The organism is Polaromonas sp. (assembly GCF_029945925.1).
In the GTDB taxonomy this organism is placed as follows: domain Bacteria; phylum Pseudomonadota; class Gammaproteobacteria; order Burkholderiales; family Burkholderiaceae_C; genus Polaromonas.
Map to the genome: position 1 here is coordinate 1 of NZ_JAQSDN010000070.1, position 95,387 is coordinate 95,387.

Here is a 95,387-nt window from a genome sequence, read left to right on the forward strand (position 1 = left end):
CACAGATCGCCGCATCAACCGCCCTTCAGGCTCATACCTGAATTGGAAAATACTATTGCCAGGATCAATTTGAATAAAAGAAAAAAGCTATGGATCAATTGCAATTGATAATTATTCTCAAGAACTTCATGCCAGCCACCGGCAGGCCTGCACTTGGCAGGCCCAAAGAGTTACGTTATAGTAAATGCATTATGAATAGGTGAATTTGAAACCTTGCTCACCCAAGGCGCGCAAACACCCGAACCCACCCAATCCGGAGATCGCCATGGCTGCCCAGATGACCGCCCCCACCCTGCGCCCCGCCACCTCGCCGCTGCCGGCGCCCGCAGCGGTGCAGCAACTGCACCACTACGCCTACCGCGCCAGGGACGCCGAGGAAACCCGGCATTTCTACGAGGACATCCTCGGCCTGCCGCTGTACCACATCATCCAGAGCGACTACGTTCCGAGCACCGGCGAGTACTGCCCCTACACCCACTTCTTCTTCCGCCTGCAGGACGGCTCCTTCATCGCATTTTTCGATCTTGGCAATGACGAAGCAGCCCTGCCCTCGCCGAACACGCCGCTGTGGGTCAACCACATCTCGTTTCGCGTTGACACCGTGGCCGACCTCGAAGCGATGAAGGCGCGCCTCGAAGCCGACGGCATCGAAGTGCTGGGCGTGACCGACCACCACATCTTCAAGAGCATTTATTTCTTCGACCCCAACGGCGTGCGCCTGGAGCTGACGGCGCAGCTGGCCGACGAGTTCCAGATGCTGGAGGAAAGCAAAACCGCCCACGCGCGCCTAGCGGAATGGACGGCACGCAAGCAGCAGTGGCGCAAGGACAAGGCGGCCGGCCAGGCCGCCGAAGCCCTCAAGCCGCAACAAAACGACAGGCCGGAGTTCGGCGGCAAACCCGCCGCCTGACGCCCACGTCTACTATTATTTTGATAGCTGCCTGCGCCCGTCCGACAAGGGCCAGGCCCCAAAAACACTGAAAACAGATCAATGCCGGGAGCGAGACACGCCATGCTGGAGACACCACCTGCCTACGCCCGGACGGCGTTCACCAACGGTTATGAGTTCACCCAGGGCACGGGTTACGCCCTGCCTGAATACCCTTTCGTGGCCCCGCCCGAACTCGGCGCGAAGCAACTCAGGCGCCATCCCATCGTCATCGTCGGCGGCGGCATCACCGGCCTGAGCCTGGCCTGCGCGCTGGCGCGTTACGGTGTCGAGGCCGTGCTGCTGGACGAAGACAACACCGTGGGTGTCAAGGGCGCCTCTTCGCGCGGCATCTGCTACACGCAGAAATCGCTGGAGGTCTTCCACCGCCTCGGCATCTACGAGCGTATTGCCGCCAAGGGCGTGCAATGGAGCGTAGGCCGCACCTTTGCTGGCGACGACGAGGTCTATTCCTTCGACCTGCGCCAGCAGAGCAACTTCAACCTCTCGACCCAGCCGCCCTTCATCAACATCCAGCAGTTCTACATCGAGGGCTACCTGGTCGAACGCATCTACGAACTCGGCCATGTGGACCTGCGCTGGAAGTCGCGCGTCACCGCCTTCACGCAGAACGCCGATGTCGCCACGCTGACGGTGGAAACGCCCGCGGGCAGCTACCAGATCGAAGCCGATCATGTGATCGACGCTTCCGGCTCACACACGCCCTTCCACGACTGGGTGGGCGCCACCATGCAGAACAAACGCGGCGATGACCGCTGGTGCATCGCCGACGTGCGTTTTTCCAAACATCCGCCGGTCGAGCGCCACACCTGGATCGAAGCACCGTTCAACGAAAACCGCGCAGTCTGGCAGCACCTGATGGCCGACGACGTCTGGCGCATCGACTACCAGATGGCGCCGAATGCCGATCCCGACGCCGTGAGCCGCGAAGACGTGGTGCGCGAGCGCCTGCAGCGCCAGTTCGGCAAGGACGTCGAGGTCGAGATCGTCTGGGTGGGCCCCTACGCCTACCGCAGCCGCTGCCTGGACCAGCTGCGCGTGGGCCGCGTGTATTTCATGGGCGACACCGCAAAAATCGTCAGCCCCTTCGGCGCGCGCGGCGGCAACACCGGCGTGGCCGATGCCGACAACCTGGCCTGGAAGCTAGCCGCCGTGCTGCGTGGCCGTGCCAGCGCCACGTTGCTGGAGAGCTACAACGCGGAGCGGCTCGAAGCCGCCCAGCAAAACGTGCAGGTCACCAACCGCACCGCTCGCTTCCTGCGGCCGGCGGACGGCATGGAGCGCTGCTTTCGCACGGCCGCCATCAGCCTGGCAAAACAGTACCCGTTTGCGCGCTCCCTGGTCAACACCGGCCGCATGGCGGTTGCCAACACCTACACACGTTCGTCCATCTGCGACAACACCGGCGGGCAGTCGGTGCAGAACGTCGCCTTCCGCTGGGCGGACGGCTCACAGGGTGCGGTCAACGACCTGCTGCAGTGGGCCGACGGCAACCTGCTGGTGCTGGTGTTCGGCGAACTGCCGGCCGCCGGCCTGCAGCGCCTGCGGCAGCTCGCACAACACGCCCCGGTGCGCAGCGTACAGGTGCTGGGACCGGACGACCGCGCGCAGGCGCGCGAACATGTGCGCGACATCAATGCCCGGGGCACCGGCCATTTGCAGGGCGCCTGCCATGTGTTTGGCCACGCCTGGGCGCTGGTGCGGCCCGACGGCTACCTGGCCGCCACCGGCGAGGCGGTGGACGGCCAACTGGTCGCTGCTGTCGAAAAAACCCTCGGCCTGCGCTGAATCCGGAAAGACCTCCCATGAAAACCGAAGCCGCCATCAAGACCGCCCCCAATTTCCAGGATGCGGATGCGTTTTACGAGTGCCTGCTCGACGCCCACCAGGGCCTGAGCCGTGAGCAGTCCGAGCTGCTCAACGCCCGGCTGATCCTGATCCTGGCCAACCAGCTGGGCGACACGCCGCTGCTGCAGGCCTGTATCGCTGCTGCCAGGCAGATCGACACCGCCTGAAGCGGCACAGGCTGAATGAGGGCCCCGGCCCGGCCGGTACAGCGAGTCGAATAAAATCAGGGCAGTACCTCCAACCCAAGGCGGCATCCCGGCGATGCCGTTTTTCATTGCCCCATGACCGCCTCTGCCCCCCCCACGCCCGCCAGCCCCGCTCCTGCCGACACCCCAACGCCCCGGGTGACAGTGCCCACGCCCGGCCTGGACAGCCTAGCCAAGTCCTTCGAACCCGCGGCGATTGAACGCCAGTGGGGCCCGCTCTGGGAAGACAGCGGCATGTACGAACCGACGCTGGACGCGGCCAAGCCCTCGTTTTCCATCCAGCTGCCGCCGCCCAATGTGACCGGCACCCTGCACATGGGCCACGCCTTCAACCAGACCATCATGGACTCGCTCACGCGTTACCACCGCATGAAGGGCGACAACACGCTGTGGGTGCCGGGCACCGACCATGCCGGTATCGCCACGCAGATCGTCGTCGAACGCAAGCTGCAGGGCGAAGGCCAAAGCCGGCACGACCTGGGGCGAACGAAGTTTGCCGAGAAGGTTTGGGAGTGGAAGGAAGAGTCCGGCACCACCATCACGCGCCAGATGCGCCGCATGGGCGACTCGGTGGCCTGGAAGCATGAGTACTTCACGATGGACCCCAAGATGTCCAAGGTCGTCACCTCGACCTTTGTGCAGCTGTATGAGCAGGGCCTGATTTACCGCGGCAAACGCCTGGTCAACTGGGACCCGATCCTCAAATCCGCTGTCTCGGACCTGGAAGTTGAAAGCGAAGAGGAAGACGGTTTTCTCTGGCACATCTCTTACCCGCTGGCCGACGGTTCGGGGTCGCTGACCGTGGCGACGACCCGGCCTGAAACCATGCTGGGCGACGTGGCCCTCATGGTGCACCCTGAAGATGAACGCTACCAGCATCTGATCGGCAAGCTGGTGAAGCTGCCGCTGTGCGACCGCGACATCCCGGTGATTGCCGACGACTACGTGGACAAGGCCTTCGGCACCGGCGTGGTCAAGGTCACGCCGGCGCACGATGCCAACGACTACGCGGTCGGCCAGCGCCATCAGCTGCCCATCATCGGTGTACTCACGCTTGATGCAAAGATCATTAATAACTATGTTTCCGCCGCAGGCGAAGGGTGGGAAAAATATGTAGCCTCACGTGAAGGTGGCGGGAAAATCGGTCCAGCGGGATCTGGTCATCCGTTGGCAATTGATGTGGGCATTCCCCAGCATCTCCAAGGCTTGGATCGTTTTGAAGCACGTAAGCAGATCGTCAAGGATCTCGAGGCCTTGGGCCTGCTGGTCGAAGTCAAGAAACACAAGCTCATGGTGCCGCGTTGCGCCCGCACCGGCCAGGTCATCGAACCCATGCTGACCGACCAGTGGTTTGTCGCGATGACCAAGGTCAGCGACAAGGACCCGACCGGCAAGTCCATCGCCCAAAAAGCCATTGACGCGGTGGACAGCGGCGCCGTCAAGTTTGTGCCCGAGCAATGGGTCAACACCTACAACCAGTGGATGGGCAACATCCAGGACTGGTGTATCTCGCGCCAGCTCTGGTGGGGCCACCAGATTCCGGCCTGGTACGACGAGGACGGCAAGGTCTATGTCGCTGAAAACGAAGCCGCGGCACAGGTCCAGGCGCCGGGCAAGACCCTGACGCGCGACCCCGACGTGCTCGACACCTGGTACTCGTCGGCGCTGGTGCCCTTCTCCTCGCTCGGCTGGCCCGAGAAGACGAAAGAGCTGGACCTCTTCTTGCCGTCCAGCGTGCTGGTCACCGGTTACGACATCATCTTCTTCTGGGTCGCCCGGATGATCATGATGACCACGCACTTCACCGGCCAGGTGCCCTTCCACCACGTCTACATCCACGGCCTGGTGAAAGACGCGCAGGGCAAGAAGATGAGCAAGTCCGAAGGCAATGTGCTGGACCCGGTGGACCTGATCGACGGCATCGAGCTGGCACCGCTGCTCGACAAACGTTCGCAGGGCCTGCGCAAGCCGGAAACAGCACCGCAAGTGCGCAAGAACACCGAAAAGGAATTCCCGGCGGGCATTCCGGCCTACGGCGCTGATGCGCTGCGTTTCACCTTTGCCTCACTGGCCAGCCTGGGCCGCAGCATCAACTTCGACAGCAAGCGCTGCGAGGGCTACCGCAACTTCTGCAACAAGCTCTGGAACGCCACACGTTTCACGCTGATGAACTGCGAAGGCCAGGACTGCGGCCTGAGCGAGCACACGAAAGAGCAATGTGCACCGGGCGCCGAATTTCACAACTACCTGACGTTTTCGCAGGCGGACCGCTGGATTGCCTCGACCCTGCAGCGCGTGGAAGCCGACGTGGCCAAAGGTTTTGCCGAGTACCGCCTGGACAACGTGGCCGGCAGCATTTACCAGTTTGTCTGGGACGAGTTCTGTGACTGGTACCTGGAAATCGCCAAGGTGCAGATCCAGCATGGCAGCCCCGCCGAGCAGCGCGCCACCCGCCGCACGCTGATCCGCACGCTCGAGGCCATCCTGCGCCTGGCGCACCCGGTGATTCCCTTCATCACCGAAGAGCTCTGGCAAAAGGTCGCACCGGTCGCCGGCCTGAAAAAAGGCGCTTACATCGCCCAGGCCACCTACCCGCAAAGCCAGCCCGGCAAGATCGATACGTTGGCTGAAGCGCATGTCGCCAAGCTCAAGACCCTGGTCGATGTCTGCCGCAACTTGCGCGGTGAAATGAAGGTGTCACCTGCTGCGCGGCTGCCGCTCTTCGTGATCGGCGACACCGCCTTCATGCGCCAGTCCGCACCGGTGATCAAGGCGCTGGCCAAACTCAGCGAAGTCAGGGTGTTTGACAGCGAAATCGAATGGGCGGCTGCTGCGCAGGCTGCGCCGGTGGCGGTGGTGGGTGAGGCGAAAGTCTGCCTGCACATGGAAGTGGATGTCGCAGCCGAGAAGGCACGCATAGGCAAGGAGATCACCCGCCTTGAAGGCGAACTGGTCAAGGTCCAGGCCAAACTCGCCAACGAGGCCTTTGTGGCCAAGGTGCCGCCGGCCGTCCTGGAGCAAGAGCGCAAGCGGCTGACGGACTTCACCGCCACGCTGGAAAAACTTCGCGAGCAGCTGGCCAGGCTCAACTAACACCGAGCAAGGAGGATCCGTTCAAGCAGGGGCCGCGGGTCCGGCTTTGCCGGCCCGCAGGCGCAGCGGCCCCCTTGGGGGGCAGTGAGCTACACGCAGTGAGCGAACGTGGGGGCCACGTCCTAGCGGGCCACGAACCCCGGCTCAGACCATTGGGAAGGCGACACGGCGCCGGGCAGCTCCAGATCCATGGGTGCGCTGAGCACGGAATCTGCGTTGCGCTGTTGCCCGGCCATGATGGCTTCATGCATGCGGTGTGCCACATACCAACTGGAGCGCAGGCGTGCTTCACGGGTGTGCGAACCAAGGCGTGGCGTGATGAACAGGTTTTTCAGCCCCTGAACGGGTGAGCCTTCGCGCGTGAAGTTGTCCTCGGCGCCGTCCAGAATGCAGGCTTCGATGCGGCCATCACACAAGGCGGCGGCCAACGCGTTTTCATCAAACAGCGCGCTGCGGCTGATGCCTACCCACAACTGGCCGTGCTTGCAGGCGGCCAGCAGCTTCTCGTTGACAAAGCTGCGAAAGCGCTCGGCGTAAAGCATCTGGACCGACACCGCATCCGCCTGGCTGACCAGTTCGGTCAGGGTCACCGGCTGGATGCGCAGGCGCTCCCAGATCGGCGCGGTATGGTGAACCGCGGGGTCATAACCGATCAGGCGCACGCCCAGGCCGGTGAGCATGCCGGCCAGCGTGTGCGCGGTCGGTGCCAGCCCGAGGATGCCCACCGTGCTACCGTGCAACTCGCGGCCCATCTGGGTGCTGGGGTGGCGCCGCCCCATCAGGGCCGACACCACACCACGCCGGTACAGCAGCAGCAGGCTGCTCAGCAGGTATTCCGCGTTGGAACGCACATTGGCGCTGCTGGCATGAATGACCTTGATGCCGCGCTCCTTGCAGGCCTCCAGGTCGGTGTTGTCGGTGCCCACATGCAGGCGGCCGACGGCCTTGAGCTTGGGCATGAAGTCAAGAAACTCACGGGTCACCACCGTTTGACGCGGGAACACGATGCCGCGGCTTTTGTAAGCTGCCTTGCGCAGCACCACCATGTCGTCCGCAAGCTCGGGACGGTATTGCACGGTATGCCGGGTTTCGAGCCAGGCCATGGCTTCTGGAACCAATGCATCAAGAAGTAAGATGTCCACGTAGCGTCCTGTTTGCTGTTATTCTTTTTCGTCATGCTTCTGACTCTGTGTCAGTAACGCAACACTCTAGTTCCATTCCCGAGCCAAGTAAATGAAAAAAGTCACAACTTTAAAGAAGGCGGTTTTCCCCGTCGCAGGCCTCGGAACACGGTTTTTACCCGCCACCAAAGCCCAGCCCAAGGAAATGCTGCCCGTTGTGGACAAGCCGCTGATCCAGTACGCGGTCGAAGAAGCCTATGCGGCCGGCATACGCCACATGATTTTTGTGACAGGACGCAATAAGCGGGCCATCGAAGACCACTTCGATACCGCCTATGAGCTCGAGACCGAACTCGAAGCCGCGAAAAAGCACCACCTGCTGGAAATAGTCCGCTCGATGAACCCTGGCGACATGGATTTTTCCTATGTTCGCCAGCCGCGCTCGCTGGGTTTGGGCCATGCGGTACTGTGCGCTGAACACCTGGTCGGTGACGAACCTTTTGCAGTGTTGCTGGCCGATGACCTGATGGTCGGCGAGCCCCCGGTCCTGGCGCAGATGGCCGCCCAATTCGAGCAAGTCCAGCAATCGATTCTGGCGGTGCAGGAAGTGCCGCTGGAGCACACACGGCGCTACGGTATCGTGGCCACCGAGCCCGTGGTCGATGGCCTGATGAAAGTCATCAAGATGGTGGAAAAGCCGGCGCCGGACGTGGCGCCCTCACGCATGGGGGTGGCAGGACGCTACATCCTGACGCCTGCCGTGTTCAGGCACATACGCAGCCAGCCTACCGGCGTGGGCGGAGAGATTCAGCTGACCGATGGTATTGCCGGACTGATGGGCGAAGAAAGCGTCTACGCTTTTCAGTACGCCGGCAAACGGTATGACTGCGGCAGCAAGGAGGGTTTCCTCGAGGCCACCGTCGAACTGGCCCTGCAGCACCCTGAAGTAGGTGCCCATTTCAGAAACTACCTGGAAAACCTGCAGATCGGCTGGTCGGGCCAGGAACGCAGAAAACCGCATTGAGCGGTTGACTGCGATTTACTGATATTCAGCGGCGCTTGAGCACGTGGGTGAAGTCGCCGCCTTCGGCCTGCTGCTCCACCAGCTCGTTGCCGGTCTGCTTGGCAAACGCCATGAAGTCGCGCGTTGAGCCGGGGTCGGTCGAAACCACCCGGAGCAACTGGCCGCTGCTCATCTCGGCCAGGGCCTTTTTGGCCTTCAGGATAGGCAGGGGGCAATTCAGGCCGCGGGTGTCTAGCTCTTTGTCGATGTGCATGCGTTTGTCCTTGGATACCCTGATTTTAAGCAATTCCTGCGCTGGCACCGGCTTACCACGCCGCACACCTGCAGCCTGCCCGGGCATTGCCCAATTGCTACAAAAAGAATAGCTGTCTGCGCCCGGACAGCATGGGCCCGAGGCCAATTTCTTGTAAAATCCAAAAACAAACCCCCCGGTCCTGCGGGGCAAGCCGGGGGTCTGGCGCCGGAAAAAATCCCGCGCGTGTGGCTTATTTCATGCCGAATTTCGCCTTGGCATCGTTCAGGCAGGCATCCTTGGCATTGCCTGTCATGGCATCGCAACGCTCCTTGGCGGCCTGGTACTGGGCATCATTTTTGTCAGCGGCTGCGTCTTTTTTGGCATCTGCCATGGCGCCGGCCTTGTCCTTGTTGGCATCGGCACTGACCTTGCTGACCTTGGCATCGGCCTTGGCTGACGTGCGGGCGGCTTTGGCGTCTTTCACGCAGACGTCCTTCGCATTGCCATTCAGGTCATCGCATTTTTCCTTGGCGACGTCGTAAGCGGCATCGGCCTTGGCATCTGCCACCTTCTCGGTAAGGCGGGGGCTGGGCTTGTACTGGGCTTCAAGTTCGGCTTTGGCAACTTTTTCCGCGCCCTTGGCTTCAGCCTGGCAGATATCCCTGGCGTTGGCCGTCAGGGACTTGCACTTGTCTCGGCTGGCCTTGTAGTCAGCCTCGATGCGGTCTTTCTGCACTTTGTGTTCGTCCTTGGTCAGTGCCATGGCGTTTCCGGCAAAGGCACAGGACACGGCGAGCGTGAGCATGATCAGTTTCGATTTCATGGTGATTTCTTCCTGGATGATGTGATGTATTTTTCGAACGGATTCCCGGACCAACAACCCGGTCCGCACTCAATAACGTTCAAAAAAGCCGGTCGGGTTGCGTTCCTGAAAGGCATCCAGCTGTTTTTCAGCCTCGTCCCTGTCAATGCCGTGGCGCTCCTGGATCCGGCCCAGCAACTGATCGCGTTTGCCGGCAATGATGTCGAGGTCGTCATCGGTGAGTTTGCCCCACTGCTCCTTGACTTTGCCCTTGAACTGCGTCCAGTTCCCCTCGATGCGATCCTGGTTCATGGTGACTCCTTTGGTGAATGTGTGTCACGCGGCTGCTTGGCCATGCGACAGGGAAATTCACTGTAAAAGTACCGTCTGCAGCGTCAGGTAGGCACACGCGGGCGATGGGCGTAGGTGCCTGCCTACACCCCAAGCTGAACGGGACAGTGCCTAAAACGCAGGCTGTCTAACGCGCGCGCAGCGAGCGGCCCAGCAGCAGCACAGGAAACAGACCGACCAGGACCAGGACCAGGGCCGGCAGCGCTGCCTCGCCCAGGCGTTCGTCGCGGGCCAGCTGGTAGGTCACCACGGCCAGCGTGTCGCTGTTGAACGGGCGCAGCACCAGGGTGGCAGGCAATTCCTTCATCACATCGACAAACACCAGCAGGGCGGCTGCCCCGATCGACCGCTTGAGCAGCGGCCAGTGCACCCTGGCCATCAGGGCGGCACCGGTGGTGCCCAGCATGCGCGCACTGTCGTCGAAACTGACCGGGATGCGCGAGTACCCGCTTTGCACGGACTGCAGCGCCACGGCGGTGAAGCGCACCAGGTAGGCCCAGACAATGCCCAACGCCGTCCCCGTGATCCAGTAACCCGCGGAGGTTTGCGGAGCCACGGCCTGCAGCCAGCCCACAGGCAGCAGCAGGCCGACCACAATCACGGCGCCGGGCACGGCATAACCCAGGCTCGCCAGTTGCGCAGCGACCCGTGTCAGCCAATGGGGCTGGCGGCGCAGCGCGAAGCTCAGGCTAAGTGCCACACCGGTGGCCAGCACGGCGCTCAAGCCGGCCAGACTCACGCTGTTGAGGGACCAGCGCACAAACTGCGTCCAGGGCAACTCGCTCCAGCCGGCCACCAGGGGACGCAGCATGAACAGCACGGGCAGGACAAACCCGAGTGTGATGGGCAGTGCACACAAGATCCACGCCAAACCGGCCCGCAGGCCGTGCAAGGGCGTGGGCGCAGCGTCGGCAGCCCCGGCGCGGCCCCCGCGGCTGCCGGCAAAACGCATGCGTTTTTGCGCATGGTGCTCGATTCCCAGCAGCACCGCCACCACGAGCAACAGGACCGTGGCCAGCTGCGCAGCCGCCAGCCGGTTGTCCATGGCCAGCCAGGCCTTGTAGATGCCGGCGGTGAAGGTCTGGATGCCGAAATAGCTGGATACGCCGAAGTCCGCCAGCGTCTCCATCAAGGCCAGTGCCACGCCGGCCGCCACGGCAGGACGGGCCAACGGCAAGGCCACCTCCCGAATGCGGCGCTGCAGTGGCGCGCCGAGCAGGCGGGCGGCTTCCATCAAATGCACGGCCCGCTCGGACAGCGCGGTACGGGCCAGCAGATAGACATAGGGATACAGCGTCACCGTGAAAACCAGCACCGCACCGCCCAGGCTGCGAATTTCTGGCAGCAGACGCCCCTGCCAGCCAAAGCTCGCGCGCAGCCAGCTTTGCAGGGGTCCGGCGTATTGCAGGAAGTCGGTGTATGCGTAGGCCACCACGTAGGCCGGCATGGCCAGCGGCAGGAGCAGCGCCCAGGCAAAAAACCGCCGCCCCGGAAACTCGAACAGCGTCACCGCACAGGCCGTGCCCATGCCGATCAGCGCAACGCCGCCCGCCACGGCCAGACACAGCAGCACGGACGTGAAGGCGTATTCCGGCAGAACGGTTTGCAGCATCTCCCGCAGGATGGGCAGGGACTGGCTGTCGAGTTCAAACCACGACAGCATCACCGCCAGCACCGGCAGCGTGAGCACCACCATCAGCAGGAACAGGGGCACGGATGAAAGAAAGCGACGAAGCATGGAGTCCCGGGAAAAAAAGCCTCTGCTCACGCCGCATGGCGGATACCTGATGCAGACGGCGGGCCGCACATCAGGCGAGTGCAAATGAGAATTGTAAGCATCTACAATTGCACCCATGTTCCTGGAACTTTCCCACTTGGTGGTGCATTACGCGGGCCGCTCCAGCCCGGCTGTCGGCGGCGTGTCCCTGGGCCTGCGCACCGGGGAGATCGGTGTGCTGATCGGGCCTTCCGGCTGCGGGAAAACCACCCTGTTGCGGGCCGTCGCCGGCCTTGAGCAGGCCCAGGCCGGCAGCATCTCGCTGGCACAGGAAATCGTCAGCAGCGGCAAGCTCCATGTGCCTGCAGAACAGCGGCGTATCGGCATGGTGTTTCAGGATTACGCCCTGTTCCCGCACCTCGACGTGGGCCACAACGTGGCCTTCGGGTTGACGCACCTGAAACCAGCGGAGCGCCAGCAGCGCGTCAGCGAAGTGCTGGACATGGTCGGCTTGGGCAAGGCCCAGAAACGTTACCCGCATGAATTGTCGGGCGGTCAGCAACAACGTGTGGCGCTGGCGCGCGCGCTGGCCCCCCGGCCGCGCCTGCTGTTGCTGGACGAGCCTTTTTCCAACCTGGATGTGGATTTGCGCGAACGCCTGGCGCAGGAGGTGCGCGCCATCCTGAAGCTGGCCGGCGCCACGGCGCTGTTTGTCACCCACGACCAGCTCGAAGCCTTTGCCATCGGCGACCGTATCGGCGTCATGCATGAAGGCCAGCTGCACCAATGGGATGAGGCTTACGAGCTGTACCACCGGCCCGCAACCCGTTTTGTGGCCGAGTTCATCGGCCACGGCGTGTTCACCCGCGCCCAGCTGAGACAGCGGGACCACAACGTGGTGGTCCACACGGCACTGGGAGACCTCAGCGGCCTGCTGGAGTGCCCCCTGCCCAGCGCCTACCCCGACGGCATCTGCGACGTGTTGCTGCGCGCCGACGACATCGTGCATGACGATTCAGCGCCGGTGAAAGCACAAATCCTGCGCAAGGCTTTCCGCGGCTCGGAATTCCTCTACACCCTGCAGTTGCAAACCGGTGAAACCGTGATGGCGCATGTACCTTCGCACCACGACCATGCGCTCGGTGAATGGATCGGCATTCGCGCTGAAGTCGACCACGTCGTGACGTTCCAGCGCGACGAACACGCGCCCGCCGCCGCCTCTGACAGTTAAGAACTTGTTCTAAGGGCCGTCGCGCAGCAGGCGCTCCACTTCGCGCTGCAGATCGGCCGCCCAGGTGCGCCGGTCCCGGCCATGGCAGGGCTGGAGTTCCCCGAAAGTGACCTCGGCGCGAAGATGGCGCACGTTCAGGGTTTCCCAGATCGACACGAAAATCGAATCGTCATCGATGTAACGCGGCGCAAAACAGGTCTGCCCCGTATCGGCGTCCACAAAGCGCAGGGCGACCGGCTGCACCGGAGCGTCCGCCGAAATCGCTGCCTGCAGCAGGTTGGCATGAAAGGGCTTGAGGCGGGTGCTGTCGCCCGTCGTTCCCTCGGGGAACACGGCGAGCACGTCCCCGAGCCGAAGCTGCCGGGTCATGTGGTGCACCACGCGATGGGCATCCCGCCTGGAATCCCGCTCTATGTACAGGGTACCGGCACCGCCGGCCAGCGTACCGACCAGCGGCCAGTGCTTGATATCCGACTTGGAAACAAAACGGCAGTAACGCGAGGCATGCAGCACCACGATATCCAGCCAGGAAAGGTGGTTGGCCACCAAGAGGGCCGGCCCCACCGCCACGGGTGAACCCCTGACAAGCAGCTCGATGCCGACGATCTTCAACATGGCCAGGGCCCAGACCTGGACCCGGGCTTCTTTCGCCGGCTGCCCGAGCCGGGGAAACAGCGTCAGGATGGTCCACATGCCGACCGCAATATGCGCCAGGGCGCGCAGCAGGCGCCAGACGGCCTGCATGCCGTTCAGGCCTCGTAAGCGAATTGCCCGCCCACCAGCGTCCAGCACACACGGGCCGGCAACTGGTAGCCGGAAAACGGCGTGTGTTTGCCCTGGCTGCGCAAGGTATCGGGCTGCACCGTCCATTCGGCCTGCGCGTTGAACACACAGATGTCGGCCACGCCGCCCTTGACCAGTTGCCCGGCACTGGCCTGAAAGGTCCCCAGTGCGCCGCCCAAGACGCGGGCCGGTTCACTGGTGAGGACCGCCAGCGCGCGGGACAGGCCCACACCGCTGTCGGTGCCCCATTTGCAGGCCAGACCCAGCAACAGTTCCAGCCCGGTGGCACCCGGCTCGGCCTCGGCAAAAGGCAGGGTCTTCGCATCGGCCTCCACCGGTGTGTGGTCGGACACCAGCGCGTCGATGACGCCGTCGGCCAGCGCCTGGCGCAAGGCATCGCGGTCACGCTGCTGGCGCAGCGGCGGGTTCAGGCGCATGCGGCTGTCGAAGTAACCAATATCGGTGTCCGTCAGGTGCAGGCTGTTGATGCTCACATCGGCCGTCACAGCCAGGCCGTCGGCCTTGGCCCTGGCCAGCAAGGCCACGCCGGCCGCACTGCTGATACGGCAGACATGCACTCGCGCGCCGGTGACGCGCATCAGCTCAAACAACGTGTGCAGCGCAATGGTCTCGGCCGCCACCGGCACACCGCTCAAGCCCAGCCGGGTCGCCAGCGCACCGCTGGCGGCCACGCCCCCGCCCAGCCAGCTGTCCTGCGGACGCAGCCAGACGGTGTAGCCAAAGCTGGCGGCATATTGCAAGGCGCGCAGCAACACCTGGGTGTTGGCCAGCGGCACCTCGGCCTGGCTGAAGCCGACACAGCCGGCCTCCGTCAGTTCGACCATTTCGGTCAATGCTTCACCCTGCAGGGCCCGCGTCAACGCGCCCAGCGGAAACACGCGCGACTGGTGCAGCTTCTCCGCGCGGAACTTGAGCATCTCGACCAGGCCCGGCTCGTCAAGCACCGGGTCGGTGTCGGGCGGGCAAACCAGGCTGGTGACGCCGCCGGCGACGGCCGCTGCCAGTTCGCTTTCCAGCATGCCCTCATGCTCATAACCCGGTTCGCGCAGGCGCGCCGACAGGTCCACCAGGCCCGGCGCAACAATGCAGCCGGTGGCGTCAATCGTGCGGTTCGGCGTGAAATCTGCAACCGTGGTTTTCAGCGACAGAATGCGCCCGGCGGCAATCGCCACATCACCCACTTCGTCGAGGCCGGAAGCCGGATCAATGACGCGGCCGTTTTTAATGAGGATCTTCATGCTTCGTTCCCGGCAACAATGCTCATGACCGCCATACGGACGGCGATGCCGAAAGTGACCTGCGGCAGGATCACGCTTTGTGCGCCATCGACCACGGCGGAATCGATTTCGACGCCGCGGTTGATCGGGCCGGGGTGCATGACGATGGCATCGGGTTTGGCATGCTTGAGCTTGTCGTTGGTCAGGCCGAAGCTCTTGAAAAATTCATGGCTGCTGGGCAACAGGGCGCCGGACATGCGTTCGTTCTGTAACCTGAGCATGATGATCACGTCGGCCCCCTTGATGCCCTCTTCCAGGGTGTGGCAGACACGCACACCCATTTGCGCCATGTCGGCAGGCACCAGGGTTTTCGGGCCCACCACCCGTACCTCGGGGCAACCCAGCGTGGTCAGTGCATGGATGTCGGAGCGGGCCACGCGCGAGTGCAGCACATCGCCGACGATTGCCACGGTGAGGTTGCTGAAGTCCTTCTTGTAGTGGCGGATGGTGTACATGTCCAGCAGCCCTTGCGTCGGGTGCGCATGGCGGCCGTCGCCGGCGTTGATCACGTGCACGTGCGGTGCGACGTGTTGCGCGATCAGGTAAGGCGCGCCCGATTCGCTGTGGCGCACCACAAACAGGTCAGCCGCCATCGCGCTCAGGTTGGAGATTGTGTCGAGCAGCGACTCGCCTTTGGAAGCCGACGAGCGCGCGATGTCGAGGTTGATCACATCGGCCGACAGCCGCGTCGCCGCAATTTCAAAAGTCGTGCGGGTGCGGGTGGAGTTTTCGAAGAAGAGGTTGAAAACACTCTTGCCGCGCAACAGCGGGACCTTTTTGACCTCGCGGTCGCTGACGCTGACAAAGCTGGCCGCGGTATCGAGGATGTGGGTCAGCGTCGCTTTGGGCAGACCTTCAATGGACAGCAGGTGAATCAGCTCACCATTCTTGTTGAGTTGCGGGTTTCGTCGGTACAACACAATCAGGCCTTTCGCAGGACGGCAGGAACGCAGGCGGGAAAACCATCGGTGCGGGCGGTCATGGCGTCACCCCCTGCACCTGGAAGCTGAACCGGCCGTCGTCACTGCGTGCCAGTGCGAGTGACCGGGACGCCGGCAGGGCCACCCGGGCAGCCGCAAAGTCGGCCTGTATCGGCAGCTCCCTGTCACCCCGGTCCACCAGCACCACCAGCTTGACGCTGGCCGGCCGGCCATAATCAAACAGCTCATTGAGAATGGCGCGAATGGTGCGCCCGGTGTAGAGCACGTCATCGAGCACGATGAGGTGAGCGCCATTGACATCAAAAGGCAGCACGGTCTGGCCGCTGGCCGACAGGCCGCGCTGGGAGAAGTCGTCGCGGTGCATCGCCGAGGACAAGGTACCGATGTCATCGGCCAGCGCCAGGTCAGCGCGCAGGCGCTCGGCCAGCCAGACGCCACCGGAAGCCACGCCCACCAGCCGCGGCGGGCGGTCATAGGTCGCCAGCAGCTGCTGCATGCCGCGCAGGACTTCGCGGTACAACGCCTCGGCGTCCAGGGTCAGGCTGGTCATGAAAAGCTCCTTAAAAATTGCTCGAGGATTATGCAGGCAGACGCCGCGTCCGCGTCAGACGCACCCTGCGACAGCGCTTCGGTGGTGCTGTAGCGCTCGTCAACCTCGAACACCTGCAGGCCGAAACGCCCGCGCAACTGGCGGGCGAATTTCCGGGCGCGTGCTGTGTTGTCGTGGCTGGCGCCGTCGGGATGGAAAGGAATTCCCACCACCAGGGCGTCGGGTTGCCACTCACGGATTTTCAGGGCGATCGCCGCGAAACGGGCGTCCCCCCCGGCAGCGATGCTGCCTTGCGGCGTCGCCGTGCGCGTCAGCCGGTTGCCGGTGGCCACACCGGTGCGTTTGACACCAAAATCGAAAGCCAGAAATGTTTGCAGGTTGGCGGCCATGACAGGCGGAGCCACTGCACTCATGCGTGCCCTGCCTCGGGCGACAGCATCCAGCTCTGCAGGCCAAGCAGCATCAGCGCCTTGTCGTAACGCTGCTCGACCGGCGTATCGAAAATCAGCGAGAGGTCTGCCTCCACGGTGAGCCAGCTGTTGTCGGAAATTTCGGACTCCAGCTGCCCTTCGCCCCAAGCCGAATACCCCAGGGAAACAAACACCTTGCGGGGCCCGGCGCCTGTGGAGAGGGCTTCCAGCACATCCTTGGAGGTGGTCATCTCCAGCCCGCCGGGGATGGTCATGGTCGACGCGTACACCGTTTCGCTGCCTTCAAGCATGCATTCATGGAGCACAAAACCACGCTCGGTCTGCACCGGCCCGCCCTGGAACACGAGGGACTCGGTCAGGTCGTCGCGCCTCAGGGGCAAGGCCACCTTGTCGAACAGGCCCTGGAGGTTGATGTCGCTGGGCTTGTTGATCACCAGGCCCAGCGCGCCGCGATCGCTGTGCTCGCACATGTAGACGACGCTTCTTGCGAAAGCCTCATCATCCAGCCCGGGCATGGCAATCAGGAAGTGATGGGTCAGGTTGATCGGTGCAGAATCCAGTGCCATGACGCAATTTTACGCGCTGGCGGTGCGCGCTGGAAGAAAAACCACCGGCCAGTTGCGCCATCTCCGTGCGTTATCCCTGCAGCATCCGCCACATCCATGACTGGTCCCGGAACATGAATAAAAAATACGACACGGGCCTGGTGTGGTTCCGGCGCGACCTGCGCAGCGACGACAACGCGGCGCTGTACCACGCCCTCAAGGCCTGCCGCCAGGTCTTTTGCGTTTTCATATTTGACCGGGCCATCCTGGACGCCCTGCCGCGTACCGACCGCCGTGTGGAGTTCATCCGAGAGTCGCTGGTGGACCTGGACAGACAGTTGGCGGAGCTGGGCCGCCACCATGGCGTGTCCCATGCCGGATTGGTCGTGCAGCACGGCTGGGCGGACGAGGTCCTGCTGGCGCTGGCACAGAAGCTGGCCGCCGAAGCCGTTTTTGCCAGCCACGATGACGAGCCCGGGGCGCTGGCACGCGACACGCGGGTCAGCGAGGCGCTGGCGGGGGGCGGCAAGGCGTTTCACAGCTTCAAGGACCACGTGATCTTCGAACGCAGGGAGGTGCTGACCCTGGGCGGTACACCGTACAGCGTTTTCACGCCCTACAAAAATGCCTGGCTCAGGAAAGTGGACGATTTTTACCTGCGGCCCTACCCGGTGCAGAACCACGGTGCCGCTCTGGCCACCCTGCCAGCGGACTGCCGCACCGGCGTGCCCGCACTGGAAGACATCGGCTTTGCGCCGACCAACCTTGCCGAATTGAAGATTCCCACAGGCAGTCTCGGCGGCTCGCAACTGTTTGACGATTTCATGGCGCGTATCGATCAGTACCACGCCACGCGTGACTTCCCTGCAGTCAAGGGGCCGAGTTATCTGGGGGTGCACCTGCGTTTTGGCACGGTCTCCATCCGCCGGCTGGCGGGCACCGCCCTGCGCCTGCAGGCGCAGGGCAGCCCGGGTGCCGCGGTCTGGCTCAGCGAGCTGATCTGGCGCGATTTTTATGCGCAGATCCTGAGCAATTTCCCGCATGTGGCCGAGCGTTCCTTCAAACCCGCGTACGATGCCATCGCCTGGGAACAGGGCCCCGCTGCCGAGGCATTGTTTCGGGCCTGGTGTGAAGGCCGGACCGGCTACCCGCTGGTCGATGCCGCCATGGCCCAGCTCAACCAGACCGGGTACATGCACAATCGCCTGCGCATGGTCACCGCCAGTTTCCTGGTGAAAGACTTGGGGCTGGACTGGCGCTGGGGCGAAAGGTATTTCGCCGAACAACTCAACGACTTTGACTTGTCGTCCAACAACGGCGGCTGGCAATGGGCCGCCAGCAGCGGCTGCGACGCGCAGCCCTACTTCCGCATCTTCAACCCGACCAGCCAGAGCGAAAAGTTCGACGCCGACGGGAAGTTCATCTGCAAGTACCTGCCGCAGCTGGCCGGACTGACCGGCGCCAACCTGCACAGCCCCTGGCTGGCCAAGCCCGTGGCGCTGGCCGCCGCCGGTGTGAGGCTGGGAGAGAACTACCCGCTCCCCGTTGTGCAGCATGACGAGGCGCGGGCGCTGACCCTGCAGCGCTACGCGCCTGTCAAAAAAACAGCTGCAGAATAGGCGCCTCTCTTTGCTCCTCTTTTCATAGCTGTTAGCGCTTGTCCAGCAAGGGCTGGATCCCGTTTCTCTATGAAACTACGGCTTCTGCGCTGCAATAGTGGCGAATCAGGCTGAGCAACTCGTCTTCGGCATAAGGTTTGCCCAGGTAGTGGTCAACCCCGAGTTCCTTGGCGTGTTCGCGGTGCTTCTCGGCAATGCGCGAGGTGATCATGATGATCGGCAAATCGCGCAGACGGGCATCGCCGCGGATGTTGCGCGCCAGGTCAAATCCGTCCATGCGTGGCATTTCAATGTCGGACAGAACCACCGTGGGGCGCTCCTCCTGCAGGCGCTCAAGCGCCTGCAAGCCGTCCGCGGCCATGGAGACGCGATAACCCTCACGCTGCAGCAGGCGCTGGGTCACGCGCCGCACCGTGATCGAATCATCGACCACCAGAATCAGCGGAATCTGCGGTGTCGCCGGGACGGGCGAGGAGACGGACAAACCGCGCCCGTCGGCAGCGCCCGATTGCTCGAGCATATGCGGCTCGGCGCTGTCGGAGCTCCAGGCACGCGCCTGCTGCCCGTAAACCGATGCGAGTGCGACGGGGTTGTAGATCAGGACAACGGCACCCGAGGCCAGCACCGACATGCCCGCCAGACCCGGCAGGCGTGAAAGCTGCGGGCCCAGGTTTTTGACCACCACCTCCTGGTTGCCCAGCACCTCGTCAACGTGCAGGGCCAGCCGCTGCGCGGCACTTCGGAAAATGACCACCGGTGCGGTTTTTCCCTGGGGCTCGCTGCTCATGCGGGAAACCTGCAGCAAGGCGCCTGACCAGAAAAACGGGACCGCTTCGCCGGCGACATCGAGCACGCCGCTGTTGTAGGCCTGCTGCAAATCCTTCGCCGAAATCCGGCGCACGGTTTCGACCACGTTGGCGGGCACACCGACAGAAGAGCCGCCGGCGCGCAACATCACCACCTGCGTCACCGCCGTGGTCAGGGGCAGCACCAGCTTGAAGTTGGTTCCCTTGCCGGCAATAGTGCTGGTTTCAATGCGGCCGCCCAGTGCGTTGACCTCGGAGCGCACCACGTCCATGCCGATGCCCCGGCCGGAAAGTTCGGTCACGTGCGACGCCGTACTGAAGCCCGGCATGAAAATCATGTTGGCCGCTTCGTCGTCACCGATCTGCTGGCCCGGAGCCAGCAGGCCGGAGGCAATCGCCTTCTCCCGGATACGCTCCAGATTGAGACCGGCGCCGTCATCGCGGAATTCGACCGACACGTCATTGCCCGACTGCTGCAGGCTCACGGTGATGAGGCCACTGGGGTCCTTGCCCGCGTTGGTACGGGTCTGCATATCTTCAATGCCGTGGGCCACGCAGTTGCGCAACAAGTGTTCGAACGCCGGTGTCATGCGATCGAGCATGCCGCGGTCCATCTCGATCGTGCCGCCCTGCAGGTCCAGCCGGACCTGCTTGCCGGTTTCCTTCGAGGCCTGGCGCACCACGCGGTACAGGCGCTCGGAAATACCCTCAAACTCCACCATGCGGGTGCGCAGCAGATCGCGCTGCAATTCGCGCGTCTGACGTGCCTGGGCGATCAGATCGTCCTCGGTCGCCTCCACCGTACGCTGCAAGGTGCGCTGCACGGTCGCAACGTCGTTGACCGACTCGGCCATCATGCGGGTCAGTTCCTGCACACGCGTAAAACGGTCGAATTCCAGCGGGTCAAAGCCGAGCTGCGCTTCCTTGGCCTGTTGCAGGCGCGACTGCATCTGCGTTTCAGAGTGCATTTCCACGTCACGCAGCTGCCCGCGCAGGCGGTTCAAGTTGCCGCTCAAGTCGTTGAGCGAGCCGCGCAACTGGTTCAGCTCGGCTTCCAGGCGCGACCGCGTGATCATCACCTCGCCGGCCTGATTGACCATGCGGTCCAGCAATTGCGAACGCACGCGTATCGAACCCGAGGCCGCCGGACGCAAAGGCTGCAGTGCCGTGGCCTGGGCCATGGACATCATGACTTTGCGCGAACCCGGCTCGGCGGAAACGGCGGGCACGGACGGCGATGCTGCGGCCGTGTCCAAGGCATCCGGTGCCGGGGTACCCGCCTCCTCGACTGCGGCAGCTGAAAGTGGCGCCAGCGGCTCCAGCGCCTGGGCCGTCTCGCCCGGGTGGCGCAGGGCCTCAAAATTGGCCTGCATCGCGTCAAAAGTGGTCAGCAGCGCGTCAAAATCCTGCGAGGCGGCGGCATCGGAGCCCATATGCTCGATATCCGACTCGATGCGGTGGGCCATCTCGCCAAGCCGCATGGCGCCCGCCAGACGTGCACTGCCCTTGAGGGTGTGCAGGGCCCGCAACACTTCGTTGCGTGCACCATGGTTGTCGGGACGGGCCGACCATTGCCGCAGAGCGCCGCCCAGTTGAGGCATCAACTCGGCACCTTCTTCTTCGAAAATCGGGAATAGGTCCGGATCGATCACGTCGACCGCGTCGATCTCGTCGTCCATGTCTTCACTGAACGCTGCAGACGCAAACGATGCAACCGGTGCTGCAACCACCGCCATGGGGATGGCTGGCGCCACCGGAACCGCGCTTGGCTCGGCGGCAACAGGAGCAACAGGAATGACCTTGACAGTCACCGAGAGGGGGCGTTCCTGTGCAGGAACTACCGTGCCCGTGAGCGGAACGCCGGCAGGCGGCACTGGCGCTGCCGGAGAGCCCACCGCGGAAACTGATTCCTGCAATGCAACGGGACTTTCAACAGCCTCCGGACTGGGGACGACCACGGAAGCCTCACTGGCTTCGTCGGTAAAATCAATCTCCCGCAATGCCTGAAGAATCCCGGGATCCGGCTGCTTGAGAAAGCCGGCTGCAAACTGATGCAACAGCCGCCGGATGTCTTCGGCAGCATCGATAAACAACTTGTTGTGCCGGCCGCTGACTTGTCCGTGCTGGATTTGTGTCTGCTGCAGGGCGTTCTCCAGCGCTCGCGCCATTTCAGACAGGGCTTCGAATCCAACCGTCGCCGAACTGCCCGCCAACGAATGCGTTAGCGCCAGCGTAGAGTCGCCGATGGGGCGGTCGCGCTCCATCGTCCATTCCGTGACCTCGGTGACCAGCCGGCGCGACCATTCGTCAGCTTCATTGAGGTACACGTTGTAGAGCGGAATGCCGATACGCAACGACCCGATCACCTTGATCTGTTCATCCCCAGCCGTTTCGCCGGATACCGCTTCGTCGGAAGGACTCTCGAACGATGCAGTCGACACCTCTTCCCGCGCAGGCGCTGTGGACCGGATCTCACTGTGCTCCGGCATGGCAAAGACAAAATCGTCTGCGTCCCGTGGCGCCGCAGATTCGGGCTGGGCCGCCGGAGCCCGAACAGGTTCTTCTTCCACGGCAGGCTGACCCAGAAAATGCACGTCAAAATCACTGGCCGACAATTCTAGCGGTTCCGCCTGTTCAGCGGGTACCGGATCAGCGAAGTCCATCTCAAACACGATCTCTGAAGGAGCAGCCTGCGCCGCGATTGGCACGTCTGCAGCGGGGCCCGACAAGGCCGCCAGGCTGTCAAAGTCAATCCCCTGTAAATCCGCCAGCGCTGGCGCCGCTGTTGCGGCGGGCGCGACGGGCTCCACATCCATCACGAAGTCGAAATCCAGATCCGTGCCCTGCACCACTGGCAACGAGGCCACGTCCTGTCCTTGCACAACGGTAGGGGCCTCACTCGCTGCAACGGGCGCCTGCGGCACGGCAGGCTGCTGGAGCGGGCTGAAGCGCCCCTCTCCCCGCATCGCATCGGCACTGACACGAAATGCGGAGGACGTCCAGGGAGTCTCACGGCCGGAGGCAATGTCCTCGATCCAGGCAGCAAACCCGTCCATGGCCTGCACACACAGCGTGCAGAACTCTTCATTGGAAGGTTTTTGCTCGGCCAGCCAGCCATTGAGCATTTGCTCCATGGCCCAGGCGGCTTCGCCAAACTCGTTGAGCCCGACCATGCGCGAACTGCCTTTGAGCGTGTGGAAGGCCCTGCGCAATATCGTCAGTTCGCCGATATCTCCCGGCTCAGTGGCCAGGGCGGCAAGCGCAGCCTGCGCGTGGCCTGCGACCTCGCGCGCTTCCTCCAGGAATATATCGCGCAAGTCGTCTTCCTCAAAATCGTCGGCGCCGGTGGCCGAGCCCGCAGGCGCGGCCTCGGGCGCAGCAGCCGGCGCGGCAGCCGCCACCAGACTGGTGAGAGAACCCGCATTGGACTGCGGGCCCTGCCCGGCAACGGCCAGGGCAGCATCACGGGCAGTCTGGGCAAGCGCAGGCTGGTCAGCCAGCGCCGCATGGGTTGCCAGAACATCGAGTTTGACACTCAGACTTTCGGCAGAATCTCCAGCCTGGGCATCCTGAACGACGGACAGCACTTCCTGGGACAGCTCGCTGTTGACGGTTACCGCCGCGGCTGCATCCTGAGCGGTGTGAATACGCCCCATCAGGGGTTTGAGCTCGCCCTTGACATCGTCGTACACAAAAAGCTTTTTCGCCAGCGCCGGCTGGTAATTGAGCATGTCAATCAAAAAGCTCAATGCACCCAGGTTGTTGCCCAGCTGCTCAAAGGCTCCGGAGGAACGCGCCAGCTGATCGTCCACCTCCGTCACCAGCATCTGCTCGACGCTCTCGCGCATGCGCAGTACCGCCTGGGAGGCCTGATCCAGCCCCAGCACGGACAACACACCACGCATCTGCGAGAGCTGGCCGGGAACCGCGACCAGGGCCGTTTTTTCCTGCGGGTTGCGGAAAAAAACATCCAGCGATTTTTCAAGTTCGCTCAGGGAAATGCGCAGTTCGCCGACCACACTGCCCATGGTTTGTTTGTCGCTGACGCGGCGATACAACTCTTCCATCCACGATTCAAGCGGCTGTGCCTGGGCACCGCTTCGCGCGCTGTCGAGCCGCTGGGCCAGCCGGGCCGTCCGGATCGCCAGCTGCGGGTCGGCGGGATCGAGATCATCAAAAGCGGCCTCCAGGTAGAGCACGGCTGTGGCCACCTCAAGCGCCAGCTCGATGGGAGGCGCCTGGCCGGAGCGAACCGTCGCTTCAATCACTTGAGACAGCGCGGTGGCCAGGGGCTCACTGGGCGGATGCAGCTTGACCAGCGAATCGGTCACCAGACTGAACTGGTCAGCCACCGTCTTGAACTTGCTCACGTCCCCCGCCGTCAGCGAGGACCAGGTTTCCTTGGCCGAAACAATCCGTTTGCGGGCCTGCGCGAGCAGCGCGGGGTCGAAACGGCCAAACTGAACCGCCTCATAGTCAACCGGCTTGAACCGGGCCAGACCGTAGCTGGCGCGAATGGCCGACAGGACAGGCGCATCGGCGGCACGGGTCGCCACGGCCTGCGAGCAAAAAAACAGCAGATCCTGGGCCAGCCTGTCCGACGCATCGGTGCCGCCCTTGGCAAAGGACGCATATTGCAGAAGCACGCGCGATGCAGCGCGTTTGACGTAGATATCCACCTTCAGCAAACCATGGGACAGCGCTTCAAAATAGCCGGCTGCGATTTTCCAGAACGCCTTGGGCTCGCCCGCAGGCTCGGCCTGGGCAAACCCCAGACACATATCCCGGAAACTCTCCGCTGCCTGCGGGTCACCCGTACGCATGATTTTCAGGACCAGCTGGTCCAGCGATTGCCTCGACGCATCATCGTAAGCGCCCGCTTTGACCGTGACCGCCAGCGCCGGGTCCATCCAGCGCCATTCGTACACCCAGAGATCTGCCGGATGGATGCGATCAGCACCGACCAGCCCCTGCACATCACGGTACTGGGGGAACAGCGAAATGGCAGACACCGGCTTGTCGGCCAGCACCCCTTCGAGGTATTCGGTCAGGGCAAAACTGGCCTGTTCGACCTTCGCCGCCGCCTCCTGATTGCATTGCTCGGGCCGCTGGACAAACCGCTGCACAGCTGCTTCCATCGCGCGCAGTACCAGCGCGGGCGCACCCAAACCAACCATTTCCAGCGCGCCCACGGCCTGGTGCAACTGCTGGCGCGCGATGCGCAGCTGGCTGGCATCAAGGGCCGCGAGGTCGGAGCCACGTGCCAATTCGGCGTCACGCACAAAACGCTTCAGGGCCTTGGCAGCGCCGTCCAGGGATTTTCGAAGTTCGTCCAGCACCCACGCCAATGGACCCAGATCATTCACGGCCAGGTCGAGTTCGGCAGGAGATGAATTCGGAGCGTTCGATTGCATAGATAGCAGGCCGGTTCAGAAATCGGAGGTCACGGACAGGGAAAAATCAGCGAGGTATCAGGCGATCTTGAATCGCGAGACGGACTGCCTGAGTTCTTCGGCCATGCGGGACAAATCACGCACCTGCTGCGCAGTGGATCGCGTACCTTCTCCGGTTTGCTCGGTCACCGCAAAAATGTGCTGGATGTTGCCGGCTAACACGTTGGCCGATTCGGCTTCGCGGGAAGTCGAGGCAGAGATCTGTTCAATCAAGTCAGCCAGCCGGCGTGACACCGTGTCAATCTCGGACAGTGCGGTACCAGCGCTGTCCGACAGTTTGGCCCCTTCGACCACACCCTGCGTGGAACGCTCCATGGCGCCCACCGCATCCTGTGTGTCGGTCTGAATGGCTTTCACCAGCGCAGAAATCTGCCGCGTTGCATCCGCGGAACGCTCAGCCAATCGCTGCACCTCCTCGGCAACCACCGAGAAGCCGCGTCCGGCTTCACCAGCGGATGCGGCCTGAATGGCAGCGTTGAGCGCCAGCACGTTGGTCTGTTCGGTAATGTCCGAAATCAGTTCCGTGATCTCGCCAATCTCCTGTGACGACTCACCGAGCCGCTTGATCCGCTTGGAGGTTTCCTGGATCTGGTCGCGGATGGAGTTCATGCCGCCGATGGCGTTTTGCACCGCCTGCAAACCCGTTTCGGCGGCGGTCAGCGATTGACGTGCCACCTGGGAAGATTCCTGGGCCTGGCTGGACACCTGGTTGATTCGGGTGGCCATGTCGAGCACTGACTGGCCGGTTTCGCGAATTTCACGCAGCTGTTCGGTAGACGCTGCCAGCAACTCGGTCGAGGTGCTTTCCACCTGGGCCGTGGTTTGCGCCACCCGGGTCACCGTATTCTGCACACTGCCCACCAGCTGCCGCAACTCTTCCACCGTGTAGTTCACCGAGTCCGCAATGGCGCCGGTGATGTCTTCGGTCACGGTCGCTTCCTGGGTCAGATCACCTTCAGCCACTGCCTGCAACTCGTTCATCAATCGCAAAATGGCGGCCTGGTTGGCGTCATTGACGCGCTTGGCGTCCTGTTCCTGGCCTTTGGCTTCGAGCCGCTGGCTTTCAGCAACACCCTGGCGCTGCCGGCTGTCCAGCACCTGCAAACGGGCCAGGCCTGCCGCACAAAGCAGCGCAAAGGCAGCCGCAACAGCCAGCGTCGCCAAGGCCCCGGCACCCAGACCAGTTTGCGACGACAGCTTGCCCTGAATGTCTTCCAGACCCCGACGCAAAGGTTCGCTGTCGGCAATGATCGACGCCTGGGCCTCACGAGCCGACACCAGCCCCTGCAAGTTGCCCAGAATTGCGCCGGCCTGCACGCGGGTCTGCTCATACAGCGCCATCAGCGCCTCGAGCCGTTCGCGGGTCTGCGGGTCCTTGGATCCCACCAGGCGGAGCTCGGGGCTGCCCTCCTGCAGGCCCTGTGCAATTTCCTTGAACGAGTTCAAATCCTTGCCCAGCAGGAACACGGCTTCGGGGCTCACGCCTTCCATCGTCAGGAATTCGTTGGCGGATTTACCGATACGCTGGGTCAACATCACCAGCTGGCCGGCCGCAGAAATTTCTGCGGGCGCCGCGTTCTGCTGGAGCTTGAGCGAAGACACCGTCTCGGCGATTTCAAGCAGATCCGACGACTGCCGGTTGATGGTACGCAGCGCGTTACCCACTTGCGTCAAAATCGCCTGCTGGGCCATCACGGTGGATGCATTTTTCTCGGCGCGCTCCATCAGCGGCGTCACGGTGTCGACGTCCGGCTGCAGGGGATCAGCGACCGGCTCCAGGCGCAGGGACTCATCGCCCGACCTGAGGCCCCGCACGGTTTTGGCCAGCACGTCCGAGCTCTCACGCACGTCCGGAAAAGCCTGGGCACTGCCCACCAGCGCCTGGGACACGGACTTCGCAAGCCGCTGCGACTGCATCAGCGATTGCCCGGTGGCGGCCACCTGCTGCGCGACCCTGTCCGCCTGGTTCAGTGCCACAAAAGTCACGGAACCGAGCACCACGACCGCAAAAGCGAGCAAGATCACCAGGATCCGCTGGTGCTCGCCCATGGACCTTCGGCCCAGGACCGGCAAGGCCAGCTCTTCAACATTTTCGGAAACGTCTTCGGCGGACTGGCTTTCAGGACCGTCGCCCAGGCGCGCCATGGTGGCCGAACCCGAAGCGTCCATGGCCCCCGTTGCCAGGGGATCCACCGACATGTCCAGAGAGACGCCGTCCATGCTGTCCTCGGGTGGCGCAGACTTTGTTTTGAACAGCTTCTGAATATTTTCGACAACAGACATGGTGAGCCTTCCGGGAAAAACGTGATAGCGCTAGGCGCTGATGGTCAAAAAATGGGCTTGTTGCGCCAGCAACTGCAGGTTGATTTCCTGCCAATGCACACCGTTCGAATCCACATAGCTGTGGCCGAAAAACTCAGGCGCGTCAGGTGATTTTTCGGCAAAGTCCGTGAACGCTTCCGGGTTGCGCAGGCCGGCCAGCTTGTCGATCTGCAAGGCGCAATTGATCTCCAGAGCGCTGTTGAGGGCCACCAACCGCGACTCGGTGCGCGCCAGTTCACTGCGTGCAGGCGGCATTTTTCCGGTCACATAACTCGCCAGATCAACCACGCCGTACAGGCCGCCACGCAGATTGGCCACACCGGCAAACCAGGCTTGCGTGTAGGGCACATTCTGCGCACTGACCCAGGGGAAGATTTCTCCGGACTGATTCAGGGGGAAGAGGTATTTTCCGCCCCCTGCCTCAACAGCCAGCCAGGACGCCGAAACACCCTGGGTCTTGGCCGCCTTCAGCCTGTCGGCGAGACGGCTTTGCAGTTCTCTAAGTGCTTGTCGGTTGGCCATGCTTTAGCGGGATCGGTGCGGGATCAGCCAAGCGCCTTGATTTTGGCCATCAGGTCGTCGGCATCCACCGGTTTGGTGATGTAGTCCTTGGCGCCCTGGCGCATGCCCCAGACGCGGTCGGTTTCCTGATTTTTGCTGGTACACATGATGATGGGCACGTCTGCGTACAGAGGGTCCCGGGTAATGGCGCGCGTCAGTTGGAAACCATTTTGCCCGGGCATCACCACGTCCATCAGGATCAGGTCGGGTTTTTCCTCGGCGAGCCGACGAAAGGCGTCTTCCGCGTTCTCGGCGGTTTTCACGGCAAAACCTTTTTTGACCAGCAGGTCGGTCATGAACATCAACTCCGTTTTAGAGTCATCCACAATCAGAATCTTTTTAATCGTCATCACGCTACTCCTTGTTTTGCGCTACCCAGTTCCTGAACGGTGTGCAGCAACTGGTCTTTGGTAAATGGTTTGGTCAGGTAGTCTTGCGAGCCGACCATCCTGCCTCTTGCCTTGTCGAAAACACCGTCCTTGGAAGACAGCATCACAATCGGCACATTGGAAAATTTCGGGTTGCGCTTGATGATGGCGCAGGTCTGATAGCCGTCGAGACGAGGCATCAGGATGTCGCAGAAGATCAGGTCGGGCAGGTAGTCGTTGACTTTTGAGAGCGCGTCAAATCCGTCCTCCGCCAGCAGCACCTCATGGCCGCCCTGCTTCAGGAAGATCTCCGCGCTGCGCCGGATCGTGTTGCTGTCGTCGATGACCAAGACCTTGAGCCCCGAACTGGTAATACTCACTGACTGTGCTCCTTGTACCGCGCCGCCGGCCCGGCACCGCCCACCGCGCTTTTTTGTTTAGACACCTGGCGCGGCCATTCAGATTTGAACCATTTCAAAATCTTCCTTGCGCGCACCGCATTCAGGACAGGTCCAGTTCATCGGCACCTCGGCCCAGGGCGTGCCCGCCGCTATGCCGTGTTCCGGCGCGCCGGTTGCTTCGTCATAAATCCACCCACAAATTAAACACATCCAGGTCATTGATTGAGTCACAGCTTAAGTTGCCTTCGAATAGAATGCAACAATTGTATCGAGGCGGCGTTGCTTATTCGCTTACGAGGCAAAATTCCAGCCCTATGGCAAACCCCACCCCCACTCCTCTGGACAGCCCACAAATGGAAACAGAGGACAGCGAAACCTCTCCCGCTTGCGTGATGAGCTTCAACGCCAACGACCCCAGCGGCGCCGGCGGCCTGACGGCCGACATCAGCGCCATTGCGTCGGCCGGCGCCCATGCGCTGGCGGTCGTTACCGGCGCCTATGTGCGTGATACGGCCGAGATTTTCGATCATGTTTCCTTTGATGAAGAGGCGGTCACCGAGCAGGCCCGCACTGCGCTGGAAGACATGCCGGTCGCCGCCATCAAGGTTGGTTTTGTCGGAAGCCCGGAAACCATCAGCGCGATCGCGGAAATTGCATCGGACTATGCCGATGTGCCGCTGATTGCCTACATGCCCAACCTGTCATGGTGGGAAGAAGAAGCGATCGACAGCTACCTCGACGCCTTTCGCGAACTGATGCTGCCGCAAACCACCGTGCTGGTGGGCAACCACAGCAGCCTGTGGCGCTGGCTGCTGCCGGACTGGACCGGCGACAAGAGTCCGTCGGCACGTGATATCGCCAAGGCCGCTTCCGAGTTCGGGGTGCCGTACACGCTGGTGACCGGCGTGCCCCTGCCAGAACAGTTCATTGACAATGTGCTGGCCACACCGCAGGCCATTCTCTACAGCGAAAAATTCGAGCGTTTCGAGGCGGTGTTTGCCGGCGCCGGCGACACGCTGACGGCCGCCCTGACGGCACTGCTGGCCAACGGCCACAACCTGCAGGCCGCCACGGCCGAAGCCCTGACCTACCTCGACCACAGCCTGGACGCCGGCTTTCATCCCGGCATGGGCAATATCGTGCCTGACCGGCTGTTCTGGGCCCAGGCCGACGACGACACCACGGACGCTGACGACGAAGGCAGCGATCCGGACGCTCCGCTGCCCCCCTTGCCCCCCTTTGACCTACCCACCAATGGCACCAAACACTAGTCCCGACACGTCCCGCAATGCAGCGCTGTTCGAGCGCGCCAAAAAACTGATCCCTGGCGGTGTCAACTCGCCGGTACGCGCCTTCAAGGCCGTCGGCGGTATCCCGCGCTTCGTGCAGCGAGCCCAGGGGGCCCATTTCTGGGATGCCGACGGTCAGCGCTACATCGACTACATCGGCTCCTGGGGCCCGATGATCCTGGGCCACGGACACCCCGCCGTCGTCGAAGCGGTGCAAAAGGCCGTGCTCGAGGGTTTCTCCTACGGCGCACCGACCGAACGCGAAGTGGAGCTGGCCGAAGAGATCGTCAAGCTCGTGCCGTCCATCGAGATGCTGCGCCTGGTGAGCTCCGGCACGGAAGCAACCATGAGCGTGATCCGGCTGGCGCGTGGCGCCACCGGGCGTAGCAAGATCATCAAGTTCGAGGGCTGCTACCACGGTCACTCCGACGCGCTGCTGGTGAAAGCCGGCTCGGGCCTGGCCACTTTTGGCAGCCCGACCAGCGCCGGAGTGCCGCCTGAAGTTGTGCAGCACACGCTGGTGCTGGAGTACAACCACATCGCCCAGCTCGAGGAAGCTTTTTCACTGCACGGCAAGGAGATTGCCTGCCTGATGATCGAGCCGATTGCCGGCAACATGAACTTTGTGCGGGCCAGCATTCCCTTCATGAAGCGTTGCCGCGAACTCTGCACGCAATACGGCGCGCTGCTGGTGTTTGACGAAGTCATGACCGGCTTTCGCGTCGCTCTGGGGGGCGCACAAAGCCTGTATGCCCAGAGTATTCCCGGCTTCAAACCCGACATGACCGCATTGGGCAAGGTCATAGGCGGCGGCATGCCGATGGCCGCCTTTGGCGGCACACGCGCGGTGATGGAACTGCTGGCGCCCCTGGGTTCGGTCTACCAGGCCGGCACGCTGTCGGGCAACCCGGTGGCCACGGCCTGCGGACTGGCAACCCTGCGCGAACTGCAAAAGCCCGGCTTTTATGAGGCGCTCGGCGAGCGCACCCGCAGCCTAGTCAGCGGCCTCACCCAGGCCGCGACCCAATCCGGTGTGGCTTTTTGCGGCGACAGCGAAGGCGGCATGTTCGGCTTTTTCCTGCTGGACAAACTGCCGCAGAACTACGCCACGGTGATGACAACCGACAGCCCGGCCTTCAACCGCTTCTTCCATGCGATGCTGGATCAGGGCGTGTACTACGCGCCGGCACTGTATGAAGCCGGCTTTGTCAGTTCGGCGCACACAGCGGCCGACATCGCCGACACCGTCGAGGCCGCGGCCCGGTTTTTTGCTGCACGCTGAACGCCGCGCAAGCCGGCCAAAGAACAGGCTTCGGCCAGTTCAACCCGGGCAGGCGCCCTGTCCGCTATCAATTAAATAGCTGCCTGCGCCCGTCGAATAAGGGATGCAGGCACTTTTATTAATAAAAAACCGGTGTCAATGCCGGAAGTGCCGCACGCCGCTGAGCACCATCACCACGCCGCGTTCGTCGGCCGCATCGATCACTTCCTGATCGCGCATGCTGCCGCCCGGCTGGATCACGCAATTCGCGCCCGCATCCACCACCACGTCGAGACCGTCACGGAAAGGAAAGAAGGCGTCACTCGCAACTGCCGTGCCCTTGAGCGACAGGCCGGCATGCCCGGCCTTGATGCTGGCGATGCGTGCCGAGTCGAGGCGGCTCATCTGTCCGGCACCCACGCCCATGGTCATGCCATCGGCGCAAAACACGATGGCGTTGGACTTCACGTATTTGGCCACCTTCCAGGCGAACATCAGGTCCTGCAGCTGGGCCGGCGTCGGCTGCAGCTTGCTGACCACCTTGATGTCGGCCAGCGCCAGTTCATGGTTGTCGGCGGTCTGCATCAAGAGGCCTGAGCCGACGCGCTTGACGTCCATCAGGTTGCGGCCCTGTTGCCATGCCGTGTCGCCGCCCGGTGGCAGGTCGATCTGCAAAATCCGCACATTGACCTTGGTTTTGAACACTTCGAGTGCTTCGGGCGTGAAGGCCGGGGCCATCAGCACCTCGACAAACTGTTTGGAGATCTGCTGCGCCGCCGCTTCGTCGAGTATGCAGTTCAGCGCGATGATGCCGCCGAAGGCCGAGGTCGGGTCGGTCTTGAAGGCCTTGCTGTAGGCTTCCAGCGCATCGGCGCCGATGGCCACACCGCAGGGGTTGGCGTGTTTGACGATGACGCAGGCCGGCCCGCTAAAACTCTTGACACACTCCCAGGCGGCATCGGCGTCGGCGATGTTGTTGTAAGACAGCTCCTTGCCCTGCAACTGCCTGGCCGTGACCAGCGAGCCCGGCGCCGGGTACAGGTCGCGGTACAACGCGGCCTGCTGGTGCGAGTTTTCGCCGTACCGCAGGTCCTGCACCTTGATGAAGCGGCCATTGGCCTGGCCGGGAAACAGGCTGTGCGTGCCGTCGGGCTGGATGCCGGAGAGGTAGTCGCTGATGGCGCCGTCGTACTGGCTGATGCGGTTGAACGCCGCCACCGACAGGGCGAATTTGGTGGCATCGGCCAGCTTGCCGGCGGTCTTGAGCTCCTCCAGCACGCCGGCGTACTGCGAGGCGTCGGTCAACACGCCAACATCCTTCCAGTTCTTGGCGGCCGAACGCACCATGGCCGGGCCACCGATGTCGATGTTTTCAATCGCGTCTTCCAGCGTGCAGCCAGCCTTGGCGACAGTGGCTTCAAACGGGTAGAGGTTGACGACCAGCAGGTCGATGGTGTCGATGCCGTGGGTTTTCAGCGCGACCATGTGTTCGGGCACATCGCGGCGCGCCAGCAAGCCGCCGTGCACCATCGGGTGCAGGGTCTTGACGCGGCCATCGAGCATCTCGGGGAAACCCGTCAGTTCGGCGACCTCGGTCACGGGCAGCTTTTCGTCGGCCAGCAGCCTGGCGGTGCCGCCGGTGGAGATGAGCTTGATGCCGAGGGCGTGCAGCGCGCGTGCAAAGTCAACAATACCGGTTTTGTCGGAGACGGAAATCAGGGCGTTCATGCGTGTCTTTGGTTTCTTGGGATGGGGTGCGACGGCCGGGTCACTTGATCAGTTTGTGTTCAACGAGTTTTTTGCGCAGGGTGTTGCGGTTCAGGCCCAGCCATTCGGCCGCGCGTGACTGGTTGTGGTCGGCATGCTGCATCACCACCTCCAGCAGCGGCTTTTCGACCACCCGCACCATCATGTCGTACATGCCGTCCGGCTCCGTGCCGCGCAAGTCCCTGAAATAACCTTCCAGGCTGGTGCGTACGCATTCTTCTATGTGTTTCTTGCTCATGCGGGCTCCCCTTCCTTCTTTTTCTGTTCTGCATTGTCGCCGACTGCCGGCTGCGCCGTGCCGGCACCCACCACGGGCATGCGGTCCATGCGCAGGCCAAGCCCGTCAAAAAAGTCCGCCACCGCCTGCCACTGCGCCTCGCTGCCCTCCAGCAGGTTCATGCGGCTGCGAAAAGCCTCGCCGCCCGGCAGCGTCCTGACATACCAGCCGATGTGCTTGCGCGCCGACCTCACGCCGCTGAAGTCGCCGTACAGCGCATAGTGGTCCAGCAGGTGATCGAGCAGCAGGCGTTTGACCTCGGCCACCAGCGGCGGCGCAAGATGCGTGCCGGTCGCCAGGAAATGCGCAATTTCGCGAAAAATCCAGGGCCGCCCCTGGGCGGCACGGCCCACCATCAACGCATCGGCGCCGGTATAGGCCAGCACATCGCGGGCTCTTTCTGGTGTGTCGATGTCGCCGTTGGCGACGACCGGAACGGCCACCGCGGCCTTGACGGCGGCAATCGTGTCGTACTCCGCCTGGCCCTTGTAGCCCTGCTCACGCGTGCGGCCGTGCACGGTGAGCATCTGCACACCCGCGCGTTCAAAGGCACGCGCCAGCGCGACGGCGTTTTTATGCGATTCGGCCCAGCCGGTGCGCATTTTCAGGGTCACGGGAACACCGCGCGGCGCGCAGGCGGCCACCACGGCCTGAACGATCGCCAAAGCCAGCGGCTCGTCCTGCATCAGGGCCGAGCCGGCCCACTTGTTGCAAACTTTCTTGGCCGGGCAGCCCATGTTGATGTCGATGATCTGCGCGCCGCGGTCGATGTTGTAGGCGGCAGCCTCGGCCATCATCTGCGCATCGGTGCCGGCAATCTGCACCGCAATCGGCGCCACCTCGCCGTCGTGGTTGGCACGGCGCGAGGTCTTCAGCGTGTCCCACAGGTCACGCCGCGAGGTGACCATTTCACTGACCGCATAACCCGCCCCCCCGGCCTTGCACAAACGCCGGAACGGCCGGTCGGTGACACCCGCCATCGGCGCGGCAAACAGGTTGTTCGCCAAAACGTAGGGGCCGATGTTCATGGGAATGGGAGGCAGGTGTGGATGCTCAAAAACGAGGCATGATTGTAACTGCCCAAAATTTCAGCAATCGGAATTTGCACACGGGGATGCAGGCGTCTGCCTTACAGCCAGAACCTGACCCGCTGCCTATACTCACGCCAGATGGAACTCTGGATACAACACCTGATCGAAGCCCTGGCTCTGCCCGAGTACGGGTTGAGCACGGTGTTTGTGGTCTCTTTCATCTCCGCCACCCTGCTGCCGCTGGGTTCCGAGCCGGTGGTCTTCGGCCTCGTCAAGCTCAGCCCGCACCTGTTCTGGCCGGCCGTGCTGGTGGCCACTGCGGGCAACACGCTGGGCGGCGCGCTCGACTGGTGGCTGGGCTACGGCGCCCACAAGGTGCTGGACAAGTATTCGCACTCCTCACACCACAGCCGGGCCATCCGCTGGCTGGAAAAGCTGGGGCCCAAAGCCTGCCTGCTGGCCTGGCTGCCCGGGGTCGGTGACCCGCTTTGCGCGGTGGCGGGCTGGCTCAAGTTTCCGTTCTGGCCCTGTGTGGCCTACATGGCCATCGGAAAATTCGCCCGCTACGTGACGATGACAGGCGCACTGGTCTGGGCCTTTCCGGGCAGCATCCGGTTTTGGGGCGGGTAGAACACGGCCCTCACGGTCGCTCACTTCGTGTAGCGCCCTGCCCCCCGAGGGGCCGCTGCGCCTGCGGCCCCGGCTTGAACGGAGAAGACACGGGCTACCCAAGGATGGGGCATCGTCGAAAGCTAGAACCGTTCGGCAGGAAGCAGATAGCGCCACTGCCCGACCGGCAGGCTGCTCATGGACACACGCCCGACACGGATGCGCTTCATTGCCTGCACGGTGAGCCCGACGCTTTCACACATGAAGGCAATTTGCCCGGGGCGTTCGCCCTTGAGCGCAAAACGCAGGCGGGTCTCATTTTGCCAGCTGACCTTCGCCGGCGGCAACAACACCCCATTGAAGGTGAAACCATGGTCGATGCGGTTGAGCCGCTGCAGGCCGCCCGGCGCCATGGTGCCGGTCACGTCCACGATGACCTCATGCTCCATGACCGACGCGTCCTCACTGAGCTTGCGCGCCACGCGCCAGTCCTGCGTGAAGACCACCAGACCGCTGGCGGGGGTGGCGAGCGGTGTCGCCTGCGTCAATGCGCTGACATGTTTTTTCAGGGGCCGGATGCCCGAACGGTCGTCTTTCGCCTGATTGGCCACCACCAGCAGCTGCGCGGCCGGGTTGGCAGGGCGCTTGCTCCCTGCATCCAGGCCGGCTTCGTAGCCCGGCGGCTTGTTCAGCAACAGCGTCACCGGCGTCAGCGCCAGCAGGCTGGCGTCCGGATCGAGTTCGACTTTCTGATCCAGCACGCGGTGCTGCGGCTCTTCCACGACCACCCCATCGACGCGCACCCAGCCGCCTTCGATGTACTGCTCAGCTTCGCGGCGCGAGCAGTTGAGCATCTGGGCCAGGTGTTTGGCGAGGCGGACGGGTTCGGTCATGCGATCTGCTCGATCCTTTCAAGCGCCACCGTCGAACCGGCTCCGCCGGGCGACAGGAGGCGTCCCCTGCAAGGGGAGGATGGGCTACACGCAGTGAGCCCAGGCAGGGGTGTTCTCATGAGGGCCTGTTCACACTGTTTATGCAAGTGCGAACGTGGTTAAAACAGCGCCAATCTAGGCGCGCGACGACGCTCAGCCTGGGCGGCTGGGCTAGGAGTGCAACGACGAGTGGCGTTGTTTTAACCACGTTCCCTCCGGGTTGCGGCCAAAAAGGCCATGCGCAGCGTTGCAAAGCCTTGCCGGGCGCCAGCCCGGCTGCATTTTGCGCCTCGCGCATGACTTTTTTGACTCGCAACGCATCTTGCATAAACAGTGTGAACAGGCCCTAGCTGCTGAACAGGAAATTCATCACGTCGCCATCCTTGACGACATATTCCTTGCCTTCACTGCGCATCTTGCCCGCATCCTTGGCGCCCTGCTCGCCCTGGTAGGTGATGAAGTCGTCAAAGGCAATGGTCTGGGCGCGGATATAGCCTTTTTCAAAATCGGTGTGGATCACGCCGGCCGCCTGCGGACCGGTGTCGCCGACATGGATGGTCCAGGCGCGCACTTCTTTCACACCGGCCGTGAAGTAGGTCTGCAGGCCCAGCAGCTTGTACGCCGCGCGGATCAGGCGGTTCAGTCCGGGTTCTTCCTGGCCAATCTCGGCGAGAAACATTTTTTTGTCCTCTTCCTCCATGTCGGCCATTTCGGCTTCCATCTTGGCGCAGATGGCAACGACAGGCGCATTCTGGCTGGCCGCGTAGGCGCGCAGCTTGTCCAGAAAGGAGTTGTTTTCAAAGCCGTCTTCAGCCACATTGCCGACGAACATGGCCGGCTTGGCGGTGATCAGGAAAAACTGCTTGAGCAGCGGCTGCTCTTCCTTGCTGAACTCCAGCGTGCGCACGGGTTTGGCTTCGTTGAGGGCGGCCTGGCATTTTTCCAGAATCGCGACCAGCTTGATCGACTCCTTGTCGCCGGAGCGTGCGGTTTTCGTCACGCGGTGCAGGGCTTTTTCAACCGCCGCCAGATCCGCCAGGCACAGCTCGGTCTGGATCACCTCGATGTCGGAAATCGGGTCCACCTTGCCGGCCACGTGGATCACGTTGTCGTCCTCAAAGCAGCGCACGACATTCACGATGGCATCGGTCTCGCGGATGTGCGCGAGAAACTTGTTGCCCAGGCCCTCGCCGGTGCTGGCGCCTGCCACCAGGCCGGCGATGTCGACAAATTCGACAATCGCGGACTGGATCTTCTCGGGCTCGACGATGGCTGCCAGCGCCGCCAGCCGCGGATCGGGCACCTCCACGATGCCGACGTTGGGTTCAATCGTGCAAAAGGGATAGTTTTCGGCCGCGATACCGGCCTTGGTCAAGGCGTTGAACAGGGTCGATTTACCGACGTTGGGCAAGCCCACGATGCCACATTTCATGAAATTTCCTTATAAATCAAACCCCTTTTGCACGACTGCGCCTGACGCAGGCCGCATGGAAGTGCCCGATAAGAGCGCGATGCGCAACCGGCCTGACTTACCGGGGAACCGGGCCAGGATTGCCCGAATTCCTCAATTTTTTGTCTTCGTTTTGCCTTGGGGTTAACTGGTGCCGATTGTACTGATCAGCGAATCCTTGCTACTTCGCGGGACCGCAACCGATGGATGGGCTTCCCCCGTTTCCCGGACACGTTCAACGACCACTCTTCCAAAAAAGAATTAGCCCAGCAACTTGCTCCAGGTTCCGACGTTATGAACATTCCGGTAGCCCTTCTTCCTCAGCATCAGTTTTGCCATTCCACTTCGTGTTCCACTGGCACAGCAGAGAACAACCGGGGTGGACTTGGGTATCTCGCCGAGCCTGCTGCCCAGTTCCTGCAGGGGGATGTTGATTGTTCCAGGGGCGTTCCCATTTGCGAACTCTCCAGCGGATCTGACGTCAACAAAGATCGCGCCGCTCTTCCTGAGTTCTGGCAGCATGGCAATGACTCTTTTTGAATTCCACCACTTGTACGAAAACCAGAGAACCAGAGCCAAAAATGGCCAGTACTTTTCAAAAAGACCCAGAAAATCCATATAAATCCTTGTTGAACTGAATTGATGACGTAGCAGGGGACAAGCGAAGCCGGCGGAGTGCCCTTGCCGCTTGAGGATCAGTTGTTTCGGCAGGCCACCCGTGGCCGACAAGTCCAAAAAAACAGCCTTTCGTCCATGATGGCCTCATCCATCGTATGCGTTGTCGACTGACGCTTTTGTCCTGACTTTGTCGCCTGAGCTTTGTGAGTTCCCGGAAGTGCTTGAGGCCATGGGCCTGTTCAGATCGTCCAGCCTGCCGGGGAAGTTTTCCGCTGCAAGCCCGCCTTGGTCAAGGCGTTGAACAGGGTCGATTTACCTCGCTGGGCAAGCCTACAATACCGCACTCAGACTCATGAAAAACCTTCAAAAACAGGCTGGAAAGTGTATGCGATACGCAGCCAGCCGGGGAATCGGCTTTCTGACATCCCTGCTTCTGGCTGCATTCCTGAGCCTGCTGGGCACGTCCAGCCAAGCCCAGCCGCTGGTCGTTCTGGACGACAACGCCCCTGTGACTGACCTGCAGGCAAGCAGCCTGGTGTGGGTGGATGTCAATGCCGGTGCAACGATCGAACAGATGGCGGCGGGCGACTTCCGGCGCCTCATGAGTGCTGCCCGAACCCCTGCCCACTACACCCTGGGCCCGGAAGCTGCGCTGTGGCAGCATTTCCGCTTCAAAAGGTCAGCCGACTCAAGACAGGACTGGCTGCTGGAGTTCCCCTTTCCCATGCTCGACCAGGTGACCGTGTTCCAGCGCGACCGCACGGGTCGCTGGACCAGCCAGACGGCGGGCGACACCGTGGCCGTCTCCAGCTGGCCCGAGCCGGGCCGCTATGCGCAGTTTCACCTGGCGCTGGAAGACGAGACGGCGCATGACGTGTATGTCCGCATCGCGCATGTGACACCGGCCCATTTTCCGGTCAACGCCATCTCCGGCCAAGCCCGCAGCCATCAGCTGCAGTTCGACTACATGGTCATTGGCGTGGTGTTCGGTACCCTGCTTCTGCTGATTGTGGCCGGCGCCGGGCAAAGCTGGGTCTACCGCGACTGGGCTTACGGCTGGTACGCCATCTACGCCACCATCATGGCCCTGGTCGTCGCCACCACGAGTGGCATGGCCGGGCACCTTCTGTGGAGCAACTTTGCCGACTGGAACAACGCCATCCAGGGCGTGCTGGGCCTGCTGGGCGGCTGCGCGGCCCTGCTGGTTGTCCGCAAGCTGTGCGGCATCGCCGGCCGACATCGCTGGTTTGACCAGACGGTTTACGCCACCGGCCTGGCCGGCCCCTTGCTGGCTTTTGCCTACATCGGGCTGGACCGGCAATGGGGTGTCCACCTGATTGGTGCCTACCTGCTGGTGATCGTGGTGCTGGGGCTGGCGACCGCCTACACAACGTGGCGGCGCCATGACGTGGTGGGCGCCTGGGTGCTGGCGGCCTTCACCCCCCTGGCACTGAGCACCGCGCTGGCCGCGGCCCGGATTTTCGGCTGGGTGCCGACCTCCTGGCTGTCGCAGTATGCGTTCATGCTGTCGCTCGCCGTCGAAGTGCCCCTGCTGCTGGTGGCCCTGAACATCCGTTCGCGCGAAAGGCATGGGGTCGAGGCACGCGAGCAGGCCATGGCCAGTCAGGATGCGCTCACCGGCCTGCTGGCCAGACATCTCTTTGAAGACCGCCTCAAACAGGTCGTGTCCCGCGCCAAACGCCACAGGGAACCGGCCGCCGTGGTGTACGTGGAACTGGTGAACTATGGCTATGTCAAACGTAACTACGGTATCGCCGTAGCGGAGCAAAGCCTGCTGCGCAGCGTGATCAAGCTGCGCCGCATCATGCGCGATGTCGACACCGCGGGCCGGGTCGATGAAGCATGTTTTGGCCTGATCATGGAAGGCGTCTCCTCGCGCGAAGTGGTCACCGCCATGGCGGCACGGCTGATCGCGGCCGGCCTGATGCCGCTCAAGGGCCTCAAGCCCGAGGTCATCCTGCAGTTTCACGTTGCCGCTGTGCTGCTCAGCGAAAAGTTGATGGACGGCCCCGAACTCTCCAGGGCCCTGGAAACCACGCTCGCGGGCATGGCGGCGCGCACCCGCCGGCCGATCCGCTTTCTGGACCCGGAACTGACCCGACCCATGCCGCTGGCCATGGATTCCGGCTTCGATGAGGCCGACGTCCACAACCAGCCGGCTTAGACGGCCTGAAACCTGTTCCTCGTCGCCCGCAGCTCAGTCGAAGTTGTAGCTCGCCGTGACGCTTTGCCCCACCCTGAGCAGGTGATCGTTGCCCTGCAGCACAATGGCATTCATGCCAAAACTCACCGCCCCCTTGAGGCGCGGGTCCTGCCGGTAGGTCTGCAGGGTGTCGCCGACCTCGGGGCTGCTCTGCGCCGTGGCGGGGTCGATGTTGGGAATCGGGCAGCGCGGGCAAGGCTTGACCGGCTTGAGCTGCACCACACCCTGTTCCGTGCCTATCTGCAGCAGGTCGAGCCGGTCTTCATCGTGCGGCGCCAGTTCGCTGGCACCGGGCGCGTCGCCGATCACGATATTCGGCCGGAAACGTGCCATGCAGACGGCGGCATGACCGCCGGCCCGCAGTCTGTCATTGAGCCCTGCCAGCGAGGCTTCGCTGAGCACCAGCACCGGGTAACCGTCGCTGAACTGGTTGAGGGCCTCCACGCCGCCGGTCCACTGCGGATTGGACGCGCGCATCTCGTCAGGATCAAAACGTACCAGCCGTACCTTTGCACCGAGAAAATCGCTGAACCATTGGGCGGCGATGGGCCCCATGTCGTACGCCTTGACCTCGTCGTCCCAGATCGTCACGCGCACCGGCTCCTGCACCTGGTCGAGCGCAATATGCAGCGCCAGCATGCCCGGTGCGCGCAGGACCATGTCGCGGGTCTTGAGCTGGGGCTGGATCAGTGCCATGCGAGGCAGCTCACGCTGCGTCAGGAAGGAACCGTTCTCATCCACCACCATCCAGGCCCGGTCAAATTCGAGCCCCGTTTCTGTCAATATGGCCTCCTGCACCTGCACCCCGGCGCAGGATTTGACGGGATAAACCCACAGCCCGGTAATGACCGCCCCGACGTCGCCCGACGCGGGGTCCGATGTTTCACTCATTGATTCACGCACGTGTCAAACCCTTCAAGAATTCAGTTCAAGATGCACTGTCCGGGGACGATTTTGCCCTGCCTTCTAAAATGAGCCATGTCCAAGCCTTTTGATGTGTGTATCCGCGGTGGCGGTGTGGTCGGCCGTACGCTGGCGCTGCTGCTGGCGCGCGAGCGTCTGCACGTGGCGCTGGTCGCCCGGCCCGCGCCGGCCGGTACCCCGGCGGAACCCGCCGTCCCGCAGGATGTGCGGGCCTACGCCCTGAACAGCGCCTCGCGGCAACTGCTGACTTCGCTGAGGGCCTGGCCCGATGCGCCTGCGGCCACGCCGGTGCTGGAAATGCACGTCTGGGGCGACGACGGGGGCCGGCTCGATTTTGCAGCCCCGCAAGGCACCACCGACGCGGCCTTGGCCTGGATCGTCGATGTACCGGCGCTGGAGCAGCAACTGGCCGAAGCCGTGCGTTACCAGCCGCAGATAGAAACCGTGGAGGCGCCTGTCAAGGCCGCGCTGACGGTGATCTGCGAGGGCCAGAAAAGCACCAGCCGCAACGAGTTCGGCGTGCAATGGATCGTCAAGCCCTATCCGCAAAAAGCCATGGCCGCCCGCCTGCAAAGCGACGTGGCGCACCGGGGTGTGGCCCGCCAGTGGTTCCACAACGGCGAAATTCTGGCTCTTTTGCCGATTGGCGGCGCCGACGGGAACTCTGTGGCGCTGGTCTGGTCTGTCTCCATGGAGCGCGCAGCCGCGCTGGAGAAGTTGACCCCGGAAGAATTTTCCGCGGCGGTGCAAACCGTCTGCGGCGCCGAAGCAGGTTGCCTGCAGCTGGCGAGCAGCCTGTCGGGCTGGCCACTGGCGCTGTCACGGGCCGAACGCTGGGTCGGTCCGGGCTGGGCGCTGGCGGGGGATGCCGCCCATGCCGTGCATCCGCTGGCGGGCCAGGGCCTGAATCTGGGCCTGGCCGATGCGGCCGGACTCGCGGCCGTGATTCACGGGCGCGAATACTGGCGCGGTCTGGGCGACGAAAAACTGTTGCGGCGTTACGAACGCTCGCGCAAGGCCGACGTGGCGGCCATGGGCGCCGTGACGGATGGTCTGCACAGCCTGTTCGCTCAAAACGACGCGCGCTGGCAGGCCTTGCGCAATTGGGGCATGAAGGGCTTTGCACGCAGCGGACCGCTGAAAGAGTGGGTCACGCGCCGGGCCATGGGTTCAGCGCCGCATCGCCCGGGGTGAGCTGCCCCCTGGGCGGGGCGGCGCAAGACACGGCAAGACACGCTGTGAAAGGCGTGAGAGTTAATCACACAGACTGGAAAAACAATGACACTGATCAAAACCCTCCTGACCGGCGCACTGCTGGCCCTGAGCCTGGGCGCCTTTGCGCAGGAAGCGGCCATCCGCAAGAACCTGGCCGAGCGCCTGCCGAACCTGCCCAGGATCGACGAAATCAACAAGACGCCCATGGCCGGCCTGTATGAAGTGCGCGTCAACGGCAGCGATATTTTCTACACCGATGCCGAAGGCAACTACCTGATCCAGGGCAACCTGATCGACACCAAGGTCAGGCGCAACCTGACGGAAGAACGCGTCGACAAGCTCAATGCCGTGTCTTTTGATGCGCTCCCGCTGAAGGATGCCTTCACCATTGTGCGCGGCAACGGCAAGCGCAAGGTGGCGGTGTTTGAAGACCCGAACTGCGGCTATTGCAAGCGTTTTGAACGCGACATGCAAAAGGTCAGCGACGTGACCGTCTACATGTTCCTGTATCCCATCCTGAGTGCGGATTCGACGGAAAAGTCCAAAAACATCTGGTGCGCCAAGGACAAGGCCAAGGCCTGGCAGGACCTGATGGTGCGTGACCAGCCGGTGCCCAATGCCAGTTGCGACGCCGGCGCGCTGGCGCGCAACATCGAATTCGGCAAAAAACACCGCATCACCGGCACGCCGACGCTGATTTTTGCCGACGGCTCACGCGTGCCCGGCGCCATCAGCGCCCAGCAGGTCGAGAAATACCTGACCGACGCCAAGGTCCAGTAAACCCGGCCCGCATCGCCTGCGTTCATGCACGAAAAAGGCCTTCAGCCCTTTGCAGGCGGGCGGTAACTGCTATTTTTTCAGTAGCAACAAACCAGCGTCCCGCCGCTGGGGAGCCGGGCCGCACTCCGGCCGATGCGGTATTCTTTGAGCCTATGCCCAAATCTTCCGCCAAGCCTTCCGGAACACCTTCCGCCGGGGTCCATTACCGCGTCGAGATCGCCGACCTCCACGCCCATCTGTTCCGGGTCACCCTGACCATTGCCCAGCCCGCCGCGCTGCAGCGGGTGGCGCTGCCGGTGTGGATTCCCGGCAGTTATCTGGTGCGCGAGTTTTCGAAAAACCTGCAGGGCCTGCGGGCGCGGCAAGGCGCCCGGGCGCTGCCTGCCGGCCAGATCGCGCAGCTCGACAAATGCAGCTGGCAGATCCGCTGCAACGCGGACAAGCCGCTGGTGCTGGTCTACGAGGTCTATGCCAACGACAGCTCGGTACGCACTGCCTCGCTGGACGCAGGCCGCGGCTTCTTCAACGGCAGTTCCCTGTGCCTGCGGGTCGACGGCCAGGACCAGGCGCCGCACCGGCTTGAAGTGATGGCCGCGCCGGCCACCAACGGCTGGTCCGTGGCCACCGGCCTGAGTCCGCTGAAGGTCGACAAACAGGGTTTCGGCAGCTACCTGGCCGCCGACTACGACGAACTGGTGGATTGCCCGGTCGAGATGGGAAGTTTCTGGAGCGGCTCTTTCGTCGCCTGCGGTGTGCCGCACCGCTTTGTGGTGGCCGGCGCCACGGCCAGCTTTGACGGCGCCCGGCTGCTTGCCGATACCCGGAAAATCTGCGAGACACAAATACGCTTCTGGCACGGCGGCAAAAAGCCGCCGCACAAACATTACGTTTTCATGCTTAACGCCGTGGACGACGGCTACGGCGGACTGGAGCACCGCAACTCCACCGCGCTGATCTGCAAGCGCCAGGACTTGCCGCGCCTGGACAGCAGCAAGCTGCCCGAGGGGTACACCACGCTGCGCGGGCTGATCAGCCATGAATATTTCCACACCTGGAACGTCAAGCGCCTGCGCCCCGCGGAGTTCGGCAACTACGCGTACGGCAGTGAAAATTACACGCAGCTGCTCTGGTTTTTTGAAGGCTTCACCAGTTACTACGACGACCTGATCCTGTGCCGCGCCGGCCTGATCGATGAAGCGGCTTATCTGAAACTTCTGAACCGGACCATCAACCAGGTCATGCAGACCCCGGGGCGGCTGGTGCAGTCGGTGGCCCAGGCCAGTTTTGACGCCTGGGTCAAGTACTACCGCCAGGATGAAAACACGCCGAATGCCACGGTCAGCTATTACACCAAGGGCGCCCTGGTCGCCTTGTGTCTTGATCTGAGCCTGCGCGCCGAAAGCAGGGACACCGTCCCGGCCACCCTGGACGACGTGATGCGCCGCCTGTGGCTGCGTTGCAGCGGCGGCGTGATGAGTGAAGCGGATGTCGCCGCTGCCCTGCAGGAGGTCGGCGGTCGCTCGTACGCGACGGAAATCGCCCGCTGGGTGCATGGGACGGGCGAGCTGCCGCTGAAAGACCTGCTGCAACGCCACGGCATCGCCGTGCTCGAGGAACCGGCGCAGCTGGCGCAGGCGCTGGGCCTGCGGGTGCAGGAAACGGGTGGCATCCAGATCAAGACGGTATTGCGCGGCGGTGCGGCCGAACGTGCCGGGTTTGCCGCCGGCGACGAGTGGCTCGGCCTTGAAACGCCGGTGACCGGCAAGAGCCGCAAAACGACCCAGCCGCCCAACCCGGGCTGGCGCCTGGGCAAACTTGATGAATTGCCGTTTTACGCCGGACCCAGCAAAAAGGTCACGGCGCTGGTCGCGCGCGACAAGCGCCTGCTTCGGCTTGAGTTGACGATGCCGCCAGACACGACCACCTGGCGGCTGCTGGCCAAGGACGCGTCCCTGGTGAAAAAGTGGCTGGTGTCCGCCGCCTGAGCCCGGGTCTCAGCCGACAGGCATCTGCGCTTCGATCTGGGCCACAAAACGCTCGGCTTCGGCACTGCCCTTGATCTCGCGAACGATCTCGCGGGCCCGCTTGATCGCGGCGACAAAATCGGCGAGGTCGCGCGCGCCCTCGATCTTGATACACAGCGGCTCGGCCATCGGACCCAGCAGGTGCTCCAGCAAATGCGATGAGAAACGCTGCGCCTGCGCCAGGTTGGCCGCGCGCTGCGGTGATGCTGCGGCGGCGGCCGGCTGCTGCGGGGCACCTGCCGGTTCCAGCGCGGCCGGCATGGTTTTTTCCTCGGCCACTGCCAGCTCGACCAGGCCCTCGGCTTCAAGTTCTGAAAGACGCTCCGGATCGCCCAGCGCCGCGGCCATGGTGGTCAGTTCTGCATAGGTTCTTTTGCCATCGACCATGATCAACAGGGAGCGCAGTCTGGGGGCCAGGCCTGAATGCCGGTTTGCAATCGCCTCCGTCCCCTTCTGCGTCTTGTGATAGATCACTTGCTTGTCCGGCATGGCAACCTCCTGTAACTAGTTGTTAAACCAGTCTAGAACCAAAACAGTACCCCGTCGAGAGTGCTTACCCCGGAAAAACCCGGAACCAGAGGCGCTCAGTTCCGGCGGTCCAGCACCCGTCTGGCCTTGCCCAGACTGCGCTCCACCCCCCCCTCGGCGCGCAACTCGATGTCCACACTGGTCCCGATGTAGGCCTTGATCTCGTGCTGCAGCACATGGGCGGCTGCCTGCGCGGACGGGCTGTCGGGCGCCAGGCCGGGGCGGGTCTCCACCGCAACACGCAGGCAGTCCATGCTGCCCTCGCGGGTCAGAATGCACTGGTAATGCGGCGCAAGCTCATGGCGCTTGAGAATCAACTCCTCGATCTGGGTGGGAAACACGTTGACGCCGCGCACAATCATCATGTCGTCGCTGCGGCCCGTGATCTTCTCCATGCGGCGCATGCTGCGCGCTGTGCCGGGCAACAGGCGCGTGAGGTCGCGCGTGCGGTAGCGGATGATGGGCAGCGCTTCCTTGCTCAGGCTGGTGAACACCAGCTCGCCGATCTCGCCGTCGGGCAACAGTTCACCGCTGACGGGATCGATGATCTCGGGGTAAAAGTGGTCCTCCCAGATGGTCGGGCCGTCCTTGGTTTCCACACACTCGCTGGCCACACCCGGGCCGATGACCTCGCTCAGGCCATAGATGTCCACGGCATCCAGCCCCAAGCGTTTTTCAATCGCATGGCGCATGTCGTTGGTCCAGGGTTCGGCGCCGAAGATGCCGGTGCGCAGACTGGACCCGGCGGCGGACAGCCCCTGCTTTTCAAACTCGTCGGCGATCGCCAGCATGTAGCTGGGTGTCACCATGATGATGTCGGGCTTGAAATCGGTGATCAGCTGCACCTGCCGTTCGGTCTGCCCGCCGCCAAACGGCACCACGGTCAGCCCCAGTTTTTCAGCACCGTAATGCGCGCCCAGCCCTCCCGTGAACAGGCCGTAGCCGTAGCTGATGTGCACCAGGTCGCCGGGGCGCGCGCCGGCCGCACGTATGCTGCGCGCCACGCAACCGGCCCACATGTCCACGTCATTTTTTGTGTAGGCCACCACGGTCGGTTTGCCGGTGGTGCCGCTGGACGCGTGAATACGCACACACTGCTCGCGCGGCACCGCAAACATGCCGAAGGGGTAGCTGGCGCGCAGGTCGTGCTTGGTGGTGAAGGGAAACTTCGCCAGGTCGGCCAGCGACTTGCAGTCCCCGGGAAACACGCCGGCAGCATCGAACTTGGCCTTGTAGACCGGGGAATGCCGGTACGCATGCTGCAGCGTGGACTGCAGGCGCTTGAGCTGCAGGGCGCGCAGTTCGTCGAGGCTGGCCTTTTCAATCGGTTCGAGCGGAAAACTTTTCATGCGGCCTCCGCACCGGTCACCGGGATGACGGTACCTGCCATCTGCGCGCTTTTCCCGCGGAACATCGCAATGACCTCACCGCGCTGATTGCTGACCTTCATGTCGTAAATGCCGTGCCGGCCCTGCAGCGTCTGCTCCACCCCTTCGCAGGTCAACACGTCACCGAGCTGGCCGGGTTTGAGGAACTCGATGCTGCAGCCCGCCGCCACCGCGACCTTGTTGTAGCTGTTGCAGGCAAAGGCAAAGGTCGAGTCGGCCAGCGTGAAAATCAGTCCGCCGTGGCAGATCTTGTGGCCGTTGAGCATGGGCTCACGCACGGCCATGCGCATCGCCGCACGGCCGGGTGCGCAGGACACCAGTTCCATCTGCATGAAGTCGCGCGAGGCACTGTCGGCGGCAAACATGGATTCGCCCACAGCCTGGGCCAGTTGCTTGGCATCCATCTAGTTGCCCCTGAACGCTGGCGGGCGCTTCTCGAGGAAGGCCATCACGCCCTCGATGTAATCGTGGCTGCGGCCCAGCGCCGACTGGGTGTCCCGCTCCTGGTCCAGCTGGGCATCCAGGCCCCGGCTGGCACCCTCGCTGAGCAGGCGCCGCGTTTCGACGAGGGCGCGGGTCGGCATGACGGCCAGGCGTGCGGCCAGCGCCATGGCCTTGTCCAGGCAGTCTTCGCCCTCGGCGGCCACGTCCCAGATCATCCCCCACTCTTTCGCCTCTTTCGCGCTGAGCTTGTCGCCCAGCATGGCCAGTCCCAGCGCCCGCGCCAGGCCCAGGCGCTTGACCAGAAACCAGGAGCCGCCTGCATCGGGCACCAGGCCGATCTTGCTGAAGGCCTGAATGAAGCTGGCGCCCGGCGCGGCAATCGCCAGGTCGCAGGTCATGGCCAGCGAGGCCCCGGCACCGGCGGCCACGCCGTTCACGGCGGCAATCGTCGGCACGCGCAGCTTCTGCAGGCGCCGCACCGTCGGGTTGAAGGCCTGGTCGATGATGGGCCCGGGGTCGGCACGTTCGATGAGGTTTGGGCCGGGCGCAAAGTCGAACTCGGCCAGATCGGCGCCAGCGCAGAAACCGCGGCCGGCGCCGGTGATCACGAGGGCACGCAGCGACGAATCGGCCTCCACGGCGTCGAGCGCTGTCCAGAGCTGCTGGTGCATCTGGCGGGTAAAACTGTTCAGGGCCTGCGGGCGGTTCAGCGTCACGAGCGCCACGGCGCCCCGTGTGGACAACAGCACGGCAGGTTCGGAAGGGACATCGGTCATAAGCATCTCCTGTTTCGAATCTAGCATTAACCGACCGTCAGGTCGGTTAATGTTTTCCCTTGCTTTTCCACCTCACGACGCGCTGGCCGGGCAAAAAGATCGTGGCATGATTCAGCCTCAAAAGGAACCCGCCATGACTTATGAATTGATCCAGACCCGCACCGAAGGCCGCGTGGCCATCGTCACCCTGAACCGGCCCAAACAACTCAATGCGCTCAACGACCAGCTGATGGACGAGCTGGGCGCTGCGCTCAAGGCTTTCGACGCGGACGACAACATCGGCTGCATGATCCTGACCGGCAGCGAAAAAGCCTTTGCAGCCGGCGCCGACATCGGCGCGATGGCGAGCTACAGCTTTGCCGACGTCTACAAGGGCGACTACATCACGCGCAACTGGGAGCAGATCCGCAGCATCCGCAAGCCGGTGATCGCCGCCGTCAGCGGCTTTGCACTTGGCGGCGGCTGCGAGCTGGCCATGATGTGCGACTTCATCATTGCCGCCGACAACGCCCGGTTCGGCCAGCCTGAAATCAAGCTGGGCATCATCCCCGGCTCGGGCGGCACGCAACGCCTGCCGCGCGCCGTCGGCAAGGCCAAGGCCATGGACTTGGTCCTGACGGGCCGCATGATGGATGCCGTGGAAGCCGAACGCAGCGGGCTCGTCAGCCGCGTCGTGCCGCTGGACAAGCTCATGGAGGAAGCGCTGGGCGCCGCGCTGCAGATCTGCGACTACGGGCAGATTGCCGTGATGGCCGCCAAGGAAGCCGTGAACCGCGCCTACGAAGGCACACTGGCCGACGGCATCATGTTCGAGCGGCGCCTGTTCCACGCGACCTTTGCCACCGAGGACCAGAAGGAAGGCATGGACGCTTTTGTCAACAAGCGCAAGCCGGTGTTCAAGCATAAATAGAGCCCCCACGTTCGCTCACTGCGTGTAACTCTCTGCCCCCCGCGGGGGCGCTGCGCCTGCGGCCCGGCGAAGCCGGCTCCGCGGCCCCTGCTTGATTGAAGAGCCCCGAGGATCGCCCGCTACCCACCGGGGCGCATTTTTTCCTGGAGCGCCCCGGCGAAAAAACATCACCGCCGGCTGAAGGCCGTTCAGGTCTGGCTATAATATCGGTCGCGCGGTGATATAGCTCAGTTGGTTAGAGCGCAGCATTCATAATGCTGATGTCGGTGGTTCAAGTCCACCTATCACCACCACGGTTTCGCGGAGCCCCAGAGGTTGATCCTCTGGGGCTTTGTTACTTCACAGCCTCTGGACATAAACCATGAAACGCTGCCTGCCCTCCCTGTCTCTGGCCCTGTCGGCCGCGCTGATCGCCGTCCTGATGACGCTGGTCAGCCTGTTCGCCGCGCCGGCGCTGGCCCAGACCGATGAAGTCCCCAGCGTCCGCAATTTCCCCAAGGCCGCCCTGCGCGGCCTGCTGGTGGTCCGGGCACCGCCCGACATCAGCCTCAACGGCAAGGCCGACCGCCTGTCGCCCGGTGCACGCATACGCAACGTCAACAACCACTATGTGTTGTCGGGCGCCCTGCTGGGCCAGGAGCTGCTGGTCAACTACACCCGCGACAGCGCCGGTCTGGTGCACGAGGTCTGGGTGCTGACCGCCGAGGAGGCCAAGGAAAAACGCGCCGGTCTGTCCAGGCGCAATTTCTTCTTCAGCTTCGAGGGCGAGGCCGCACCGCAGGACGACGGCAAGACCTCCTACGACCAGTTGCCCCGCTACTAGTAAGTAGCCGGCCCGCGCCGGCCCGCCGGCTGTTTTCGAACAAATGAGGCCTCCAGCCCTTTACTGACGGGCGTCAGCAGCTCCTAATTAGATAGCAAATCCATGAGCAAAAAAGTCTTCATCAAAACCTTCGGCTGCCAGATGAACGAGTACGACTCGGGCAAGATGTCCGACGTGCTGCACGCCGCCCAGGGTTACGAGCCCACCAGCAATGTGGACGAGGCCGACCTGATCCTGTTCAACACCTGCTCGGTGCGCGAAAAAGCGCAGGAAAAGGTGTTCAGCGACCTCGGCCGCGTCAAGCACCTGAAGAAGAAGGGCGTGCTGATCGGCGTCGGCGGCTGCGTGGCCAGCCAGGAGGGCGACGCCATCATCGAACGCGCGCCGTATGTCGACGTGGTGTTCGGCCCGCAAACCCTGCACCGCCTGCCCGACCTGCTGGCCAGGCGCCTCAGCCTGGGCAAATCGCAGGTGGACATCAGCTTTCCCGAGATTGAAAAATTCGACCACCTGCCGCCGGCCCGCGTGGAAGGCCCCAGCGCTTTTGTCAGCATCATGGAAGGCTGCTCCAAATACTGCAGCTACTGCGTCGTGCCCTACACGCGCGGCGAGGAAGTTTCGCGTCCATTCGAGGACGTGCTGGTCGAAGTGGCGGGCCTGGCCGACCAGGGCGTGCGTGAAGTCACCCTGCTGGGGCAGAACGTCAACGCCTACCGCGGCAGGATGACGAGCAACGCAGGCGTTGCGGGCGGCACGGGGGACATCGCCGATTTCGCCACCTTGCTCGAATATGTCTCCGACATTCCCGGCATCGAACGCATCCGTTATGTCACCAGCCACCCCAATGAGTTCACGCAGCGCCTGATCGACGCCTACGGCAAGCTGCCCAAGCTGGTGAACCATCTGCACCTGCCGGTGCAGCACGGTTCCGACCGCATCCTGATGGCGATGAAACGCGGCTACACCGCGATGGAATACAAAAGCACCATCCGCAAGCTGCGCGCGATCCGCCCCGATCTGGCCATGAGCAGCGACTTCATCGTCGGTTTTCCCGGCGAAACCGACGACGACTTCAGCAAGATGATGAAGCTGATCGACGACATCGGCTACGACACCTCGTTCAGCTTCATCTTCAGCCCGCGGCCGGGCACGCCCGCGGCCAACCTGCCCGACGACACGCCGCACGCGGTCAAGCTCGCGCGCCTGCAGCGCCTGCAGGCCGCCCTCGACGACAGCGTGCGCGCCATCAGCGCCAGCCGCCAGGGCACGGTGCAGCGCATCCTGGTCGAAGGGACATCCCGCAAGGATGCGACCGAGCTGATGGGCCGCACCGAATGCAACCGCGTCGTCAACTTCAGGGGCCAGCCCCGGCTGATCGGCCAGATGGTGGACGTGACCATCACCGAAGCCTCGCAACGCTCCCTGCGCGGCGAGGTGCTGCACCATGAAGAGCCCGCACTGAGCGCTTGAAACCACGCGCAGTTCCCCCGCCGGCAAGGACACCCCATGCTTGAGCGCGTTTCCTTCCGCCAGCTGCTGGTGGCCGCCTTTTTGCTGATTGCCGCCCTGCTGGCCGCGGCCTCGCTGCGCGCCGTGTTCACGCTGGAGCAACTGACGATGCAAAGCCGCGACGGCGCGGTGCGCGCGCTCGACCTCAGTGCGGCCGCCCAGTCCCTGAACGAGCGCAGCGTGACGATGGAACGCACGGCGCGCCAGTCGCTGGTGCTGTCCGACCGCGTGCTGCGCCAGCGCTTCGACGAGGCCGCCGCCGACGCCAGAACCGTGCTGGCACGGCTGGGCCCGCAAAACGTGCCCGCAGCCCTGGTCACCGACTGGAAGAAGCACCTGCAGGCCGTCACCGCGCTGCTGTCCGGTTCGCCCGATACCGCGCTCGACAGGGACCGGCAGGTCGCGCAGGAATTCCGCGAGCTGGACCGCATCAACGCGGCCATTGCGCAGCAGGTCCGGCAAACCATTGCCAGGCAAAACCGCAGCCTGCTTGACACGCTGGAAACCCGCCGCAGGCAATTGACACAACAGGTCCTGGGCGCGATTGCGCTGGCCGTCCTGATGGCGCTGGCGTTCGGCATCTGGCTCACACGTCCGCTCAACCGCCTGGAAAAAGCCATCATCGGCCTCGGCGAAAACCGCCTGGACGAGGCCATCCGCATCGAAGGCCCGGCCGACTTGCAGCTGGTCGGACAGCGGCTCGAATGGCTGCGGCTGCGGCTGGTGGAACTGGACGCCGACAAGTCGCGCTTTCTGCGCCATGTCTCGCACGAACTCAAGACGCCGCTGGCCTCCCTGCGCGAGGGCGTGTCGCTGCTCGAAGACGGTGTGGCCGGCGAGCTCAGCGCCAACCAGCGGGAAGTGGCCAAAATCCTGCGCCACAACACCGGCTTGCTGCAGGGCCAGATCGAGGACCTGCTGCGCTTCAACGCTGCAGCCTTTGAGGCACGCCAGTTGCGCCGGGAAAAAACCGACCTGCTGCAGCTCATTGAAGAACAGGTGGAAGGCCAGCGCCTGCAGTGGCGCGCGCGCGATCTGCAGGTCAGTGTCGAGGGTCCGGCGTTGCAGGCCGAGGTGGACCGCGACAAGCTCGGAACAGCCCTCGCCAACCTGCTGTCCAACGCCATCCGGTTTTCTCCTGCCGGGGGCAGGATACGCATCCGGCTGAGCCAGTTCGCCGACGTCGTGCACATCGACATGGACGACGAAGGGCCGGGCATCGCCTACGACGACCAGGCACGCATTTTTGAACCCTTTTACCGCGGCGAACGGCAGCCGCCGCAAGTGGTGCGAGGCAGCGGCATTGGCCTGTCCATCGTTCACGAGTACATTGCTGCCCATGGGGGCCGGGTGCAGTTGCTGCCGGACGGCCCGGGTGCCCATTTCAGGATAGAACTTCCCCATGCTTTCAAGTCTTGAGGCCTTTGGCCCCGTCTTCTGCCGCGCCCTGCCCTGGGCGCTGGCCCTGAGCCTGGCTGCCGGTTGCACCGTGCCGGCCCTTTCGTCGCCGGCCGGGCCCGGCAAGACGCCCATGACAACGCCCACCCCTGCAGCGCCTCCAGCGCCGTCCGACGCCGCGCCTTCGGAAGCAGACGCCGTCACCCCCCTGCTGGCCTACGCCGACCGGCTGCGCGGCCTGCCCGGCCCCGAACTGGCCCAGGAAATCGCCCGGCTCGGCAACGCTGTGTCAGCGGGCGACCAGCTGCGCTTAGCGCTCACGCTCAGCCAGACCCGGCAGCTCCCCGATCTGGTACGCGCCCAGGAACTGCTGCAGCGCGCCCTGGCCAACAACAGCGAGGAAGCCCGGCCGCTGCATGCCCTGGCGCGCCTGCTGGCCGCACGTTTTGCCGAGCAGCGGCGGGCCGAAGAGCAACTGGACCGGCAGAACCAGCAACTGCGCGACCTGCAGCGCCGCCTCGAACAGACCCAGGACAAACTCGATGCGCTCAAGGAAATCGAACGCAGCCTGAGCAGCCGCCCCCCGGCGGCCCCGGCATCGTCCCCACGCGGCCGCACCCGGCCACCAAGCCCATGACCGCCCCCAACGCCCACCTGCTGGTCGTCGACGACGACGCCGACATGCTGCGCCTGCTGACCATGCGGCTGACAGCGGCCGGTTACCGCGTCAGCGCCGTGAGTTCGGCTGAAGCAGCCCTGACCCAGCTCGAGATCGAGCGCCCGCAGCTGGTGCTCAGCGACGTGCGCCTGCCCGGCAAGGACGGCCTGGCACTGTTTGACGAGATCCGCAGCCAGCACCCCTCGCTGCCGGTGATCCTGTTGACGGCCCACGGCACGATTCCCGATGCGGTGGAGGCCACCGAACGCGGCGTGTTCACCTACCTGACCAAGCCGTTTGACGGCAAGGGCCTGCTTGACAAGATCGCCCAGGCCCTGTCGTTGAGCGCGCCGGTGCCGGCGGTGCCCGCCGGCCAGTCACCGGCCTGGCAAAGCGGGTTCATCAGCCGCTCCAGCCGCATGGCCGAAACCCTGGCCGAGGCGCGCATGGTGGCCCAGTCGGACGCCAGCGTGATGTTGCGCGGCGAAAGCGGCACCGGCAAGGAGCTGCTGGCCCAGGCAATTCACCAGGCCAGCCCGCGTGCCGCCCGCCCGTTCATCGCCGTGAACTGCGGCGCCATTCCAGAAGCCCTGCTCGAGTCCGAACTTTTTGGTCACGTCAAGGGCGCCTTCACCGACGCCTCGGCCAACCACAAGGGACTGTTCCAGGCTGCCGAAGGCGGCACCTTGCTGCTCGATGAAATTGGTGACATGCCGCTTGCCCTGCAGGTCAAGCTGCTGCGGGTGCTGCAGGAACGCACCGTCCGGCCGCTGGGGTCCAGCCAGTCCATCCCGGTCGATGTGCGCATTCTCTCGGCCACCCATCGGGACCTGGACGCGGCCATGGCCGAAGGCCAGTTCCGCACCGACTTGTATTACCGGCTCAATGTGGTCACGCTGACCCTGCCCCCCTTGTCCGAACGGCGCGAAGACATTGCGCTGCTGGCCAATCACTTTCTCGTCAAGCTGGCCGGAAAATACGGCAAACGCCTGAGCGGCTTTGCGCCGGAAGCGATCAAGGCCCTGAACACGGCCGCCTGGCCGGGCAACGTGCGCCAGCTCTACAACGTGGTCGAACAGGTGTGCGCGCTGGCCAGCACACCGCTGATTCCCCTGACTCTGATTCAACGTGCACTGCGCTCACCAAGTGTGCAGGTGCTCACCCTGGCCGAAGCGCGCCAGCGTTTCGAGCACGAGTACCTGGTCGGCCTGCTCAAGCTGACCGATGGCAACGTGGCCGACGCCGCCCGGTTGGCAGACCGCAACCGCACCGAGTTTTACCGCCTGCTGCAAAAGCACAGCCTGACGCCGGGCCACTTCAAAACCGACTTGGCGAATGCCCCCTCTGATCCTGTCGCCGAGGAGCGACAGGGCCAAACCCCTGATTCCAAACACTAATTCCATCAGGCGGGCGATAGTTGTCGCCCGAAGGCGACAAAAACAGGGGTCCATCAGCCTCATTTGTGGTCGGGATCCACGATGGCGTCGTGGAATCCCTTCAAGCCTTTGATTTAAAACAACTTTTTCAGGCTGGCACAGGGTTTGCCCTAGTCAACCCATGCAAGCTGTTTTTCCCCGCTTCAACGCGCCTTTCCGGCACGCGCTGCCCGCACGCTTTTTTGCCCTCCTGGGCCTGTGTGCAGCACTGGCCAGTGCCCATGCCTGGACCCTGGACGACGTGGGCGCCCTGGCACAAAAACGCGCGCAAACCCCTTACCAGCAGCCGCGTGCGGCTGTTCCCGCCGAACTGGCTGCCCTGGACTATGACGGCCTGCGCGACATCCGTTTCAAGGACGACAAGGCCTTGTGGCGCGCCGACCAGTTGCCCTACGAAGCCAAATTTTTCCATGTCGGTCGGCAGACCGAAGCGGTCCAGATTCACGAGTTGTCTGCCCAGGGCAACAAGCTCCTTCGCTACAGCGCCGACGACTTCAGCTACGGCAAGAACCAGCTGAATCCGGCGCGCTGGGGCGATATCGGCCATGCCGGATTCCGCATCCACACCTCGCTCAATTCGCCCGACTACAAGGACGAATTGATTGCCTTTCTGGGCGCCAGCTACTTCCGTGCCCTGGGTGCCGGCCAGCGTTACGGCCTGTCGGCCCGCGGCTTGGCGGTGGACCCCACCGGCGCAAAACAGGAAGAGTTTCCGCGCTTCACCGATTTCTGGCTCGAAAAGCCGGCCCCCGGTGCGAAGCAGGTCACGGTGTATGCCCTGCTGGATTCGGCGCGCATGACGGGCGCCTACCGCTTTGAGATTCGTCCCGGCGAAGAGACCGTCACCGAAGTGCACGCCCGTATCTTCATGCGCGCTGGCGCCGGCCCGCGGGTGGCCACCCTGGGTGTGGCGCCGCTGACCAGCATGTTTTTCTTCGGTGAAAACCAGCCGCGCGCGGGCGACTTCCGGCCTGAAGTGCATGACTCCGACGGCCTGATGGTCGCCACCGGGGAAGGCGAATGGTTATGGCGTCCGCTGCAGAACCCGGCGTACCCGCTGGTGACCTCCTTCAGCATGAAAAGCCTCAAGGGTTTTGGCCTGATGCAGCGTGACCGCGACTTCGGCAGCTACGAAGACACCGAAGCCCGGTACGAGCTGCGGCCCAGCGCGTGGGTAACCCCGCTGGGCGACTGGGGCGCGGGCCGTGTCGAGCTGCTGCAGTTTGCGACGCCGGACGAAACCCATGACAACGTGGCCGCCTACTGGGTGCCGGAAAAAATGCCCGCCCCGGGCGAAGCACTCGCCCTCGCCTGGCAGATTGCCTGGCAGGGCAACAAGCAGCAACGCCCGCCCAACGGCTGGGTCACCCAGTCGCGCCGCGGCACTGGCTACAGCAAGCTCAGCGCAGAGGCTTTGGCCCAGCAGACACAGTTTGTCATCGACTTTGCCGGACCGGCCCTGGACGCACTGCCCGAGGGGGCCAAGGTGGAGGCCATCACCACGGCCAGCAGCAATGCCCGTGTCGTCGAAAGCATCGCTTACCGCAACCCGGCCACAGGCAGCTGGCGCATGAGCCTGCGCGTGCAGCGCCTCGCCACGCCTGCCAGCCAGAACGCCCAGCCCATCGAGCTGCGCGCCTTTCTCCAACATGACACCCACACCCTGACTGAAACATGGACCAACCTGATCACACCCTGACCCCCCGCAGCCTGCTGCGCGAAGAACGTCATCCGAACTCGGTCACCGCGCCGCCGCTGCACCGCGGCTCGATGGTGCCGCGCCCCTGGCGCGGCTTCTGGAACAGCCTGGGCACGTCCGTACTGGGCCTGACACGTCCCGCTGCCAACCACCCTCTGCCGGCGCAGGCGCAGCAGCCCTGGCAACAGACTGCTGCACGGCGCAGGGCTGTCTTCGTGCTGCTGACGGTGCTCAGCACCGTGCTGGCCACCACTCTGTTTGCCGACATGCAGCCCGACTACGACAGCGCCTGGCTGCAGTACGGCCAGCTCGTGCTGTTTGCGCTGCTGTCCGCATGGGTGGTCACCGGCTTCATGACGGCGATGATGGGTTTTTACGTGACGATACGCGGCGACAAACATGCCCTGTCGGCGAAAAACGTCCAGCACCATGCGCTGGACGACACAACGAGGACGGCGATCATCATGCCGATCTGCAACGAGGATGTGCGCACCGTGTTCGCGGGCCTGCGCGCCACCTGCGAATCCGTCGCTGCGACCGGCCATGTGAAAGCCTTCGACGTGTTTGTGCTGTCCGACACCAGCAACCCGGCCACCCAGAAGGCCGAACGCGCCGCCTGGGAAGACCTGCGCACCCAGTTGGCCGCCCAGCCCGACCAGCCCCGGATCGAGGTCTACTACCGACTGCGCAAGCGCCGCACCGACCGCAAGGCCGGCAACGTGGCCGACTTCTGCCGCCGCTGGGGCAAGGACTACCGCTACATGGTGGTGCTCGATGCCGACAGCGTGATGAGCGGCGACTGCCTGGTGGCCATGGTCAAGCTGATGGAAGCCAACCCGACAGCCGGCATCATCCAGACCGCCACCCAGGCCATCGGCCACATGACGCTGCATGCGCGGGCGCAGCAGTTCGCCTCGCGCGTGACGGGCCGCCTCTTCACGCTGGGCATGCAGTTCTGGCAGATGGGCGAGTCGCACTACTGGGGCCACAACGCCATCATCCGGATCGAGCCTTTCATGCAGCACTGCGCGCTGGCGCATATCAAGGGCACGGGCGGCATGTCGGGCAGCATCATGTCGCACGACTTCGTTGAGGCCGCGCTGATGCGCCGCGCGGGCTACCACGTCTGGCTGGTGGCCGACCTGGTGGGCAGCTACGAACAGCAGCCGCCCGACCTGCTGGCCGAACTTCAGCGCGACCGCCGCTGGTGCCAGGGCAACCTGCAGAACTCGCGCCTGATTGCCGAGCCCGGCATTCACCCGGTGCACCGCTCGATGTTCGGCACGGGCGCCATGGCCTACCTCTCGGCCCCCTTGTGGCTGTGTTTCCTGACGCTGGGAACGGCGCTGTGGCTCTCGGGCACACCCATGGTCAGCGACTGGGCCATGCTGCCCGGCGAACTGCTGACCCTGTGGGCATGGACCTTGTCCATGCTGTTTTTGCCGCGCCTCCTGGGCATTGCGGCCGTGCTGATCAACCGCCAGCAGCAGGCCTACGGCGGCACCGCCAGCCTGCTGCGCAGCGCGCTGCTGGAAACGCTGATCGCCCTGCTGCAGGCGCCGATCCGCATGCTGGCGCACTCGCTGTTCGTGCTGGTCGCGCTGACCGGGCTCAAGCTGGAGTGGAAATCGCCGCCGCGTGAAGCAGCTGCGGTGCCGTGGCGCATTGCGCTGCAACAGCTCGCCCCCATGAGCGCAGTGATTGTGCTGCTGGCCGCCGGCATCACGCTGAACGATCCCAGCGCGCTGGTGTGGCTGCTGCCGGTCGGCCTGCCCTTGCTGCTAGCCATCCCGATGACGGTGCTCACCAGCAAGGTCGGCGTAGGGACAGCCATGCGCACCAACAATTACCTGCTGATTCCCGAGGAAACAAAATCACCGGCGGTCTTGCGCCGCGCCTGGCTGCATGCCAGCCAGCAGGTGCGGCCACGGCTAAGGGCCATTTAGGCCCGAGCAAACAAACGGGCGCCACACGCTATATATTTGATAGCTGTTGGCGCCCGTATTTATTGGACTGAAGGCTGTTTTTATATAGATCCGAGGTACAACTCAGAACTTCGGCATACCCTTCATGCCGCCCATGCGCTTCATCATTTTCATCATGCCGCCGCCCTTCATCTTTTTCATCATGGACTGCATCTGCTCGAACTCATTGAGCAGGCGGTTGACCTCCTGAACCTGCACCCCTGAGCCCGCGGCAATGCGGCGCTTGCGCGTGGCCTTGATGAGTTCGGGCTTGCGGCGCTCCAGCGGCGTCATGCTCTGGATGATGCCTTCCTTGCGGCGGATGTCTTTTTCGGCCTTGTCCATGTCGACCTGGCCGGCCTTGGCCGCCATCTGCGCCGGCAGCTTGTCGAGCAGGCTGGACAGCCCGCCCATGCTTTTCATCTGTTGCAGCTGACTCAAAAAGTCGTTGAGGTCAAAACCGCTGCCCGACTTCATTTTGGCGGCGAGTTTTTGCGCCGCCGCCATGTCCACGCCGGCCGTGACCTGCTCGACCAGCGCAACGATGTCGCCCATGCCGAGAATGCGGCCCGCGTGGCGCTGCGCATCGAACACTTCGAGACCGTCGATCTTCTCGCTGGTGCCCGAGAACTTGATCGGCGCGCCGGTGATCTGCCGCACGCTCAACGCCGCGCCGCCGCGCGAGTCGCCGTCGGTCTTGGTCAGGATGATGCCGGTCAGCGGCAGCGCTTCCTTGAAGGCCTTGGCCGTGTTGATCGCGTCCTGGCCCTGCATCGCATCCACGACAAACAGGGTTTCAACCGGGTTCAGCGCCGCATGCAGCGCCTTGATCTCGGCCATCAATGCTTCGTCGATCGCCAGGCGGCCGGCGGTGTCGACCAGCAACACGTCGAAAAAATGTTTGCGCGCGTAATCGAGCGCTGCCAGTGCGATGTCCACCGGCTTCTGGTCGGCCGTGCTTGGAAACCATTCGGCGCCGGCCTGCTTGGTGACGGTCTTGAGCTGCTCGATCGCCGCCGGACGGTACACGTCGCCCGACACCGTCAGCACCTTCTTCTTGCGTTTTTCGATCAGGTGTTTGGCCAGCTTGGCGGTGGTCGTGGTCTTGCCCGCGCCCTGCAGGCCGGCCATGAGGATCACGGCCGGCGGCTGGGCCGCCAGGTTGATGTCGCTGACGCCCTCGCCCATGGTGGCCGCCAGCTCGCGGTTGACAATGCTGACCAGCACCTGCCCCGGCGACAGCGACGCCATGACCTCCTGCCCCAGCGCCTTCTCCTTGACGCGGGCAATGAAGTCGCGCACCACGGGCAACGCCACGTCGGCTTCGAGCAGCGCCATGCGCACCTCGCGCAGCATGTCCTGCACATTGGATTCGGTGATGCGGGCCTGGCCTCGCATTTCCTGGACGAGGCGGGATAGTTTGTCGGTGAGGGCAGAGGCCATGAATAAGCTCCACAGCTGGAGCGAAAAGGAAGTGAAAGAAGGACCAGGCGTCTGGCGCAGAAGCTAAACTGTAGCCATGATTTTAACTTTGAGCGCCTGGTGGGGTCTGGCCACGGCCATCGGCGCCGCGCTGGCCTATGCCATCCTGGCGCTGGCTACCGCGCGTTTGAGCGAAACCACCACGCGTGGCGTGCTCCTGCTGGCCTGGCTGCTGCACGCGCTCACGCTGGCGGAGGGACTGCTCGGCGAACCGCCGCGGTTCGGGTTTGCGCCGGCCCTGTCCATGACCGTCTGGCTGGTACTGAGCGTGTACGCAGTGGAAAGCCGGCTGTTTCCGCAGCTCAAGGCACGCTGGACGCTGGCCGGCCTGGGCAGCGCCGCCGTCCTGCTGGCGCTGGCGTTTCCCGGCACCAGCTACCACGTGATTGCCTCGCCCTGGCTGCCTTTGCACTGGGCGCTGGGCATTGCGTCCTACGGCCTGTTTGCCGCTGCCGTGGTGCATGGCTGGCTGATGAACCGCTCCGAGCGCTCCATCCGTTCCGCCACCCAGCCCGATACCGGCGTGCCCCTGCTGACCCTGGAACGGCTGACCTTTCGTTTCGTGCAGGCCGGTTTTGTGCTGCTGACGGCCACGCTGCTGGTGGGCTGGCTGTTTGCCGAAACCCTGTACGGTCCGGGCCTGGCCGGACAATGGAACCACAAGACCATTTTCTCGGTGCTGGCCTGGATCACCTTCGCCGGCCTGCTGATCGGCCGGGCACGCCTGGGCTGGCGCGGGCGGCAGGCGGTGCGGGTGCTGTATCTGGGCTCAGGCCTGCTGCTGCTCGGTTATGTGGGCTCGCGTTTTGTCCTTGAAGTCATTTTGAAGCGCGTATGAAATACCTGTTGGTGATTGTCCTGGCGCTGGCGGTCCTCTGGCTGTGGCGAAGCAACCGGCGCACCGGACAGCCGGACAGGCCACCCGCGCCGCCGGCCGGCCGCCCCGGCAAGCCGGCCACTGAAGTTGTTGCATGCGCCGTCTGCGAGGTGCACCTGCCCCGTTCGGACGCGCTGCCCGGCGGCAACGGGTTTTACTGCAGCGACGCGCATCGTCGACAGGCCGAGGGTTGATGACCAGGGCGGCTCCGGACTCCGGGAATTCCTGGTTTGGACCGGTAGAAAAATCCGGCGCCTGGGAATCGGACGCCGGCGGCGAGTCCTTCGGCCGGCTGTGGCGGGCATTCATGGCGGCCCGCGTGACGCTGGCCACCGTGCTGCTTGCCCTGCAAGCCTCCATTTATGCCCTGGGCCAACCCGTCGGCAAGGCCATGATCGTACTGTGCGTGGCCTATTTTGTTGCGGCGCTCGCCGTCCGGGTCTGGGCTCATCCGAAACCACCGGGCAGCACCTTCGATGCCCAGTGGCTCTCCACGGTCGGCGTCGATGTACTGGCGTTTTCGGCGCTCAATTTCCTGCAGTCGGGAGCGATCAACTACACGGCGCTGTTCGCGCTGCCGGTGCTGCTGGCTTCCGTGCTGGGCCCCATCCTGCTGGCCCTCGGTACCGCCGCGAGCGTGGCGCTGCTGCTGCTGGCCGATGCCTGGTGGGCCTCATTGCAATTGCCGGGCGACGCCACGGCGCGCTTTCTGCAGGCCGGCCTGAGCGGTTCGGGCTTTTTCATCATTGCCCTGCTGGCCAACCAGCTGGCCCTGCGCCTGTCGCGGGAACAGAAGCGGGCCGAACGCAGCCACTCGGCTGCACGCATGCAGACCCAGGTCAATGAACTGGTGATCGACACGCTGGTCGACGGCGTGCTCGTGATCGATACCAAAGGCATCGTGCGCGCGGCCAACCCGGCTTCGCTGCGTTTGCTGGCCATCCAGGACACGGCGCGCGCGGCCCCTTTTGTGCTGGCCGCCGAAGCGGCCTGGCAACCGCTGGCGGCGCTGGCGCAACGGACGTTTGAGCAGCGCAGGCCGCAGCAGGCCGATGTGAGCCTGGAGCATGCCTCGCGCCATGCCCGTCGCCTGCAGGTGCGTACCCGGCTGGCCGCCTCGCGCGACGGCTCGCACGAGAGCCTGTGTGTGATGTTCCTGGAAGACCTGCGGGAAATGGAAGCCAGGGTGCGCACCGAAAAAATGGCGGCGATGGGGCGCATGTCGGCCGCGGTGGCCCATGAAATCAGGAACCCGCTGGCAGCCATCACGCAAGCCAATGCCCTGCTCGAGGAAGATCTGCAGGACGCCGGGCAGCGACAGCTCACAGGCATGGTCCGGCAAAACGCACAGCGGCTTGCCAGGATCGTCGAGGAAATCCTCAATATCTCCCGCGTTCAGGAGCAGGCACCCCAGGTGCTGACAAGCGCCCTGCCGCTCGATGACATGGTGCAGCGCATCTGCTCGGACTGGACACAGCAAACGGCATCGGGCCAGCGGCTGCGCCTGCGTGCGGGCGCGGGCCGCACTGCCGTGCTGTTCGAGGGCGAGCACCTGCGGCGACTGATGGTCAACCTGCTGGACAACGCCCGGCGTTATGCCAGCGCTGCAGGCGATGCGATACAGGTCACCACCGAAATAACCGCCGCCGGACAGCCCCGGCTGTCGGTCTGGAGCGACGGACAACCGCTCGAAAAAACGGTGCAGTCGCATCTGTTCGAGCCGTTTTTCTCCTCGGAGAGCCGCTCCAGCGGGCTGGGCCTGTACATATGCAGGGAGCTCTGCGAACGCCACGGTGCGCTGATAGGCTACCAGCGGGCCGTCCACAACACCGTGGAAGGCAACGAGTTTTTTGTCATCTTCCGGCCAGCCGTCGCTGCGGAGGCTTTGTCCCAGACGGGTTTTGACACAATGTGGTCTGACATCCAGGGAACACCATGACTCTCCCGACGCAAGCGCACATATTGGTGATTGACGATGAGCCCGACCTGCGCACCCTTTACGAGCTGACCCTGCTGCGCGAAGGCTACCGGGTCGAGGCCGCTGCCGATCTGGCGCAGGCGCGCGCCCAGCTGCAGCAAAGACGCTTTGATGCCGTGATCACCGACATGCGCCTGCCCGACGGGCTGGGCCTGGAACTGCTGCGGGAGATGGTCACCCAGCAGCGCCCCGAACGCTGCGTGGTCATCACCGCCCACGGGTCCGCCGAAAATGCAGTGGAAGCGCTGAAGGCCGGCGCATTTGACTACCTGACCAAGCCGGTGGACCTCAAGCAGTTTCGCGGCGTGGTGGCGTCGGCCATCCAGGGCCCGGCGAGCACCACGCCCGTCCAGGAACGCAGCAGGCCCGGCAGCGAGGACGGAACAGCCGCATCCAGGGCGGCCCGGCCCGCGGATGCATCACTGACACTGCAGCGCCTGGTCGGCGAATCGGCCGTGATGCAGGCGGTCAAGGCCCGTATCGTCAAGGTCGCCAGCAGCATGGCACCGGTGCTGATCCAGGGCGAGTCCGGCACCGGCAAGGAACTGGTGGCGCGGGCCGTGCACGACTGCAGCCATCGCGCGGCAGGCCCTTTTGTCGCCGTCAACTGCGGCGCCATCCCGGAAAACCTGCTGGAAGCCGAATTTTTCGGAGCCCGCAAAGGCGCCTACACCGGCTCGGCACAGGACCGCCTCGGTTATTTTCAGTCGGCCAAAGGCGGCACCCTTTTTCTTGACGAGATTGGCGACCTGCCGCTGGCGATGCAGTCCAAGCTGCTGCGTGCGATCCAGGAGCGGGTCGTCCGTCCGCTGGGCTCCACCCAGGAAGACACGGTCGATGTGCGCGTGGTCAGCGCCACCCACAAGGATCTGGCCGCTGCAGTGGCGGCCGGCACGTTTCGCCAGGATTTGTACTACCGGCTCAACGTCATTGAAATCAGCGTTCCACCGCTGCGTGAGCGCCGCGAGGACCTGCCCGCCCTGTGTCAGGATCTGCTCGGAAGGATTTGCCGGGAGTCGGGTTTTCACGTGCCGGACATCTCCGGCCAGGTCCTGGCCACCTTGCAGCAACACCCCTTCAACGGCAACGTCAGGGAGCTCGAGAATCTATTGCACCGGGCCATGGCCCTCGGCGAAGGCGGTGACCTGCACCTCGAGTCGCCGCCGGCCGAATATGTTGCCGTGCCGGAAAACCTGCAGGACTTTCTGGATGGGCAGGAGCGCAACATCCTGTCCAAGGTCCTGCAGGAAACCGGCTTCAACCGCACGGCGGCAGCTGCCAAGCTGGGCATCAGCCTGCGCCAGATCCGTTACCGGATTGCCCGCCTGAACATCGTGATGCCCCAGGGCGATGAAGCGGCCGATGAACCCTCATGAGGCGGTGTCCGCACTGTGGCAGGAAGGCTGGTACCGCTATGCCAGGGCGCAAGCCTCGCCGAATTTCGGTCCGCGACCTGCGTCGGCTTGCATCGACCTGATCGTCATCCACTCCATCAGCCTGCCGCCGGGCGAATTTGGCAATGGCCAGGTGCAACGCCTGTTCACCAACCAGCTGGACTGGGACGCCCATCCCTATTTTCAGTCAATCCGCGGCTTGCAGGTGTCTTCCCATTTTTTCATCACCCGGTCCGGGGAACTCTGGCAGTTTGTCAGCTGTGATGCGCGCGCCTGGCATGCCGGCGAGTCCGGCTACCGCGGCAAAAGCAACTGCAATGACGACTCGATTGGCATCGAGCTCGAAGGCCTGGAAAGCGGGCTGTTCGAACCCGCCCAGTACGAAACCCTGGCCAGCGTCTGCGCGGCGCTGCTGCGCCACTACCCGATCACCTACCTGGCCGGCCATGAGCACATCGCCCCCGGCCGCAAGCAGGACCCGGGGCCCGGCTTTGAGTGGTCGCGGTTGCAGGATTCGCTGGGCTTGCCGGCCAAGTGTTTTCCCTCAGACATCAACTGACCGCAGGCGAGCGTCGACTGGCGTACGCCTCAAGCCCACGCCGCGCCATGCCCGCAAGTAAGCCGGGAAGGCGCATGAACACTTGCCAAGTGCCAGCAGGGCACGATACGCCGCCCGGTGATGCACAGGCCCACGACCCAAAGATGTGCATTTTTTCCGCAAAAAAAAGTAAACAAAAAGTAACGCGCGCGTGACGAAACGATTTGAGGCCGATACACTACCTGTAGTGCTTGAAATCACTCCAGACCCTAGATGTAGTGTTTAGCCGACTAGTGATATGGACCGATTCAGGCCCCCCAGCCCAAGGAAAGACCGCCAACACGCCAGCACTGCGCCCGTCAGCCCTCTCCCTGCCCTGAACCCCGTCGAACTCACCAACAACAAAGCACAACGAGGAAAACATGCAAACAGCCCAACACGCAGCCCCCACCACCCCCGCCGGCGCGCCTGCCGCACACCAGTCCCCTGCCAGCAGCGCCCACGCCAGTTCTCTGGCCCACTACCAGATCATCCGCCGCAACGGCGCCGTGGTTCCGTTTGAGCCGAACAAGATCGCCGTGGCGATGATGAAGGCTTTCCTCGCGGTGCATGGCACCCAGGGCGCGGCGTCGGCCAGCGTGCGCGAAACCGTGGACGGCCTGACCCAGGCCGTCATGCGCGCGCTGATGCGCTCACGCCCGGGCGGCGGCACCTTCCATATAGAAGACGTGCAGGACCAGGTCGAACTCGGCCTGATGCGCGGCGGCCACCACGAGATCGCCCGCGCCTATGTGCTGTACCGCGAAAAACGCACACAGGAGCGCGCACGCCAGCCGCAGACGCCAGCCACCCAGGCACCGCAGCTGCATGTGCTGGACGGCGGCAAAAAAGTCACACTGGACATCGGCAAACTGCAGGCGCTGATCGAAGCCTCCTGCGCCGGCCTGGGCGCCGAGATCAAGCCCGACCCCATCGTGCAGGAGACAATGCGCAACCTGTACGACGGTGTGCCGATCGACGAGGTCTACAAGGCGTCCATTCTGGCGGCCCGCACCCTGATCGAAAAAGACCCGGACTACACCTACGCCACCGCGCGCCTGCTGCTGCACACGATCCGCCGCGAAGTGCTCGGCGAGGAAGTCACCCAGGAAGACATGGGCACCCGGTACGCCGAGTACTTCCCCCAGTTCATCGCCAAGGGTGTGCAAAACGAACTGCTCGACGAAAGACTGCAGCAGTTTGACCTGGAGCGCCTGGGCGCTGCGCTCAAGCCCGAGCGCGACCTGAAATTCGACTACCTCGGCCTGCAGACCCTGTTCGACCGCTACTTCCTGCACGTGCGCAAGCAGCGCATCGAGCTGCCGCAGGCCTTCTTCATGCGTGTGGCCATGGGCCTGTCGCTCGACGAGATCGACCGCGAAGCCCGCGCCATCGAGTTCTACGAAATCATGTCCTCCTTCGACTTCATGTCGAGCACGCCGACACTGTTCAACGCCGGCACGCTGCGTTCGCAGCTGTCGTCCTGCTACCTGACCACGGTCGCCGACGACCTGGGCGGCATCTACGACGCCATCAAGGAAAACGCGCTGCTGTCGAAGTTCGCCGGCGGCCTGGGCAACGACTGGACGCCGGTGCGCGCACTCGGCGCCCACATCAAGGGCACCAATGGCGAGTCGCAAGGCGTCGTGCCATTCCTGAAAGTCGTCAACGACACCGCCGTGGCGGTCAACCAGGGCGGCAAACGCAAGGGCGCGGTCTGCGCCTACCTGGAAACCTGGCACCTGGACATCGAGGAGTTTCTGGAACTGCGCAAGAACACCGGCGACGACCGCCGCCGCACGCACGACATGAACACCGCCAACTGGATTCCCGACCTGTTCATGCGCCGCGTGATGGAAAAAGGCAGCTGGACGCTGTTCTCGCCATCGGACACGCCGGACCTGCACGACAAGTTCGGCATCGAGTTCGAGAAAGCCTACACCGCCTACGAAGCCAAAGCAGAACGCGGCGAGATCAAGCCGGCCCGCAAGCTGCAGGCCATCGACATGTGGCGCAAGATGCTGTCGATGCTGTTCGAGACCGGCCATCCCTGGATCACCTTCAAGGACGCCTGCAATGTGCGTTCGCCCCAGCAACACGCCGGTGTCGTGCACTCGTCCAACCTCTGCACCGAGATCACGCTCAACACCAGCGACACTGAAACCGCGGTCTGCAACCTCGGTTCCGTGAACCTGGTCCAGCACCTGAAAGACGGCGCGGTCGACCACGAAAAACTCAAGAAGACCATCACCACGGCCATGCGCATGCTGGACAACGTGATCGACATCAACTACTACGCCGTCAAGAAGGCGCGCGACTCCAACATGCGCCACCGCCCGGTGGGTCTGGGCATCATGGGCTTCCAGGACTGCCTGTACGAGTTGCGCATTCCCTACGCCTCGGATGCGGCCGTCGAATTCGCCGACAAATCCATGGAAGCCGTCTGCTACCACGCCTACTGGGCCTCCACCGAGCTCGCCAAAGAACGCGGCAAGTACACCAGCTACAAGGGCTCGCTCTGGGACCAGGGCATCCTGCCGCTGGACACGCTGGACCTGCTGGCCAAGCAACGCGGCGGCTATCTGGAAGTGGACCGCTCGGCCACGCTGGACTGGGACGCGCTGCGCCAGAAGATCGCGCTGGACGGCATGCGCAATTCCAACTGCGTGGCCATCGCGCCGACCGCCACCATCTCCAACATCATCGGCGTGGACGCTTGCATCGAGCCCTGCTTCGGCAACCTCTCGGTCAAGTCCAACCTGTCCGGCGAATTCACGGTCATCAACCACTACCTGGTGCGCGACCTCAAGCGCCTGGGTTTGTGGGACGACGTGATGGTGGTGGACCTCAAACACTTCGACGGCTCGCTGCGCCCCATCGACCGCGTGCCGCAGGACATCAAGGCCCTGTACGCCACGGCGTTCGAGGTCGATGCCACCTGGCTGGTCGAGGCCGCGTCACGCCGCCAGAAATGGATTGACCAGGCGCAGTCGCTCAACATCTACATGGCCGGCGCCTCGGGCAAGAAGCTCGACGACACCTACAAGCTCGCATGGCTGCGCGGCCTGAAGACCACCTACTACCTGCGCACCATGAGCGCGACGCATGCAGAAAAGTCCACCGTGAAAGCCGGCAAGATGAACTCCGTCGCCTCCGGCAACACCGACGACACCGGCAGCATGAACGCACTCGATGCGGCAGCAGCCACAGCGCAGGCGCAGATGAACGCATCACCTGCGACGGACATCAAGTTTTGCGCGATCGACGATCCAGGATGTGAGGCCTGCCAATAAAAAACGGATCAAGGCGCCGGAAAAATCCGGCGCCTGATTCGATGTAATTGAGCAACACTAATTCAGAGCGATGTGAATGAACACTTTTCATTTTGTATCGCTGCTTTCATAATCCAACTTATTGGAAACATCTATGTTGACCTGGGACGAAGAAGCTAAACCATCGTTGCAAAAACCTCTTGCCAGCGCCCTTCCTGAAGGCCGCTCGATGGAACTTCCGCCTCTTTCTTTGCAGCCCCATGCTGCAGCCCGCATGCTCGACGACAGCGCCCTGACTTCTTCAGGCGTGCGTGCAGCACCGGCCACCGTGGCACCCACCGCCCATCGCGTCAAAGCCGCCGACAAACGCATCATCAACGGCCAGACCGACGTGAACCAGCTGGTCCCGTTCAAGTACAAATGGGCCTGGGAAAAATACCTGGCCAGCTGCGCCAACCACTGGATGCCGCAGGAAGTGAACATGACGCGCGACATCGCGCTCTGGAAAGACCCGAACGGCCTGACGGAAGACGAACGCCGTCTGGTCAAGCGCAACCTCGGTTTTTTCGTCACCGCCGACTCGCTGGCCGCCAACAACATTGTGCTGGGCACTTACCGGCACATCACGGCACCCGAGTGCCGCCAGTTTCTGTTGCGCCAGGCGTTTGAAGAGGCCATTCACACCCACGCCTACCAGTACATCACCGAATCGCTGGGCCTGGACGAAAGCGAAATCTTCAACGCCTACAACGAAGTGCAGTCGATCCGGGACAAGGACCAGTTCCTGATTCCTTTCATCGATGCCATCTCGGACCCCAACTTCAAGACCGGCACGCAGGAAGCGGACCAGACCCTGCTGAAGTCGCTGATCGTGTTCGCCTGCCTGATGGAAGGCCTGTTCTTCTATGTCGGCTTCACGCAGATCCTGGCGCTGGGCCGCCAGAACAAGATGACCGGCGCCGCCGAGCAGTACCAGTACATCCTGCGCGACGAGTCCATGCACTGCAACTTCGGCATCGACCTGATCAACCAGCTCAAGCTCGAGAACCCGCTGCTGTGGACCGCCGAGTTCAAGGCCGAGATCAAGGCCTTGTTCATGAAGGCGGTCGAGCTTGAATACCGCTACGCCGAGGACACCATGCCGCGCGGCGTGCTGGGTCTCAACGCGTCCATGTTCAAGGGTTACCTGCGCTACATCGCCAACCGCCGGGCCACGCAGATCGGCTTGGAAACGCTGTTCCCGAACGAGGAAAACCCGTTCCCCTGGATGAGCGAAATGATCGACCTGAAAAAGGAACGCAACTTTTTCGAAACCCGTGTGATCGAGTACCAGTCCGGTGGCGCTCTCTCCTGGGACTGACAGACAAACCGACACCACAATGATTTCCAGACTTGCATTGACCAGTGACCGCACCGCAGAAGTGCGCGCGTTGGGCTTTGCTCCCGTGTTCGCGGCGCTGGGCCCGGTTCGCCGACAGCCCAACGCCGTGAATCGCTTCGCGTACTCCAGACGTGAAGTGATCTTTGCAATGTGATCAAGGAGAAAACTATGGCAACTGCGAAAAAAACTGCGGCTAAAAAAGCTGCTCCGAAGAAAGCCCCTGCGAAAAAAGTAGCGGCTAAAAAAGCGCCTGCGAAAAAAGTAGCAGCGAAAAAAGCCCCGGCCAAAAAAGCGCCAGCGAAAAAAGTAGCAGCTAAAAAAGCTCCTGCGAAAAAAGCGCCAGCGAAAAAAGCCCCGGCCAAGAAAGTAGCGGCGAAAAAGCCTGCGGCGAAAAAAGCAGCAGCGAAAAAGCCTGCGGCGAAAAAAGTAGCGAAAAAAGCGCCAGCGAAGAAAGCTGCTGCGAAGAAACCCGCTGCCAAAAAGCCAGCAGCCAAGAAAGCAGCGAAAAAACCCGCTGCGAAGAAAGCCGCGAAAAAACCCGCTGCCAAAGCTCCTGCTGCTCCGGCTGCCCCTGCGGCTCAGACAACTCTGAACCCGCAAGCTGCCTGGCCGTTTCCGACAGCCAGCAAGCCGTAACCAGTAAGGCACTTGGCCTGAAGCCCGACATCGCAAGATGCCGGGCTTTTTTACTTTCAGGGTGGGGGGCGAGGCACAGCCTGCGCCTTTTTCAGGGCAGCCGGCCCTGTGGGGGCGCTCCAGTTGCTACAAATTCAGTAGCTGCTGGCGCCCGCACGGAAAGGGCTGGAAGCCTTTTTGGCTTTAAACCTGCGCTTACAGGCCGGTCTGAGCGGTGGTGAGCGTGTAGTTCTGGCCGCCGCGAAAAGCAATCTTGTGGGCACCGACGCGGTTGCCCAGCTCGGCGCAGCGCGTCAGCGGCCAGCCTTTTTCGAGGCCGAACAACAAGGCCCCGCGAAAAGCGTCGCCGCAACCGGTCGGGTCCACCACTTCCGTGGCCACCACCGGCGCGACCAGCGTCTTGTCGCCGTCCACCCAGACCTCGCAACCATGCGCGCCCAGCGTCACCACCAGGCCCTGCACCCGCTTCGATATCTCGGCGCAGGACAGGCCGGTCCGATCGCACAGCAGTTTGGCTTCGTAGTCGTTGACCGTGACCCAGGTCGCCAGCTCGACAAAATGCGCCAGGTCCTTGCCGTCAAACATCGGCAGGCCCTGGCCGGGATCGAACACAAAAGGAATGCCGGCGGCCTTGAACTGCTCGGCATGCTGCAGCATGGCGTCGCGCCCGTCCGGCGAGATGATGCCGATGCTGATATCGGCGCGCGGTGCAATTTTTGTCGTATGCGCCTGGCCCATCGCCCCCGGATGGAAGGCGGTGATCTGGTTGTTGTCGCGGTCCGTCATGATCATGGCCTGGGCGGTGTAGGTATCGCCCACCTCCCGGACAAACTCGGTGCTGATGCCCAGCGTGTTCAGGCGCGCCACATACTCGGCACCATCGGTCCCCACGGTGGCCATGGGCAAGGGCGTTCCACCCAGTTGCTGCAGGCTGTAGGCGATGTTGCCGGCGCAACCGCCAAACTCCCGGCGCAGGGCCGGCACCAAAAAAGACACATTGAGGATGTGCAGTTGGTCGGGCAGGATCTGCTCGGCAAAGCGCCCCTCAAACGTCATGATGGTGTCAAAGGCCAGGGAACCACAAATTACAGCAGGCATAGAGGTCTCGATTCAGTCAGGGATAAAAAGCAAGGACCCGGTAGCCGGCAATCCGCAAGGGCGCGGAAGGCCGCGCGGCCGGCGTTTGGGACGCGCTGGCGTCGGGTGGGGAATTCAGAATTCTGATGGCCAGCACGCCGGAAAATTCCGCGCCGGCTGCCAGCGTGGGGCCGGTGGCGCCCAGTTCGGCCGGGCTCAGCACGCGCCGCAGCTGCGCCTGGTCCTGGGTGTCGGTCAGTGTCAACTCGAGCGACGGCAGGGCTAACGGGATTGCGCCTGCGTTCCTGATCACCACCTTGAGCCGGTAGGCGTCGGCGGCCAGTTTGTTGAAGGTCGAACTCTCGATCACCACCGATTCAATCTGCTGCGGCGGCCTGATCTCGCACTGCAGCGAGGCGCACAGCGTGTCCAGGGCCGGGCGCAGCCAGGGCTGGGACACGGCCAGCGTATTTCTCTGGAACAGGGCGACCTGCAGCAGCAGGGCGGCCAGCAGCACCGATGCCGCCAATCCAAGCGCCACGCGCAATGCAGGCCGGCGCCAGAACGCATCGCGCCTGGCATCGCGCACAAACGACACCTCGTGAACATGGTCGGGGACAGCTGTCTCCGATTCACCGAAGGCACTTTCCGCAGAGCCCGCTCGCGCTGCGGGTGCCGCTGACTCGGGAAACCCGGAATGTTCCGGGCTCACCGAAAAGGCAAACACGTCGGCGGCGAGGTCTGGCGACGGCGACACCTGGACTTCCGGCACCGAGGCGGGCGCGACAACCGGTGCGACCTCTTCCGCCTCTTCCATCAGCACGGCATCAGACCAGTCGGGCTCCGGCTCCGCGGAGGGCGCCACCAGCATGGGCGCCACGGAGGCCGCCCGGTCACTGTCCGCCCGCAGGGCAGGCAAGGCCGCAGATACCCTGGGCACCGAAGCATCGCTGGGCAACGCGCTGGACGGGGACGCGTAGGGCTGCAGGTTGGCTGCTGCGTCAAAAACTTCGGAGCAGTGCCCGCAACGCACCCAGCCCTGGGAAATCTTGAGTTGGTCGGCCACGACTTTGAACATCGTGCCGCAGGCAGAACAGCGCGTAATCAGGCTCATTTAGCGCCTTATTGTACGGGGCGTGACAGGGCGCGGACCCTCTCAGAGCCGGGCGGTCATCAGTATCCAGCCGTCTTCCTGGTCCGCCACCTGCAGCTGGCAGTAAGGCGCATACGCGGCCTGGAGCTCGTCGGCCTGCCGCTCGAGAATGCCGGCCAGCACCAGCGCCCCGCCGGGGGCAACACGCGCGCACAGCAAGGGCGCCAGCACCTTGAGCGGCGTGGCCAGGATGTTGGCCAGCACGGTCTGGTAAGTGCCTTCAGCCTTGTCGGGCAGGCCCGTGGTCAGGTTGACATGGTTCGCCTCGGCATTGGCCAGCGTGGACTGCACGGCCGCCTCGTCGATATCGACCGCATCAATGCTGGAGGCACCGAACTTGGCCGCGCCAATGGCGAGAATGCCGGAGCCGCAACCGTAATCAAGCACCCGTCCGAGTGATTTCCCGACCATGCCCGAACGCAGCGAAGGGCCGCCCTGAACAAGTTCAGACCCTTTTTCTGGTGAAAGGGGCAGCGAGTCGCCGGAGGCTCGCGCAGTGCCGAGCGTGGGGGCACCATTTGCAGCGATCCAGCGCAAACACATGCGCGTGGTCGGGTGTGTGCCCGTGCCAAAAGACAGCCCGGGGTCCAGCCGGATCACCTGCCGGGCCTGCGCGGGCGGTTCGTGCCAGGTCGGAACAATCCAGAACTCGGGGGTGATCTCCACCGGTGTGAATTGCGACTGCGTGAGCCGCACCCAGTCCTGCTCGGGCACGGCCTGGATGGCCACCAGCTGGCAGCCGGCAAAAAAGTCCTGTGCGGACAACACGCTGGCTGCGTCGCGCGCGCCGGCTTCATCCGAAAAAAGCGACACCACGCGCGAACGCTCCCACCCGGCCTTGGGCGGCGGCATGCCGGGCTCGCCAAACAGGGCCTGCTCGGCAGGCGTTTGTGCATCGGCATCTTCGACCGACACACTGAGTGCGTCGAGCGCATCCAGCGCCTCGCTGAGTGTTTCCACGCTGTCCACCGGGGCCAGCAACACCAGTTCAAACATGCTCTTGGGCTGGAGCGCGCCCGGTTCAGCGGTCACGTTGCGACAACCACTCTTCAAGGTAGTGGATGTTGGTGCCGCCGTCCATGAACTTGGCATCCACCATCAGTTCGCGGTGCAGCGCAATGTTGGTGTTGATGCCCTCGACCACGGTTTCGGCCAGCGCGGTGCGCATGCGGGCCAGGGCCTGCTCGCGGGTATCGCCGTGAACAATGATCTTGCCGATCATGGAGTCGTAATTCGGCGGCACGAAGTAGTTCGTATAGATGTGCGAGTCCACCCGCACGCCCGGCCCGCCCGGCATGTGCCAGGTGGTGATGCGTCCCGGCGAGGGAACAAACTTGTAAGGGTCTTCCGCGTTGATGCGGCATTCAATCGCGTGGCCCTTGATCTCGATCTGGCGCTGGGTGAAAGGCAGTTTTTCACCGGCCGCCACCTGGATTTGCGACCGCACGATGTCCACGCCGGTGACCCACTCGGTCACCGGGTGCTCAACCTGGACCCGGGTGTTCATCTCGATGAAGTAGAACTCGCCGTTTTCGTACAGGAACTCGAAGGTTCCGGCGCCGCGGTAACCAATCTTCTTGACGGCCGCGACGCAGCGCTCGCCAATACGCTCGATCAGCTTGCGCGGAATGCCCGGGGCCGGCGCCTCTTCAATCACCTTCTGGTGACGGCGCTGCATGGAGCAGTCACGCTCACCGAGCCAGACCGCATTTTTGTGCTGGTCGGCCAGGATCTGGATTTCGATATGGCGCGGGTTCTGCAGGAATTTTTCCATGTAGACCTCGGGGTTGCCAAAGGCAGCGCCCGCTTCGGCCTTGGTGGTCTGCACCGCATGCAGCAGCGCCGCCTCGGTGTGGACCACCCGCATGCCACGCCCGCCGCCGCCGCCGGCGGCCTTGATGATGACGGGGTAACCGACCTGCTTGGCCGTGCGCTTGATGATCGCCGCGTCGTCCGGCAAGGCGCCTTCGGAGCCCGGCACACAGGGCACGCCGGCCTTGATCATGGTCTGCTTGGCCGAAACCTTGTCTCCCATGATGCGTATGGATTCGGGCGACGGGCCAATGAACTTGAAGCCGCTTTTTTCAACCCGTTCGGCAAAGTCGGCGTTTTCGCTCAGAAAACCGTAGCCGGGGTGAATCGCCTCGGCGTCCGTCACCTCGGCGGCCGAGATGATGGCCGGCATGTTGAGGTAGCTCAGCGCCGAAGGGGCCGGGCCGATGCAGACCGACTCGTCGGCCAGCTTGATGTACTTGGCCTCGCGGTCGGCCTCGGAATACACCATCACGGCCTTGACGCCGAGTTCCCGGCAGGCGCGCTGGATCCGGAGCGCAATTTCGCCGCGGTTGGCGATCAGTATCTTTTTGAACATGCGGCGGTCACTCGATCATGAAGAGCGACTGTCCGTACTCCACCGCCTGACCGTTCTCGCACAGGATGCGGGTGATGGTGCCGGATTTGTCGGCTTCAATCTCATTGAGGATTTTCATGGCCTCGATGATGCAGATGGTCTCGCCTTCCTTGACCTGGCTGCCCACTTCCACGTAGGCCTTGGCGCCGGGGCTGGACGAGCGGTAAAAGGTGCCGACCATCGGGGACTTGACCGCATGGCCTGCCGGTGCGGCGGGTGCCGCGGCTTCGACAGGCGCAGCCGGAATGCCGGCCGCCGGGGCGGCCACCGGTGCCTGCATCATGGCCATGGGTGCCTGCATCACCATGGGTGTGCCGCCTGACTTGACGATACGGACCTTGCCTTCGGCCTCGGTGATTTCCAGTTCTGACACATTGGACTCGGAAACGAGGTCAATCAGTGTCTTGAGTTTTCTTAAATCCATGGTTTCTCCAACGACGGTGGGCGCCTCGATGCGGCACCTCTGACATTCATCTTGCCGACGGCGTGATGGGCGGACGCCAGCGCTGCCTTGCGCCTAAATTCCGCTTTTTACACCCTTCGGCGCCTAAAAATCAGCTAATTTTATTAATTCAGGCTATTTTTTAGCCAGACGCGAAAGGGCGAAGTCTACCGCATAGCGGTAACCGGCTGGCCCAAAACCCGCCATCACGGCTTCAGCCACGTCCGAAAAATAGGAGTGGTGGCGAAAGGCTTCGCGCCGGTGGACGTTGGAAAGATGCACCTCCACAAACGGAATGGCCACCCCCGCAAGGGCATCGCGGATCGCCACGCTGGTATGCGTGAAGGCCGCCGGGTTGATGACGATGAACTGCGTGCCGTCAGTGCGCGCCTGCTGGATGCGGTCAACCAAGGCACCCTCATGGTTGCTCTGAAAAGTTTGTACCGAAGTGCCGCCATCTGCGGCGAATTTGACCAAATCTTCGTTAATTTGATCCAACGTGGTTACCCCGTAGACCTGCGGCTCCCGGGTACCCAGCAGATTCAGGTTGGGTCCATGCAATACCAGTACGCTCATAAACGCTGTCTCCTTCCCGGCCAGCCGCCGGGCAAGACCGAACTTTACCCCATATCTGCCCTGTATCCGGCCGCTGATGAGGCCTCAACTCAGCGCGGTCTCTCAGGCCAGCTGCACCCATTGAGCCAGATCCTCGGGCGTCACCTTGCCGCTTTTGCGATGCAGCAGTTGACCGGAGGCACCAAACACCACGGTGAACGGCAGACTGCCCGACAGGTTGCCCAGCGATTTGCTCAGCTCGGTGCCGGAAAAACCGGCCATGGCCACCGGAAAACCCAAGGGCTTGCGCTGCAGCCAGGCCCGCACGGCACTGGGCTGGTCCACCGCCAAACCCAGAACTTGCCAGCTTTTAGCCTTGTTTTCCTGATAAAAGCTGTCAAGAAGAGGCAACTCCTCGATGCATGGCGGACACCAGGTGGCCCAGAAATTGACCAGCAGGGGTTTGCCGTAAAAACTCGCCAGCGCCAGGCTGGCACCGTCGGGCGTGTCAAAAGTTTGCGCCCAGAACGGGTCGCGCGTTGCGCCCTCCCCGCTCGCGGCGACGGGTGCGCCATGCGGCTGAAACCGCCACCAGGCCACGCCCGCGCCGGCGAGACCGGCGGCCGCAGCAGTGCCACCCAACATCAGCTGCCTGCGGTTCATGAATGGGGCTCCTGGCTGGTCATCAGCAATTTTTGCACGTCGGCCAGGTCCCCACGCGGCTTGCGGCCTTTGGCATCGGGCCGCAACGCACCGCGCAGGTGGTCGTGGTCGTACACCATCAGATGCACACCCACCGTTTCCTGCAGCGGTTTGCACAGGCTGCGCACGCTCAGGGCCTCGACGCTGTCGCCGGTAAAACCGGTGACGGTACGGGGTTCGTAATCCACGTCGTGGTCGACCAGCGCAATTTCGGCGGATTTCGGGTCGTCGCAGAAAAGCTGGATATAGATGTCGGACAGCCGCGTGGCCGTGCCGTGCCAGACGGCGCCGCCCAGGTAAGGGCGAAACTGCGCCATGCGCTGCATCCAGGTCAGGGCCAGCGCGCGCAGGGCGGCCAGCTCAAACGGCTGGGTATCGGCACAGAACAGCGCGATGTACTCGCGCACCGCGTCCTCGACCTCGTCGTTGCCCGGCAGCTCACTGCGGCCGGGCAGGTCCATCTGCTTGACGGCACGGCGTTTGGCCGGGCCGTACTCCAGGCCTTCTTCCACCACCAGCGCTGCGGCGATGGCGGCAATTTCATGTTTCAGGGTGTGGGGGTTCACGGTGGGGTTCTCGACGATGTGCCGCCGGCGAATCGGCGGCCTCTGGTGCAGTGTTGCACTTCATTTTGCATGGGGTTGACCCGCCCACCGGCGGTAAAGTTGCATGCAACGGGGACGGCACCCTCCCGCCGCAAGCCCGCAGCCCCCCGAAGCGCTATGAAATAAATAGCTGCTTGCGCACGCTCTGATTGGGCTACAGCCGTATTTCATCACAAACTTCCGGCCAGCCGCTGGCCTCCTAGAATACCTGCATGCACATACATATTCTGGGAATCTGCGGCACCTTCATGGGGGGCCTGGCCGCGCTGGCCCGCGAGGCCGGGCACAAGGTCACGGGTTGCGACACGGGCGTCTACCCCCCGATGAGCGACCAGCTGCGCGCGCTGGGCATTGAACTGATTGAGGGTTATGGCGCCGACCAGATGGCTTTTCAGCCCGATGTGTTTGTGGTCGGCAATGTGGTGTCCCGCGCGCATGACGCCAGCGGAAAACCCAAATTCCCCCTGATGGAAGCCATCCTCAATGCCGGCGTGCCCTACACCAGCGGTCCGCAGTGGCTGTCCGGCCATGTGCTGCACCACCCGACGCACCACCCCACCGGCCCGCGCCATGTGCTGGCTGTCGCGGGCACCCACGGCAAAACCACCACGACGGCCATGCTGGCCTGGATTCTGGAGTGTGCCGGCCTGCAGCCGGGCTTTCTGGTCGGCGGCGTACCGCTGAATTTCGGCGTGTCGGCCCGGCTGGGCGCCGGCAACACCTTTGTGATCGAGGCCGACGAATACGACACCGCGTTTTTTGACAAGCGCAGCAAGTTTGTGCACTACCGGCCGCGCACCGCCATCCTGAACAACCTGGAGTTCGACCACGCCGACATCTTCGACAACCTGGCCGCGATCGAGCGTCAGTTCCACCACCTGGTGCGCACGGTGCCCGGCACCGGCCGGATTGTCGTCAATGCCCGCGAGGGCAGTCTGGCCCGCGTGCTGGCCCAGGGCTGCTGGAGTGAGCGGGTACTTTTCGGGGGCTCCGCGGCGGAAGGCTTCTCGGCCGAGGGCGAACCCGCGGCTTTCGACGTGCTGCGGGACGGCCAAAAAGTCGCGCGGGTCGAATGGGGCATCAGTGGCATGCACAACCAGCTCAATGCGCTGGCCGCCATCGCCGCGGCCGACCATGTAGGCGTGGCACCGCAAGCCGCCGCCGAAGCCTTGCGCAGCTTCGAGAACGTGAGGCGGCGCATGGAAGTGCGCGGCGTGGTGGCGCGTGCCGGTGGCAACATCACCGTGTACGACGACTTTGCGCACCACCCGACCGCCATCCACACCACCATCGACGGACTGCGCCGCCAGCTGGCCAGCGCGGGGGGCGACCAGCGCATCCTGGCGATTTTCGAGCCACGCAGCAACACCATGAAGCTGGGCACCATGACGGCGCAACTGCCCTGGAGCCTGGAGCAGGCCGACCTGGCCTTCTGCCATGCCGGCGGACTGGACTGGGACGCCAGGGCCGCGCTGGCGCCCATGGGCGAGCGGGCGCAGGTGGCCGACAACCTCGACCAGTTGCTGGCGCAGGTCAGTGCTGCCGCCCGACCCGGCGACCATTTGCTGTGCATGAGCAACGGCGGTTTTGGCGGCATCCACGCCCGGCTGCTGGAGGCGCTGCAGGCCGACTGATTTGCTACCTTTTTGATAGCTGACTGCGCCCGCTGTTCAAGGTCTGCAGGCCAAAATCATCAACAAGTTCAGTAGCTGACTGCCATCGCCGGCACATCAATGTGAATCACCGGTTTGGCCAGCGAGGCGCTGGCCGCGCGTGCAAAGGCCTGGGCCCAGGCGGTATCGGCAAACTGCTGCGGGCCCGCGGCCTGGGCCACCACCAGCACCTTGTCGGCCATCAGCAACTTGCCGGTGGGCCGCAGCGGCTCGCAGCCCATCTGGATGAACTGCTCGTCGAGCCAGGCTCTGGCAGCATCGTGCGGCATGGGTTGAACCTCATTGAGGTCTAGCCGCAGGGGCGGGCTGTTTTTGAAGGTGACGGTGACTTCGCTGTACATGGGTTTCCTTGGTATCGAACCGGGATTGTCTACCAGCATGAACACCGCCGTCCAAGTCGGCAATCGGCTGAAACCCGAGCCGGCCGCGCCCGCAGGCTTATTTGCGGCCCAGTTGCGCAGGTGCCGTCAGGTCAAGCTTGCTCACGGGGAGGGTCGGCGGACCCGCAGGCGCGCCCGGCAGCGCCTGTGCCGGCCCGTTGCGGCTTTTCCCGGGAAGGCTGTCCTCCCCGCTCGTGAGGGTGGCGGTCCCGGCCTTGTCAGGTGTCGTGGTGATCGAACCGGCGAAATACAGGCTGGCCAGATCCCGCGTCAGCTGGGCGTGTGTCAGCCCGGTGCGCCGCAGCAAGGCGTCAAAGTCTCCCGCTGCCTGCGACAGTTCGCGCAACAGGATCAGTTGCGAATCCCTGATCCAGCGCATGGGCACGGCCGGCGCATGGCGAAAATAGACCGGTTTTCTGCGGTAGCGCGAAGGCAACACGTCGTGTTCGGTGCGCTGCGCGTAAATCCAGCGCAAATGGGTCAGGCTGCTGCGCAGAAAATGACTCGGGATGTCGTGCGCCTCCAGGGGGCGCCGGTCCCATTGGGCCAGTTCGAAATCGACCGGGTCGGCCTTGCGCAAAATGCCGATGCGCCACTCGTGGAAATCCATCACGGCCAGCAGCTGGCCCTTGTGGCTGACGTGGTAGATACCGGGCAGCAGCTCGTTCTCGCGCGCGATCAATTGCCCGCCCAATACAAACTGGGAGCGCAAAGGCCGCAACCAGCCCTCGAAATGCTGCAGCACCCCGGACAGGCTGGCAGCGACGCTGAGGTCAAAGGTGTGCTTGGGATCAAAATCGTCGGAAGTCAGCGGCAGCGAGAAGGCGATCGGGCGGTCGACCTCGTCCAGATCAAGCTGCACAATGCGCTCGGTGGGCAGGCCGGCCAGAATTTTCAGGGTGTCGGCGGCCACCAAACGGCATTTTTCACCACTGACCAACCAGGCATCGGCCTCCGCAAACGGACCGACACGCCACACTGCGCCCCGTGGTGGCAACTGGCCGAGCAACAAATTAAGCCGCTCGCGTTGCTCGGGCGTGAAACCAGCCAGACCTAGGTAGAGAAGGGGTTGCTCGGAAGACATGGCGCTTTCTTGGACGACCGGTTCTTCCATGTGACAACCACGGTCATGGCATGGGTGGAACTGTAACCAGAAGTTCCAAATTTAGCACCAAATGGTTAATACGCCATCCCCCAATTGGGGGAGATGTCATCAACGCGCACGTCTGGCCTTGACGGCTTCGGACAACACATCGAGCAGATTGAGCGAATCCTCCCAACTCAGGCAGGCGTCAGTAATACTTTTGCCGTATTCCAGGTTTTTGGCATCGTCTTTGCCGGGCGTGAATTTCTGGGCGCCCGGCTGCAGGTGGCTCTCGACCATCAGGCCAAAGACATGGTGCGAGCCCCCCGCCACCTGGGCTGCAATGTCGCGTGCCACGTCCAGCTGCTTCTCATGCTGCTTGAAGCTGTTGGCATGGCTGCAGTCGACCATCAGTGTGGCCGGCAGTTTGGCCGCTTCCAGCTCCTTGCAGGCCGCGCCCACGCTGGCCGCATCGTAATTGGGTGTCTTGCCGCCGCGCAGGATCACATGGCAGTCCTTGTTCCCGCTGGTCTGCACAATCGCCACCTGGCCGTTCTTGTGCACCGACAGGAAGTGATGGCCGCGTGCTGCCGCCTGGATCGCGTCGGTGGCGATGCGGATATTGCCGTCGGTGCCGTTCTTGAAGCCGATGGGCGCCGACAGGCCGGACGCCAGTTCGCGGTGCACCTGGCTCTCGGTGGTGCGCGCGCCGATCGCACCCCAGGCGATCAGGTCACCGATGTACTGCGGCGAGATCACGTCCAGGAACTCGCTGCCGGCCGGCAGGCCCAGGCGGTTGATGTCGATCAGCAACTGGCGCGCGATGCGCAGGCCTTCGTCGATACGGTAGGTTTCGTCCAGGTAAGGGTCGTTGATCAGGCCTTTCCAGCCGACCGTGGTGCGCGGTTTCTCGAAATACACACGCATCACGATCTCCAGCGTGCCGGCGTATTTTTTCCGCTGCTCGGCCAGTCGGCGCGCGTAGTCCAGCGCCGCCGCCGGGTCGTGGATGGAACAGGGGCCGATCACCACCAACAGGCGGTCGTCCTTGCCGGCCATGATGTTGTGGATGTTTTTGCGTGTCTGGGTGATCAGCGATTCCACAGGGGTGCCGCTGATCGGGAAGAAGCGGATCAAATGCTCGGGAGGGGGCAACACAGTGATGTCCTTGATGCGTTCGTCGTCGGTCTGGCTGGTTTTGTCGACAGGACTCGCATACCAGGCATCGCTGGCTTGGGTGGCTTTGGCATTCATGGCTGGCTTCCTTTTAGAACGTTCAACATCGATTCGGCAAATGGCAGGGGTAAAAAAAAACCGCCGGGGGCCCGGCGGTTTTCAAGAATCTGTTGCGTCTTTTTCTGCTTACGCGAGGATCTCTCTACCGCCGGAGGCGCTTGAGAACCAAAAGTAAGCAAAATAAGACATCGCGGAGGTCATGACTGGAATGTAGCACAGGCCGCAGCGCGGGCGAAACGACTCTTCACAAGCCGGGGCCGCGGAACCGGTCTTGGCCTGTCCTGAGCTTGCCGAAGGGCCGGCCCGCAGGCGCAGCGGCCCCCTCGGGGGGCAGGAAGCGACACGCAGTGCGCGACCGTGGGGGCCATATTCAGCCGCGCAGGCGTTCCCACCAGGTTCTGGCCCGCTCCACCCGGGCCTCGTCGAGCGCCGCCGAGCCGGACTCGCCGCCTTCCCGGCCGCTGAGCTGTTCGTACATGTCGATCAGCAGCATGCCTTCGCCCAGCGTCCGCCATCCGACCAGTTCGAAGTCCTCAAAACGGATGGTTTGCGGCTCCGGCGTGCCGGGCTTGTCCTGGGGACTGGCTGCCAGCAGACACTGGCCAATCAGCACGCGAAAGTTGTTCAGCGCCGCCAGGTAGGTCGCGTATTCATAGAGGCCCCGCCAGGCCGGCGAGAGGGCAATCACCAGCGCACGATGCTCGCGCAGGATGGTCATCAGGTCCATCAGCGGCACCGCCAGGGCCTGCATATCGGGTTCGCGCTTCAGACCTGACAGCACGGCTTCGATGCCCACCGCCAAGCCCCCCATGCCGTCGGCCAGCTGCAGCGACTCCTCGTCGGCCATCGCCGAACGCAGGAAATGGCTGAGCTCGCCAAAACTGTGGATGCTGGGAAGCGGCGTGGTCGGGTCAATCGGCAGGCGCGTGCTGGAAGCAGCACTCATGACTTGCTTGAACGCATGTTTGTGCTCGTCTGTCGCGCTGGAACAGCCCGGCGGCAGGGCTCGCTCCCAAGCCGTCCCGCCAGGAAATGCACCGACAGCCCCGCTGGCCTGAGGCTGTATGGATGGGCAAACCCGCGATCGTAGCCGGCGAGGCAGCGAGAGCGGGCGGGAAGCGGAAAAGGGAAAAGACGTCGTTTCATTTCCCTGTATTTTCGCCCACTCGGCACAAGGCCGCCGCAACCGGCCCAAACGCCATCAACGGATCGCCACCGGGTTGATGATTGCCTACAACCCACCGGTCATGCGGGAGGCGCCGAGCACGAACATGAATTCGTAGGCCTTGTCCAGCACCAGAGAACCCGTGTTCATGTTCTCCAGAATGTAAATGCCGTTTCTGGCCAGCAGAATCTGGTGAACTTCAACCACCCCCCATCTTTTTCAAAGGGAATGACTTTTAGAACCCAGGTGTCGACACCGATTGCCACCACTTCTTACGAAGCCACGAAGAGCGCGCCGTCCCTGCCCAGACCAGGCTCGCCCGCAAGAAACCGTTTGTTGTCCTTGCCTGCCAGCGCCTGCGAGCGCCTGCCAGCCGGTATGGAACAGCACCACATCACCATTTTTGATCTCCAGGCCCTGGCGTTTGGCTTGTTCATCGATCTCTTTGCGGTTGAATGCGGTACCCTCCTTGACCATGGGCGTGCCGTAGCAGGCCATCATGTCCAGCACGATGGCGCGCGTCACGAACAGGGATTTTTCGACGCCCAACTTTTCAATCCATTGGCCTGAACAAAATCCGAGTTTTGGTTGCAGTTGCAGTAAACCTTGTCCACGCCAATGTGTCCCAGTCCGTCGATCTGCGAACCCGTCCCGACCCGCCCCATGTAGATGTCGTCGCTGTAGGTGGTCTTGGTGCCACCCAGGCTGACGCCGCCAGCCTGGCCTGGCTGCAACACGGTGAGCAACCAGGTGCGGGGCGCATAGGCAGCGGTCTGCGCACTGGTTTCAAAGCCAAGTGCATAAGTTTTGCCCGTCTTGACCAGCCTGACAGCCGCTGCGGCAAGTTGCGGTGCCAGCCAATTGGCGGCGCCACTTTCGTCATTGGACCCCACCTGGATTTGCACCAGTCATTCTGTGCAACTGCGCCGCCGGCGTATGCCGCGCTGACCATCAGAACTGCCGCGGCACGCCGCAAATAGCTTCATGGACTGCATGGCTGTCTCCTCAGGATAAGGAGACGGGACAGGTGTTGATCGCGTCAACCCGCCGAATCCGGCAGCGCGCATAAGCCTTGTCACGGGCGATTTTGGCGATCAAGGGAAAGTACTTATTAATGGCGCAGCCCGCTTATGCAACAGTTGGTTTGTCCGACAAACTTCATGATGTCCGCCACCTGCATGCTTGCCGAAGTAGCCTCCGAATCCAGCGAACCTCTGTTTGAGCGGGTCAAGGTCACGCCTGCCTACCAGATGATTACCGGGGTCGTGGAAAAGCAGATTCTGAGCGGGAAGCTGTCGCCCGGCACCCTGCTGCCGACCGAGGTCGAGTTGGCCGAGCAGTTCGGCGTCAACCGCTCCACCGTGCGCGAGGCCATCCGCCAGCTGGAGCAGGAGGGTCTGGTCGAGCGCCGCAGCTCCAAGCGCCTGCAGGTCACGATGCCCGGCATTTATGACGCGGCCCCGCGCGCCGCGCGCTCGCTGATGCTGCAACAGGTCACCTTTGCCGAACTGTGGCAGGTTGCGGTGGTGCTCGAGCCCGAGGCCGCGCGTCTGGCGGCCCAGTCAGCAACAGCCGCGGACATCGAGCAGCTCGCGGCCAATGTGGATCGCCTGAAGGCGCACCACAAAAATGGCGGCTCCATGCAGGAGCACGCGCAAATCGACATCGAGTTTCATGCCACCGTGGCGCGCGCCTCCGGCAACCGGGTCTTGATGCTGGCGCGGGAGCCCATCAACCTGCTTTACCGTCCGTCCCTGACCAGGCTGCAGGCCGTCTTGCCGCAGTTGGAGCGACGCAATCTTGACGCCCACAAGCGCATTTTCAAGGCCATTGCCGCAGGCGATGCCGGGCAGGCGCAGGAGTGGACGCGCAAGCACTTGATTGATTTCCAGCGTGGTTATACGCTGGCCAGGATTCCGATGAACACGCCCATTGAGACGCATCACCTGGAGTAACGGCGAGGCCTTGGCCCGACCGGTTTTTTTACCTGTTCAACCAATAGGAGACAACGATGGAAATCGCAGAAAAAAAATGGCAACGCCGCTTCCGGCCCCAGTGGCGTCATGCACTTTTCGCGACTGCCGTGGCGATCGCGGCGGCGCCGGCACTGGCACAGGAAACCTTCAAGGTCGGCATCGTCAGCTTTCTTTCCGGCCAGGCGGCGGAAAGCTTCGGCGTGCCGGCGGTCAATGGCGCCAAGGTGCTCATTGATGCCTTCAACAAGGGGCAGGCGCCCGCGCCCTACAACAAGCCCGGCTTTGCCGGGATGAAAATCGAAGCTGTGTATGTCGACGAAGCCGGCGGCGCGACCAAGCAGGTTCAGGAAATGCGCAACCTGTACGAGCGTGAGAAAGTCGATGCCGTTGTGGGATACGTCGGGTCCGGCGACTGTCTGGCCGTCGCCCCCGTCGCTGAAGAGATGAAGCGGTTTCTCATCCTCTACGACTGCGGCACACCCCGCATCTTTGAGGAAAACAAATACCAGTACGTGTTCCGCACGGCATCCCATGCGACCATGGACAACGTGGCGCTGGCCCGCTATCTGAAAATGCGCAATGTCAAGGTTGAGCGCTACAACCTGATCAACCAGGACTACGCCTGGGGTCAGGACTCGCGCAAGGACTTCGTGCTGTCGATGGAGCAGCTCTACAAGGGTGCCAAAGTCGAAGCCGACCTGCTGCCGAAGTTTGGCGCCGGCCAGTATGGCACCGAAATTTCCGCACTTTCCACCAAGCCGGCGGACATTCTGCACTCCAGCCTCTGGGGCGGCGACCTGCAAGCCTTCATCCTGCAAGCCAACGCCCGCGGCGTGTTCCAGAAGCAGCAGGGCGTGTTTTCAGCCGCAGACCACGTGCTGCCCGCCCTGGGGGACAAGATGCCCAATGGCGTCATCCTCGGCGCGCGTGGTGCCTATGGCCTGATGTCGCCGAAGTCAGCCCTGAATGACTGGTGGTTCAGCTTGTATGAGAAAGCCAACAACGTGTACCCGGTGCAGGCACCCTACCGCATGGCCCAGGCCTTGTTCGGACTCAAGGCTGCCGCAGAAAAGGCGATGGCGGCCAATGGCGGCAAAAAGCCGACGCAGGAACAGCTCGCCGCGGCACTGAAAGGCAGCCAGTGGGAATCCCCAGCCGGCACCATCCGGATGGCACTCGGCGACGGCCAGCAGGCGATTCAGGACACCGCCATCGGCAAGACCCGCTACGACGCCGCCCGCAAGATGGTGATGCTCGATGACATTCAGCGGTTCGGCGCTGCTTGCGTCAACCCGCCGGCCAACATGAAGAGCGAAGACTGGATCAAGGCCGGCTTCCCGGGCGCCAAGTGCCCGTGAGTCCCGTAAACCCCTGATATTCAATTTTCTGCACGCTGCACATGAACCTGCTTCTCACCATATTGTTTGACGGCATCACCTATGCGTCATGGCTTTTCATCGTGGCGCTGGGGCTGACGCTTGTGTTCGGCGTGCTGAAAATCCTGAACATCGCCCACGGCAGCTTTTATGCCGTGGGCGCATACGCTGGCGCCAGCCTGGTGGGCTGGATGCTGTCCATGCAGATGGCGCCGGCCTTCACCGTGGTCGCACTGTTTGCGGCGGCAGTGGGTGTTTCCGTCCTCCTGGCGCCCTTGACGGAGCGTGGCATTCTGAGAATGTTTTATGGCCGAGACGAAGTGCTGCTGGTACTGGTGACCTACGCGATGTTTTTGATGCTGGAAGACCTCACCAAACTGCTGTGGGGCGTGAATCCCTATTACGTGTCGGACACCTACCAGGCCTTCGGCATCCTCAATATTGCCGGTCAATCGTACGTCGGCTATGACGTGCTGCTGATCGGGCTCGCAATCGGATGCGGACTGCTCACCTGGTGGGTGCTCAACCGCACGCGTCAGGGCAAGATCGTGACGGCAGTCATTCACAGCGCGGAGGTGGCGTCCAGCATGGGTGTGAACGTGTCGCGGATTTATACCCTGGCTTTCATGGGCGGCGTTTTTTTTGCGGCGCTCGGGGGAGCGCTCACGGCACCGATGATTTCAGTGCAGCCAGGCTTGAGCGTTGGCGTGATCATCGTGTCGTTTGCAGTGGTCATCATCGGCGGGCTTGGCAGCATCGAGGGGGCAGCCATAGGCGCATTGATCGTCGGGCTATCGCGAGCGACGGCTGTGCACATCTGGCCGCCGGCCGAACTGTTCAGCATCTACGTCGTGATGGCCGTGATCCTGATGTTCCGCCCCGAAGGAATGTTCCAGCGCATCCAGGCCCGCAAGATTTGATGGCAAGCCGCCGTCCCTATAAAGCCCGGAGGATTTTGTCTTGATTGTTTCTTCTGCCAAGCGCGTTTTTCTGGTTTCTTTCCTGGTCTTTCTGCTGCTGCTCGGGCTCGGGCTGGTACTGCCCAAGTGGCTGGTTTTTTTGGGCACCATTGCCCTGGCCAATGGTCTGGTGTCCCTCGGCATCATGCTGATGATGCGCAGCGGCGCGGTGCCCTTCGGCCAGGGACTGGTGTTTGCAGCCGGCGGCTACACCGCCGCGCTGCTGTTCAACCGGCTGGGCATCACCGACGCACTGGCACTGTCCGTGATGGGCGGGGTAGCGGCCTTTTTGGTCGCCCTGCCTTTTGCGCCCCTGCTGGCGCGCTACCGCGGCATTTTCTTTGCCATGCTGACGCTGGCGCTGTCGATGGTGTTGTACGGGATTCTGATGAAAACCGACGCACTGGGCGGCTCGGATGGCTTCAACGTCACGCGCCCGACCCTGTTCGGATTCAAACCCGAGGCGGCCCAGTCCACCCTGCTGCTGTGGGGCGTCACCTCGGGTGTCACCTGCCTGATGGCCGGACTGGCGCGCCTCTATTGTGATTCCACGCGCGGCCTGCTGTCACTGGCGGTTCGGGAAAACGAACTGCGGGTGGAATACCTGGGCATGTCGGTCGTCAACATCGTGGCATGGAACTACCTGCTGGCTGCGTTTCTGGGAGGACTGGGCGGCGCATTGAGCGTGCTCGCACTCGGCCACATCGACCCCAACTTCAGCTACTGGACAACCTCCGGCGAATTTGTCTTCGTGGCCATTCTGGCGGGTTACCAGAGCGTGACCGCTGTGCTCGTCAGCTCCTTGCTGCTGGAGCTGGTGCGTTCGTTCTCCAGCGCCTATTTCCCCAACACCTGGCAGCTGGCATTGGGCATCTTCCTGTTGCTGGTGATCCGTTTTCTGCCCGACGGACTGGGCTCGCAGATGTACCGGCTGCTTCCCAAACGCAACAACAAGGACTGAGTCGCCGTGAACCCCGCCAAACAAGCTCTGTTGTCCGCCCAACACCTGAACCGCAGCTTCGGTGCCGTGGTCGCGGCATCCGACATCTCCATCGACATTGCCACCGGCGAGCGCCTTTGCCTGATCGGCAGCAACGGCGCCGGCAAGACCACGTTCGTCAACATGATCACCGGTTACCTGAAACCGGCGTCGGGGCAGATCGTTCTGGACGGCGAAGACATCACCGCACTGGCCCCGCGGGAAATCACGCGCCGGGGCGTGGCCCGGTCATTTCAGATTCCGCAGCTGTGCATGCACATGCCGGTGCTGGACAACATGCTGGCGTCGCTGCATTGCAGTCGCGGTGAACGCTCGTTTCTGCGCTCGGGCCGAGAGCCCTCCGCCGTGGCCGAGTGCCTCAGCCTGCTGGAGCGTTTTGACCTGGCAAAACACGCGACGCGGCCCGTGATGGAACTGCCGGGCGGCGTGCGCAAACTTCTGGACATTGCGATGGCGCTGACCGGACACCCCAAACTCCTGATGCTTGACGAACCCACCAGCGGTGTCAGCGCCGAGGAAAAATTCATGACCATGGACACGGTCATGAACGCGATTGACCGCGGCGCACAGGGCCGGCCGGTGACCGTGGTGTTTGTTGAACACGACATGGACATCGTGGAGCGTTATGCCTCGCGCGTGATTGCTTTTTACAGCGGGCGCGTGATCGCTGACGGTTCTTCGTCGGTGGTGCTGGGGGACACCGAGGTGCAGCGCTACGTGACAGGCTCGGTGCGACCCACCGCGGAGGCTGCAGCATGATCCGGCTTTCGCAGGCCGTCGTGGCCATCCAGAACGTTGATGTGCTGCGGCAGTTTTCCATCACGGTGGAGCCCGGAAGTCTGGTCGGCCTCGTCGGACGCAACGGCGCCGGCAAAACCAGTGTCATGCGGACCATCATGGGCCATCTCGCGCTGCGCGAAGGAACTCTGCACTTTGGCGACGTGGACCTCAGCACCCTGGCCAGCCACGAGCGCGCCGCCCTGGGTATTGGTTACATGCCGGAAGACCGCGGGCTGGTGCCGGAGCTGACGGTTGAGGAAAACATCTGCCTGCCGCTTTGGGTGTCACCCAGCCTGCGTGTTTCCGAACGCCTGGAACTGGTCTACTCGATCTTGCCGGAACTCGTTGAAATGCGCACGCGCAAAGCCCTGCTGTTGTCCGGTGGGCAGCAAAAGCTGGTCGCGCTGGCCCGCGCACTGGCGGTGGGCACGCGCCTGTTGTTGCTGGACGAACCCTTTGAGGGCGTGGCACCCGCATTGTCGCAAAGGCTCTCGGAGGTCGTGGGGAAAATGCGCGGCAGCGGTCTCTCGGTACTGATCAGTCAATCGGACCTGAACCACTCGCGCCACCTGCTCGACACTGAAATTGTGATCGAGCGTGGCGCAAACGGGCATTGAACCCGCGGCGGCACCCATGGACACCCGCAGCACCACGCTGACACATTGGCAGTTGCACGCCCCGCAGGTGTTGCGGCGCGAGGCCCATTTCGATTCGCGCGTCGTCGTCTGCTTCGCTTCCCGCCCTCCGGGGCTTTCCACAATGATGCATGAGGCCGCGGCGCGCCATCCGCAAGCCGAGGCGCTGGTGGACGGTGATCAGCGCTGGACCTGGCGGCAGCTGGAAGACGCCGGCTTGCGCATTGCCCAGGGCCTGCAGCGCCTGGGAGTGAAACCGGGTGACCGGGTGGCGCTGCTGATGGGCAATCGGGCAGAGTTCGTGCTGGCGCTGTATGGCATTGCGCAGCTCGGTGCGGTGGCGGTACCCATGAGCACGCGGGACTCGGCCAAGGGCATCGGCTTCATCCTCCATCAGTGCGGGGCGCGGGCCGTGATTGCGCAGGCCGACCTGGCGCGCCTGCTGCCAACGCAACTCGACGACGGCACGCCGATCATTCAGGTGCTGTGCACCGGCGCCGACGGGTCTGAAGCCCCGAAGACCATGCTGTCAACAGCGTGGAACAGCCTTCTGGATCCATCGCTGGCCACCTTATGGCGTGAGGGTGAGGCCGAGGAAGCACCCGCCATCATTCTCTACACCTCGGGTACCACGGGGCAGCCCAAAGGCGCGGTCATCACGCACTTCAATGTGGTTCACTCGGCCCTGCACTACCAGACCTGTCTGAGCCTGGAGGCCGGCGAACGCGCGGTGCTGGCGGTGCCCGGCTCGCATGTGACCGGCATCATCGCCATCGTTGCGGCCATGGGCGCGATCGCCGGATGTGTGATCATCCTGCGCGAGTTCAAGGCGGGGGCATTTCTGCAATTGGCCGCGCGCGAACGCATGAGTTACACCCTCATGGTGCCGGCCATGTATGCGTTATGCCTGCGCGAACCCGGATTCACCACACTCGATCTGAGCGCCTGGCGCCTGGGCGGGTTCGGTGGCGCCCCCATGCCTGAGAGCACCATCGGGCAGTTGGAGCGGCATTGCCCGACCGTGCAGCTTTTCAATGCCTACGGCGCCACGGAAACCACCTCTCCGGCCACCATCACGCCGCCCGGTTCGCGGGTACTGGACGCGGTAGGCGTCGCCCTGCCCTGCGCAGACATCCGCATCATGGACGACGAAGGCCGCGAAGTGCCGCCTGGCGAGAGCGGCGAAGTCTGGATTGGCGGGCCGATGGTGGTTCCCCGTTACTGGAACAATCCGCAAGCCACCGTGCTGTCGTTTTGTGGTGGTTACTGGAAATCAGGCGATATCGGCACCCTGGATGTGGACGGCTTTCTGCGCATCCACGACCGCAAGAAAGACATGATCAACCGGGGCGGCTACAAGGTGTTCTCCGTCGAGGTGGAAAACTGCCTGATGGGACACCCCCGCGTGCTGGAGGCCGCTACCGTCGGCGTGCCCTGCCCGGTTCTGGGTGAACGGGTCCATGCGTTTGTGTTTGTGCATGCCAGCGCCGGCGGTGTGTCCGGCGAGGCGCTCGCGGAAGAGCTCAAGGACCTGTGCCGCCGTGACCTGGCGGACTACAAGGTACCCGATGCGATCAGCATCATGCCGTCGCCGTTGCCCCGCAACGCCAACGGCAAGCTCCTCAAGCGAGAATTGCGCGAGCGCCTGCTTTCAGCGAACTGAACCAACCAGGAAAATCAGGCGGTGCCGCCCACGGTCAGGCCGTCAATGCGCAGGGTGGGCTGGCCCACGCCCACCGGCACGCTCTGGCCTTCCTTGCCGCAGGTGCCGACGCCGCTGTCGAGCTGCAGGTCGTTGCCCATCATGGTGACGCGGGTCAGCGCATCCGGGCCGTTGCCGACAATGGTGGCGCCCTTGACCGGGTACAAAATTTTGCCGTTTTCGACCCAGAAAGCTTCGCTCGCGGAGAACACGAATTTGCCAGAGGTGATGTCAACCTGGCCGCCGCCGAAATTGGTGGCGTACAGGCCTTTTTTGATGCTGGCGACAATTTCTTCCGGCGCCTTGTCGCCGCCCAGCATGTAGGTGTTGGTCATGCGCGGCATGGGCACATGGGCATAACTTTCGCGGCGGCCGTTGCCGGTGGGCTTGACGCCGGACAGGCGCGCATTGAGCGAGTCCTGGATGTAGCCCTTGAGGATGCCGTCCTCGATCAGCACGTTGCGCTGGCTGGCGTTGCCCTCGTCATCGACATTGAGCGAGCCGCGCCGGTCGGCAATCGTGCCGTCGTCCAGCACGGTCACGCCCTTGGCCGCCACGCGTTCACCGATGCGGCCGGAAAACGCGCTGGAACCCTTGCGGTTGAAGTCGCCTTCCAGGCCGTGGCCGATGGCCTCGTGCAGCAGGATGCCGGGCCAGCCGGGGCCCAGCACCACGGTCATTTCGCCGGCTGGGGCCGGACGCGCCTCGAGGTTGGACAGGGCCGCGGTCACCGCGTCGTTGACGTATTCGTTGATCTGAGCCTCGTCGAAATAAGCCAGGCCAAAACGCCCGCCGCCGCCGCCCGAACCCATTTCGCGGCGGCTCACGCCAGCGACTTTTTTCTCGGCGATCACGGTGACCGACAGGCGCACCAGCGGCCGCACGTCGGCGGCCAGCGTGCCGTCGGCGCGCGCGACCATCACCACGTCGTATTCGCTGGCCAGGCCGGCCATGACCTGCACGATGCGCGGGTCTTTGGCCTTGGCGAGTTTTTCCACACGCTCGAGCAGCTTGACCTTGGCTGTGCTGCCCAGCGTCGCGATCGGGTCCATGTCCTGGTACAGCGAGCGGCCGGGCGCAACCTTGCGCGCCGGCACCTTGACGCGGCCGGCGCGGGTGGCCGCCGAGATCGTGCGCACGGTGCGCGCCGCGTCGAGCAGCGAGGCCTCGGAGATGTCGTCGGAGTAGGCAAACGCGGTTTTTTCACCGCTGACCGCACGCACGCCCACGCCCTGGTCGATGCTGAAGGAGCCGGTCTTGACGATGCCTTCTTCCAGGCTCCAGCCTTCGCTGCGCGTGTACTGGAAATACAGGTCGGCGTCATCCACGCCGTGCGAGGTGATCTCCCCCAGAGCCCGGCTCAAATGGGCCTCGGTGAGCCCGAAAGGCGCCAGCAGCAGCTTTTGCGCGATCGCCAGCCGCTCCGACGTGGCGTCGGCATGGGGACGGGCGGCGCGTGCACCGGTAAAGGCTGGCTTGCGGGCGGAGGCCGGCGAGGATTTGAGTGAGGTCATGCGGTCATTGTAGGCAGTCTGACCCGGCCCCGCCCCTGCAAGGCTTCTGTCCACCGGGACGGGCAGACGCCCAAAACACCGGCCACTTCAGGCGACGATCAGGCGCTCAGGTCGCTGGTCGCCGCACCCGGCCCGTTGGTTTTGCATGATTCGATGCCGTTGTCGCGCGCGGCGGCGCTGGCGTACATCTGGCTCTGGGCGATCACCTGGTTGTTGCCGGCGCGCAGGGTGAAATAGGGCGACCCGTCCTTGCCGTCCAGGCGCACATACCTGGCGTCGTCCGCGGCATTTTTTTGACCGATTCGATGCCTGCCAGGGCGCTGGCCTTGGTGTCGTACATCTCGCTGGCCAAAATGGTCTGCCCGTTGCCCGCCAGCAGCGAGAAAAAATACTTGTCGTTTTTGGATTTCTTGAGTTCGAATTTGCCAGCCATCAGGATTCTCCTTGGGAAAAAGGGATTACAAGCGCTTGCCCTTCCCTGTAGCCGACCCCAGGCTGGAGCGCAAGAACTTGTTCCTGGGTCGCTGCACGCCGTGCGCCGGCCCCGGGCTGCCCGGCGCGGCCTAACGGTCAGCCAGATATTTGAAAATGGCCGCGTCATCGAGCGCGGCCAGCCCCGCGCGATGCGCCTGGGAAAACACGTCGCTGGCGCGCGCGCCGAGTGGCCCCTCGAAACCGGCGGCCCGGGCCGCTTCCACCGCCAGGCGGGTGTCTTTTTCGAGCAGCGTCAGATGCGCACGCGGCGCGTAGTCGCCGGCAATGGCCCGGCGCATGCGGTCGGAGCCTATCCAGCTCTGGCCGCTAGACTGCTCGATGACATCCAGGGTCCGCCCCGGGTCCAGGCCCAGGCGCCCGGCCAGGGCCAGCACCTCGGCCGCTCCGACCAGGTTGATGCCGGCCAGCAGGTTGTTGACAAGCTTGGTGCGCGCGCCGTCGCCGGGTCGGTCGCTGATGCGAAAGACCTTGCCCGACAGGGCCTGCAGCAAGTCCGCCTGCTGTTCATACACGGCCGGTGCGCAAGCGACCATGAGGCTCATGGAGCCATCACGCGCCCGCGCCGGCCCACCCGACATGGGCGCGTCCACCGTGTGCACACCCAGCGCCGCCAGCCGGCCCGCAAAAGCCTCGACATCCTGCGGCGAGATCGTCGGGCACAGCATCACGGTGTGCCCCGGCTGCAGCATGCGCGCCAGGCCGTCCGGCCCGAACAACACGGCGTCGGTCTGCGCGGCGTCCACCACGCAAACAATGAATGCTACTGAATTAATAGCTGCCTGCGCAGGTACAGCAAGGGCTGAAGCCCATTTTTCCTCCAAGTCTGCGACTTTGACAGGATCGATATCGCAGACCTGCACGGCCCAGCCGCGGGCCAGCAGGTTGGCTGCCATGGCGCCGCCCATGTTGCCGGTGCCGATGATGGAAACCGTCTTGGGGGACAGGGGCGTGCTCACCTTAACTTTGCACCAGTCGCTTGGCCTTCGAAATCGACATCAGGATGCCTACGGCGAGCCCCAGCGTCACCATGGCCGTGCCGCCGTAACTGATGAAGGGCAAAGGCACGCCGACCACCGGCAGGATGCCGCTGACCATGCCCATGTTGACAAAAGCGTAAGTGAAAAAGATCATGGTGACCGCGCCGGCGAGCAGGCGGGAGAACAGCGAGGGGGCCTCCAGCGCAATGACCAGGCCGCGAAAGATCAGGAAAATGAAGCCGGCGATCAGCGCCAGGTTGCCGACCAGCCCGAACTCCTCGGAGTAGGCGGCAAAAATGAAGTCGGTGGTGCGTTCGGGGATGAACTCCAGGTGAGTCTGCGTACCCTGCATGAAGCCCTTGCCGAACATCCCGCCCGAGCCGATGGCAATCATGCCCTGGATGATGTGAAAGCCCTTGCCCAGCGGGTCCCGCGTCGGGTCGAGCAGCGTGCAGATGCGCTGCTGCTGGTAGTCGTGCAGCACCGGCCAGCGCACGCCGTCGGCGCACAGCTGCGGCCCGAACCAGACCACCAGGAAAATGCCGGCCAGCCCCAGCAGCACCGGCGGCGCAATCAGCTTCCAGCTCAAGCCGGCAAAAAAGATCACCGCCAGGCCAGCCGCCAGCACCAGCAGCGAGGTGCCCAGGTCGGGCTGCTTCATGATCAGGCCGACAGGCACCACCAGTAACAGGCAGGCAACCAGGTAGTCGAGCGGACGCAGTTGCCCTTCGCGTTTCTGGAACCACCAGGCCAGCATCAGCGGCATGGCAATTTTCAGGATCTCGCTGGGCTGGATCACGATGCCCAGGTTGATCCAGCGTTTCGCGCCTTTTTTCGTGATGCCGAAAATCGCCACGGCCACCAGCAGGGCCACACCCAGCACATACAGGGGCACGGCAAACGCCATCAGGCGCTGCGGCGGGATCTGCGCCACGACAAACATGATGCCCCCGGCGATCAGCATGTTGCGGCCGTGGTCCATGAAGCGGGTGCCGTGGTCAAAGCCCGACGAATACATGATCATCAGGCCGGCGCTGGCCAGCAGGAAAACGGCAAACGCCAACGGGCCGTCGAAGCCCTGGAACATCGGGGCGGCGCGCTGGAAAATGGAGGGTTTGTCGAAAACGGCGGACATGAGGAGGGATTATCTGCCAGCTGGTGCTGGCGGTTTGTGAATTGAAGTTAATCCGGCATCACGCTGCGCCTTGGGTTTGCACTGGACAGTAGGTCCAACTCCCCACTCCCTCCCCCCGCCCCTCCCTCGCCCCGCCCCTCCCTCGCCCCGCTGGGCGATGGCGGGGAGCT

The 95,387-nt window shown here is 63.5% G+C and carries 85 protein-coding genes, 1 tRNA gene and 1 pseudogene; 39 read left to right on the forward strand and 48 right to left on the reverse strand.

Features of this window, described 5'->3' with window-relative positions; genetic code table 11:
* The first annotated feature begins 265 nt into the window (after positions 1-265).
* From PSV40_RS22320 to PSV40_RS22335, 4 genes are all read left to right on the forward strand, one after another.
* Complete coding sequence (locus tag PSV40_RS22320; RefSeq protein WP_300542066.1) at positions 266-910, forward strand: VOC family protein; 645 nt, start codon at positions 266-268, stop codon at positions 908-910.
* 81 nt (positions 911-991) lie between these two features.
* Complete coding sequence (locus PSV40_RS22325; RefSeq protein ID WP_300542068.1) at positions 992-2,737, forward strand: FAD-dependent oxidoreductase; 1,746 nt, start codon at positions 992-994, stop codon at positions 2,735-2,737.
* Positions 2,738-2,754: 17 nt separating this feature from the next.
* Positions 2,755-2,964 carry a DUF2783 domain-containing protein gene (locus tag PSV40_RS22330; protein WP_293593702.1) on the forward strand — a complete coding sequence of 70 codons (210 nt, stop codon included), beginning with the start codon at positions 2,755-2,757 and terminating at the stop codon, positions 2,962-2,964.
* 114 nt (positions 2,965-3,078) lie between these two features.
* Positions 3,079-6,096, forward strand: coding sequence for a valine--tRNA ligase (locus PSV40_RS22335; RefSeq protein WP_300542071.1), 3,018 nt, complete (start codon positions 3,079-3,081; stop codon positions 6,094-6,096).
* A gap of 122 nt (positions 6,097-6,218) precedes the next feature.
* Here PSV40_RS22335 and PSV40_RS22340 read toward each other — a convergent pair whose 3' ends face one another.
* Positions 6,219-7,238: an NAD(P)-dependent oxidoreductase gene (locus PSV40_RS22340; protein WP_300542073.1), complete on the reverse strand. Its 1,020-nt coding sequence runs from the start codon at positions 7,236-7,238 to the stop codon at positions 6,219-6,221.
* Between the two features lie 91 nt (positions 7,239-7,329).
* Between PSV40_RS22340 and galU the strand changes: the two genes are divergently transcribed.
* A complete protein-coding gene (galU, locus tag PSV40_RS22345; RefSeq protein WP_300542075.1) occupies positions 7,330-8,241 on the forward strand; it encodes a UTP--glucose-1-phosphate uridylyltransferase GalU in 912 nt (303 codons plus the stop codon).
* Positions 8,242-8,266: 25 nt separating this feature from the next.
* Here galU and PSV40_RS22350 read toward each other — a convergent pair whose 3' ends face one another.
* The 4 genes from PSV40_RS22350 to PSV40_RS22365 form a co-directional block, all read right to left on the reverse strand.
* Positions 8,267-8,494, reverse strand: coding sequence for a sulfurtransferase TusA family protein (locus PSV40_RS22350; protein ID WP_096671316.1), 228 nt, complete (start codon positions 8,492-8,494; stop codon positions 8,267-8,269).
* A gap of 232 nt (positions 8,495-8,726) precedes the next feature.
* Complete coding sequence (locus PSV40_RS22355; protein ID WP_300542077.1) at positions 8,727-9,299, reverse strand: hypothetical protein; 573 nt, start codon at positions 9,297-9,299, stop codon at positions 8,727-8,729.
* Between the two features lie 69 nt (positions 9,300-9,368).
* On the reverse strand, positions 9,369-9,590 hold the full coding sequence (locus PSV40_RS22360) for a CsbD family protein (protein WP_300542078.1): 222 nt from the start codon (positions 9,588-9,590) through the stop codon (positions 9,369-9,371).
* A 166-nt stretch (positions 9,591-9,756) separates the two neighbouring features.
* Entirely contained in the window at positions 9,757-11,367 is a 1,611-nt protein-coding gene (locus PSV40_RS22365) for an iron ABC transporter permease (protein WP_300542080.1), read from the reverse strand.
* Positions 11,368-11,482: 115 nt separating this feature from the next.
* On the opposite strand from PSV40_RS22365, the gene PSV40_RS22370 reads away from it, so the two are divergent.
* Entirely contained in the window at positions 11,483-12,577 is a 1,095-nt protein-coding gene (locus PSV40_RS22370) for an ABC transporter ATP-binding protein (RefSeq protein WP_300542082.1), read from the forward strand.
* Positions 12,578-12,586: 9 nt separating this feature from the next.
* Here PSV40_RS22370 and PSV40_RS22375 read toward each other — a convergent pair whose 3' ends face one another.
* From PSV40_RS22375 to PSV40_RS22400, 6 genes are read right to left on the reverse strand one after another with little or no spacing between them, the layout of a single operon-like run.
* Positions 12,587-13,321, reverse strand: coding sequence for a lysophospholipid acyltransferase family protein (locus PSV40_RS22375; protein ID WP_300542084.1), 735 nt, complete (start codon positions 13,319-13,321; stop codon positions 12,587-12,589).
* 5 nt (positions 13,322-13,326) lie between these two features.
* Positions 13,327-14,619 (reverse strand): dihydroorotase, encoded by a 1,293-nt coding sequence (locus PSV40_RS22380; protein WP_300542086.1) that lies wholly within the window; start codon positions 14,617-14,619, stop codon positions 13,327-13,329.
* The gene (locus tag PSV40_RS22385; protein WP_300542088.1) at positions 14,616-15,578 is read right to left on the reverse strand and encodes an aspartate carbamoyltransferase catalytic subunit; all 963 of its coding nucleotides are present in this window, start codon (positions 15,576-15,578) and stop codon (positions 14,616-14,618) included. Before PSV40_RS22385 ends, PSV40_RS22380 begins: the two co-directional genes overlap by 4 nt.
* A 58-nt stretch (positions 15,579-15,636) precedes the next feature.
* Positions 15,637-16,149: a bifunctional pyr operon transcriptional regulator/uracil phosphoribosyltransferase PyrR gene (gene pyrR, locus PSV40_RS22390; RefSeq protein ID WP_300542090.1), complete on the reverse strand. Its 513-nt coding sequence runs from the start codon at positions 16,147-16,149 to the stop codon at positions 15,637-15,639.
* Positions 16,146-16,562: a Holliday junction resolvase RuvX gene (gene ruvX, locus PSV40_RS22395; RefSeq protein WP_300542092.1), complete on the reverse strand. Its 417-nt coding sequence runs from the start codon at positions 16,560-16,562 to the stop codon at positions 16,146-16,148. Before ruvX ends, pyrR begins: the two co-directional genes overlap by 4 nt.
* Complete coding sequence (locus tag PSV40_RS22400; protein ID WP_300542094.1) at positions 16,559-17,146, reverse strand: YqgE/AlgH family protein; 588 nt, start codon at positions 17,144-17,146, stop codon at positions 16,559-16,561. Before PSV40_RS22400 ends, ruvX begins: the two co-directional genes overlap by 4 nt.
* Positions 17,147-17,259: 113 nt before the next feature.
* Between PSV40_RS22400 and PSV40_RS22405 the strand changes: the two genes are divergently transcribed.
* On the forward strand, positions 17,260-18,744 hold the full coding sequence (locus tag PSV40_RS22405; protein ID WP_300542096.1) for a deoxyribodipyrimidine photo-lyase: 1,485 nt from the start codon (positions 17,260-17,262) through the stop codon (positions 18,742-18,744).
* A gap of 67 nt (positions 18,745-18,811) precedes the next feature.
* Here PSV40_RS22405 and PSV40_RS22410 read toward each other — a convergent pair whose 3' ends face one another.
* The 6 genes from PSV40_RS22410 to PSV40_RS22435 all read right to left on the reverse strand — a co-directional run bounded on the left by PSV40_RS22410 (position 18,812) and on the right by PSV40_RS22435 (position 28,886).
* Positions 18,812-24,964, reverse strand: a complete 6,153-nt coding sequence (locus PSV40_RS22410; protein WP_300542098.1) for an Hpt domain-containing protein — start codon at positions 24,962-24,964, stop codon at positions 18,812-18,814.
* A 57-nt stretch (positions 24,965-25,021) separates the two neighbouring features.
* Entirely contained in the window at positions 25,022-27,286 is a 2,265-nt protein-coding gene (locus PSV40_RS22415) for a methyl-accepting chemotaxis protein (RefSeq protein WP_300542100.1), read from the reverse strand.
* Positions 27,287-27,316: 30 nt separating this feature from the next.
* Positions 27,317-27,847 carry a chemotaxis protein CheW gene (locus PSV40_RS22420; protein ID WP_300542102.1) on the reverse strand — a complete coding sequence of 177 codons (531 nt, stop codon included), beginning with the start codon at positions 27,845-27,847 and terminating at the stop codon, positions 27,317-27,319.
* Between the two features lie 23 nt (positions 27,848-27,870).
* Positions 27,871-28,236: a response regulator gene (locus PSV40_RS22425; protein WP_300542104.1), complete on the reverse strand. Its 366-nt coding sequence runs from the start codon at positions 28,234-28,236 to the stop codon at positions 27,871-27,873.
* The gene (locus tag PSV40_RS22430; protein WP_096699843.1) at positions 28,236-28,634 is read right to left on the reverse strand and encodes a response regulator; all 399 of its coding nucleotides are present in this window, start codon (positions 28,632-28,634) and stop codon (positions 28,236-28,238) included. Before PSV40_RS22430 ends, PSV40_RS22425 begins: the two co-directional genes overlap by 1 nt.
* Before the next feature lie 78 nt (positions 28,635-28,712).
* Complete coding sequence (locus PSV40_RS22435) at positions 28,713-28,886, reverse strand: rubredoxin (RefSeq protein ID WP_293593722.1); 174 nt, start codon at positions 28,884-28,886, stop codon at positions 28,713-28,715.
* Positions 28,887-29,008: 122 nt separating this feature from the next.
* Between PSV40_RS22435 and PSV40_RS22440 the strand changes: the two genes are divergently transcribed.
* Both PSV40_RS22440 and hemL read left to right on the forward strand, forming a co-directional pair.
* Positions 29,009-29,926: a bifunctional hydroxymethylpyrimidine kinase/phosphomethylpyrimidine kinase gene (locus PSV40_RS22440; RefSeq protein WP_300542106.1), complete on the forward strand. Its 918-nt coding sequence runs from the start codon at positions 29,009-29,011 to the stop codon at positions 29,924-29,926.
* A complete protein-coding gene (gene hemL / locus PSV40_RS22445; RefSeq protein ID WP_300542108.1) occupies positions 29,910-31,226 on the forward strand; it encodes a glutamate-1-semialdehyde 2,1-aminomutase in 1,317 nt (438 codons plus the stop codon). The genes PSV40_RS22440 and hemL overlap by 17 nt, the downstream gene beginning before the upstream one ends.
* Before the next feature lie 135 nt (positions 31,227-31,361).
* Here hemL and purH read toward each other — a convergent pair whose 3' ends face one another.
* The 3 genes from purH to dusB are packed head-to-tail and all read right to left on the reverse strand — an operon-like array spanning position 31,362 to position 34,277.
* Entirely contained in the window at positions 31,362-32,933 is a 1,572-nt protein-coding gene (gene purH / locus PSV40_RS22450) for a bifunctional phosphoribosylaminoimidazolecarboxamide formyltransferase/IMP cyclohydrolase (protein WP_300542110.1), read from the reverse strand.
* A gap of 40 nt (positions 32,934-32,973) precedes the next feature.
* On the reverse strand, positions 32,974-33,210 hold the full coding sequence (locus PSV40_RS22455) for a Fis family transcriptional regulator (RefSeq protein WP_300542112.1): 237 nt from the start codon (positions 33,208-33,210) through the stop codon (positions 32,974-32,976).
* A complete protein-coding gene (dusB, locus tag PSV40_RS22460; RefSeq protein WP_300542114.1) occupies positions 33,207-34,277 on the reverse strand; it encodes a tRNA dihydrouridine synthase DusB in 1,071 nt (356 codons plus the stop codon). Before dusB ends, PSV40_RS22455 begins: the two co-directional genes overlap by 4 nt.
* Positions 34,278-34,418: 141 nt before the next feature.
* On the opposite strand from dusB, the gene PSV40_RS22465 reads away from it, so the two are divergent.
* On the forward strand, positions 34,419-34,910 hold the full coding sequence (locus tag PSV40_RS22465; protein WP_300542116.1) for a YqaA family protein: 492 nt from the start codon (positions 34,419-34,421) through the stop codon (positions 34,908-34,910).
* A 122-nt stretch (positions 34,911-35,032) separates the two neighbouring features.
* Here the strand turns inward: PSV40_RS22465 and PSV40_RS22470 are convergent, their stop codons facing one another.
* The 3 genes from PSV40_RS22470 to PSV40_RS22480 all read right to left on the reverse strand — a co-directional run bounded on the left by PSV40_RS22470 (position 35,033) and on the right by PSV40_RS22480 (position 37,889).
* Positions 35,033-35,782 (reverse strand): rRNA pseudouridine synthase, encoded by a 750-nt coding sequence (locus PSV40_RS22470; protein WP_300542118.1) that lies wholly within the window; start codon positions 35,780-35,782, stop codon positions 35,033-35,035.
* A gap of 385 nt (positions 35,783-36,167) precedes the next feature.
* Complete coding sequence (ychF, locus tag PSV40_RS22475) at positions 36,168-37,253, reverse strand: redox-regulated ATPase YchF (RefSeq protein ID WP_300542120.1); 1,086 nt, start codon at positions 37,251-37,253, stop codon at positions 36,168-36,170.
* Positions 37,254-37,532: 279 nt separating this feature from the next.
* On the reverse strand, positions 37,533-37,889 hold the full coding sequence (locus PSV40_RS22480) for a rhodanese-like domain-containing protein (RefSeq protein ID WP_300542122.1): 357 nt from the start codon (positions 37,887-37,889) through the stop codon (positions 37,533-37,535).
* Between the two features lie 385 nt (positions 37,890-38,274).
* Here PSV40_RS22480 and PSV40_RS22485 point away from each other — a divergent pair, with 385 nt between their 5' ends.
* Positions 38,275-40,074 carry a 7TM diverse intracellular signaling domain-containing protein gene (locus PSV40_RS22485; protein ID WP_300542124.1) on the forward strand — a complete coding sequence of 600 codons (1,800 nt, stop codon included), beginning with the start codon at positions 38,275-38,277 and terminating at the stop codon, positions 40,072-40,074.
* Positions 40,075-40,107: 33 nt separating this feature from the next.
* On the opposite strand, the gene PSV40_RS22490 is transcribed toward PSV40_RS22485, so the two are convergent.
* On the reverse strand, positions 40,108-41,004 hold the full coding sequence (locus PSV40_RS22490; protein WP_300542126.1) for an MOSC N-terminal beta barrel domain-containing protein: 897 nt from the start codon (positions 41,002-41,004) through the stop codon (positions 40,108-40,110).
* Positions 41,005-41,091: 87 nt separating this feature from the next.
* On the opposite strand from PSV40_RS22490, the gene PSV40_RS22495 reads away from it, so the two are divergent.
* From PSV40_RS22495 to PSV40_RS22505, 3 genes are all read left to right on the forward strand, one after another.
* Positions 41,092-42,231 carry an FAD-dependent monooxygenase gene (locus tag PSV40_RS22495; RefSeq protein ID WP_300542128.1) on the forward strand — a complete coding sequence of 380 codons (1,140 nt, stop codon included), beginning with the start codon at positions 41,092-41,094 and terminating at the stop codon, positions 42,229-42,231.
* An 84-nt stretch (positions 42,232-42,315) separates the two neighbouring features.
* Positions 42,316-43,032 carry a DsbC family protein gene (locus PSV40_RS22500; RefSeq protein ID WP_300542130.1) on the forward strand — a complete coding sequence of 239 codons (717 nt, stop codon included), beginning with the start codon at positions 42,316-42,318 and terminating at the stop codon, positions 43,030-43,032.
* Between the two features lie 152 nt (positions 43,033-43,184).
* Positions 43,185-45,017 carry a peptidase M61 gene (locus PSV40_RS22505; protein ID WP_300542132.1) on the forward strand — a complete coding sequence of 611 codons (1,833 nt, stop codon included), beginning with the start codon at positions 43,185-43,187 and terminating at the stop codon, positions 45,015-45,017.
* 9 nt (positions 45,018-45,026) lie between these two features.
* Here the strand turns inward: PSV40_RS22505 and PSV40_RS22510 are convergent, their stop codons facing one another.
* The 4 genes from PSV40_RS22510 to PSV40_RS22525 all read right to left on the reverse strand — a co-directional run bounded on the left by PSV40_RS22510 (position 45,027) and on the right by PSV40_RS22525 (position 48,192).
* The gene (locus tag PSV40_RS22510) at positions 45,027-45,545 is read right to left on the reverse strand and encodes a hypothetical protein (protein ID WP_300542134.1); all 519 of its coding nucleotides are present in this window, start codon (positions 45,543-45,545) and stop codon (positions 45,027-45,029) included.
* 95 nt (positions 45,546-45,640) lie between these two features.
* Positions 45,641-46,933: a phenylacetate--CoA ligase PaaK gene (gene paaK / locus PSV40_RS22515; protein ID WP_300542136.1), complete on the reverse strand. Its 1,293-nt coding sequence runs from the start codon at positions 46,931-46,933 to the stop codon at positions 45,641-45,643.
* Positions 46,930-47,376: a hydroxyphenylacetyl-CoA thioesterase PaaI gene (gene paaI, locus PSV40_RS22520; protein ID WP_300542138.1), complete on the reverse strand. Its 447-nt coding sequence runs from the start codon at positions 47,374-47,376 to the stop codon at positions 46,930-46,932. The genes paaK and paaI overlap by 4 nt, the downstream gene beginning before the upstream one ends.
* Positions 47,377-48,192, reverse strand: a complete 816-nt coding sequence (locus tag PSV40_RS22525) for an enoyl-CoA hydratase-related protein (RefSeq protein ID WP_300542140.1) — start codon at positions 48,190-48,192, stop codon at positions 47,377-47,379.
* A gap of 133 nt (positions 48,193-48,325) precedes the next feature.
* Between PSV40_RS22525 and PSV40_RS22530 the strand changes: the two genes are divergently transcribed.
* The 9 genes from PSV40_RS22530 to mdoH all read left to right on the forward strand — a co-directional run bounded on the left by PSV40_RS22530 (position 48,326) and on the right by mdoH (position 58,571).
* Positions 48,326-49,102 carry an enoyl-CoA hydratase gene (locus PSV40_RS22530; RefSeq protein WP_300542142.1) on the forward strand — a complete coding sequence of 259 codons (777 nt, stop codon included), beginning with the start codon at positions 48,326-48,328 and terminating at the stop codon, positions 49,100-49,102.
* A 216-nt stretch (positions 49,103-49,318) separates the two neighbouring features.
* Positions 49,319-49,395 (forward strand) — tRNA-Met (locus PSV40_RS22535).
* Between the two features lie 68 nt (positions 49,396-49,463).
* The gene (locus tag PSV40_RS22540; protein WP_300542144.1) at positions 49,464-49,925 is read left to right on the forward strand and encodes a hypothetical protein; all 462 of its coding nucleotides are present in this window, start codon (positions 49,464-49,466) and stop codon (positions 49,923-49,925) included.
* A 102-nt stretch (positions 49,926-50,027) separates the two neighbouring features.
* Positions 50,028-51,395 (forward strand): tRNA (N6-isopentenyl adenosine(37)-C2)-methylthiotransferase MiaB, encoded by a 1,368-nt coding sequence (gene miaB / locus PSV40_RS22545; RefSeq protein ID WP_300542146.1) that lies wholly within the window; start codon positions 50,028-50,030, stop codon positions 51,393-51,395.
* A gap of 36 nt (positions 51,396-51,431) precedes the next feature.
* Positions 51,432-52,853, forward strand: coding sequence for an ATP-binding protein (locus PSV40_RS22550; protein ID WP_300542148.1), 1,422 nt, complete (start codon positions 51,432-51,434; stop codon positions 52,851-52,853).
* Positions 52,837-53,469 carry a hypothetical protein gene (locus PSV40_RS22555; protein WP_300542150.1) on the forward strand — a complete coding sequence of 211 codons (633 nt, stop codon included), beginning with the start codon at positions 52,837-52,839 and terminating at the stop codon, positions 53,467-53,469. Before PSV40_RS22550 ends, PSV40_RS22555 begins: the two co-directional genes overlap by 17 nt.
* Entirely contained in the window at positions 53,466-54,887 is a 1,422-nt protein-coding gene (locus PSV40_RS22560) for a sigma 54-interacting transcriptional regulator (protein ID WP_300542152.1), read from the forward strand. The genes PSV40_RS22555 and PSV40_RS22560 overlap by 4 nt, the downstream gene beginning before the upstream one ends.
* 160 nt (positions 54,888-55,047) lie before the next feature.
* Positions 55,048-56,625: a glucan biosynthesis protein G gene (locus PSV40_RS22565; RefSeq protein WP_300542154.1), complete on the forward strand. Its 1,578-nt coding sequence runs from the start codon at positions 55,048-55,050 to the stop codon at positions 56,623-56,625.
* The gene (mdoH, locus tag PSV40_RS22570) at positions 56,601-58,571 is read left to right on the forward strand and encodes a glucans biosynthesis glucosyltransferase MdoH (protein WP_300542156.1); all 1,971 of its coding nucleotides are present in this window, start codon (positions 56,601-56,603) and stop codon (positions 58,569-58,571) included. Before PSV40_RS22565 ends, mdoH begins: the two co-directional genes overlap by 25 nt.
* Before the next feature lie 102 nt (positions 58,572-58,673).
* Here the strand turns inward: mdoH and ffh are convergent, their stop codons facing one another.
* Complete coding sequence (gene ffh / locus PSV40_RS22575; protein WP_300542158.1) at positions 58,674-60,032, reverse strand: signal recognition particle protein; 1,359 nt, start codon at positions 60,030-60,032, stop codon at positions 58,674-58,676.
* Between the two features lie 76 nt (positions 60,033-60,108).
* Here ffh and ccsA point away from each other — a divergent pair, with 76 nt between their 5' ends.
* From ccsA to PSV40_RS22615, 8 genes are all read left to right on the forward strand, one after another.
* Positions 60,109-60,909 (forward strand): cytochrome c biogenesis protein CcsA, encoded by an 801-nt coding sequence (gene ccsA / locus PSV40_RS22580; RefSeq protein ID WP_300542160.1) that lies wholly within the window; start codon positions 60,109-60,111, stop codon positions 60,907-60,909.
* Positions 60,906-61,142, forward strand: a complete 237-nt coding sequence (locus PSV40_RS22585) for a PP0621 family protein (RefSeq protein WP_300542162.1) — start codon at positions 60,906-60,908, stop codon at positions 61,140-61,142. Before ccsA ends, PSV40_RS22585 begins: the two co-directional genes overlap by 4 nt.
* Positions 61,142-62,887, forward strand: coding sequence for an ATP-binding protein (locus PSV40_RS22590; protein WP_300542165.1), 1,746 nt, complete (start codon positions 61,142-61,144; stop codon positions 62,885-62,887). The genes PSV40_RS22585 and PSV40_RS22590 overlap by 1 nt, the downstream gene beginning before the upstream one ends.
* Entirely contained in the window at positions 62,884-64,302 is a 1,419-nt protein-coding gene (locus PSV40_RS22595) for a sigma-54 dependent transcriptional regulator (RefSeq protein WP_300542167.1), read from the forward strand. The genes PSV40_RS22590 and PSV40_RS22595 overlap by 4 nt, the downstream gene beginning before the upstream one ends.
* Entirely contained in the window at positions 64,289-64,879 is a 591-nt protein-coding gene (gene ampD / locus PSV40_RS22600; RefSeq protein WP_300542169.1) for a 1,6-anhydro-N-acetylmuramyl-L-alanine amidase AmpD, read from the forward strand. Before PSV40_RS22595 ends, ampD begins: the two co-directional genes overlap by 14 nt.
* Before the next feature lie 401 nt (positions 64,880-65,280).
* A complete protein-coding gene (locus PSV40_RS22605; RefSeq protein ID WP_300542172.1) occupies positions 65,281-68,190 on the forward strand; it encodes a ribonucleoside-diphosphate reductase subunit alpha in 2,910 nt (969 codons plus the stop codon).
* 133 nt (positions 68,191-68,323) lie between these two features.
* Positions 68,324-69,529, forward strand: a complete 1,206-nt coding sequence (locus tag PSV40_RS22610; protein WP_096698624.1) for a ribonucleotide-diphosphate reductase subunit beta — start codon at positions 68,324-68,326, stop codon at positions 69,527-69,529.
* Positions 69,530-69,718: 189 nt separating this feature from the next.
* Positions 69,719-70,186 carry a histone H1-like DNA-binding protein gene (locus tag PSV40_RS22615; protein WP_096664495.1) on the forward strand — a complete coding sequence of 156 codons (468 nt, stop codon included), beginning with the start codon at positions 69,719-69,721 and terminating at the stop codon, positions 70,184-70,186.
* Between the two features lie 195 nt (positions 70,187-70,381).
* Here the strand turns inward: PSV40_RS22615 and PSV40_RS22620 are convergent, their stop codons facing one another.
* The 8 genes from PSV40_RS22620 to PSV40_RS22655 all read right to left on the reverse strand — a co-directional run bounded on the left by PSV40_RS22620 (position 70,382) and on the right by PSV40_RS22655 (position 77,091).
* Positions 70,382-71,284 (reverse strand): carbohydrate kinase family protein, encoded by a 903-nt coding sequence (locus tag PSV40_RS22620; protein ID WP_300542175.1) that lies wholly within the window; start codon positions 71,282-71,284, stop codon positions 70,382-70,384.
* Positions 71,285-71,300: 16 nt separating this feature from the next.
* Positions 71,301-72,377 (reverse strand): DUF3426 domain-containing protein, encoded by a 1,077-nt coding sequence (locus tag PSV40_RS22625; protein WP_300542177.1) that lies wholly within the window; start codon positions 72,375-72,377, stop codon positions 71,301-71,303.
* Positions 72,378-72,419: 42 nt separating this feature from the next.
* Positions 72,420-73,412, reverse strand: coding sequence for a 50S ribosomal protein L11 methyltransferase (locus PSV40_RS22630; RefSeq protein ID WP_300542223.1), 993 nt, complete (start codon positions 73,410-73,412; stop codon positions 72,420-72,422).
* A gap of 25 nt (positions 73,413-73,437) precedes the next feature.
* On the reverse strand, positions 73,438-74,787 hold the full coding sequence (accC, locus tag PSV40_RS22635) for an acetyl-CoA carboxylase biotin carboxylase subunit (protein ID WP_300542179.1): 1,350 nt from the start codon (positions 74,785-74,787) through the stop codon (positions 73,438-73,440).
* A gap of 7 nt (positions 74,788-74,794) precedes the next feature.
* Positions 74,795-75,250, reverse strand: a complete 456-nt coding sequence (accB, locus tag PSV40_RS22640; protein ID WP_300542181.1) for an acetyl-CoA carboxylase biotin carboxyl carrier protein — start codon at positions 75,248-75,250, stop codon at positions 74,795-74,797.
* Between the two features lie 153 nt (positions 75,251-75,403).
* Complete coding sequence (gene aroQ, locus PSV40_RS22645; RefSeq protein ID WP_300542183.1) at positions 75,404-75,844, reverse strand: type II 3-dehydroquinate dehydratase; 441 nt, start codon at positions 75,842-75,844, stop codon at positions 75,404-75,406.
* A gap of 102 nt (positions 75,845-75,946) precedes the next feature.
* Positions 75,947-76,486, reverse strand: coding sequence for a TlpA disulfide reductase family protein (locus PSV40_RS22650; RefSeq protein ID WP_300542185.1), 540 nt, complete (start codon positions 76,484-76,486; stop codon positions 75,947-75,949).
* The gene (locus PSV40_RS22655) at positions 76,483-77,091 is read right to left on the reverse strand and encodes a hypothetical protein (protein WP_300542187.1); all 609 of its coding nucleotides are present in this window, start codon (positions 77,089-77,091) and stop codon (positions 76,483-76,485) included. Before PSV40_RS22655 ends, PSV40_RS22650 begins: the two co-directional genes overlap by 4 nt.
* A 251-nt stretch (positions 77,092-77,342) precedes the next feature.
* On the opposite strand from PSV40_RS22655, the gene mpl reads away from it, so the two are divergent.
* Positions 77,343-78,764 (forward strand): UDP-N-acetylmuramate:L-alanyl-gamma-D-glutamyl-meso-diaminopimelate ligase, encoded by a 1,422-nt coding sequence (gene mpl / locus PSV40_RS22660; protein WP_300542189.1) that lies wholly within the window; start codon positions 77,343-77,345, stop codon positions 78,762-78,764.
* 68 nt (positions 78,765-78,832) lie between these two features.
* Here the strand turns inward: mpl and PSV40_RS22665 are convergent, their stop codons facing one another.
* The 7 genes from PSV40_RS22665 to PSV40_RS22695 all read right to left on the reverse strand — a co-directional run bounded on the left by PSV40_RS22665 (position 78,833) and on the right by PSV40_RS22695 (position 83,573).
* Positions 78,833-79,144, reverse strand: coding sequence for a hypothetical protein (locus PSV40_RS22665; protein WP_300542191.1), 312 nt, complete (start codon positions 79,142-79,144; stop codon positions 78,833-78,835).
* A gap of 97 nt (positions 79,145-79,241) precedes the next feature.
* Positions 79,242-80,267 carry a hypothetical protein gene (locus PSV40_RS22670; protein WP_300542193.1) on the reverse strand — a complete coding sequence of 342 codons (1,026 nt, stop codon included), beginning with the start codon at positions 80,265-80,267 and terminating at the stop codon, positions 79,242-79,244.
* Positions 80,268-80,396: 129 nt separating this feature from the next.
* Complete coding sequence (locus tag PSV40_RS22675; RefSeq protein WP_300542195.1) at positions 80,397-81,521, reverse strand: 3-deoxy-7-phosphoheptulonate synthase; 1,125 nt, start codon at positions 81,519-81,521, stop codon at positions 80,397-80,399.
* 352 nt (positions 81,522-81,873) lie between these two features.
* Positions 81,874-82,449 carry a hypothetical protein gene (locus PSV40_RS22680; protein ID WP_300542197.1) on the reverse strand — a complete coding sequence of 192 codons (576 nt, stop codon included), beginning with the start codon at positions 82,447-82,449 and terminating at the stop codon, positions 81,874-81,876.
* 285 nt (positions 82,450-82,734) lie between these two features.
* Positions 82,735-82,875, reverse strand: a complete 141-nt coding sequence (locus PSV40_RS22685) for a hypothetical protein (protein ID WP_300542199.1) — start codon at positions 82,873-82,875, stop codon at positions 82,735-82,737.
* A 12-nt stretch (positions 82,876-82,887) separates the two neighbouring features.
* On the reverse strand, positions 82,888-83,268 hold the full coding sequence (locus tag PSV40_RS22690; RefSeq protein WP_366915065.1) for a cyclase family protein: 381 nt from the start codon (positions 83,266-83,268) through the stop codon (positions 82,888-82,890).
* Entirely contained in the window at positions 83,190-83,573 is a 384-nt protein-coding gene (locus PSV40_RS22695; protein ID WP_300542201.1) for a hypothetical protein, read from the reverse strand. Before PSV40_RS22695 ends, PSV40_RS22690 begins: the two co-directional genes overlap by 79 nt.
* A gap of 255 nt (positions 83,574-83,828) precedes the next feature.
* On the opposite strand from PSV40_RS22695, the gene PSV40_RS22700 reads away from it, so the two are divergent.
* Genes PSV40_RS22700 through PSV40_RS22730 form a run of 7 tightly spaced genes read left to right on the forward strand, consistent with a single transcriptional unit; the run spans position 83,829 to position 91,057 of the window.
* Positions 83,829-84,623, forward strand: a complete 795-nt coding sequence (locus PSV40_RS22700; protein WP_170954790.1) for an FCD domain-containing protein — start codon at positions 83,829-83,831, stop codon at positions 84,621-84,623.
* A gap of 56 nt (positions 84,624-84,679) precedes the next feature.
* Positions 84,680-86,002, forward strand: coding sequence for an ABC transporter substrate-binding protein (locus PSV40_RS22705; RefSeq protein WP_300542204.1), 1,323 nt, complete (start codon positions 84,680-84,682; stop codon positions 86,000-86,002).
* A 41-nt stretch (positions 86,003-86,043) separates the two neighbouring features.
* A complete protein-coding gene (locus PSV40_RS22710) occupies positions 86,044-86,940 on the forward strand; it encodes a branched-chain amino acid ABC transporter permease (protein WP_300542206.1) in 897 nt (298 codons plus the stop codon).
* Positions 86,941-86,980: 40 nt separating this feature from the next.
* On the forward strand, positions 86,981-87,940 hold the full coding sequence (locus tag PSV40_RS22715; protein WP_300542208.1) for a branched-chain amino acid ABC transporter permease: 960 nt from the start codon (positions 86,981-86,983) through the stop codon (positions 87,938-87,940).
* A gap of 6 nt (positions 87,941-87,946) precedes the next feature.
* A complete protein-coding gene (locus tag PSV40_RS22720) occupies positions 87,947-88,738 on the forward strand; it encodes an ABC transporter ATP-binding protein (protein ID WP_300542210.1) in 792 nt (263 codons plus the stop codon).
* Positions 88,735-89,376 carry an ATP-binding cassette domain-containing protein gene (locus PSV40_RS22725; protein WP_300542212.1) on the forward strand — a complete coding sequence of 214 codons (642 nt, stop codon included), beginning with the start codon at positions 88,735-88,737 and terminating at the stop codon, positions 89,374-89,376. Before PSV40_RS22720 ends, PSV40_RS22725 begins: the two co-directional genes overlap by 4 nt.
* A gap of 16 nt (positions 89,377-89,392) precedes the next feature.
* A complete protein-coding gene (locus PSV40_RS22730) occupies positions 89,393-91,057 on the forward strand; it encodes a class I adenylate-forming enzyme family protein (RefSeq protein ID WP_300542214.1) in 1,665 nt (554 codons plus the stop codon).
* A gap of 14 nt (positions 91,058-91,071) precedes the next feature.
* Here the strand turns inward: PSV40_RS22730 and tldD are convergent, their stop codons facing one another.
* The 4 genes and pseudogenes from tldD to rodA all read right to left on the reverse strand — a co-directional run bounded on the left by tldD (position 91,072) and on the right by rodA (position 95,217).
* Positions 91,072-92,610, reverse strand: coding sequence for a metalloprotease TldD (gene tldD / locus PSV40_RS22735; protein WP_300542216.1), 1,539 nt, complete (start codon positions 92,608-92,610; stop codon positions 91,072-91,074).
* A gap of 98 nt (positions 92,611-92,708) precedes the next feature.
* A pseudogene (locus PSV40_RS22740) lies at positions 92,709-93,043 on the reverse strand (YegP family protein).
* Between the two features lie 130 nt (positions 93,044-93,173).
* On the reverse strand, positions 93,174-94,061 hold the full coding sequence (locus tag PSV40_RS22745) for an NAD(P)-dependent oxidoreductase (protein WP_300542218.1): 888 nt from the start codon (positions 94,059-94,061) through the stop codon (positions 93,174-93,176).
* A gap of 1 nt (position 94,062) precedes the next feature.
* Positions 94,063-95,217 (reverse strand): rod shape-determining protein RodA, encoded by a 1,155-nt coding sequence (rodA, locus tag PSV40_RS22750; protein WP_300542220.1) that lies wholly within the window; start codon positions 95,215-95,217, stop codon positions 94,063-94,065.
* Between the last annotated feature and the right edge of the window lie 170 nt (positions 95,218-95,387).

Bases quoted from the DNA above. Each gene is read 5' to 3' on its own strand.
- PSV40_RS22670 (WP_300542193.1), bottom strand. From the start codon at position 80,267: ATGTCTTCCGAGCAACCCCTTCTCTACCTAGGTCTGGCTGGTTTCACG.
- PSV40_RS22680 (WP_300542197.1), bottom strand. From the start codon at position 82,449: ATGAGTGCTGCTTCCAGCACGCGCCTGCCGATTGACCCGACCACGCCG.
- PSV40_RS22350 (WP_096671316.1), bottom strand. From the start codon at position 8,494: ATGCACATCGACAAAGAGCTAGACACCCGCGGCCTGAATTGCCCCCTG.
- PSV40_RS22355 (WP_300542077.1), bottom strand. From the start codon at position 9,299: ATGAAATCGAAACTGATCATGCTCACGCTCGCCGTGTCCTGTGCCTTT.
- PSV40_RS22325 (WP_300542068.1), top strand. From the start codon at position 992: ATGCCGGGAGCGAGACACGCCATGCTGGAGACACCACCTGCCTACGCC.
- PSV40_RS22705 (WP_300542204.1), top strand. From the start codon at position 84,680: ATGGAAATCGCAGAAAAAAAATGGCAACGCCGCTTCCGGCCCCAGTGG.
- ychF (WP_300542120.1), bottom strand. From the start codon at position 37,253: ATGAAATGTGGCATCGTGGGCTTGCCCAACGTCGGTAAATCGACCCTG.
- PSV40_RS22605 (WP_300542172.1), top strand. From the start codon at position 65,281: ATGCAAACAGCCCAACACGCAGCCCCCACCACCCCCGCCGGCGCGCCT.
- PSV40_RS22470 (WP_300542118.1), bottom strand. From the start codon at position 35,782: ATGACCGAACCCGTCCGCCTCGCCAAACACCTGGCCCAGATGCTCAAC.
- PSV40_RS22380 (WP_300542086.1), bottom strand. From the start codon at position 14,619: ATGAAGATCCTCATTAAAAACGGCCGCGTCATTGATCCGGCTTCCGGC.
- PSV40_RS22465 (WP_300542116.1), top strand. From the start codon at position 34,419: ATGGAACTCTGGATACAACACCTGATCGAAGCCCTGGCTCTGCCCGAG.
- PSV40_RS22590 (WP_300542165.1), top strand. From the start codon at position 61,142: ATGACCAGGGCGGCTCCGGACTCCGGGAATTCCTGGTTTGGACCGGTA.
- PSV40_RS22455 (WP_300542112.1), bottom strand. From the start codon at position 33,210: ATGAGCAAGAAACACATAGAAGAATGCGTACGCACCAGCCTGGAAGGT.
- PSV40_RS22700 (WP_170954790.1), top strand. From the start codon at position 83,829: ATGATGTCCGCCACCTGCATGCTTGCCGAAGTAGCCTCCGAATCCAGC.
- PSV40_RS22725 (WP_300542212.1), top strand. From the start codon at position 88,735: ATGATCCGGCTTTCGCAGGCCGTCGTGGCCATCCAGAACGTTGATGTG.
- PSV40_RS22615 (WP_096664495.1), top strand. From the start codon at position 69,719: ATGGCAACTGCGAAAAAAACTGCGGCTAAAAAAGCTGCTCCGAAGAAA.
- PSV40_RS22425 (WP_300542104.1), bottom strand. From the start codon at position 28,236: ATGACGATTAAAAAGATTCTGATTGTGGATGACTCTAAAACGGAGTTG.
- PSV40_RS22360 (WP_300542078.1), bottom strand. From the start codon at position 9,590: ATGAACCAGGATCGCATCGAGGGGAACTGGACGCAGTTCAAGGGCAAA.
- PSV40_RS22540 (WP_300542144.1), top strand. From the start codon at position 49,464: ATGAAACGCTGCCTGCCCTCCCTGTCTCTGGCCCTGTCGGCCGCGCTG.
- mdoH (WP_300542156.1), top strand. From the start codon at position 56,601: ATGGACCAACCTGATCACACCCTGACCCCCCGCAGCCTGCTGCGCGAA.
- PSV40_RS22415 (WP_300542100.1), bottom strand. From the start codon at position 27,286: ATGTCTGTTGTCGAAAATATTCAGAAGCTGTTCAAAACAAAGTCTGCG.
- PSV40_RS22625 (WP_300542177.1), bottom strand. From the start codon at position 72,377: ATGAGCCTGATTACGCGCTGTTCTGCCTGCGGCACGATGTTCAAAGTC.
- galU (WP_300542075.1), top strand. From the start codon at position 7,330: ATGAAAAAAGTCACAACTTTAAAGAAGGCGGTTTTCCCCGTCGCAGGC.
- PSV40_RS22480 (WP_300542122.1), bottom strand. From the start codon at position 37,889: ATGGATTTTCTGGGTCTTTTTGAAAAGTACTGGCCATTTTTGGCTCTG.
- pyrR (WP_300542090.1), bottom strand. From the start codon at position 16,149: ATGACCAGCCTGACCCTGGACGCCGAGGCGTTGTACCGCGAAGTCCTG.
- PSV40_RS22370 (WP_300542082.1), top strand. From the start codon at position 11,483: ATGTTCCTGGAACTTTCCCACTTGGTGGTGCATTACGCGGGCCGCTCC.
- PSV40_RS22510 (WP_300542134.1), bottom strand. From the start codon at position 45,545: ATGCCGGACAAGCAAGTGATCTATCACAAGACGCAGAAGGGGACGGAG.
- PSV40_RS22560 (WP_300542152.1), top strand. From the start codon at position 53,466: ATGACCGCCCCCAACGCCCACCTGCTGGTCGTCGACGACGACGCCGAC.
- PSV40_RS22565 (WP_300542154.1), top strand. From the start codon at position 55,048: ATGCAAGCTGTTTTTCCCCGCTTCAACGCGCCTTTCCGGCACGCGCTG.
- ccsA (WP_300542160.1), top strand. From the start codon at position 60,109: ATGATTTTAACTTTGAGCGCCTGGTGGGGTCTGGCCACGGCCATCGGC.
- PSV40_RS22330 (WP_293593702.1), top strand. From the start codon at position 2,755: ATGAAAACCGAAGCCGCCATCAAGACCGCCCCCAATTTCCAGGATGCG.
- accB (WP_300542181.1), bottom strand. From the start codon at position 75,250: ATGGATTTAAGAAAACTCAAGACACTGATTGACCTCGTTTCCGAGTCC.
- PSV40_RS22485 (WP_300542124.1), top strand. From the start codon at position 38,275: ATGCGATACGCAGCCAGCCGGGGAATCGGCTTTCTGACATCCCTGCTT.
- ffh (WP_300542158.1), bottom strand. From the start codon at position 60,032: ATGGCCTCTGCCCTCACCGACAAACTATCCCGCCTCGTCCAGGAAATG.
- PSV40_RS22595 (WP_300542167.1), top strand. From the start codon at position 62,884: ATGACTCTCCCGACGCAAGCGCACATATTGGTGATTGACGATGAGCCC.
- PSV40_RS22585 (WP_300542162.1), top strand. From the start codon at position 60,906: ATGAAATACCTGTTGGTGATTGTCCTGGCGCTGGCGGTCCTCTGGCTG.
- PSV40_RS22530 (WP_300542142.1), top strand. From the start codon at position 48,326: ATGACTTATGAATTGATCCAGACCCGCACCGAAGGCCGCGTGGCCATC.
- PSV40_RS22365 (WP_300542080.1), bottom strand. From the start codon at position 11,367: ATGCTTCGTCGCTTTCTTTCATCCGTGCCCCTGTTCCTGCTGATGGTG.
- PSV40_RS22490 (WP_300542126.1), bottom strand. From the start codon at position 41,004: ATGAGTGAAACATCGGACCCCGCGTCGGGCGACGTCGGGGCGGTCATT.
- PSV40_RS22405 (WP_300542096.1), top strand. From the start codon at position 17,260: ATGAATAAAAAATACGACACGGGCCTGGTGTGGTTCCGGCGCGACCTG.
- PSV40_RS22375 (WP_300542084.1), bottom strand. From the start codon at position 13,321: ATGCAGGCCGTCTGGCGCCTGCTGCGCGCCCTGGCGCATATTGCGGTC.
- PSV40_RS22410 (WP_300542098.1), bottom strand. From the start codon at position 24,964: ATGCAATCGAACGCTCCGAATTCATCTCCTGCCGAACTCGACCTGGCC.
- PSV40_RS22620 (WP_300542175.1), bottom strand. From the start codon at position 71,284: ATGCCTGCTGTAATTTGTGGTTCCCTGGCCTTTGACACCATCATGACG.
- PSV40_RS22525 (WP_300542140.1), bottom strand. From the start codon at position 48,192: ATGACCGATGTCCCTTCCGAACCTGCCGTGCTGTTGTCCACACGGGGC.
- rodA (WP_300542220.1), bottom strand. From the start codon at position 95,217: ATGTCCGCCGTTTTCGACAAACCCTCCATTTTCCAGCGCGCCGCCCCG.
- miaB (WP_300542146.1), top strand. From the start codon at position 50,028: ATGAGCAAAAAAGTCTTCATCAAAACCTTCGGCTGCCAGATGAACGAG.
- aroQ (WP_300542183.1), bottom strand. From the start codon at position 75,844: ATGAGCGTACTGGTATTGCATGGACCCAACCTGAATCTGCTGGGTACC.
- PSV40_RS22610 (WP_096698624.1), top strand. From the start codon at position 68,324: ATGTTGACCTGGGACGAAGAAGCTAAACCATCGTTGCAAAAACCTCTT.
- mpl (WP_300542189.1), top strand. From the start codon at position 77,343: ATGCACATACATATTCTGGGAATCTGCGGCACCTTCATGGGGGGCCTG.
- PSV40_RS22335 (WP_300542071.1), top strand. From the start codon at position 3,079: ATGACCGCCTCTGCCCCCCCCACGCCCGCCAGCCCCGCTCCTGCCGAC.
- PSV40_RS22495 (WP_300542128.1), top strand. From the start codon at position 41,092: ATGTCCAAGCCTTTTGATGTGTGTATCCGCGGTGGCGGTGTGGTCGGC.
- accC (WP_300542179.1), bottom strand. From the start codon at position 74,787: ATGTTCAAAAAGATACTGATCGCCAACCGCGGCGAAATTGCGCTCCGG.
- PSV40_RS22730 (WP_300542214.1), top strand. From the start codon at position 89,393: ATGGACACCCGCAGCACCACGCTGACACATTGGCAGTTGCACGCCCCG.
- PSV40_RS22665 (WP_300542191.1), bottom strand. From the start codon at position 79,144: ATGTACAGCGAAGTCACCGTCACCTTCAAAAACAGCCCGCCCCTGCGG.
- PSV40_RS22505 (WP_300542132.1), top strand. From the start codon at position 43,185: ATGCCCAAATCTTCCGCCAAGCCTTCCGGAACACCTTCCGCCGGGGTC.
- ruvX (WP_300542092.1), bottom strand. From the start codon at position 16,562: ATGAGTGCAGTGGCTCCGCCTGTCATGGCCGCCAACCTGCAAACATTT.
- PSV40_RS22400 (WP_300542094.1), bottom strand. From the start codon at position 17,146: ATGGCACTGGATTCTGCACCGATCAACCTGACCCATCACTTCCTGATT.
- PSV40_RS22675 (WP_300542195.1), bottom strand. From the start codon at position 81,521: ATGAATGCCAAAGCCACCCAAGCCAGCGATGCCTGGTATGCGAGTCCT.
- PSV40_RS22630 (WP_300542223.1), bottom strand. From the start codon at position 73,412: ATGTTTGAACTGGTGTTGCTGGCCCCGGTGGACAGCGTGGAAACACTC.
- hemL (WP_300542108.1), top strand. From the start codon at position 29,910: ATGGCACCAAACACTAGTCCCGACACGTCCCGCAATGCAGCGCTGTTC.
- PSV40_RS22440 (WP_300542106.1), top strand. From the start codon at position 29,009: ATGGAAACAGAGGACAGCGAAACCTCTCCCGCTTGCGTGATGAGCTTC.
- paaI (WP_300542138.1), bottom strand. From the start codon at position 47,376: ATGGATGCCAAGCAACTGGCCCAGGCTGTGGGCGAATCCATGTTTGCC.
- PSV40_RS22650 (WP_300542185.1), bottom strand. From the start codon at position 76,486: ATGAACCGCAGGCAGCTGATGTTGGGTGGCACTGCTGCGGCCGCCGGT.
- PSV40_RS22550 (WP_300542148.1), top strand. From the start codon at position 51,432: ATGCTTGAGCGCGTTTCCTTCCGCCAGCTGCTGGTGGCCGCCTTTTTG.
- tldD (WP_300542216.1), bottom strand. From the start codon at position 92,610: ATGACCTCACTCAAATCCTCGCCGGCCTCCGCCCGCAAGCCAGCCTTT.
- PSV40_RS22420 (WP_300542102.1), bottom strand. From the start codon at position 27,847: ATGGCCAACCGACAAGCACTTAGAGAACTGCAAAGCCGTCTCGCCGAC.
- dusB (WP_300542114.1), bottom strand. From the start codon at position 34,277: ATGAACATCGGCCCCTACGTTTTGGCGAACAACCTGTTTGCCGCGCCG.
- purH (WP_300542110.1), bottom strand. From the start codon at position 32,933: ATGAACGCCCTGATTTCCGTCTCCGACAAAACCGGTATTGTTGACTTT.
- paaK (WP_300542136.1), bottom strand. From the start codon at position 46,933: ATGAAAAGTTTTCCGCTCGAACCGATTGAAAAGGCCAGCCTCGACGAA.
- PSV40_RS22710 (WP_300542206.1), top strand. From the start codon at position 86,044: ATGAACCTGCTTCTCACCATATTGTTTGACGGCATCACCTATGCGTCA.
- PSV40_RS22555 (WP_300542150.1), top strand. From the start codon at position 52,837: ATGCTTTCAAGTCTTGAGGCCTTTGGCCCCGTCTTCTGCCGCGCCCTG.
- PSV40_RS22500 (WP_300542130.1), top strand. From the start codon at position 42,316: ATGACACTGATCAAAACCCTCCTGACCGGCGCACTGCTGGCCCTGAGC.
- PSV40_RS22320 (WP_300542066.1), top strand. From the start codon at position 266: ATGGCTGCCCAGATGACCGCCCCCACCCTGCGCCCCGCCACCTCGCCG.
- ampD (WP_300542169.1), top strand. From the start codon at position 64,289: ATGAACCCTCATGAGGCGGTGTCCGCACTGTGGCAGGAAGGCTGGTAC.